Source organism: Staphylococcus durrellii, assembly GCF_015594545.1.
In the GTDB taxonomy this organism is placed as follows: domain Bacteria; phylum Bacillota; class Bacilli; order Staphylococcales; family Staphylococcaceae; genus Staphylococcus; species Staphylococcus durrellii.
In genome coordinates this window covers 230,686-346,028 of the sequence record NZ_JADIIO010000001.1, presented here as the reverse complement: position 1 = coordinate 346,028, position 115,343 = coordinate 230,686, and the positions used below count along the sequence as shown (strand labels likewise).

Here is a 115,343-nt window from a genome sequence, read left to right as displayed (position 1 = left end):
AGCAATGATATTACCTCTGTCATTAACTGCTAATGACTTGATTGAGCTCGTCCCAACATCAATGCCTAATACTAATTTTTCCACATTAATTTTTCCTTTCCCAACTCAACACCTTAAATCAATTAATACATCATTGGCTTACTTTTGGCAAGTCCCTTTCTTTTACTAAATAAATACATTGTTTTACCACTTTCTATCGTATGAATATTAGCCACTGGCTAAGACTACTGGATGTCTAAAAAGTTGATTTAATAAACTTTTTAGCAGCTATCTTCACTCATCACATGCAACCTCTCCGTATTTGAAAAAAGGCAATTTCACCTAATAAAGTTAACTAATAATATTAAAAATGAAAACAAATTTAATTCATTATCAAAACGCTTTGCTTATCAAATTAATTTGAGAGGTGTATACTTTATATAGTTTGTCAAAGGAGTGGTATAACATGAGTACATTTTCTAACGAAGAAAAAGTACAGATTTTATCAGATATTGTGGAAATTAACACAGTTAATGATAATGAACTTGAGGTTTGTAAATATCTACAAAACCTTTTCCAAAAACATGGCATTGAATCTACAATCGATCAAGTAGATGAACGTCGTGCAAATTTAATCGCTGAAATTGGTGACCAAGGGCCAGTAATTGGTATTTCAGGTCACATGGATGTTGTATCTGAAGGCGACCGTTCTCAATGGTCATATGAACCATTTAAATTAACTGAAGATAATGGTTTTTTATATGGTAGAGGCGCCGCGGATATGAAATCTGGCTTAGCTGCGCTAGCAATTTCACTTATCGATATCCAAAATAGTAATGCATTAACTAATGGTAAAATTAGATTTTTAGCCACTACCGGTGAAGAAATGGAACAATTAGGTTCTCAAAGCCTATACGAAAAAGGTTATATGGACGACGTTGAAGCACTTGTTATTGCTGAACCTTGTCAAGATATGCTCGTATATGCACATAAAGGTTCAATGGACTATCGTATTAAATCTAATGGCGTATCAGCGCATAGTTCTATGCCAATCATAGGTAAAAATGCAATCACACCATTACTTAAATTTATTCAAGATATTGATGATGCGGCACAACAAATTTCTAGAGACGTTAAAGGCGAAGCATTTGATTTCTCTAACTTAATTTCAAACTTTAATAAAACATTACCAAATAATGTTACTAAAGATGATGTTGAAGATGTTTTAAGTGGTTTAGTAATAAGTAATACGTTAATTAATGGTGGCGTTCAAGTCAATTCAGTACCTGAATCAGCTACTGCCGACTTTAACATTCGTACTATACCTGAATATGATAACAATCAAGTTAAATCATTATTCAATGAAACTTTATCTAAACACAATGAAAATGGTGGTTCTTTAGAAAGCGATCTTTATTTAGACTTAGACCCTGTATTAACCACAGGTAAAAACTCATTAATCGATACTGCTAAATCAATTGGCGATCGTTTATTCAATAGAGATTTCATAGCATCACCTACAGTTGCTGTAACGGACGCATCTAATTTACTAAAAAGTAAAGACGAATCTTTCCCACTATTAGTATTTGGTCCTGGTGAAAACCCTCACCAATTAGACGAATGTGTAAGCAAAGAGAAATATTTACAATTTATCGATTTCTATAAAGAACTTTTAACAACTTATACAAAATAAATCTATAGTATAAAAAGAGGTTAAGTACCGACGCGTTTACGTCGCTACTTAGCCTCTTTTTTTAATGAATGGTGGTTCCTACAGATTTGCCTTCATGCACTTTCTGGACAATATGTTGCTCTGAACCTGCAGCAATAATGACCTTTTCACACCCGTTATTAATAGCCAGTACAGCATCTTGCACTTTGGGAATCATACCGCCATATATATGCTTTTGTTGAATATAACGTTTTATATCAGTAGCACTAAGAGAATGTTGTACTTCATCTTCGATTAAGACCCCTGGAATATCGCTTAATATATATAACGGAGCAGCTAAGGCTTCTGCTATTTTATAAGCTAACGTATCCGCATTAATATTATATTGTTGTGTCGTTCCTTGTTTTAAACCAATAGAAGCAATGACTGGAATATAATGAGTAGTTAAACGGTTCAACACTTCTGTATTAATAAATGTAGGTGTGCCTACGTAACCATACTTTTTATCAAGTGGTTCAATATCGAAAAATTGTGCATCCATGCCATTCAAGCCTATTGCACTTTGTCCTATTTTGTTTAACTTGGTCACAATTTGCGGATTAACTTTTCCAATTAACGTCTGACAAGTAACATCAAGCACTTTCTCTGAAGTCACCCTCAAACCATCTTTAAATTCCGGTTCCACATTATAATGACTCAGTGCTTCATTAATAAAAGGACCCCCACCATGAACGATGATAGGCTTATAACCCTGTCCTTTCAATTTATATATATCGTCTATAATCGAGTCATCTAAATTTGTTAAAGTACTGCCGCCAATTTTAATTACTATATAACTCATAAAGATTCTCCTTTACGTTCTGTAAGAAGCGTTAATGCTTACATAATCATAAGTTAAATCACAACCGTATGCTACAGCTTGGCCATCGCCATTACCTACTTGTGCGCTAATAACGATATTATCTTCCTTCAAACGCTTTTTCATTTCTTCTTCATCAAATGATAAAAATACACCCTTATCAACGACAGGAAGTCCACATAAGGTTACAAATGTATTCTTTGGATCTACCTTTTCAGATGCATAACCAATGGCAGCTACAATACGCCCAAAATTCGCATCCTCACCGTGAATAGCTGTTTTAACTAAATTAGACGATACGATGCTTTTGGCAATTTTACGTGCTTCATCGATACTTGTTGCCCCTAATACTTTTGAAGTGACTAACTTTGTTGCACCTTCACCATCTTTAGCTATAGCTTTGGCTAAAGTACTGCAAACATACTTCACCGCAGCTACAAATGCTTGCCAATTTGGATGCTTTTCATCTAAATCACTGTGATTAACTTGACCATTCGCCATAAATAACACCATGTCATTTGTACTACAATCTCCATCTACAGTAATCATATTAAAAGAAGAATCAATAGCGGATTTTAATACTTGTTGTAGCTTCGAAGCAGCTATATTCGCATCAGTAGTAATAAAACCTAGCATCGTAGCCATATTTGGATGAATCATTCCAGAACCTTTTGCCGTTCCACCTATAGTAACCTTTTGCCCATCAATTTCAACTTCAACGGCAACATGCTTTGGACATAAATCCGTAGTTAAAATTGCTTTATTAAAGTTTTCACTATAATTGTATTGCTCTTCAAGTACATGTTCCGTACCGTATTGAATTTTATCCATTGGCAAGAAATCGCCTATAACGCCTGTAGAAGCAACGCCAACGTTATTATTTGTTATGTTCAATTTATCTGCGACCCAATTTTGCATATCTTGTGCATCTTTAATACCCTGTTCTCCAGTACAGGCATTTGCATATGCAGAATTAACAACGATTGCTTGTAATGTATTATTAACGGCGATACTATCTTGAGTTAATTGTAACGGAGCAGCTTTAAATCGATTCAACGTATAAACTCCAGCTGCTTGTGCTTCTGTCGTCGAATATATCCATCCAAAATCATGTTTGCTTTTTCTTAAGCCTGTATGTAAACCACCAGAAATAAAACCAAGTGGTGAGCTTACATCTCCAGATTGATCTATTTTAAACTTACTTTCTTCGTCTACTTTTTGTATATCTTGCATCCCATCTCTCCAATCATTAAGGATAAACTGGTAATTGATTTAATCCAGTCATCTGTTCTAAGTTAAATATCTTGTTTAAATTTTGAATCGCTTGACCACTAGCGCCTTTGACTAAATTATCAATAACTGACACGATTATGGCTTGATTATTCGTTTCATCTACATACACGCCAATGTCACAATAATTACTCCCATAAACTTCTTTAGTTTTTGGAAACTCTCCAATATCTCTAATTCTGACAAAATTATCGTCACTATATTTATCTTGATATAAGTTATATAGTTCTTCGACTGACATATCTTTATTTAAATTCACATAAATAGTAGCTAAAATACCCCTTGTCATAGGTATTAAATGTGGTGTAAATGTCACACCGACATGTTGTCCTGCAATTTTAGATAAATATTGTTCAATTTCAGGCTTATGCTTATGCTTACCAATCGCATAGGCGCTTAAGTTTTCATTCATTTCGGCATAATGAACATGTTGTGCTAACGATCTTCCTGCACCTGAAACGCCAGTTTTGGCATCAACAATAATAGATTTTAAGTCGATTAATTGTTCTTCGACTAAAGGATGTAAACCTAATAACGTTGCAGTTGGAAAACAACCAGGATTCGCAATAAGATTAGCTCCTTTTACCGAAGACCACTCTGCGATACTATAATTCGCTTCATCTAATAATGCTTGAGGGGCCGCTTCTTCACCATAAAATTGTTGGTATAAATCACGATCTCTTAGTCTGAAATCACCAGATAAATCGATAACTTTAATACCTTGGTCTAAAAAGCGAGGGGCAAGATGTTTACTTACGTTAGATGGTGTAGCGAAAAATACAACATCACAGTTAATAACTGTTTCCTCTATATCTTCAAAACGATAATCTAAATGATTTAGATGAGGAAATGTATGACTTAATGGTTCATCAGCTTTTGAATGTGAGAAGATGTATTTAATTGTCACTTCAGGGTGATGTTGTAATAAACGAATTAATTCTACTGCGCCATATCCGCTACCACCTACTATGCCTACTTGAATCATTCCATTCATCCTTTCAGAATATTCGGTCTTTTTAAATTATTTTTTTAGTACATTTGTTATTACTTCAACTACTTTACTGATTTCTTCTTCACTAATAACTAATGGTGGTGCTACTCTAATAATATTACCTTGCGTTTCCTTACATAACACACCTTGATTAATCATTTCTAAACAATATGATTGAGCATTTTCATTAAGTTCAATACCGATAAACAATCCCCTACCTCTAACATCTGTAATTAAATCACTATCGATGAGTTGTAATTGATTAAGTAATTTTTGCCCTAAGTCAGCCGAGCGATTAATTAAATCTTCATCAACGAGTACATCAAGTGCTGCCATTGATACTGCACATGCTAATGGATTACCGCCAAATGTTGAACCATGTGTGCCTGGTGTTAATACTTCCATAATCTCTTTATTAGCTAACACTGCTGAGATAGGATAAAGTCCGCCACCTAAAGATTTACCAAGTAAATATATATCAGCTTCTACACCTTCCCATTCCGTTGCTAGCATTTTACCAGTACGACCTAAACCAACTTGAATTTCATCGGCGATAAACAAGATATTATGTTCATCACATAATGCTCTAACTGTTTCAATAAAGTAATCTGGTGGTATATTAACGCCACCCTCACCTTGAATTGGTTCTAATATAATAGCAGTCGTTTTGTCGTTAATTAATGATTTTAAATGTTCAATATCACCAAAATCGATATAATTTATATTATCTAGCAAAGGTCCAAAACCTTGTTTATAGCTATCTTGCGAAGACAATGATAAAGCGCCTAATGTACGGCCATGAAAATTACCATTCATAGCGATAATTTCTGTTTCATTTTCAGGAATTTCTTTAACGTCAGTACCCCATTTACGTGCAATTTTAATAGCCGTTTCGATAGCTTCTGTACCAGTATTCATCGGCAGCACTTTGTCTTTATTAGTTAATTTACAAATTTTTTCTTCCCATTGCCCTAAATTTTCACTATATAATGCTCTAGAAATCATTGTTATTTTTTGACTTTGTTGTTGAAAGGCTTCAATAATTTTGGGATGACAATGTCCATGATTTACTACTGAAAATCCAGAAATGCAATCAATGTACTCATTACCATCGATATCCCAAACTTTAGACCCTTTACCTTCACTTAATACTAGTTTTGTCGGACTATAGTTGATTGAACTATATAAATCTGTATGTGCGATTAAGTCGTTCATTATAACCCTCTTCCTATTAATTATTTATTCTGAAATTTGAATTAATATTCGTTATCATACACCTCATTTTTTAATAAGTCAAACATGATTTCGATATTTTCTCTCTTTTTCAAAAATTCTAAAATACCTAGAAGACAACATTTTTATCTTACATTTTATAATTAGAAATAAAGTTGAGCCATTCATTTTTTCTATACTATTATGCAAAAATTATGCACATGCACATAACTATTTATAACGTTTCTATGATACTTCTTCGTTTACTTCAAAATATAAAAAAGTACCAGCAGAACAATATTGCTTGCTGGTATTTTTCACATGATTTAATTACTCTTAAACGTTTGCTTAATTTTTATTTTCTGCTGCGTGCTGTTTATCTAAATCTTCTTGCATCTCTTTATTAATTCTCTTAGCACGTTTAAAGTAAATACTTTCAAAATGACTGATTGTACCTAATTTATAGAAAATAAGTGCAACGATAGCCACAACTAAGAAATCATATGGATAGTGGATTAAATTAATACCATTAAACTCTTTACTTCCAATAAATGATAATAATGAAAGCGCAATTAAATAAATTATAATCCATAAACTACCATTAACTTGTTTCTTAGTATTTTTCCAATTCATTTTATATTCATAGAAGAAATAAACTGGTAAACCTAAAATAATGATAAATATAACTTCAGCAGTCGTTGGCCACTTCGCCCAATAAATAGTTAGTGAAGCTAGCACGAATGAAAATGGTGCCATAAACTTCAATAGATTAGCACGGAATGGTCTATGCATTTTTGGTCCCATCTTACGCAAGGCAATTACTGTTGTTGGACCTGTTAAATAAGCAACTAATGTCGATGTTGAAATAACACTAGCTAAGACTGCCCAATCACGGAAAATAGCAACCATTATCATACTTGTGATTGCATTAAAGATAATAGCAATACGTGGAATTTGATACTTTTTATTAATTTTCCCTAAAAATTTAGGAATGTGACCATTTTGTTCCATAGCTTGTAATACGCGTCCTGTGACGGCAACAAACGATACACCTGTACCAAAAGGTGATACAAATGCTTCGATGTATAACAAGATTGCTAGCCAGTTTAAACTTAATAAAATAGCCATGTCGGCAAATGGTGAGTTAAAGTTAATACCTGCCCAGCCATGGTTATGAATCATTGATGATGGCATAGCCGTAATAAATGTACTTTGTAAAATAATGTACAATACAGCACTTAAAGTTAATGAAATTGCGATACCACGTGCTATATTTTTATCAGGTTTTGTGATTTCTGAACCCATATTAATGATTGTTTGGAATGCATTAAATGAGAAAATTATACCTGAAGCTGTTGTCGCTGCAAAGATAGGTGCAGAACCATATGGCATAAACGTACTTGCTGTATGGCCATAATTACCCGTATCAAAACTAGAAATCATTAACATGATAATAGTCAAACACGGTACACCTAGTTTGAAGATTGATATTAAGCTTGTAAATGAAGTTAATAATTTAACTGACCAATAGTTTAATAAAGAAAAGATAATAATAATTACAAATGTTGCAAGTAAACCGATATTACTAATCGATCCACCTGCCATTAGATGATGCATTGGTTTCGCCCAATCCCAAGGCCATGAACTCATGTATTGAACTGCAGAAACAGCCTCAATAGGGATAATTGTTACAAGTGAAACCCAATTCGCCCAAGCGGCAATAAATCCTAATAAAGAGCCATGGGTATATTGTGCATAGTTACTCATACCACCAGATTGAGGGAACATTGTTCCTATTTCAATGTAGTTATAAGCTATTGTTCCAATTACAATAAAACCAATAACCCATGAAATAATTGCGGCTGGTCCAGCTAGTGAGGAAGCTTCCCATGCCCCAAAAAGCCAACCTGAACCTATTAGTGAACCCAAACCTAATAGCACAAGTTGTGGCAGATTAATCTTACTATTCGTTTCTTTTTTATCCATAAAAACCCCTACTCTTTTTCGTCTTTAAAAGTTAAAATTTATGTTGTGTAACAACAATATTCAATTTATTGTATAGTCTGTTATTATACGCATATTTACAAATCAGTCAAACTAGAAAAAGATATAACATTTTTTGCATTTTAATACACTATATGGATGAAAATTGCATATTCAATAATATGAACTAAATGAACTTTAAACCTTTTGTTTTGTGGTGGTGTGGCCGTTTGATATGCTAATTATTTATTCATTTAACGGATATATTTACTATGAGCCATATCAAATAAAATATCATTCTAAATAGCTCTACAACAGTTTGCAAATCTAATTTAAGCATTCTAAAAAATTATTATTGCAATTTTACATCTTTACTTATGTTTTCTTTAATATAGTGTAATTTTTCTTTTATATTTAGCTTAAAACCTTAAATTTGCTTGTTTGTCATGTAACACAAATAGCAATCACTTATGGTAACATTTAATCTTGATTTTTTATACTACGAGCCCTTAATAACCATATTAAAAACCTATATTTACGCAGTATTTTTTTGCGTGAATATAGGTTTTTAATATATAAATATTTTATTCTTTATCCCACCAAAGTGCATCCTTTGGATTTTTTATGACTTCCTCGTAATCAGATTTATTTTCAACATTAGGATATGCGCCACGCAATGATTTGTTTGACGTAGATTTAAACATAAACCCGAAGATAATTAGCCCTACTACGTTAATAAACATTAAATAATATGAAGGCGCAATCTTTTGTCCAGTAGTACTAACTAATGTAGATAAAATAAATGGCGTTAAACCACCAAACACTGCTGCACCAATATTATATACTAATGATAATGTTCTTAACCTTACTTTAGTATGGAACATACTCGGTAAGACTGAAGGCATGACACCCTCAAATGTTGCCATGAAGAGCGCTATAATAAATAACCCCACAATAACTAAAGGTATAGAAGGTATGCTCATCAAGTAGAAAGCTAAAATAGAAAATAGACTGAAACCTACTAAACCAAACATTGTTGCTTGTTTATTTCCGACTTTGTCGCTATACCAGCCGAAGAAAAAGACAGCTGGAATCATGATAGCCATCGTAATAGTACTTAATATAGAACTAACTGTTCCGCCAAGGCTAAGCGTACTATTTAAGAATGAAGGCATAAATGATAACACCATATAATTAGCTACGTTTAAAAAGGCTACACCTGTAAAACATACTAGAACATCTTTCCAATAATATTTAAAAATATCTAAATAAGAATATTCTAGTTCTTCTTTTTCTTCTAATGTCGATTCGTAAGCCGGACTTTCATCTAATGTAGTACGAAGGAATAGTCCGATAATGCCCAATGGTGCAGCAATAATGAACGGAATTCTCCAACCCCAATCTTGCATTTGTTGATCACTTAAAAGTGAATACATTATACCAGCTAAAATAGCCGCCATTATGCTACCACTAAGTGTACCTATCTCCAAACCACTACCTAATTTCCCACGTGTTTTATCTGGAGAAGTTTCGGCTATATATGTCATTGCACCAGCGTATTCACCGCCTGTTGAGAATGATTGAATCATTCTAACTACGAGTAGTAATATTGGTGCCCAAATACCAATTTGTTGTTGTGTTGGTAATAAACCCAAAACTAATGTGGATACAGCCATTAATATAATCGTTGTCGCTAATACAAGCTTTCTACCATGCTTATCCCCAAGATGACTGAAAAAGATACCGCCCACAGGTCTGACAATAAAAGCAAAGGCAAAGACCGCAAAAGTAGATGCCATTTGTATTTCCTGTGGCATATTTCCAAAGAAATTATGACTTAAAATAACTGCTAATTGTGCATATAACCCAAAATCAAACCACTCAATCGCGTTACCTATTCCCGTCGCAACGACACTTTTAGTAGTCTTACTTGAGTCCACATAATTAACATGTTCTTTTTTGAATTTCACATTAAAACACCCCTTATTTATATCTATTTAAACAAATATCCTATTAAATTGTTAATAAACACATTATTACAAAAAGTGATAGTTTAATTTTACAGTTGTTTCATTATATTACTTTTTTATTTTCACTATGAATTAATTATTTTATATCTCGATTTTATAATTTATCTACTTATTATAAATGTATTAATTAACACTTTATATATTGATTAATTTTATTTCGATTACTTTTTAATATTGCATAAAATGTAGTATAATTCGTTTGAGGTTATATTAAATGAACTACGATTATTTATGAACTGAAATTAACTCAAATGAATTAAAGACAAGGATGTATGTAGGTGCCTATTCAAAACAATTTAAAAAAAGTAAAAAACATCTTGAAACTGCCCGTGGCGTATTATTCATATAAAACGGCTAATGAGAATACAGATGATGCAATTAAATATGATAGTTTAAAAAATTTATACCCCTTGTTAAAAAAGCAAGCTGGTTATTATGCGGAACTTTCAAATTTGGCATTTAATCAACACAAATGGAATGACGCATTACATTATATTAATAAAGCTATAGACCACGTAACTAGAGAGCAACGCTATTTGTTCTACAAACAAAAGGCTTTAATTTTAGAACAACAAAATAAGCCACAACAATATATAGACTTTTTAGCTGATTATTTAAAATACTATCATCAAGACAGTCAAGCTTTATTAAAAATGGTACGAACACAATTAAAACTTCATAATACTAAAACAGCTGTAAGTTATTTAGCTCAATATTTAAAGCAACACCCTAATGACTATGAATATCATTTAGAAATAGCTCAATATTACTTAAAACTAAAAGAATATAACCACACAATTGAACACGCGAACTATTATTTATCTCGTTATACAGCTAATGCCAAAGCTTTATTATTAATTATCGACGCTTATAAAAAGCACAAGCAATATAACAAAGCTGTACCTTATATTAAAAAATATTTAGCATCACATCCCACAGACGTTGCAAAATCTTATCAATTAGCTAGATATTACGACAAACAGGGAAAACATCAAGAAGCTGTAGACTATTATAAACACACAATCAATAATTCTGTGGATCAATATTCTGCTAGAGAACTTTCAAACTTAAATTATGAGCTTGGATTAATCCAACTTAAATTAAAAGATAATGTTTCAGCTGATAATAGTTTTAATGAAGCAGTGTATTTAAGTGGTGACAACAAAGCACATACTTGGGGAATTGGCGTAATTCATGAAAAAAATGAGCATTGGCAATTAGCGGTTGATGCATTTATAAAACAATTGGATTATTTACCTGATGATGCGTCCCTAATTTACAAAATTGGGACTCTTTATAGAAAGTTAAAGCAACCTCACAATGCAATTCATTACTTTGAACAAGCATTACAAAGAGATAAGGTGTTATCTCCATGGCATTATAATTTAGCTGTTAGTTATGAAGATATCGGTGATTTTAAAAATGCCGAGAAATGGTTCGAAAGTGCAATTCAGCGTCAACAGACTCATAGACCAGGTAACTACCGTAAACTTGCCCGAATCTATAATAAATTAGGTAAATTTGAACAAGCATTAGATGCTTATAATGAAGCTGAACTATTTAGTATGCCAAGTAATATGGGTAAAGCAACTTACGAAAAAAATATTAAAAAATTATCTATTCGTTATGGTATTAGTTACGAGCATTACAACATAGATGACAAAATGGTATTTTACGAAAGTTTAAGTGGCGCGCGTGTTATGTGTAACCCAGCTGGCGTGTTTGATTATGTGCTAGATCACAAAGACTTTGAAGATTTTACTCATGTATGGGTTGTAAATAATTTCGATAATATTCCTAAATTACTAAGACAGAGAGATAATATTATCTTTGTAAAACGTAATTCAGATGCTTATTTCAAATATATTTCTATCGCTAAATATTTGATTTGTAATTCAACGTTTAGTGACTTTATTACACGTAAACCTGACCAAAAATATTTACAAACGACTCATGGGGTATTTTATAAAACTGTAGGTCGTGACAGTGCAGGTACGCAACTGGGGGTAGCTGGCAGCACACGAAACCTTTTACAAGCGACACATATTTTGTCGCCGAATGATTTTATGGTAGGCAAACAAAAATCTGCTTACTCAATCGAAGGTATCTATTCTGGGCAAATGGCGAAAGCAGGTTACCCTCGTATAGACGTAACTTTAAATGCTAGTGAAGAACTACAAGAATACATGAAGAACCATATTAACAATCTAGATAAAACTAAAAAAATTGTGTTATATGCGCCGACATGGCGTGGCGAAAATAAAAAAGGAAATAGTTTCGACACTGAAAAACTAGTGAATGATTTATCACAATTAGCTAAATTAGATGCCAACATATTATTCCGTGGCCATACTATAACTCAAGGACTTTTAAAGAATGTGAAACTACCTGAAAATATAATATTGCCGCCTAATGATATTGCAACAAATGAATTATTAAACATTACTGATGTGATTATTTCAGACTACTCAAGTGTATTTTTTGATTTTATACCGACTGAACGCCCAATAGTCCATTATATTTATGATATAGATGAGTACGTAGCAAATAGAGGATTAAATTTGTCTACTGATGAGTTACCTGGTTTTATCGCTAAATCTACAGAAGAACTGGTAAATGCTGTTCAAAAAGGTTTAACAGATCCTACACCTTCACCACAGTATTTAACAGCTAAAGATAAATTCTGCCCATTAGACAAAGGTCATTCAGGTGAAGCCGTGGCAAAATGGTTCTTTTATGGTGACACAAGCCAAGTTGAGATTATAAAAGAGAACAACTATAAACAACGCGATTTATATTTAGGTGGCAACTTCTCCGACACGGACGTGCTACCAACATTTGTAAAAGATGTGAATAATCGGATTGCTGACGGTCATAGTGTTTCTATTATGTTAAAAAAACAAATCAGTGAAGACGCTGAAAAATTCAACTATATGAATCAATTAGATGATTCAACCAATTTTCTTGCTCATGCTGGCCCTATGCCGATGACTTTAAAAGAAATGATAGCAATTGCTGACCTAAAAAAAGAAAATGTATATCATGATGTCACAATGAAACAGGCACGTAAGGCTGCTTACGAAAGAGAAACGCGCCGTTTATTTGGAGATAGTACATTTGAATACGTAGAAAATTTAGAACAAACGTCTCCATATTGGCAAGGCATATACGAAATGCTATCTGATAAAAATTAATAATTTAAAAGAGTCTGAGACAAGTATGATGTCTCAGACTCTTTTTTTGTCACCGATTATCAAAACACACCATGCTATAATAAAATTAGTATAAAAGTAAAGGGAGGATCGAAATATGAAACATATTTATTTTAATCATGATGGTGGCGTAGATGACTTAATCTCATTATTTTTACTATTACAAATGGACGATATTAATCTTATCGGTGTAAGTGCTATTGGTGCAGATAGCTATGTAGAACCTGCTACTAGTGCTTCTCAAAAAATCATCACCCGTTTTGGTCAAACTAAACTAGATGTGGCTGCATCTACTGAAAGAGGAAAAAACCCCCTCCCAAAAGAATGGCGTATGCATGCATTTTTCATAGATTCCTTGCCTATTCTCAATGAAGCGATAAATGATTTGTCATATCAAACGACCCATACAGCCGCCGAAGATATTGTCCAAAAATTAAAACAATCTTCAAGCAAGGTTACACTATTATTTACAGGTCCACTTACTGATTTAGCAAAAGCTTTATCATTGGAACCTTCCATCGAAAATCAAATCGAGCGATTGGTTTGGATGGGCGGCACATTTTTAGATAAAGGTAATGTTGAAGAACCTGAACATGATGGCACAGCCGAGTGGAATGCCTTCTGGGATCCAGAAGCTGTTGCTGCAGTTTTCAAAACTTCTATACCTATAGAGATGATAGCGTTAGAAAGTACGAACCAAGTGCCTTTAACATGGAAAGTAAGAAAAATGTGGGCACAAGAACGTCATCATACCGGTGTAGATTTTTTAGGCGTTTGTTATGCCGCCGTGCCACCACTCACACATTTCCAAACTAATTCAACTTATTTCTTATGGGATGTATTAACTACTGCTTATATAGGCAAACCCGAACTTGTAAAAAAACAAAAAGTTAAAGCTTCTGTTATTACTAACGGTCCTAGTCAAGGCAAAACCTATATAGACGAAGTACATGGTCGAGAAATAAATCTAGTAAATCACGTTGAACATGATGCTTTTTTTAATTATATCACTTCACTAGCTAAAAAAGTTATCCATTAAAACATTAAAAGAGACCTTAAACATTATGTTTAGGTCTCTTATTGATATATTATAAGACTGTTTCATTTTCACGCTCATGTATCATTTGAGTAATCGTATTTTGTTCATCCATAACTGCTACTTTAGGTGCATGATTAATTAACTCTTCTTCGTTCAATTGAACATAAGTCATAATGATAACAACATCATCTACTTCGACTAATCTTGAAGCAGCACCATTCAAACAAATCTTCCCACTACCTCTTTCGCCTTCAATAACATACGTTTCAAAACGTGCACCATTATTATTATTAACAATTGCTACTTTTTCATTAGGTGAAATATCTACCGCTTCAAGTATATCTTTATCAATAGTAATACTACCTACATAATTTAAATTGGATTCTGTTACTCTAGCTCTATGAATCTTTGCATTCATCATTGTTCTAATCATCTTAGTTATCTCCTATTATAACGTTATCGATTAATCTAGCTTGTGAAAACTTTACTGCCAACGATATAAATATTTTACCTGAAATGTGCTGTTGTTCGATTAATTCAGGATAACTATATACCGCAACTTCTTCGATATGACCGCTTGTATTTTGTGTTAAATAATGATTAATTTCAGCTATAATTGTATCACTATTACGCTCACCATTTTGATATAAACGTTCGGCTAGTTTCAAACTTTGATACAAATGAGGCGCCTCTTTACGTTCTTTATCAGTCAAATATACATTACGTGAGCTTTTAGCAAGACCATCCGCTTCTCTAACTATATCCACTCCACGAATTGTAATATTGTGATTGAAATCTATGACCATTTTTTCGACAATCGCCAATTGTTGTGCATCTTTTTTGCCAAAATACGCGACATCCGGCTGCACTATGTTAAACAATTTATTGACGACTGTAACTACTCCGTCAAAATGCCCTGGTCTTTTTTCACCTTCTAATACTGTTGCCAATCTACCAACCGTAACATTAACGTCTATAGCTCCTGGATACATCTCTTCTGTAGCTGGATAAAATACATAATCGACGCCTATATTCTTAACCATTGCCACGTCTTGTTCGATTTGGCGAGGATAAGCATCAAAGTCTTCATTTGGACCAAATTGCAGGGGATTAACAAATACACTAATAATTGTAATATCTTGTTCTTTTAAAGATTGTTTCATCATAGTTAAATGACCATCATGCAATGCGCCCATAGTAGGTACAAAGCCTATCGTCTTGTCTTGCCGTTTAAACTCTGACATTAAAGTTTGCATCTTTATGATATCAGTAATTACTTCTGTCAATCTGGTGTCACCTCATCCCAAATCTTTTTCTTGTATGTGTGTTCAGCTGAAGGGAATGTGCCTTCCCTAACCTCTTGATGATATTGAGAAAGTCCGTCTATACCAATGCTAAAGTCACCAAATTGTTTAACAAATTTGGCTGATCGTTCAACTCCATAATTTAGTACATCATGATAAACTAACACTTGTCCATCCGTACCATTACCGGCGCCTATACCTATAACAGGAATCGTTAATGTTTCACTAATCTTGTGAGCAAGGTCACTTGGCACAGCTTCTAATACAACCATGACTGCTCCGGCTTGTTCCATTTCTTTGCAATCTTGTATTAACTTTTCAGCTGCTTCTAAAGTAGAGGCTTGCATTTTATATCCCATAATTCCAACACTTTGAGGTGTTAAACCCAAATGTGCCACGACAGGAACACCTATATTACTACAACGTGTGATAAAGGGCGCAATGTGTGTCCCTTCAACTTTAATAGCATTAGCATTACTTTGTTGGTATAACTGTTTCGCTAATAATAAATCTTGTTCTTCACTAACACCAACCGTACCAAACGGCATATCTACTACTACAAAAGTATTTGGTGCACCTCGTCTTACAGCCTTACTATGATGAATCATATCTTCGAGCGTTACTTCTACTGTACTGTCATAGCCTAATACGGTCATCCCTAAAGAATCACCTACTAAAATTGTATCTATACTTGCTGCTTCGGCTTGTTTTGCACTTGGGTAGTCATAAGCAGTAATCATTGAAATTTTCTCTTTTTGTTCTTTCATTGATAATAATTGATTTAAAGTTTTCAATATTATTCTCCTTATTTGTTATAATATTAGCAATAGTATATAGAATTCATACAAAAAAAGGAAGTACTAAACATGACAAAATTCGCCGTTATTGGTCCCGGTGCAGTAGGATCAACTATTGCCTTTGAGTTACAACAACACTTTAGCGATACGTTACTCTTAGGTAGAGAGAACGCAACACTATCATATTACCCGGGAAATCACATGCCTATGCACCAATTACAAGTGCAATCTTCAGCAGCAACGACAACTAAAGTTGATGTCTTGTTTGTGGCAGTAAAAACATATCAACTAGATACGATAATAGAAGATATTAAACGTATTACACACCAAGATAGCATTATAATGTTAGCGCAAAACGGGCGTACAAATTTAGAAACATTAGCATTGCCGAACGTCTATCAAGCTGTCGTTTATATTAGTGGTCAGAAAGAGCAAAATACCGTGACCCATTTTAGAGATGAGCGTTTACACGTTCAAGATAGCCCAGAGACACGTGATCTAGCCCAACTATTAGCTCCGACAAACTTAGACTTAAAACTAGAGCAACACATAGAAGACACGATTTGGTATAAATTACTCGTTAACTTAGGCATTAATACTGTCACTGCATTAACACGATCGACAGCAAAAGTACTTAAAAATAATAAAGTAAATCATTTATGTCGCCAATTAATCGACGAAGGTGCTCAAATTGCATTAACAGAAGGCGTGAACTTGCCGGAAGACATTGTGACGCAAATCATGACTATTTACGAAGGATATCCAGACGAAATGGGTACTAGTATGTATTATGACATAAGTGCTGGGAGACCAATAGAAGTAGAAGCGATTCAAGGGTATATATACCGTACAGGTCAAAAACATAATTTAGCTATACCAACTATTACAACAACTTATACTTTACTCCATGGTTATTTGCACAATTAGTAATCCGCAAAAAGAAGCTGAGACATTAATCAAGTCTCAGCTTCTGTTATCTTTATTAATTTGTTTGTATCTTAATTTTTTTCAATCCTGGTTTAACGAAGCTCATTGCTACTATACCAATGACAGCTGCAACAACTGCTGATACGAACATAGAACCATAACCATAGGCAGATACTAAAATGCCTGTTAATGTTGGTGCAATAATTGTCGCAGAATTTACGAAGAAGTGCATAATACCACCAAATGTGCCTGAATTTTTTGGAGCCGTATCGATAACAACTGCCCAATATACCGCATTTGGTAAAAACACACATGCATTACCTAACATCATTAATATTAAAATCAAGGCAATATTGTCGGTAGTTGGAATGATAAGGAAACAAATCGCCGCTAACGTCATTCCAAAAATAGCTAAACCAGATCTTGCGATACGTAAACTGCCTGTTTTCTGACGTAACCAGTCAGATAATCTGCCACCAAAGTAAGCTGTAAATACTGCCCCTATCCACGGAATCATACCTAAATACCATAACGCTTGAATCTCAAAATGATATTCATCTTGTAAATATTTAGGCGTCCAAGTTAATATTAAAAAGTTTATGTATTGGAAACCAAAGTAACCTATCGTGTTGAAAATGAGTGTCGGACTTTTAAAGAAGTGATACCATTTTTCGTGAGCATTTTGTTCTGTTTCTACAGTTTTCTCACCTTTAATCGTATCTTCAGTTGAACGAATTTCTTCAACTTCTCTAGCCGATACTTTTTTATTGTCTTCTGGATAGTCTGTAAAGACTTTAGCCCAAATAACAACCCAAATTAATCCTAGAACACCCATTAATATAAATAATACACGCCAGTTTGTAATAGTTAATAATCCTGAAACGATTGGAGCAGTAATTAATGCACCAAGTGGTACCCCTATTAAGCCTAAAGCTGAAAGTAAACCACGCTCTTTAGGTGCTGCCCAGTTGGCGTTTGTTTTACTAATTGTAGAAAAGATCGGACCTTCTGCAAAACCAAATATAATTCTTAACATACCGAATCCTGCTAATGCTGAACCACCAAAAATAGCCATACCTAATTCGCCTGCGAAAGCCATCGCTATTTCGAATAGTGACCATAATGTTCCAGCAACAATCCATACGAACTTCGGCCCCTTTTTATCAGATAGTACACCACCAAATAGTGAACCTAACATATACCCGTAACCAAAGTAGCCTAAGATAGCTCCCCAAGCAACATTATCAAATCCAAATTCTTTAATAATATCTTCTTGCGCGTAGGAGATACCTCCACGGTCAATGTAATTTATCATAGTCATAACAATAATCATAACGATGATAAAATAACGATAATTCTTCATCTTATATTCCCCACCCTTTGAACATATACTTGAATCATTAAATATTAAAACTTTAACGCTATTTGAAAGCGTTGTCAATTTGATTTTTACCCTAAATCAATAATATCGAACTCAAACTGTTGTTACACCAACAATGAGCCGGTTACCAATTACACAATTTTCTGATAATTTAATTTACTCTTTATCCCGTTTAAATTCATTATTTAATTATAATTTCAATTGCATTGTTATGTTACGTTCTTCAAAACCACAACTTTTATAGAGTTGTTGCGCATCATTGCCAACATATACATTTAAACGAAGTTTATCATAACCTAACTGTTTAAAATGTTGTTTGGTGAAAGTTATCAATTGTTTACCATAACCTCGTTTTCTAAATTTAGGCATAACATACAATTCATAAATAAAACCATATTTGTCACCTGTTAAATTATCTTCTTTCACAGCTAGCATGGTATATCCTACAAGTTGATCGTCTTCCTTCAAAGCGTAATAATGGCCCCCGTCTTCTAGTGCCATTTGAGATAAATTTTGAATCTCTTCTTCTGTTAAACGATGAGTTACAAGAACAGACTCTTCAAAGGCCTTTGTTTGTACTTTATATATTTCATTCAAATCACTTTTGGTTGCTAGACTTACTTCCATAATAATAATCCTCCTTATAATTAACGGTGACATAGGTCACAAGTTCAATCATTTGTCTTTCTCAATTTATTAGTCTAACATATTATAGTTGTTGAGACTTCGAGTAGATAAGGAGATGTTAAAAATGGGTGATTCATCAAATGCGCTCACATTTAACAAAAAATTATACCCACCAATGATACTCGGCTCCATATTGAATCCAATCAATTCTTCTATGTTAGCCATTGCTATGATTCCTATAGCACATGCTTTTAACATTCCTTTTTATCAGACGGCTTGGCTTGTGACCTCATTGTATTTGGCTACGAGTATTGGTCAACCCATTATTGGTAAATTAATAGACGTCTTTGGTCCTAAAGGGTTATTTCTATTCGCAACCAGTTTAGTTGGTTTAGCAAGCATACTTGCCATCGCCACCCCCTCATTTTACGGACTAGTACTTGCGCGCTTCTTAATTGGTATTGGTACATGTGCTGGTTATCCTTCAGCAATGTATCTCATTAAATATGAAGGCGAACGTACTGGTAAAGATAGTCCTAGTGGTATACTGACAATTTTGGCAATTTCCAACCAAACTGTATCTGTGATAGGCCCTACTTTAGGTGGTTTATTAATTAATTTCGGTGGTTGGGAAGCAATATTCTTCGTTAATATACCATTATCAATATTATGTATTATTTTTGGCGTCCTTTATTTCCCTAAAGTCAATCAATCTTTAGGCAAAATCGCCGCACTTAGAACTTATATTGATTTTATTGGTATGGCTCTTTTCGCAATCACTCTAGTATCATGGATATTATATTTTACTGAACCATCAATTAAAAACTTGTATTTATTAATCATTGGAATTATTACCTTTATAATATTTATTTTTGTTGAGTTAAAATCTAAAAAATCATTTATCGATGTACGATTATTGGCTCATAATGCCGCATTAAACAATACGTATATACGTTCAACCTTAACTCAAACTATTTCTTACAGCGTATTATATGGTTATACACAATGGTTAGAAGAAGGCAGGGGCTTGTCTCCTACTCATGCTGGATTGTTAATGTTACCAATGTTTGTTATCGCAATTATTGCATCAAAATATACTGGTAGCAGTTTATCTTCTAAAAACAAACTTTATATCGGTACTCTAGCCGGTATTATTACAATGATAAGTTTTACGATGATTAATCCTGAAACTTCAATAATTATACTTGTTTTATTAGCAGCATTATTCGGTATTCCACAAGGTTTAATGAATTTAGCTAACCAAAACGCTCTTTATAATCAAGCACCTAAAGAAAGTATCGGTATGTCTGCTGGATTATTAAGAACATTTATGTATATTGGTGCAATCGTTTCTTCTACTGCGAATGGAATCTTTTTTAAAGGCGGAGACATCACTGCCGGCATTCATTATGACGGTATATTCTGCGCTTCGCTTGGAGTTATTATTTTAATTATGACTTTTGCAAATAGACGTTCATTGGCTAAAGCATAAATATAAATTTCTCTTTCTATTGAATAAGAAATAACCAAACGGGTATACAATTATAGTGATTTTTAATCACATATTTGAGGAGGAATTTATAGTAATGAATTATTTTGTCGCACAATTCGGTGCTGAAGAAACGAAACTCGTTATTATCGATAAACACAAGAAAGTCATCGACAGTAGTACAGCAGCGCTCGATAATAATAATTATGTAAAAAAGCTTGCCGATAGCCTAATAGAACTTGCGCACAAAAACGACTTATATCATGATGACTTAAATGGTATTGGCCTAATTATTAATGATATTAAACAAATCAATTACTTTGATAACCAAACTTTAATTAATGATTTAGAATCTACTTTTAATTTCAAGGCTATTCTTGAAGATAACTACGATGCCTTGATAGATAACATTGTTAAATAATTATAATACAAAGCTCCAATCAACATGTTCATGGTTAATGCATGTTGATTGGCTTTTTTAATAACAAAATAAGCCTTGTTTATTGAAGAATGGTAAAATCGTATTTCCCATTTATTATTTTAAGATACATATTTTGAGCTGCGCTTTCCTACAGAATAGTCTTGAGCCTATAGTCTCGAGTTTCTTTATTTCCGTCAGGCGTAGTACTCAAAATCTATTATGGCGTTTTGTTGAGTCTCAACTTTAAAATATAAAATTCATATTATTGTATTTATTTTATGATGTTTCTATCACTTTAATGTAAAAAAGGCAATTTCTATTTTTGAAATAGAAATTGCCTTTTTATGTTAGTCAGAAATTAATTGTACTGATAAATATTTATTTTATTGTTCCAGCGTCTTTATCGTGTACGCCGTGACGGTAATAATCGATATATTCAGGGTCTAATGGTTTTTTACCACGAATAATGTCTGCTGCTTTTTCAGCCATCATTAATACTGGTGAATGAATGTTACCATTTGTAGTACGTGGCATCGCTGAAGCATCTACGACACGTAAATTTTCCATACCATGCACTTTCATTGTTTCTGGATCAACTACGGCCATTGGATCTGAAGCTGGTCCCATTTTAGCACTACAAGACGGGTGTAACGCTGTTTCGCCATCTTTAGCAACCCAGTTTAAGATATCCTCATCCGATTGTACTTCTGGTCCTGGTGAAATTTCTCCACCATTATATGGATCTAATGCTTTTTGAGATAAGATATTACGAGCTACTTTAATTGCTTCTACCCATTCGCGCTTGTCTTCTTCAGTTGATAAATAGTTGAAGACAAAGTTAGGTTTCTCGAATGGATCTTTTGATTTAATCTTCAAGCTACCACGAGAGTTAGAATACATCGGTCCTACATGTACTTGGTAACCATGTGCTGCAGGTGCTTTTTGTCCATCGTATCTTACAGCTATTGGTAAGAAATGGAACATTAAGTTTGGATAATCAACTTCTTCGTTGGAACGAACAAAGCCGCCTCCTTCAAAGTGATTAGATGCTGCTGCACCTTTACGCGCGAATATCCATTGTAAACCGATGAATGGCATTTTGAATTTATTTAAACTTGGTTGTAATGAAACTGGTTGCTTACATTTATGTTGCACATATACTTCTAAATGGTCTTCGAAGTTTTCACCAACACCTGGCAAATGAATACGTGGTTCAATATCTAATGATTTTAAGAATTCAGAATCACCGATACCTGATAATTGTAATAATTGTGGTGTGTTAAATGCCCCACCTGATAAGATAACCTCTTTCGCATTAATTGTATGTTCTTTACCATTTTTCTTGAAAGTCACACCAGTTACTTTGTTATTACCTTCAAAATTAATTTTAGTAACAAATGCACGTGTTTGAACGTCTAAGTTTTTACGTCTCATTGCTGGGTGTAAATAAGCTCTTGAGGCTGATACACGTCTACCATTGTGTACTTGACTATCAAATGGGCCAAAGCCTTCTTGACGAAAACCATTTACGTCAGGTGTTTTGTTGTAACCTGCTTCCACACCCGCATCGAAAAATGCTTGGAATAATGGATTTGTAGCTGGTCCACGTTTTAATTTAATTGGGCCATGATGACCACGGAATTCATCGTCTTTAGTTGCACCAAATGTTTTCTCCAAACGTTTAAAGTATGGCAGACAATGTGCATAGTCCCATCCATCCATGCCTTCTGGTTGCGCCCATTTTTCGTAGTCCATTGGATTACCACGTTGATAAATCATACCGTTGATAGAACTAGAACCACCTAGTACTTTACCACGTGCGTGTCCAACTTTACGGCCTTTCATAAATGGTTCTTCATTTGTTTCATAAATCCAGTCATATAATTTGTTACCTGCTGGATACATTAACGCTGCTGGCATTTGAATTAATAAATCCCAGAAATAGTCGCTACGTCCTGCTTCTAGTACAAGAACGTTTTTTGATTGGTCTTCACTTAAACGACTTCCTAAAACTGATCCGGCACTACCGCCACCAATTATAATATAATCATATGCTTCTCTCATTTATATATGTCCTCCCGTATTATAATCAAAGTTTGCTATTTTTCTTTACTGTTTACCAAACCAATTTACAGGTTCAGGTTGTGTATTTCTTAAGATATGTTTTTCAATTTGATATTCAGCTAAACCTGTTTTACCAAGCTCTCTACCAATACCTGATTGTTTGTAACCGCCCCAGGGTGCTTGAGCAAAGTAAGGATGGAAATCATTAATCCATACAGTACCCATTTTCAATTTGTTTGCGACACGTTCAGCTTTACCAACATCTGTAGTAAAGACGCCTCCAGCAAGTCCATAAATTGAATCATTGGCTAATTCAATCGCTTCTTCTTCAGTAGAGATCCCTTCAATTGTAACTACTGGACCAAATACTTCTTCTTGAACGATACGCATTGAAGTATCGCAGTCTGTAATTACAGTTGGTTCAAAGAAGAAACCATCTTGTAAGTCTTCTCTATCTGGACGTTTACCACCGATAGCGATTGTTGCATTTTCTTCTTTGGCAACTTCCATATATTTTTCGATTTTGTCACGGTGTTCTTGTGAAATGACTGGACCCATTTCAGTATCTTCGTCAAAACCGTTACCTAATTTAATATTTTTGATACGTTCGATTAACGCTTGCTCGAATTTTTCTTTGATGTCGTTATGCACAATGATTCTTGAACCAGCAGAACATACTTGTCCAGCATGGAAGAATCCGCCGTTTAGCGCTTGATCTACAGCTAAGTCAAAATCTGCATCAGCAAAAATTACGTTAGGATTTTTACCGCCTAATTCTAATGCGATATTCGTAACATGATCTGCCGCTTGTTTCATAATATGCTTACCAGTTTTAATACCACCCGTAAACGATACTAAGTCCACTTCTTCATGAGCTGATAATGGTTCGCCAACTTCTGAACCTTTACCTAGAACTAAGTTAATAACTCCTTTAGGAAAACCAATTTCTTCCATTAATTCGAATACGCGTATTGTCGTTAATGGCGTAATTTCACTCGGCTTCATTACTAATGAACAACCAGATGCTAATGCTGGCGCAATTTTCCATGAAGCTTGTAATAAAGGATAATTCCAAGGTGTAATTTGAGTAACGACACCGACTGGCTCTTTAACAATTTTACTGTCAGTATTTGGAATTGGAGAATCAATAATTTCTCCGCCATCTTTATCGGCTAACCCTGCATAATACATAAATACGTTATGGATATCATCCATATCCGCGTATGATTCTTCTAGTGTTTTTCCTGTATCTAAAGTTTCAAGTTTTGCCAATTCTTCTTTATTATTTTTAATGGCATCAGCGATTTCTCTAACTTTTTGTCCTCTTTGTTCACTTGTTGTCGCTAGTGAATAGTCTCCATCTTCAAATGATCTTCTTGCAGCTAAGATAGCGCGTTCTGCATCTTCCATTGTACCTTCTGCTACTTCTAAAATTGTTTCTTGATTATATGGATTAATAATAGTACGTGTTGCATTATTAGAGCTGTCTACCCACTCACCATCAATGTATTGACGACGAGATAAATTGTTTACAAGTTGCATCAAATTACCTCCGTTAAGTTTGTTAAATTTTTATTTAACGAATTTTACAGAATTATGTTAGCATAGTATTTAAAGCTATGTCAAATCTCTCATAGAACGTTATAGATGACTGATATAGGTTTGTGCTATAGTATGTTAATATTGAGAAAAATATTACATATTAAAAAATTAAGTTTAATAATCCAGATTTGGAGGTGCATCACATGTCAAATAAAGACCAACCAGAAGTTTTAGTCGAACAAGCTAAAGATATAGTTATCAATGCTATTGGTGCGACTATGGATTTATATGGCATAAATCGTAGCGTTGGCAACTTATATGGCACAATGTTATTTGAAGATAGCATGACATTAGACGAAATGCGTCAACAACTTCAAATGAGCAAACCAAGTATGAGCGCTGGTGTCAAAAGGTTACAAGAGTTCCACATTGTCAAACAGCAATTTACTCGAGGAAGTAGAAAGCAACATTTTGTTGCTGAAAAAGACTTCTTTAACTTCTTTAATAATTTCTTCACTCAAAAATGGAGCCGTGAAATTGAAATTAATAGAGAAGGTGTCTATAAAGCGATATCTTTATTAGATAAAATTTTAGACGATAGCCAAGCAAATGAAGCCGAAAAAGAACAAGCAACAAAAATTAAACACCAATTAATAGACACATTGCCATACTATGAATGGTTGGAAAATCTTAGTGACGCAATCGATTCGGGTGAAATATTTAAATATTTTCCAATACCTGAAGCTCGCAAACCTGAGTAACATAAAAATGATTAAGCCTTATGGATTTTGTCGAATCTATAAGGCTATTTTAGTGTCTAAAATTACCGCCTAATTAAAAAACAGCGAAGAATTCTAGTTGACTTGAATACTTCGCTGTTTTTTATTGTTATAAATTATCGTCTTGATGACGTTCTCTTACTTGAGTAATACGTAACGATCTTCTTTCAACCTCTTTATAACGGTCGGCACGGCGTTGTAGCTTTAGTCTGTCGTTTGATAATGTCTTTAAAAACGCGACCATCATGACTACAAATATGACGAGCAGTGGCACACTTGAAACAACAGTAGCCGTTTTAAGTACTTCCATTGAACGTTGACCGCCTACGAGCATTAATGAAAATGGTAATAAACATAACGCAAATGCCCAAAATAGACGGTTTGGCTTTAATGGTTCACCTACAACTTTTTTCTGAGAAGCTGCAGCTAATATATATGAACCAGAATCAAATGTAGTTGCTAAGAATAAAAATGCCGAAATTAAAAATAGTGCAATGACTACTTTTGAAAATGGTAAATGGCTTAATATTCTCATGAGTGTTGGTTCAGTACCGATAGTATTAATTGAATGTACTACGTCAAATTGTCCTGATAATTGTAAAAACAATGCATAGTTACCAAATATACCGAAGAACAACATACAACCAAATGTACCGTAGATTAAAGTACCTAGAACTAGTTCTTTCAATGTTCTACCTTTAGAAATACGGGCTATAAATAAACCGATAAATGGTGCGTAAACTAACCACCAAGCCCAATAGAATACTGTCCATTGTTCAGGGAACTTATTATCGGCATGACCTTTAATTTGACCTAAAGGTTGTAAATACGTTGCCATTTGGAAGAAATTCTTAAATAAGTTACCAATGCTCGTTACTGACATTTCTAAAATAAACATAGTAGGTCCTGCTATAAGCACGAATGCTAGCAATACAAAGGCTAATATAACGTTCCAATCACTTAATACTTTAATACCCTTTTTTAGTCCAGAGTAAGAACTATAGGCGAAAATTACGGTAATCGTAAAGAGTACAATAGCTTTAGTAATAATACTATCACCGTTAATACCAAATAAAGTCTCTAAACCAGATGAAATCATAGGTACACCTAATGCAAGTGAAGTTGCAGCCCCACCTACTAGACCAAAGATGAATAATACATCGATAAGTTTACCTAGAAACCCATCAGTTTGACCTTTAAGTACAGGTCTTAAAGTCTGACTTATTTTATAAACTGGTTTTTTCTTTACAAAGATTTGATATCCAATTGCCAATGCTGGTAAGACGAAAGTCGCCCACGCGATTGGCCCCCAGTGAAACATACCGTACATAGATGCATATTGTAATGCTTCATTACTAAAAGGTTTTGCATCATGAGGTGGAGATTGATAATAAAAAGCCCATTCTACTAATCCCCAATATAGAATATCAGATGCTATCCCTGCACAGAAAAGCATAGCAGCCCAACTAAAAGTGTTGAATTCTGGTTTGTCAGTTGCTTTTCCTAAAGTTACATTGCCATATTTACCAAATGCTATGTATAACACGAATCCCAATACGGCTAAACCCAAAGCTAAATAAGCTACACCTAATGAACTCGTCACAACTTCGTTCATTTGCGTAATTATTTCTTGGCTGGCTTTTGGAAAGGCCATCATAGGTATAACTGCAATAAGTAAAATTGCAAAGGCACCTATAAATGTAGGCCAATCCATAAGCGTTCCTTTTCTTTTATTCAAAATCGAGCACTCCCCATTATAGAATTATTATGTATTGTGCATTACTTACTAAATTCAGCAACATATGCAATTGATTTAATTCATAATGAAGAGGTTAACGAACTTTATATAATAATGCAAATTCCATACAATTTTATTCCTAGTTTTTCATGAATAAATATATAAAATGCTTATTTTTATAAGTCATAAAAATTGCTAAAATAACAGTGTTAAGTTTGAATTTAACGAAATGAACAAACCTTACAATTTATGATTTATGTATTTTTATTCATAATTATATAATAAATATTCATTTCGAAAAATTCTATTTTTTATCAAAATCCGTTATTTTTTTACACATATTTTCACTTAATTTCAATTGTTTATGACGCTTATTTTTGTGGGTTTTTGTACCAACATTTTAAAAATTCTAGTAATACATCACTAAAATTTTCTAATTCACTTATCGCTATTTTCTCATCGACACTATGCGCTTCTTCTAAATTACCAGGACCATATAAAATTGTCGGAATACCAAAATAAGCTGTCCATCCGCCATCTGTTACAGTAGTGCTTAGACCTGATTCTAATGCAGACCCATGAATTTTTTCATGAACATGACTTAACAATTTGAAACCTTGATGGTCTGTAGGTACTACGAAACTCGGAAAAATTTCGCCACGATCTTCAATCATTGATGTTCCTCCCCATTCATAAGTAAGAGGATGATGTGCAAGCCATAAGTCAGCTTGCGCCACTTTATTTAAATGGTCCTCGATTTCGTGCACGACGGTTTCATAACTTTCATTTGGTAAATAATGAACAGTAATCCATAGTCGACATTCGTCGGCTATAAACGCGGGATGTCTCCCACCTTCTATGACAGCTGGATTTATTGTGTTAGCTCCAGGAGTCATCCCTTCATATGATTTCATTACTGCCCAATGCCTTTCTAAGTCATTTAATGCATGGATTATTGTCGTCATCTTTTCAATTGCATTCGCACCAAATTTACCTCCGCCCGCATGAATCATACTGTATCTAGCACTATCATGCACAGTTTCTTTGCTTTTAATAGTAATCCAACCCGTTATGACGCCACCTTGTCCTAATGCCTTTTGTTCACTCGTATCTAGTATTAATGCTAAGTCAGCTTTTGGACTATGTTCACAAGCTAATTTCGTTCCAGCTTCTCCAACCTCTTCGCCAACTACAGATTGTACAATAATGTCACCTTTAGGATGCACTTGTTGATGATGTAGTTGTTCTAGTACATAAAACAGCGTTGCCATCCCCCCTTTCATATCACTTACGCCTCTCCCGTAGAGCCACTCATCTACTTGTGTCAGTTCAAAAGGTGGGTAATGCCAATCATTTTTATCATCAACAGCAGCAACATCCATATGCCCATTTAAAATCAATTTAGGCGCGCTCGGGTCTTCCCCTTTTAAAGTTGCAATAATCACGCTATCGTTATCATATAATGGCTTACGTTTAATGTTAAAACCGATGTCTTTTAATAAAGATTCCACCTCGTCTTGTAATGGGCCTGTATTTCTCCCCGGAGGACTTGGTGTTTGATGTGCTACAAGTTGTGCTAATAAATCTAAATGTCGTTGTTCCATCTATTTTTTCACCCTTTATCATATATTTATCAATAATGTTAACATAACAAATACAATAGTTAACAAAACTGTACTTTTAGTTATTTTCAGACATTACAAAGTAAAATTTCATATAACTTTATAATCAATAGTCACTAAATTGAGGATTTTATATCATCTTTTTTAAATAAGTTACTAAGTGTGTAAAGATATTTTCATTTTACTAGTATAATGATTGCGTTATTACTCATTTTTCATCATACTAGAGGTGAATCTAGTAAAAGGAGTGGAAGTAATGAATAAAGAACAACTTGAAAAAATCAAAACTGGCAAAGGATTTATAGCAGCGCTAGACCAAAGTGGTGGAAGTACCCCTAAAGCACTTAAAGATTATGGCGTAGCTGAAGATCAATATAATAGTGAAGATGAAATGTTCAAATTAGTTCATGACATGCGTACTCGTATTGTTTCTTCACCCGCATTTACATCAGATAAAGTTATTGGTGCAATTTTATTCGAACAAACAATGGATCGTGAAGTTGAAGGTAAACACACTGGTGATTATCTAGCAGATAAAGGTGTCGTTCCTTTCTTAAAAGTAGATAAAGGCCTAGACGAACAAAAAGATGGTGTTCAATTAATGAAACCTATGCCTGACTTAGACGAATTGTTACAACGTGCTAATGACCATAAAATATTTGGAACTAAAATGCGTTCTAACATTTTAGAATTAAATAAAGATGGTATTGATTTAGTCGTTAAACAACAATTTGACATTGGTAAACAAATTATTTCAGCTGGATTAGTTCCGATTATCGAGCCTGAAGTTAACATTAACGCTGAGAACAAAGACCAAATTGAAGCTTATTTAGCAGATTCAATTTTAACTGAATTAAATAAATTAAATGATGATCAACTTGTGATGCTAAAATTAACAATCCCTACAAATGCTAATCAATATAAATCATTAATCGAGCACCCAAATGTAGTACGTGTCGTTGCATTATCAGGAGGATACAGCAGAGAAGATGCTAACACACTATTAAAAGAAAATGACAATTTAATCGCAAGCTTCTCACGTGCTTTAATTAACGACTTAAATGTTAATCAATCAGAGGCTGACTTCGATAAAATCTTAGGAGACACTATTGATTCTATCTATGACGCTTCAGTAAATAAAAACGCGTAAGCAATAGGCTTAACTAAAAGAAGCACCGGAAAACTTTGTTTTAATCAAAGTTCCGGTGCTTTTTTGTGCTATATTACTTTTTTATAGATAAATATTTAGTTTCTAAATATGGTTCAATACCTTCAGTACCACCTTCACGGCCATAACCACTTTCTTTCAAGCCACCAAATGGTGCGTGCGCAGCTGATGGACCACCGTCATTCCAACCGATGACACCATATTCTAGTTCATTATATAGTTTAAGTCCCGTGCGATAATCGTTCGTATAGAAATATGCGGCAAGTCCGAATGGCGTATCGTTAGCAATTCTAATCGCTTCATCAAGGTCGCTATAAGCCATTACAGGCGCGATAGGTCCAAATGTTTCTTCGTTCATCACTTTCATATCTTGGTTGGCATTAGAAATAACAACTGGCTTTAAGAAGTTGCCACCTAAATCAGTTACTTCATCTATTGAGCGCGAAACATGTCCACCTTTGCCCATTGCATCAGTAATTTGATCTAAAACTTTATCTACGGCATCTTGATTAATAAGTGGACCTACTTCAACACCCTCATCCATACCATTACCTACTTTTAAGCCATGAACTTTAGCCATTAATTTTTCAGTGTATTGATCAACGATGTCTTCATGTACATAAATACGGTTAGCGCAAATACAAGTTTGGCCCGCATTTCTGAATTTAGATGCCATCGTTGCTTCTACAGCTGCTTCTATATCGGCATCTTTATGAATAATAAATGGCGCTAAGCCACCCAGTTCCATTGTTGCGTTTTTAACTGAGTCCGCAGCCTCTTTAATCAATGTTTTACCCACTGGTGTAGAACCTGTAAAGGTAATTTTACGAATTGCTTCGTGAGTAGTAAATGCTTCACCAGCATCTCTACCAGATGCAACAATGAAAGAAATAGCATCTTTAGGCAAGCCAGCTTCATGTGCTAATTCGACAAGTCTAACCGTCGTTAATGGCGTTTGAACGGCAGGCTTACATACAACTGTGCAGCCTGCTGCTATAGCTGGTGCAATTTTTCTAGTAATCATTGCAGCTGGGAAATTCCATGGCGTAATAGCTCCAACGACACCAATTGGAAATTTATCGACTAAGATTTTTTTATCTGGTGTATTGGCAGGAATTGTACGACCATAAATACGTTTTGCTTCTTCTGCGTACCATTTCACGTAAGAATTAGCATATGCTACTTCACCTTTTGCTTCAGCTAACGGTTTTCCACCTTCTAACGTTATAAGTTCCGCTATTTCATCTATATGTTCATCAATTAATTCTGCCCATTTAAATAACTTAGCCGAACGCTCATGCGCATCTACATATCGCCATTCCTGAAACGCTTCATGTGCACGATCAATTTGAGCAGTAATTTCTTCATCGCTCGTATATTCAAGTTCTTTGATAACGGCATTCGTTGCTGGATTTAATACTGATAATTTTGACATCTAAAAATCCCCCTTGATTTAAGGTCTTCTTCTGCAAGTTACATTATATAAAAGTTACAACAACGCGTTGTAATAAAGGTTACCCGAAAATATGAATTAATTTTTCAAAGTGACCTTACATATACTATACCCACTGTTAAGCGTTTATTTCAGTAAATGCTTTATTTAATATTGAAAATCCTTTTTCTAACTCTTCATCAGTGATAACTAATGGCGTTAAGAATCTGATAACATTACCTTTGATACCCGCAGACAATAATAACAAGCCATTGTCATTAGCTGCTTTTACAAGTTCGCCAGTTAATGCTTTATTATGTGTGCCCGTTTTCTCGTCGACTAATTCAAAAGCTACCATCGCGCCAAGTCTACGTATTTTGCTAATATTACTATATGATTTGCTTAAAGTATTTAATTGTTCTTCAATTTTTTGACCAATTATTTCAGACCGTTTGTTTAATTGTTCTTTTTCAATGATTTCTATAACTTTTAAAGCTGCCTCACAAGCTAGAGGATTACCTGCATAAGTACCTCCAATTTCACCAGGATTAGCACTATCCAATATTTCTTTCTTGCCAACAACACCACTTAATGGAAAACCAGCAGCAAGCGATTTTGAAACAGTCATTAAATCAGGCTCGACGTCGAAATGTTCAATAGCAAACATCTTACCTGTGCGAGCAAAACCAGTTTGAATTTCGTCAGCTACAAAAACAATACCCTTCTCTTCACAAATTGCTTTGACTTCTTGTACGAATGCTTTCGGAGGAATAATAAATCCACCTTCACCTTGCACTGGTTCCATAACGATACAAGCAACTTCTTCTGGGTCTATCGTTTCAATAAAGAAATCTTTTAATCGCGCAATGCTTTGAGCAACAAAATCTTCTTCAGTAGTAGTATCTGGCTTTTCAGATAAATTTGGATATGGCGCTTGATATACTTCTGATGCAAACGGGCCAAAGCCAAATTTATATGGTCTTACTTTACTCGTCATAGACATCGTTAAATTTGTTCTGCCATGAAAACCTCTTACAAATGATACAACTGCTTGTCTGCCAGTATGCTTACGTGCTAACTTAACAGCATTTTCAACCGCTTCAGCACCAGAATTAAGTAATACCGCTTTTTTATCGAAGTTACCAGGCGTTATTTGAGTTAATTTTTCAGCAAGATTTAAATAACTTTCATACATAATAACGTTAAAACCCGGATGTATAAATTTATCTAATTGCGTTTTTAAATGCGCAGTAATTTCTGGATGCGAATGGCCTACATTCAACGTACCAATTGCGCCTGCGAAATCTATAAATTCATTGCCGTCTACGTCAGTAATTGTTGCACCTTGTGCTTTGTCGGCGACGTGTAAATTACCATTCCCTACTCCTCTAGCTACGAATTGTTCTCTTTGTTCTTTAAATTTTGTGAATTTATTAGACATACCAAAAACCTCCATCCTTTACATACTTATTGTGTATCAATCTATAGTTGCTACTTAAATACACTTTAATGAAAAGCCCTTTGTTTTATTTTTACAAGTAGCTCTAACATTTATTAAAAATTTATCTAATTATTGGTATTGTGTAAAGGACCAGATACACCATTTGCAGGGTACCAATTTAATCTATCAATACTTTCCTCAAAATATTGACAGCTTCTGGTATAACTTCGATTTTTAGCTGAGAAAATCCGATTATTAAAGTTTTAAAAGCTGATTGATCGTGCACTGGTTCTACTGTAAATCGATTGATCGTATATAATTCGATCTCATGACTTACTGCTCGTGCTTCAATATCGTCATAACTATAATCTGTTTTCACTTCAACAATAAAGTGTAATCCTGCGTTTGTATCATGAATTTTAATGAGGTGCTGAAATGTTTCTTTCAATTGTTCAATTAACTTCGCTCTTTTAGCTGCATAAAAGTGAGACATTTTTTTAATATAACGTTCATAATGTCCATCTTTAATCATTAAATATAAAGTTAAAGCATTAATCATCGAAAAATCTGGTATCACATTATTGTTAATATGTTCGAATTCAGTGACCAAAGAAGTAGGCAATACCATATAACTCAATCTTAACCCTGGCATCAACGTTTTTGAAAATGTTCCTAAATAGATGACACGGTCACTTTTGTCGAAACTATACAAAGATGGAATGTTGTCCGTATTATATTTAAACTCACTATCGTAATCATCTTCAATCACGTAACCATTCGTTTTAGTGAGCCAATTTAATAAATCAATACGTCTAGACACCGGCATAATTGTCCCCATAGGAAATTGATGTGACGGTGTTACGATAACCAAATCAGGCTTGCCAGACTTAATGGCCGACATAGAAATCCCTTTGTCATCTAAATTAATAGGTAAGGTAGTTCTTTTAGTTTTTTGTAAAATATCTCTAAAACGAAAATAGCCAGGATTTTCTACTGCTATTTTGCTATCATCGTCCATTACATCCATTATTTGCTTAAGCAAGACATTCGTACCTGAAGCTATGACGATTTGTTGCGCATTACATTGAATACCACGTTTATAAGACACTAATTTGGCGATGGCTTGTCTCAATTCAATCGGACCTTTTAAATCAGGAATCGCTGATAAACGATGACTATAATGCTTAAAGACTTGTTTCATTAACTTTGTCCATGTATCAACTGGAAATTGCGTAATATCCGTACTCATATGTGAAAATGAATAACGATATTGCTGTTCTTGCTGATGAGTTGATGTCGTAACTGTATTCGTAACCTGTGGTTCGACGATTAATTTTTCGAGTGGTTCTATAAAATAACCTTTACGCTCTTGGGTGTAAATGTATCCTTCTTCCAGTAGTTGTTCATATGCAGTTTTTACGCTATTAACACTCACATTAAGGTTTTGAGCCATTTCTCTTTTAGACGGCAGTTTTTCATTACTGTCATATTTGAAAGATAAAATATCTTCTTTTAGATTGTTATATAACTCTCGATAGATAAAAGTATCATTGCTATGTTTCATAAGTCATCCCCCTTGTTGCATCCCTATATGTCCCCATCTTAACGTCTGTACTAAATCGAATTTATCTTATCATTAGTTGCTATTAAATGTATACGTTTCACATAGAAAAAACCAGAAGAGAAACTCTTCTGGTTAAAATCGTCTTATAAGATTGGTGAAGCAAGTTTAGCGATTGACTGTTTGAATTTAACCCAACCAGAACGTTCATCATAACGTTTTTTAGTTAATTCTTTAGATACTTTCAAATCTTCTTTAAATGCTTCAGTTAATTTAGTTGCAATACCTTCATTATAAATAAAGGCATTTACTTCAAAGTTTAATTCGAAACTACGTATATCCATATTTGCAGAACCAATGCTGGATACTTCTCCGTCTATAACCATCATCTTAGAATGAATAAACCCATTCTCATACGTATAAACTTTTACGCCATCTTGAATCAGTTCTGCCACACTAGATAATGTAGCCCAATGGACTAAAGGTTGGTCTGGTTTATTAGGAATAATCATTTGAACGTCGACGCCCGATTTAGCGGCTATACGTAATGCATTGATATAGCCTTTATCAGGTACGAAGTATGGTGTATGAATGTAAATAGACTCTTTTGCACTCATAATCATTCTTAAATAACCAAATTCAATTTGATGCCATGTATCACTTGGACCACTGAGGCCTAATTGTAGCATTACATTGCCACCAGGATAAGCATTGTCCGGGAAATATTTATCCACAAAGCCAAGCTGTTCATTGCTCGTTTGAGAATTCCAATCCTGGATAAAGCTTAGTTGTAAGGCGTCGACACCATCACCTTGAATTCTAAGATGTGAGTCTCTCCAGTAACCAATTTTCTCATCTAAACCTAAGTATTCGTCGCCAATGTTAAAGCCACCTACATAACCTTTTTTGCCGTCTATAATTAAAATTTTACGGTGATTGCGGTTATTCACTCTAAAATTCAAGAAAGGAATAAATCTCGCTTTAAAGAATGCTTCAACTTGCCCTCCGTTTTCTTGGAATTCTTTAAATTTATATTTACGTAACTTTTTTGATCCAACGGCATCATATAATAACTTAACTTCTAAGCCTTCTTTGGCTTTTTGTTCCAGGATTTCAACTATTTCATTTCCTATACCATCCAATTCTAAAATATAATATTCCATATGAATATAAGTTTGTGCATTGCGTAAATCTTCTTTCATTTGGTTAAACAAGTCATGACCGTCTGTATATACATCGACGTGATTATTATTGCTTAAAAACGATTGATCTTTTACGAGCAATGAATAGACTATATCAGAATGTTTCTTAGTAATTGGGTCATCGTCAGACAAAACGTGCTCTGTCGACGATTTAATTTGATTTTTAGCACGTTGCTTACTATCTTCAACATTGTCGCCTTTACTTGAATAATAAGAACTTTTTAGCTTTACTGTACGTCCTAAGAAAATATACAAAATAAAACCAAAGATAGGCATTACGAATAATAGCAACAACCAAGCCCATGTGGACGTTGCATCTCTTCTATCTCTATCTAAGAAGATAATGATAAAAGCTAAAATAATATTTATTCCGAAGAAGAAAAGTAATATCCCTTTATAAATAGGACTTACACTTGCATCTAACAGTATTTGCAAAAAGAACACCTCGTTTTGTTCAACTAAAATCTATTTATTGTCACATGTATTACTATTTAAACATATTTCAAAAAATAATGATATTCATATAATATAGCTTGGATTTAATAATCATAAAATTAAATCACCCATTACATGTATGTGTATCTACACATTGTTCCTTATCATAAATTTCAGTTAGCATGCGCAAAAAAGTGCTATCGCAAATTTCTTAAATTGCAATAGCACTTTTTTGATTATACAGATTCGTCAATTAAAAATTTCTCTATATAGAAAGCAGATTCTTCTATAGATTTGTATTCCGTATTAATTACGTTAGCGTTTAATTTATGAAACACCTCTTCTGCGTGAGCCAATTCTTCTTTAATACGTTCCATACTGTTATAATTTGTAGGTCCACTTAAACCTAAAACTTTTACACGTTCACTACGAATATTCATTATATAGTTGGGACTGGCAGTTAAACCAAAGACTTTCATTTTTTTATTTTTATAGACTTCATCTGGTATGTCTACTTCAGGCACAAGTGGAATATTAGCAATCTTATACCCTTTGTTAGCTAAATACATACTCAAAGGCGTTTTTGAAGTTCTAGAAACACCGATAATTAAGGCATCCGCTTCGCCTATATCAGTAAAATGCTTACCATCATCATACTTCACCGAATATTCAATCGCTTCAATACGTTTAAAATATTGTTCATCTAACTTCCGTAAAGCACCACTTTCCAAAATTGGTTCACTATGCGTTCGATTTTGGATAAATTCAATTAATCCTGACATATAATCTATATATGCTATATTTTTTTCTTTCGCATAACTCGATCCCACTCTATTAAAATCAGGATTTACTAGAGTCGTCACTACAATTGCAGATTTAGCGACGGCACGATCTAGTATACCTACTAATTCTTCCTCACTTTTAATGAATGCAAATTTTTCTATAGCAATGTGATTTAAATCTGGAAATTGTGACAAAGTAGCGTGTATCATACGCTGTGCTGTCTCTCCGATAGAGTCAGAAATGACGAATATCGTTAATTTGTCGTTATTCTTAGTGTTGAACACTTAATCGCCCACTTTCTACTGCACTTTGAGCCGTTGCTAAGATAGCACCTGGTACTCTGAATGGTGAACAAGACACATAATCAATTGGTAAGGTATTGAAGTATACGATAGATTTCATATCTCCTCCCAACTCGCCACAGACACCTATTTTAATATTAGGATTTGCTGCTTTAGCCCGTTCAGAAGCTAATTTAATTAATTGACCCATCCCATCGACATCAAGTGTTTGGAAAGGATCAATTTCCATTATGCCTTGTTCTGAATATGCATTGATGAACTTACCTGCATCATCACGTGAGAAACCATAAGTCAATTGTGTTAAATCATTAGTACCAAAGCTAAAGAAATCTGCTTCTTTAGCTATCTCACCGGCAATTAAACAAGCTCTTGGCGTTTCAATCATTGTTCCAATAGCATAATTTAATTGCTGACCGCTTTCTCGTGTCATTCTTTCAATCTTATCTACAATCATTACTTTTAACGTTTTAAACTCTTCCACTGTTGATACTAGAGGAATCATTATTTCTGGATTCGTTTCTATACCTTGTGCTTTCAAACGAATCATACTATTTATAATCGCCTCTACTTGCATTTCATACAATTCAGGATAAGTAATGGCTAAACGACAGCCACGATGACCTAACATAGGGTTTACTTCATGTAATTGTTCAATATATTTATTTAATTCATTTGTCGGCACATTTAGTTGCTGTGCTACGCTCTCTCTTTCTTCTTCAGAGCGAGGTAAAAATTCATGTAACGGAGGATCTAATAAACGAATGATTGTTGGTCTATCTTCAGATTGCTTTAAAATCTTTTCAAAATCATTGGTTTGATATGTGCTAATTTTATTTAATGCTGCAATACGTTGTTCTTGATTATGCGCTAAAATAAAGCGACGCATCTCAACTAGACGTTCAGGTGCAAAGAACATATGCTCAGTTCTTACAAGTCCAATGCCAGTAGCATCAAATTGGTACCCTGCTTCGATATCTTGAGCTGTTTCAGCATTCATACGTACGCTTAATTGAGCAATATCTTTTGACCATTGCATGAATTGACTAAACGCTGCGCTTCGCTGTGCGTTAATAGTATCAATTTCTCCAACATAAATATCACCATTGGCTCCATCTACTGATACAATATCACCTTCTTGTAAGACACCTTGTGGGAATGTGACCGTACGTTCTTGAGTATTAATTTCTAAATCAGCACAACCTGTCACACAACATTTGCCCATACCACGAGCGACTACAGCAGCATGCGATGTCATACCTCCATGCGTTGTGACTATCGCTTCACTCGCTACCATACCTTCGATATCTTCTGGAGATGTTTCTGGACGCATTAAAATAACTTTATGCCCCTGTTCCGCTTGAAGTTTTGCATCTTCTGCTGAGAATACAATTTTGCCAGTTGCTGCACCTGGGCTTGCCGGCAAACCAGCCTTAGAAATGACGGTCGCATTTGCTAAAGCTTGTTTATCAAAATTAGGATGTAATAATTGTTCTATTGATTTAACTTCTACTTGGTTAATAGCATCCGCTTTACTAATAACACCTTCTTCTACTAAATCGACCGCGATGTTAATCGCTGCATTCGCCGTACGTTTACCATTTCTCGTTTGTAAAATATAAAGTTGCTCATTTTCAATCGTAAACTCAATATCCTGCATGTCTTTGTAATGCTGTTCTAAACTTTGCGACACTTCTACAAATTGTTGGTGTACTTGTGGCATTTGCTCATGCAATGTAGTTATATCTTTTGGCGTACGAATACCAGCAACAACATCCTCACCTTGTGCATTCAACAAATATTCTCCAAATAACTTAGCTTCACCCGTACCAGGATTACGTGTAAAGGCTACTCCTGTACCACTACGCTCACCGCTATTACCGAAGACCATTTCTTGCACGTTTACTGCAGTCCCTATGTTATAAGGTATGTCATTTAACTGCCTATATACGCGAGCGCGGTCGTTATCCCAAGATTTGAAGACCGCTTCAATCGCTTCTGTTAATTGAACAATTGGTTCTTGTGGGAATGGCTTATTCACTTTTTCTTTATAGATAGCTTTATAACGTTCACATATTTCTTGTAATCCTTCTGCCGGTATATCGGCATCAATTTCATAACCGTGTTGCTTTTTAAAATCATTAAAATATGTATCAAACGCTGTCATAGGTACAGCATAGACAACCTCTCCAAACATTTGCAATAAACGACGGTAACAGTCATATGCAAAACGTTCGTCATTTGTTTTTTGTGCTAACTTTTCTACATTTGCATCATTTAATCCTAAATTTAAGATTGTATCCATCATTCCCGGCATTGAAATTTTAGCACCACTACGCACTGATACTAACAATAAGTTATCTTTAGATGAGAATGCTTTATTCGTACGTGCCGAGAAGTCCGTTAATTGTTCATGAAGTTCTGATAATAGAGTTTCTGACAACTGACCCCCTTGTTCAAGATAATTAATACAGGCCGCTGTCGTAATCGTGAACCCATCCGGTACGGGCAGGCCGAGACGTTTCATTTCGGCTAAATTTGCACCTTTACCTCCTAATAAGTCTTTCATGCCTTTTTTACCTTCATCAAATGCGTATATTAATTTCGTCATAATGAACACCTCTTCAAATTTAATATGTTATACTAATTTTAATGAGTATGTCATATTAAAGGTTAAATAACAACTAAAATGTTTAAATTTTTCTAAAAAAATTAATGATTTATACAACTACTTCGGTCTTCATTAATTTATGATATCCTATTAAGTATCTGACTTAGAACTAATATAACGGTTTTTTAATTCATCTTTTCTTTTAATTAGACAACGTTATAGCTTTTATAATTTTTCGGCTAATTTTTAAAAATACACTTTCTATACATAATTTAATATTAAAATACGGCTGAGTTTTTACTAATATGTCATACTATTTTACGATTTCATGATTTTTATTAGATTAAAAAAACCATTACTATCCTGAATAGATAGTAATGGTTTTTTTATGCTTCACTTTCAACAAAATTAAAGAACTCTCCCATTTGTTGTGCACCATCAGGTGCAAACATTAATTCTAAATTGTCTTGTGATTCTTGTGCTCTGTCTTGTGCGTAACTTATTATTTGTTGTTCGTATTGGCGTATTGCCTCATCAAAATCATCATTCGCTTTTAATGCTTCTACAAAAATATACGCATCATATAATGCAGTATTTACACCTTCGCCAGCAAAAGGACTCATTAAGTGTGCCGCATCACCTAACATTGTCACTTGAGCATCATGATTCCAATTGAATCCGATAGGCAATTTATATATTCTTCTAAATAAAACATCATCACTCATAGCGTGAATATACGCTTTTAAATCTTCATGCCAGTCATCAAAATCACTTAGTAACTGAGCTTTTAATTCACTCATTGATAACTGTTTGTAAGTGTCTAATTGTTCCTTAGGCGCTCTATATGACACATACACTTTTATGCGTCCATCCCCATTTAATTGAGCTAATAATGCTTGGTTACCACCCAGTGCCATTGCCTTCCCATTTTTGTTATAAGTCGCTAACTCTGGGTAATTATTTTTAACATCATCAATATTTATTTCAACCATTGAAATACCTGTATAGTCAGCATCTACCGTCGACAAGTATGGTCTTACTTTAGAGAATGCTCCGTCTGCACCTACTACTAAATCAAATTGTTCAACTTCACCATTTGTAAACGATACGGCTACTTTATTATTAGATAAACGTTCTAGTGATTCAAATATATAGCCATATTTAATATTATTGTTATCGATTTGTTCGAGTATAATATCACACAGTTCGCCACGGTCAATTTCTGGTCTGCCACCTTCACCTTCGGCATCTTCTTCAAATATAATTGTGCCATCTTTAGCAATAACTTTAGTGTCCTCGCCATCATATCTTACTAATGATTTGAAACGATTATAAATGCCAGCTTCGATGATTGGCAATTGTCCACTATCATCGTGTATGTCCAATGACCTACCGCGTTCACTATTAATAGATGGGTGCGCTTTTTCAAAAACAGTATATTCATAACCTTGTTGTTGTAATAATAATCCAAGCATTAAGCCACCAGGGCCACCGCCTATAATTGCGATACTTTTATTAGCCTTGTTACTAGTCATTTCATATTCCTTCTTTATTTATATAAATTATCTAAATCTGCTGTTGTTTGTTCAACAAACTTTTTAAATTGTTGTTTCTTTTCATCATCATTCATCGCTTCTTTGCCAGCTAACATAAATTTTTTGAATAATTCTTGTAGCTCGCCACGCATTGCTTTCATTGCTTCAAAGTCCATATTTTTAAATTGTTCCATGCGTTGTAACATATCATCATTTTTCATATTATCTGCTAAAAATTGTTCGCCTTCTTCTGTTATTGTATATACTTTCTTCTTACCATCTCGTGAAGTTGATACAAATTCTCTGTCTTCTAACATTTGTAAAATGGGATATACAGAGCCCGGGCTTGGAGAATAAAATCCTTTAAAACGTTCTTCTAAGTCTTTAATAATTTGATAACCATGTTTTGATTCATCTTGTAACATTTTTAAAATCACAAACTGTAAATTACCTTTCTTAAAGAAACGATCCTTTCCACGTGCTCTAAATGCGCGTTCCATATCTTCAGGGCCATGTCCTCCAAATCCAAATCCATCTTTGTTCATCATTCTTCTTCTCATATGTTGTGCTTTTTCTTCAAATTGTCTTCTAAACATATTAATCACCTTTCTTAATTTCGATATATCGAAATTATAAACGATATATCGAAATACGTCAACGATATATCGTTATTTTTTTATTGCTTTATAGATAAATGGCGCTATATCAACATTTAACGCAAAAAACCTAACAGAAAGTTAATTCTGTTAGGCTACTGGAAATTATTGTATTTTTATTTTTTATTAAAATTGATTAAATATTAAATTATCAATCGTATGATTTTCAGCCTTATGTAATATTAAATCCGCTCTACTTTTAGTCGGATAAATATTATTTATAACATTAGGCTCATTAATATCATTCCATAGTTGCGTCGCCAATTTAACCGCTTCATGTTGAGTTAAGTTTTTATATTGATAAAAATGAGATTCTGGCTTTTGGAATGCACTTTGTTGTAATTTCAAAAATCTTTGAATATACCATGATTTCATTAAATCTAAAGAAACGTCTAAGAAAATTTTATAATCAATATAATCACTTACTAATTGCTCTGCGTGTCCATGTACTTGGAATATATTTACGCCTTCAATAATTAATATATCCGGCTGGTCTACATAGTGATAATCATCTTTTAAACGGTCATATGTTAAATGTGAATACGTATAAGTTGGTACGTTTTCGCCATCTTTTATACTTTTTAAATGTTGTATCAACGTGTTTGATTCGTAGCTTTCAGGAAATCCCTTTTTCGACATAATACCTTGTGCCAATAGCTCTTTTTTCGGCAAAATATAACCATCTGTCGTAATTAAATCAACGTTCCAATCAGGATTATGTTTACTTAACAATTCGGCTAACAAACGCGCAACTGTACTCTTACCGGCAGCAACGCCACCAGAAACCCCTATCACAAAAGGTATCGTACGTTTACGATCTACAATTTTCTGTTGAATATATGTAATATAATCTTTATGTCTTCTCGTTTTTTCACTCAATAACTCAATTAATGGAAAGTATAAGGCTTTAATCTCTTGTTTTGTAGCATAGTCATTTAAACTTAATAAACTTTCAAAATCGATATCTTCTAAATTTATATCTACTGAGCTTTCTATATTTCCCCATTGCTTCTTTGAAAATTCCACATTAATATCTCCTTTTAAACAACACGTTACTATGTATATTTAGCGCTGAAGTTTTGAACGCATTCATTCAATAATCTCACCTAGTATAATTCAAGATTTATTGTGATTCAATAAAATGTTCCAAAAAATTGAACACAATTACTTTCATAAACTTAAATTCAAGTAATTATTTTAGTCGTAATGCTAGCAAATGCTTACTATATTTTTAAATTCGCGTTTTTCGTATTATAATGAAAGTGCTTACAAATAAAATAAATATATGCTTTTCAATTGTAATTGGAGTGATTATTTTGAAAACAGTACTTTTATACGGAGAATCAAATATTGAAGTTGAAGTACCTGATAATAGTACATTGATCGAACCCCAAGACATAACACCGTTAGATGATGATGTAACTGCAATAAAATCCGTTTTAGCAGACCCTATCGGCACACCACCATTAAAAGAAATGGTTAAGTCTGATGACACGGTGTCTATCGTTATTAGTGACATTACACGCCCTACACCAAACCATATATTAGTACCATGTATTTTAGAGGCGTTATCTCACGTACCTCGTGAAAACTTTGTCATTATTAATGGTACAGGAACACATCGAGATCAAACACGTGAAGAACTTATTCAAATGTTAGGGAAAGATATCGTAGATAACATAAAAATTGTGCATAATCACTGTCACGATAAAGATTCATTAGTAAAAGTCGGTCACAGTGAATATGGTTGCGATGTCTATTTGAATAAAGACTATGTTGACTCAGATTTCAAAATTGTTACTGGCTTTATAGAACCTCATTTTTTCGCAGGTTTCTCCGGTGGACCTAAAGGAATTATGCCTGGCATTGCCGGTATTGAAACGATAATGACGTTTCATAATGCGCGCATGATTGGTGATATACGTTCGACATGGGGCAACATGGAAGATAATCCATTGCAAAATATGACGCGTGAAATCAACGCCATGTGTAAACCAGACTTTATGCTCAACGTAGCATTAAATAAAAATAAATTAATTACACAAGTCTTTGCAGGTGAATTATACGAGGCGCATGATGTGGGCTGTGCATATGTAAAAGAGCATGCCATGTTTCGTTGTGAAGACCGCTTCGACGTCGTTATAGCTTCTAATTCAGGATATCCTCTAGACCAAAATTTATACCAAACGGTTAAAGGGATGAGTGCTGCACATAAAATTGTTAAAGAAGGTGGCACCATAATTATGGTATCCGAATGTGCTGATGGATTACCTGATCATGGTAAATTCGCCGAAATATTTAAACGTGCCGAATCACCACAAGCCCTATTAGATATGATTCATGACCCTGATTTTGCAGAAATGGATCAATGGCAAGTACAAAAACAGGCAAGCATCCAAGTATTTGCAAATGTTTATGTATATTCCAAACTAACTGATCAACAATTAGAAGAAGCTATGTTAAACCCCACATCAAATATAGAAGAAACACTCAAATCATTAGAAAAATCACATGGTAGACCTTTAACTATAGGCGTTATGCCACAAGGCCCATTAACAATACCTTACGTTGAATCTTAAAAGGAGAATGATTAATTATGTTGACATTAAAAGAAAAAGAACAGCAACTCGAAAAAACTTTAAAAGAAATGAAGAAAGTAGTTGTAGCCTTTTCGGGAGGTGTAGATAGTACGCTTGTATTGAAGAAAGCACTAGATGTACTTGGCGAAAATAACGTCATCGGTGTAGTAGTAGAATCTGAACTATTTAGAAGCGAAGAATTTGATGAAGCTATCAACTTAGGTCATCAATTAGGTGCGCATATTCTCAAAACAAAAATTTCAGAACTTGAAGATCGCCATATCGTTAAAAATACTCCTAAAAGTTGGTATTACAGTAAACTACTACTATATAAAAAGGTAGAAAGCATTAAAGAGGCTTATCATTTTAGCTATGTATTAGACGGCATGATAATGGATGATAACGATGACTTCCGTCCAGGTCTACAAGCACGTGACGAGCTAGGTATTAGAAGTATTTTACAAGAAGTAGGTCTATATAAAGAAGATATACGTCACTTAAGTAAGCAGTTAGACTTACCAGTATGGAACAAACCTGCCCTATGTAGTTTGGCTTCTCGTGTGCCTTATGGCGAAACTTTGGACGAGACGAAAATTAACAAAATTAACGAAGCTGAAAAATTTATTTTAAGTTTAAATATTAATAATGTTCGCGTACGTTACCATAACAATATTGCTCGAATTGAAGTCCCTGAAGATGATATTTCACAATTGATTCAACATCGCAGACTTATTATCGATTATTTAAAATCACTTGATTTTGACTATGTCACACTTGACCTTGAAGGCTATCGCACAGGTAGTATGAATGAAGTACTCACAACAGAAACAACAAATTAAATAGTGAAGGACAGTGTTTAGAATGTCAGACAGTAATAACGATATTGAAGAAATATTAACAAAGGTACAACAAAATGAACTATCTATCGCAGCTGCTCAGGCTAAACTAAAACATTATGATGACTTGGGTTTTGCTAAAATCGATTTACACCGCCCCCAAAGACAAGGCTTCCCAGAAGTTATTTTTGGTGAAGGCAAGAATCCCGAACAAATCGCTTCAATTATTAATAGTTTAAATCATAATAACCAAACAATATTAGTGACTCGTATTGACGATGATAAAGCCAATCACATACTGTCTATATATCCTGATTTAGAACATCACCCTATCGCCCAAATCGTTTGTACGCCTGTCGCTAATATTAATAAATCTAACTATGTTGCTTCCATTATTAGTGCTGGCACTTCAGACATTCATATTGCAGAAGAAGCAGCAATAACAGCTGAAGTTATGGGGGTTACCGTCAAGCGTTTTTACGATGTTGGCGTCTCAGGTATCCATCGTCTGTTCGAAAATATAGATGATATTAGAGAAAGTAAAGTTTCAGTAGTCGTTGCTGGCATGGAAGGAGCATTATGTAGTGTCATTTCAGGATTAGTAAATCATCCTGTATATGCTATTCCAACGAGCATTGGCTATGGTGCAAATTTAGCAGGTGTCAGCACCCTGTTATCAATGATTAATTCGTGTGCTCCCGGAACAAGTGTATTAAATATTGATAATGGCTTCGGCGGTGGTTATAATGCTGCTCAGGTCATCAACATGCTCGAAACAAACTAGAATGGAGAGATTGAAATGTCACAGGCCATTTATTTAGATTGCCACGCCGGCATAGCTGGCGACATGATTTTAGCAGGATTAATCGACTTAGGTGCAAACCCTAAATACATTAAACAAGAATTATCTAAATTACCCTTAGATACTTTCGATTTGTCATTTAATCATGTAAATAAACAAGGTATCAATGCACAGCATTTAACAATAAATATAGAAGAAAGTCATCACCATCGTACTGCGCAACACATTTTTAGCATGATTAAAAATAGTACATTATCACAACGTGTTAAATCCCGAAGTACTGCTATTTTTAATGTCATTGCCGAAGCTGAGGCTAAAATACATGGTATGACCGTTGCTGACGTTCACTTTCATGAAGTAGGAGCAATGGATTCAATTATAGATATTATCGGTAGTTGTTTAGCTCTTGAAGATTTAAATATTGATAATATTTATTGTTCGGCCATTCCAACTGGACACGGCAAAGTTAATATTGCACATGGACTTTATCCCGTCCCAGCTCCTGCAACCGCTGAAATCTTAAAAGGCATACCGCTCGCTTCGTTGGACGTCGCTAGTGAAATAACCACGCCGACAGGAGCAGGCTTTGCCAAAAGTTTAGCCACTCAATTCGGCCCACTACCAGCATGCACGATGAACGAAATTGGTTATGGGGCTGGCACAAAAGACTTTGATTTCCCAAATGTATTACGCATTATTCAGTTTGAAGAAAATGAAAATACACAAGATTACGTGCAAGTGTTAGAAGCTCAAATAGATGATATGACGCCGGAAGTGCTTGGACATTTTATTGAAGACGCACTTTCTCAAGGTGCCCTAGACGTTTACTACACACCGATTACGATGAAAAAAAGCAGACCTGCAATACAACTATCTGTAATTTGTCCACTATCAAAAGCAAGCTTCTTCGAAAATTATATACTACGCCATACAAGTTCTTTAGGCGTGAGAAGCTATAGCGTACGCAGAACGATTTTAGACCGTGATTTTACAACACTTGATACAGATTATGGTAAAGTAACGATTAAATTAGGTATATTAGCTGGCGAAGTTATAAAAGCCAAACCTGAATTTAGTGATCTACAAGCTATTGCAGATCATACACAATTACCATTACAACAAATCTACCATCATGTAATGAGCCAAATAGAAAATTTAAAATAATACTTAATTTCGTTATAACAAACTTCCCCTTTAATAATAATTCAACTATGTTACACTGATCAACAATTACAAGAATCACATCAAAGGGCGTATAGTTATGAGCGCGTTAGTTCTGATTATCGTCGGACTATTATTAGGTATTTATTTTTACCGTAGAAAAGCACCAATGACTATCAAAGATTGGTTTTTAGGTCTACTTATTATATTAGTGTGTATGCTTATTGTAGATGGCTTGTTGCATCTAGACGCTATTATGGAAGGCGGAAAAGAAGGTATGCATGCAGGTTCTAAAACATAATATGGTTTTCAATTATTAAAGAGCCTGAGACATAACGTTGTCTTCAGGCTCTATTTTTATATGGGCAGTAGATGACTGATTTGAAAATGCGCTTGTATCAAGCTTCTTTCAACTCTAGTCATCCTTGCCGGGGCGGGACTACAAAATATTCTTATAAAAATAAGATTTTTGTCCCGCTCCCTACGATTTTGTCGTGCATGCTTGCCTGGGGTATGGTTCGATCCTGTAGTCTCTCACTCATACGCTTCCCCTAGGCGTCAGCACGATACAAAATCGTTACAAAGCTAATTTTATTTTATTTTCTTTAAAACGAAAGAACTTAATGCACTTATCACGGTGAGTGCACATAAAATGCTAAGTAGTATGAACTGATTTCCAACAATATTTATACCAAATTCAGAACTGCCATTGGCACTAAAACTTGCATATGCGTTGAAAACAAGGACGATTAATACACCAATACTAGCTAATACGCCTATACAATCAAAAATAAATTTAGTATTAGAAAATTTAATACCTTTTGTTATCATATGCTCACCTTCTTTAATCAAATTATAACAAATATCGTCTTTAATTAAAGATGACCTGGAAAAGACATAAGATGATATACCTATAAAATATTCTCCTAACTAAAAAAACTATGAAAATCAGTAAATAATATTCGTATGCTTATTTAATAATACTTATATTCGCTTCTATTTAATACGATTCACACTTTAAAATGCAAAAGTTTTATTTTACTATATTTTACTATTTAATTTGAATTGTATATTTAATTAATCTAAAATTCTTTAAAAGAGATTAATTTTATAATATGAATAAAGTATTCATCTATATTAGAGGACTTCTATTAAATTTAAGAAAGAAGTGTATGTTTATGAATTTAAAAGAGCAATTATTTCAAATCTTAGAAACTAAAGAACAAGAGATGATCGACCATCGTCGTCATTTACACCGTCACCCAGAATTATCATTTCAAGAAGAAAATACCGCTAAGTATATAAAATCTTTTTATGATGGAAAAGATGTAAAGGTAACGCAACCCGTACAAGATGCTCACGCAATAATAGTAGAAATCGACAGTGGGAAGCCTGGTAAGACAATTGGTTTACGTGCTGACTTTGATGCTTTACCTATCAATGAAGAAACGGATGTACCATTCAAATCAGAAAATGAAGGTGTTATGCATGCATGTGGTCATGATGCACACACAGCATATTTACTAGGAGTAGCAGATGCATTAATCGAAGTTAAGGGGCAACTAACTGGTAAAATTAAAATTATTCACCAACATGCCGAAGAACAACCACCTGGTGGCGCACAACAAATCATAAATTCAGGTGCCTTAAATGATTTAGATGAAGTATATGGTATTCATATCGTCCCTGCCGTAACCCCTGATACGATTCTTTATAATAAAAACAATGCTTTTTCTGGCAGTTCAACGTTCACGCTTAAAATTAATGGTCTAGGTGGACATGCGGCAAGTCCTCATAAAACACACGATGCTATCGTTGCCGGTACAAATTTCGTCAATGCTATACAAACTATAGTTTCTCGTAGAATTGATCCACTTCAAACGGGCGTCGTTACAATTGGTGCATTTGAAGCTCCAGGCGCAAGTAATGTTATACAAGATTCTGTTACGATTAAAGGTACAGCACGTTATTTGGATGCAGATTTAGAGCAATTTATGTATCAAGAAATTGATAAAATAGCTCAAAGTGTAGCGCTTGGTTTCGATGTCACATATGATTTAGACTATACATTTGGTTATCCTGTGTTATACAATCATCCAACTGAGACCGACAATGTAGCACGTGTCTTATCTGAAAGCCAAGGAGACTACTTCCAACACCTTATGGAAATGCCGCCGGCTACTGGTTCCGAAGATTTCGCTTATTATCTTCAACAAATACCTGGTACGTTTTATATTGTCGGCAGCAAACCGTATGATGTAGACGAACCTTATATGAACCATCACCCTAAATTTGATGTAAATGAAGATTGCTTACTAGTAGCTGCTAAATCTATTACAGATGTTTTACTAGACAGATTATAAAAATAAAAGAAAGGCTATAACCCTTTTTATGAGGATTATAGCCTTCTTTTTATATTATACATATTGCATAACTTTATCTACAGGCATTCTATAAGAACCACGTGCCTCTCTTGCTGCCTTACCAATAGCAATGATAACTACTGGCACATAACGATCAGGGTCTAAATCTAATACTTCAGCGATTTGATCCTCTTCAAAACCACCAATCGGGTTAGTATCATAACCATGTTCTTTCGCTACTAACATAAATTGCATAGCTGCTAAACTACTATCAATTTTAACAACGTCATTCATTTTTTCATTTGTATAAGTATTATATATTTCATTAATTTTAGTTAACACTTGTTCTTTAACATCTGCAGGCATTAAATTATTTTCTACCGCTTGTGAATAAATAAATTCCCCGTTTTCATGACTTTTCATATCTCCAAAAATGACTACCATTGCTGAAGAAGTATCATTTTGGTTTGTATTGAATTGCACTAATGGACGTAATTTTTCTTTTCCTTCGTCACTTTCAACTACCGCAAATCTCCAAGGTTGTAAGTTAACTGATGAAGGTGCCATTGTAGCTTTACGAATCATTTCTTCCATTTCTTCATGAGGGATTTTATAATTTTCATCAAACAATTTTATTGATTTTCTACCAGTTAATATTTCACTGAAACTATTATTTACTGTCACTTTACTTCCTTCTTTCTAATAATAAATTACACTTAATTTAATTCCATATAGAGTATAATAATTATATCTATGGAATATTGCAATGATTTAAGCTCACTTTTAAAATTTTTCTTCTAATTATGTATACTTTTCTCTTATTAGAGTCCAGTGATACCTTTATAAATTAAATAAATACTAATTATAATTAACACGATTTTAAGTAAGTTGGACAGTTTTGCAGAATCAATACTGCGATTTATTTTAACACCAATTTTAGTCCCTATATAGCTCGCAATAATAAGTACAAGGCCATAATGCCAAATAACATGTCCTTGTACGACGTGGCCTAAAGTGCTTGCTAGACTTGAAGTGAAGATAATAATCATACTCGTCGCAACTGCTACGTGAGGAGAAAAATTAAATGCAATAATCATTAGTGGAGTCATTAAGACGCCTCCTCCAATACCGAAGAGACCAGCACTAATACCCACAAAGAACGAGAAGATTATCGCTATAGGCGTATTGACCTTTTTTTCTGCGTCTGAAGATTTTTTAGCAGCTAAGTAGTCCTTAATCATTAAGACGATTGATATTAAAAATAAAAAAATTCCAAAAATAATATTAAAATAAACGTCATTTAAAAAACGACTTAAATATGCGCCCACTAAAGATCCAGGAATTATTCCTATCGAAAAAAGGATACCGTTTTTAAAATCAATCGTATTTTTCCCTTTCTTACGATAGCCTATCATCGAAAAAAGCCCAGTAAAGACTAATGTCAATGAGGAAATACCGACAGCCGTTTGTGTTGTTATGCCTGTAAGTAAATCCGTTTTAGAACCCAAATAAACTAATGTAGGTACGATGATTATACCGCCACCGACTCCGATTAATGAACCGATAATAGCTGAAATCATTCCGATAATGATTAACACTACAATTGTCATAGTTACACACCTTTCATAAACTTGAACATATATTACATATAATTATTCTAACACTTATAGTAACTATGTTATTTATTAATTTTAAATAAATTGATACACAAAAAGGGAGCGCGACTAAAACCAAAATGATTTTGTAGACTCGCCCCCTGCGACAAAGATGACCAAAGTTCAAACAGTTTGCTATAAACGCATCTTCAATTTAGTCAATATTATTCAATTTATTTAGGACTAAAAACTCGCTTGTCTTAACCTTACTTCGCACCATTAAAAAATTCCAAAAAGTTTATCATTCATTATAAGTGTTGGGTTCAGATGCTTGCTTTTTATTATGTGATATTGCATTTAAATGTTGATGGTTTAACGTTAACAACATAATGCTAATTACAATTAAACTACCAATGGTGTCTGAGAAATAATGAGCATGTACAAATATTCTTGAAACAATGATACCAGCAACTAGTAATACACCAATTACTTTAGCCCATTTACTACGCGTTACTAAAATTACTAAACTGACAACTAAACAAACACTCAACACATGCATACTTGGAAAACTATAGCCATCGAAATGAGTTGATGGTCTAGGTCTCTCAATAGCATATTTCATTATTGTACCGATTAAAAATACACAAAAACTCCAAAAACCTAATAACCAAAATTTAGCTCTATTAACAAAGAATAGTATTGCTAAAATAATTAGTACCATAATCAAACAATTAAATGGTTCGAAAATAGTCGATAACATACTTAATATAAGGTTTAAAAAGTCACTATCTAAATATTTATGTAGCCCTTGATATACGTTTTGATCTATTCTACTAATGTTGCCAGTTATAATCGAGATTAATAATGCAATTAGCAACACATAGAGGATAACCATCCCAAAAATCTTTTTCATTATGTAGTGCTCCTTTATTTCTAATTAAATTGTAGTAAACTCTTCTGAAAATTTGTATTACCCTTCAAATATACTGTAAAACATGTTTTGAAGTTATTTTCCTGTAACATTATAAGTAAAACAAATTTACTACTTTTTAACAATCATACTTTGGTTCCAGATAATCAGTCGATAGGGTGAATCTGTGAAAAATTATATAGCTTTCGATATTATTGTATAATAATCTTTATTAATCTAAGTTATTCGTTAATATAAAAAAATGCATAATGCGTTTTCAAATTTGTCAAATTATTTTGAACCTTTTGTGACATAAAGCATATATTATTGTTTATTACTTAATTTAGGCTGATAATGAAGTTGTAATCAATGAGGAGGTATTCAAATGTTAACAGAAAATGAAATACAAACTATTAGAGATACGGTGCCATTATTGAAAGAACACGGTCAAACAATCACCTCTAAATTCTATGATAGATTGTTTATTGAACATCCTGAGTTAAAAAATGTATTTAACCAAACAAATCAAAAGAAAGGTTTACAATCATCAGCTTTGGCTATGGCTGTACTAGCTGCTGCAGAACACATTGATGATTTATCTCCAATCGTACCTGTAATTATGCCAGTAGTTTACAAACACTGTGCTTTACAAGTACTTCCAGAACACTATCCTATCGTTGGTGAAAATTTATTATGGGCTATTAAAGAAGTTACTGGTTTAACTGATGACAGTGAAGTTATCCAAACTTGGGGAAAAGCCTATCAAGAGATAGCTGATGCATTCATAGGATTAGAAAAACAAGTATATGAACAAATGGCCTGGTCAGGATTCAAACCATTTAAAGTCACTAATATTAGCCAAGAAACTAGTAACATTAAATCATTTACGGTACAATCTGATGACATTGACTTAAGCCAATTCACACCAGGTCAATATATCACCGTGGACATCGATAGTCCGAAATTGCCTTATAAAGCTAAAAGACACTATTCAATCGTCGATGGTGGTAAAGATTATTTAACATTTGGTGTGCGTAGAGACGTTACCGAAGACCATGAAGGCGAAGTATCAACAATTCTTCACGACGACATCGAAATAGGAGACACTATTTCGCTTTCAGCACCCGTTGGTGGCTTCGGCATAGTGAATAGCGAAAACAAGCAATTATTCTTAGGCTCTGGGGTAGGTGTAACGCCATTAGTATCTATGTTTAGACAAGCAGTTTCTGAGCATACACGTTCAACTTTCGTTCAAGTAACTTCTGATAGTGACAACGTAGCATTTGAAGAAATGTTAAAAACAATTGAACAACAAGATGATAACAGCAACTTAGAATTACACTATCGCGACACAGATGGTTATTTAACATCAGAAAATTTACAACAACTTATTGATAATGATACAGAAATTTATGTTTGTGGCGGTCAATCATTTATTAATTCTATGATAGTGAACTTAAAAACGCTAAACGTTGCCGAAAGTAAAGTTCACTTTGAAACATTCGTACCAAGATTAAGTTTTACAGTATAATTTAGCAAACTAATCTTTATAAAAACTCATGACAACACATAAAGGACAATGATTCACTTATCAAATAATTTAATTGTTCCTAGTAATTTAAAAGCCAAATAAACGTTAAATACCATTAACCACTATTTTAAAATAAACAAGGCTAAGCTATCGATTGATAGCTTAGCCTTGTTTTTGTGTTTAGTTCATTTTATAAATATTGATGTTCTTTTAAATACTTGATGATTTCTTGTACTGCTTCTTCAACTGACAATTGCTCTGTATCAATAGTAATTTCTGGATTAGAAGGTTCTTCATATGGAGCATTAATACCAGTAAAACCTTGAATTTCACCTGCTCTTGCTTTTTGATATAATCCTTTAGGATCACGTGATTCACAAGCTTCTAAACTACATTTCGTATAAACCTCAATGAATTCACCTTCATCTAATGTCTGACGCACTAATTCTCTATCTTCTTCATAGGGCGAAATAAAGGCAGTCATTGTTAACAATCCTGCATCTACCATTAACTTACCGACTTCTCCGATACGTCTAATATTTTCTTTACGATCTTCGGGGCTAAAGCCTAGATTATTATTTAATCCGTGACGAATATTGTCGCCATCTAAGCGATAGGTATGAATTTGATGCTCAAATAACGCTTTTTCTAACGCTACTGAAACAGTTGATTTACCTGATCCAGATAGACCAGTAAACCACACTACCGCACTCTTATGGTTATTACGTTTTTGTCTTTGTTGCTTTGACACTTCTGAATCGTGCCAAGTAATATTTGTCGCTTCACTCATTGTTTCACTCCTAAATTATACCTTAGTCTCTTGTAACCCTTTAATTAACACGTCTGCAACTTCTGGTCTTGAAAATTCTTTCGGTAATTGTTCACCATTACGTAATTTTTCACGAACTTTTGTGCCACTTAAATGCACATGATATGACTTATCGTGTGGACATGTTTTAGCAGTAGCCATGTTGTCACATTTGGTGCAATAAAAGGCGTGTTCAAATTTAAAGATTTGAATACCTAGTTCTTCTTCATATTGTGAAATAAGCTCTTGAGCATCATATGTACCATAGTAATCGCCAACACCTGCATGGTCTCTTCCGACAATAAAGTGTGTACAGCCATAATTTTTACGCACTGTCGCGTGTAAAATAGCTTCCCTTGGACCTGCATAACGCATCGCAGCTGGATAGATAACTAATCTATTGCGCTCTGCAGGGTAGTAATGTTTCAAAATAACTTGATAGCTTTCCATACGTACTTCGGCAGGGATGTCATCCGATTTGGTCTCTCCGACTAACGGATTTAACAATAATCCATCTACAGATTCTAATGCTGCTTTTTGAATATATTCATGTGCACGATGTACAGGATTTCTCGTTTGAAAACCTACGACAGTTTTCCATCCTAAATCTGCAAATAACTGTCTTGTTTCAGAAGGATCTAAATGAAAATCGACAAACTCATCATGCTTTGGACGATCAACAAGTTCGATTGGGCCAGCTAAGTAAACATTGCCTTTTTCAAATACTTTTTGTACCCCTGGATGTTCAACTTCAGTAGTGCCATATACTTTTTGTGCTTCGTTTGTTTTATCATATGTGTATTTTTCATCAAGAGTTAATACACCATATAAATGATTATCTTCACCGTATAGAGCGATTTGTTGTCCAATTTCGAAAGAGTCGGCTTGGTCTTCTGTTACTGGTAATGTAATTGGAATACTCCAAACTAAACCATTAGCAAGATGTAAATTTTCGACAACATTAGTATAGTCATCTTCTCCCATAAATCCAGTTAGCGGGCTGAAACCACCAATAGCAATTAACTCTAAATCAGATAAACTCCATGGATTTAAAGTTAAGGATGGAAGCGATTGTGCATCTGCAATAAGTTGTTCTTTGCGAGCTCCTTCAGCTTGTCTATTCACAAGCTCACCACCATGTGGCTTGATTGTATTTTCAAGTAATTCTTTAGATAATGTCATTTTGTCTACTCCTTTTTCATTAATTCGCTTGGTCGATTTTGTTAGATTGCTTTTTTTGGCATAAGAAAGGTAGTTGCTTATTTTGATATAAAGTGAAAATTGCTAACATAAACCATAATACGATTACTACGCCCTTAACTATATTACCAACTACTGGGTCACCCACTAAGGTACTTAACAACGTATTAATATTGGTGAAAATGATTATGCCACCAACACAAACAGCTAATAAATATACAGGTAATACTTTCACAACCCATGCTGCGAATGGCGCCGCGATTGCCCCACCTATTGCTAGTGCAATGACTAAACCAATATTAATAAGATGCCAACCTAAGAAAATGATAAATCCTATTGACGCTGATAACGTAATAAAAAATTCACTGGCTGACACTGTACCAATCACATAACGTGGTTCAATTTTATGACGTGCTAAAAATAATGGTGTGTTGACTGGTCCCCAACCTCCACCACCTATAGTGTCTAGAAATCCTGCAATAATGCCTTGAGGTATAATTTGCCATTTTGTAAATGTGCCCCCTTTTAGTTTTCTTTCATGTTGTTTTCTAAATACAAATTGGTAAATAATAAATAACCCCATAGTTAATAGAAATATAGAAATAAAAGGTTTAATTAGACCGCTTTCTATATTACTTAATACTGCTGCACCAATAAAAGCTGCTATTGAGCCTGGAAGTGCTAACTTCACAACCATTTTTTTATCTACATTTTTAAATTTATAATGCGAGACGCCTGATGCTGCTGTTGTAGCAATTTCAGAAAAATGGATTGTCGCAGATACGATTGCTGGCGTAATACCTGCCGTTAACAATATAGAAGATGATGTTGCACCGAATCCCATGCCCAATGATCCATCAATCATTTGTGCAAAAAATCCAGCGAGTGCAAATATTAATAATTTTTTCATTTAGCACTGTCTTCCTTTCGTCTGTCATATTTGTGATTTAATCCAACTCAATGCTTTTTGTTGATGCGCTGTATTTTTGTATTCGTCTGCTAATACTTCAGCTAGCAATTGGTTCTTTTTTTGTTCGTTAACATTTAGTTGTTTTACTGCTTGTCGATAATCATACAAAAAATCTACGTAAGCACTATAATCTTCTGTGTATTGCTCTTTTAGTTGTCGAACTATGTCAGTGGTAAGTTTTGGACTGGCACCTCCGGTAGAAACACCTATAACCAATTTCCCTCGTTGAATAATGGCAGGGAACATCGTATCACCTGAAGTAGCTTCTCCTGACATATTTAGTAGTGCATGGACTGGGGCTTCTTCTTTGATTTGGTTATTCACCGTTACGTTATTCGTCGCTACAACAATCAAATCCGCATCATTTATATCGGCAAACTCATATTTTTTTGCATGCCAAGTTATGAAACCTTGCTTATTATAATGCAATAACGTTTCTGTTAAATGAGGACTGACAATGTCGATATGTGATGAATATTGCAATAACGTCTTAACACGTCGTTGCGCAATTTTACCGCCACCGATGACTACGATATGTTTATCTGATAAATCTAATAATAACGGCATAAATGACATCATCAATTTCCCCTTTCTCTATTGTTGAGGTGCTGCTACTAATGTTTCATTAACTCTATCTTTTAACGCTTCTTTCATAGCTTCATGGTTCCCAAGATGGTCACATAAAATAATATCTCCATGCACCTTCGAATCATCAACCGTTTTCCTGATATGTTTCTCTAATACACCAGTAAACCATATATAAGGCACGATAAAAATTTGCGAATATTCTGAATCTAAAGCGGATGTTAATGCATCTTCAAATGAAGGCTTACAAGCCGCAAGATAACATACATCTATATCTTTAAATCCAGTTATGTCTCCTAAATCACTAGCGATTGCTTCGATATCAATTTTAGTTTGTGGATTATAACTGCCTCGGCCAACGACCAAAATTTTAGCATCATCATTAGGAATAACATTCGTTTCTTCGATACGTTCTTTCAAAATATTGGTAAGTTGTGATTGGACGCCTAATGGTTGTCCATAAGTGAATGTAACTTCTGGTAAAGTTGTTTTTACTTTTTCAAGCTCTGCTGGAATATCTTTAAAGTAATGACCCGCGCTAAGTAATAACACAGGTATTACCGAAATTTCGGTAGCACCTTTTTTCACTAAAGTTTCAATACCTTGTGCTACAGTTGGTTCGGCCAATTCTAAAAAACAAATCTCTTGTAGTGGTACATTTACTCTGCGTTTTACATCTTCTATAAATTGAATTGCTTCAGCAGTTGCTTCAGCAATTCGACTTCCATGACTGACATATAATATTCCACGCATAATGTTACCTCCAATAATTAATAGCTTATCGCTTCTAACAAATTATCTTGAAGTTGTGTAGATTCAAACCAACTAATTTTATCTCTTAATTTAACAACCTCTCCAACGATAATCATTGCTGGATTTTTAACGCCCTCTGCACGTTCTACTATATCTGTTAATGTGCCAGTTACTGTTTGTTGGTTTTCTGTAGTGCCATAATGTACAAGCGCTACAGGTGTACTTTCATTTTTGCCATGCTTTAATAACAAGCGACAAATATCTGGTAATTTTTTAACACCCATATAAATACATAACGTATCAGGTCCGTGCACTAAACTTTTCCAATAGTCATCAGCATCTATATCATCTTTTATAACACCTGTTACAAATGCTACCGATGAGCTATAGTCGCGATGTGTTACTGGGATACCAGCATAAGCTGGAGCAGCAACGCCTGACGTAATGCCAGGAACAATTTCGAATTGTATGTGCGCTGCCGCTAGTTGTTCAGCTTCTTCCCCACCTCTTCCAAAAATAAATGGGTCTCCGCCTTTAAGTCGTGTCACAGTGTTACCGCTTTGAGCTAAATCAACAAGCAAATCATTTATTTCTTCTTGTGGCAATGAATGATGGTTTGGATGTTTTCCGCAATACACTAATTTAGCCTCAGATGATGCATAATCTAATAGTGTTTGATTAACGAGACGATCATATAAAATTACATCTGCTTGTTCTATTGCTTTTACACCTTTGACCGTTATTAAATCAGGGTCTCCAGGCCCAGCTCCAACTAAAAATACTTTTCCCATTATGCCACCTCATTTTTGAAATATATTAGCTATGAAATTTTTGTCCATCAGTAACTTCTTCAACGATGCCTGCACGAATTACGAAATCACCAAAGTGTTCGCCTTCTTCTCTCTCTTTTGCATATTGAAGGAATAGTGGACCTAAAGTGTCTAAAATTTCTTCTTCGCCAATATTTTCTTTATATAATTTATTTAATCTATCTCCAATAAAGCCCCCACCAAGATATAAATTATATTTACCTGGCGCCTTACCGATAAATGCAATTTCAGCTAACGCTGGTCTCGCACAACCGTTAGGACAACCAGTCATACGAATTGTAATTTCTTCTTCTTGTAAACCTGCTTCGTCTAATAATCCTTCGATTTTATTTAGTAATGAAGGTAAATAACGTTCTGATTCTGCCATAGCAAGCCCACATGTAGGAAATGCAACACATGCCATTGAATTACGACGTAAACCAGAGTAGTTTTCACCATCTGTGATGCCATATTCATCAATAATTTTTTGAATAACAGGTTTTTGTTCTTCCGAAACGTTCGCTATAACTAAATTTTGGTTAGGAGAAAGTCTAAAATCGCCAGTGTGTATTTCAGCGATTTTTCTAAGTGCAGTTTTTAACTTATAATCTTTTGTATCTTTGACACGACCATTTTGAATAAATAATGTGAAGTGCCATTTGCCGCTTCCTTCTGTCCAACCATAACGGTCTCCGTTATGGTCAAAATGAAAGTCACGTATGGTTTCAACTTCATAACCTAAACGTCTATGAAGTTCTTCTCTTACCCAGTCTAAACCTAATCTATCTACTGTATATTTAAAGCGCGCGTTTGTACGTACTTTACGGTTACCATAATCACGTTGAATCGTTAATATTTTTTCACAGACATCAATAATTTTATCTTTTGATACATAACCTAGTAATTTACCGACTTGTGGGTATGTTTCTGGCATACCATGTTTCATGCCCATACCTCCACCAACAGAGATATTGAAACCAATTAATTTTTCATCTTCATCTGTTATGGCGATTAAACCAATATCTTGTGAGTAAACATCCACATCATTAGATGGTGGTACTGAAATGCCGATTTTGAATTTACGTGGCAAGTATGTACGACCATACATTGGTTCTACTTCTTCACTAGTGCTTAATACTTTTTCTCCGTCTAACCAAATTTCATGATAAGCACCTGTTTGTGGTGATAAATGATTACTAATTTGTGTTGCATATTCATTTACTTCATCATGTACTCCTGATTGATAAGGATTTGGATTACACATTACATTACGATTTACGTCACCACAGGCTGCCAGTGAGTCCATAAGTGCGTTATTAATATTTTGCATGGATGATTTAAGATTACGTTTTAATATGCCGTGGAATTGGAACGCTTGTCTTGTTGTTAATTTAATTGTGTGGTTAGCATAAGTGTCTGAGATGTCATCCATTGCAATCCATTGTTCAGGCGTTGCCGTCCCACCTGGTACACGGACTCTAATCATGAAACTATATGCCGGTTCTAATTTTTGTTTACGTCTTTCATCACGTATGTCTCTATCATCTTGCATATAACTACCGTGGAATTTTAGTAATTTAGTATCGTCTTCTGCAATTGAACCCGTAATAGGATCTTCTAAACCTTCGACGATTGTTCCTCTAAGGTAATTACTTTCTGCTTTAATTCGTTCCATTTCATCGAGTTTTTCTAATAACTCTGAATTAAAATCAGCCATGCTTTCATCCCTTTCTAATATTAATAAATATCTCGTTGATATCGTTTTTCTGTCTTCATTTGATTCAAGTATGCTTCTGCATCTGCTTCGCTCATGTTACCTTCTTTTGCGATGACACGAAGAATGGCCTCATTAACATCTTTTGCCATATACTTTTCGTCACCACACACGTAAATTGCAGCGCCTTCTTCTAACCACTGGAAGAATAATTCACTGTTTTCTTCGATACGATGCTGAACATATACTTTCTCATCAGTATCACGAGAGAAAGCAACGTCTAATTTGCTTAATATGCCATCTTCTAACCAAGTTTGCCAATCTGTTTGATATAAGAAATCGGTCGTAAAGTGTTGTTCACCGAAGAATAACCATGTATTACCTTTTAAGTCTAATTCTTCACGTTCTTCAAGATAGCTTCTAAATGGTGCTACACCAGTTCCTGGACCAATCATGATAACTTTTTTGTCTTCCTCAAATGGGAACTTAAAGTTTGGATTTTTCTTCAAATACATTTTAACAGTATCACCAGGTTGCACGCGTTCTGCTAATTGAATTGAACAAACACCTTCTCTATCTCTATCGTGGGCATTGTATCTTACTGCTCCCACTGTAATATGCACTTCATCTGGATTAGCTCTATAACTACTTGCAATTGAATATTCTCTTGCAGGTAATTTTCTTAATGCTTCTAATAGATCATTCGGTTGAATGTTTGACGCGTTGTAAGCTTTAAAGAAGTCTATTAAATCGCGCCCTTCAACGTACGCTTGAACCCAACCATCTTCTGCTAATTTTTCGTTCAGTGATTCATCGTTAACTAATTCAGCTAATTTTTTCACTAAAGGAATCGTTAATTTCGTTATTTCAAAATGTAAAGTAAACGCATCTGTTAATGAGGCAGTGTTACCTTTATTATCGATTTCAACAGTAAGTTCAGGATCCCACCCAAGTAAGCTGATTAATTGTGTTACTATGACCGGATCATTTTCTGGAATAATCGCTAGACAATCCCCAGGTTCAAAACCTTCCCCGTAATTGTCTAATAATAATTCAACGTGTCTTACTTCTTTATTAGAACCACGTCCCGTTAAATTGATATTTTCTAACACTTCTGCTTCATATGGATTTGATTTAGAATATTTTTTCTCTTTTGCAGATTGTACTGTTTCCGTAGTTTCTGCTACAGCAGCACGATTATCATTCGGACCGCTTAAAGCTTCTAAAACATTTTGCATCCAGTTTTCTGCTGGCTCATCAAAATCTAAATCACAATCAACTCTATCTGTTAAACGTTCACCGCCTAATTCGGCTAATCTTGCATCGAAATCTTTACCTGTTTGACAGAAGAATTCGTACGATTCATCGCCTAGCGCTAAAACTGAATAACGTAAGCCTTCTAATTTTGGCGCTTTTCTACCATGTAAAAATTCATGGAATGTAATAGCGTTATCTGGTGGATCTCCTTCACCATGCGTCGCCGAAACGATGAATAAGTCTTCAACTTTCTTTAGTTCTTTAGTTTTAAAGGCGTCCATAGAAGATAATGTTACTGTATAACCATTTTCTGTTAGCCTTTCATCTAGTAATTCAGCAATACTTTGTGCGTTGCCTGTTTCTGAACCATAAAGTACAGTAATGTCTCTAGGTTTTACGTCTTCTACACTTTGTGTTGCCTCAGGTGCTTGTTGAATCTGTTGTATATCTTCACTTGTCGTAGTTGCTTGTTGGTTTGCAGCTAAATATCCACTCAACCAAAGACGTTGTTCTGGTGTCATTGATTGAACTAGTTGATTTAATTGTGCTGCTTGTTCTTCATTAAATGGACTGTTCGTTACGCTAAATTGCAAGGGAATTTCACCTCATATATTAATATTTGACTAGTATTTAACTGGAATAGTGTGTGAAACTTCCGAACACTAAGTCATTTCACTTTATAAATCTACTATATAACATCTTTTATAAAATCGCTTAATAAATAAGTGTTACAGTTTAAAAAATTCATAAACGTATAATTCCAATTAGAATACTAGGTTTTGTGTTTTAAAAAATAAGCTATCTAACAATAGCATTATATATTACTTAGAATTATTATCTACCGTGTGCAAACCACACTCTGTTTTTCCAAAACCAGACCATCTTCCCTCGCGAGAATCTCCTGAGGCTGAAACAGCTGATGTACAAGGTATACATCCAATACTTGGATAGTTAAAATCATGTAATTCGTTATAAGTTAAATCATGTCGTTCAATGTATTGCCATACATCATCCCATGTCCAATGAATTAACGGACAAACTTTGACTGATTTAAAACGTTCATCTTTATTTAAGAAATTTGTATTTTGCCGACTTGGTGATTGTTCACGTCTTAATCCTGAAACCCATGCTGTCGCACCAGATAATACCTCTTCTAATGGTTTAATTTTACGTATATAGCAACATTGATTAGGCTCTTTTTTCCATAGTGCTGGTCCATATTGTTCTGATTGCTCATCTAAAGTTAAATCCGGTTTCTTAAGTTGTATATTTAACTCTGGATATCTTTCTTTCACTCTATCAATCAGATCATATGTTTCTTGAAAATGTAAATCTGTGTCTAAAAAAACTATCTTAGCGTCAGGTCTTACTTGAGATATTAAATCAATTAATATCATACCTTCAGCTCCAAAGCTACAAGAATAAATAATGTTATCTCCGTAACTATCGTACGCCCATTTTAACACCTCATAAGCACCTTTTGTTTCGTTATTTATATCGATATTTTGAAACACATCGGAAGTAAAATTATTATAGGTTACCTTTGTTTCTGTCATAAATTATAGGCCCCCTCGCATTATTTAGTTGCTCACATTATTGACTTAATTATAAAAACTCTAATTTAGAATTTTTAGAAAATAATAATTATGCTAACTACCATACCCGATGTACATATACATGTCAATACTCATTTACATGTTCAAACGCTTATACAATCGCTTAAAGAAGCTATAAAAACGATGTGCAAGCCTCTATTTCAACATACAAATAAGCACTTTCAAATTTTAAAATTAGCATGATTTAATTACATTCATTTTAATCTAGCCAATTTTTTAATTTTGAACGCGCTCATCGTAAATTCATATCTTCGAATATTTGTAGTATTCCTTCAGGCTTACTTACCTCTAAAATCACATATTTTGAGCAAACGTCACGATAATATTTTTATAATTTTCTATAGAATCAACTTCTACGTACTCTCCATCGCCATGCCAATGATTACCTGATGGGCCAAATTCTACTGCAGGAACATTAAATCGAGAGAAATAACGCGTATCTGCAAAACCATGTTGGCCAAACAATTTCACTTCATCCTTATTTGTATGTTGTTTAATCTCACCTACCAGCTGTTTAATGTACGGTTGATTTTTATCATTCATAACAGGAGGACCCTCAAGATTGATATGTATTTTGCCATCAGTAATGCCTTCTATTTCTTTTAATATTTGAGATTGGTTTTGAGTCGGTAGATAGCGTATATCAAAAGATAAAGTACATGCATCTGGCACCTTGTTATAAACTTCACCACCATGAATTTTAGCTAAATTAATAGATGGGCCATCGTAGAACTCTGTGCTTTCACTTGCAAATGGTAAATGAAGCAACTGGTCATAAACTTCAAATGCTTTGTCAATAGCATTTACCCCTTCCCAAGGACGACTGCCATGTGCCGACGCACCAGATAATTCAATATCAATTTGCAATATCCCCTTTGCCTGAAATCCGATATCAATCTGAGTAGGTTCTGGACAGATAACGAAATCACCTAAATAACCTTCATTCGTTAAATAATTAGCACAGTTTTTACCGCCTATTTCTTCATCTGTTACTAATTGTAATTGTACTTTTGTTTGTGTCAGCTCCAATTTATTTAATTCAGCTACAGCAACCATAATTGCTGCTACACCTGCCTTCATGTCAGCACTGCCGCGACCATAGAGCTTGCCTTCTTTAATAATTGGATCAAATTGTGTTTCTTTACCACTAACTACATCCACATGTCCGTTTAACACTAATGTTTTATCTCCTTGTCCAACTTCGCATATCAACATGTCAAAACCATTATTAGAAATAATTTCAGCAGTTACCCCTTCACTTTCCAACCAGCGTTTACAGAAGGCTATCGTTTCATTGGCGACGCTTTTATCAGAACTATCGTATTTAATTAGTTGTTGTAACAACTCTACAGCTTTACTCATTTCCTACCCCTCCGTCTATTAATTTGAAAAAAGTATAAGTCATTTTCTGAATATTGACAAGGTTTAGATAATTTAATACAATTAAATTATCTTGGAGTGTAACTCCAATATCTTTTAACAATCAATATTAAGTGAATATACTAAGCAATGGCGCTTATGTAACTTATAACTTTAAGTCTAAGTTAGTTACGTAAGCGTCTTTTTGTACGTAAAGGGGGCACTTTTATGAGTAAAGAACTAAATCATAACTGGATTAATGGTAAACAACTACAAACGGCTAACACGTTAGAAGTTGTAAACCCTGCTAATGGTGATGTCGTCGGTCAAGTACCTAAAGTTGCTGAAGCAGATGTTCAGCAAAGTATAGAAGCTGCACATGGTGCATTTCAACAATGGTCTAAATACACTGCCGATTATCGTGGCGAAATTTTAGAACAATGGGCTGACAACTTGTTAGCAAAGCAAAACGAACTAGCCTTAATTATGTGTGAAGAACAAGGCAAACCATACGCGGAAGCATTCGGCGAAATTGGCGTTTGTGCCAAATTCATTCGATGGTATGCCGCTGAAGGCAAACGTATTTATGGTGAAATCATCCCTCCATCATCTCCGCAACAGCGTATCTCTGTGTTAAAACAGCCTGTCGGAGTTTGTGGGTTAATCACTCCTTGGAATTTCCCTGGAGCAATGATTGCGAGAAAAGTAGCACCTGCCTTAGCAGCAGGATGTACAGTAATCGTTAAACCTTCTAGCGAAACGCCTAGAATTGCGATCGCAATCTTCGATGAACTAATGGCAACAGATATTGATGATGGCGTAGCCAATATTTTAACTGGTAGCGCATCATTAATTTCAGATACTTTATTTAATGATCATCGTGTTAGAAAAATGTCGTTCACTGGATCTACTAACATCGGTAAATCATTGATGCAAAAAGCAGCTAATCATATTACACGCATATCTCTAGAATTAGGTGGTAATGCACCTGCAATCGTCTTACCTGATGCAGATTTAGAGGCTGCAGCTAATGCTATTGTCGACAACAAATTCGAAAATACAGGCCAAATGTGTAATGGTATTAATACCATTTTAGTACACAAAGACGTAAAAGATGTATTCACAGAAAAAGTCATTAACAGCGTTAAACAACTTACGGTCGGACCAGCAAGTGATGATAATGCTCAAGTTGGCCCACTCATCAATGCAGACGCTATTAACAAAGTAGAACAGTTAGTCAACGAAGCTAAAAGTAATGGGGCAACTATTGCCACAGGAGGTAAGAAATTACCAATTTCTGACTTCGGCTTATTTTATGAGCCAACCGTTATAACTAACGTTAAGCCTGACATGTCTATCGCTCAAGAAGAAATTTTCGGTCCAGTTGCTCCTATTATCGAATTTGCAGATGAACAAGAAGCGATTGATATCGCCAATGCTTCACCATATGGGTTAGCTGCTTACTTCTTCTCTAATAATGTGAATACAATTCATAAAGTTAGCGAACAACTAGAATTCGGCATGATTGGTGTAAACGGCACACAACTTAGCGTGCCTCAAGCACCATTTGGAGGTATTAAAGAAAGTGGTATGGGTCGAGAAGGTGGACATCATGGGTTGGATGGCTTCTTAGAATTGAAATATATTTCATTAACATTAAATGAATAAATAAATTAAGGGGTTGGAAGTTATGTTTAAAGAAATTAATCCTAACACTAAATCTGGTAATATCAGTAAAAGTGAATTACTTCAACTTGTAGAGGAAGATAAAATTAACACTGTAGTGCTAGGCTTTTGTGATATGCAAGGTCGTTTGATGGGTAAGCGTATTACCGGCGATTTTATTTTAGAAAATGATATTTCTGAAGGCACACATTTTTGTAACTATTTATTAGGTACGAACTTTGAAATGGATACAAACGAGGGCTTTGAATATATGAACTGGAATAAAGGCTACGGTGATTACTTGGCAAAACCAGATTGGGACACACTAAAAGTTGTGCCATGGTTGGATAAAACAGCGATGGTCTTCTGTGACGTATATACAGAGGACGGTAGTGAAAAAATATGTATCGCTCCAAGATCTATCCTACAACGTCAAATCAAAAAAGCTGAAGAACACGGCTTATCACCTCACCTAGCTAGTGAATTAGAATTTTATCTATTCAATGATTCATTCGAAAATATTGATAAAAAAGGATATGCCAATTTAGAAGCAGCAGGACACCTTAACGAAGATTATAACTTGCTACAAGGAACAAAAAACGAACCTATTTATCAAGAAATCAGAGATCAAATGCACCGCATGGGTATCGTTATTGAATCTTCAAAAGGTGAAGCATACAAAGGACAACACGAAATCAACTTAAAATATGATCATGCTTTAAAAGCAGCGGATCAACATATTATGTTTAAACACGGTATGAAAGAAATTTGTATTCAGAACGATAAGGCAGTAACGTTTATGGCTAAACCTTATGCTGAATGGACAGGTTCAAGTGGTCACATTCATCTTAGTATGATGGAAAAAGGTACATCTAACAATGCCTTTTACGCTGGTGACGATGCTGAAAATCCAATGTCTGAAACAATGCAACATTTCTTAGCAGGCGTTATTAAGTACACTAAAGATTTTGCTTTAATGTATGCACCTTATGTCAATTCTTACAAACGTTTCGCACCAAACTCTTGGGCGCCAGTTAGTATTGCATGGAGTCGCGATAACCGTTCTGCTGGTTATAGAACAGTTGGACATGGTAATGCATTACGTTTCGAGTCTCGTATTTCAGGTGCAGATATGAACCCGTACCTCGCTTATTCTGCATTAATTGGTGCAGGGTTGTATGGTATCGAACATAAAATCCCACTCGAAGATGAATTAAAAGGTAATGCTTATGAACAAGACAGCATCGACCGTATCCCTTCTTCTTTACATGAAGCTATTTATCACTGGAAAAATAGTGACGTAGTAAAAGAAGTGCTAGGCGAAGATGTAGCAAAACACTATCTCCACGCAGCACATTCTGAACAAAATGACTTTGATTCCTATGTAACTACTTGGGAACGTTCACGCTATTTCGAACAAAGCTAATTCATTGATATTTAGGAGGTAAGATTTATGAGATTAAAAGACAAAGTATGCATCATCACAGGAGCTGGCGGAGGCATGGGTCTCGTTGCAGCACAAAAATTTGCAGCTGAGGGCGCTAAAGTAGCTATCTTCGAAAGAGACGAGTTAGCTGGCCAAACAGCAACTAATGATATTGTTCACAACGGAGGAGAAGCTAAGTTTTTCCAAGTCGATATTTCAGATGAACAACAAGTGAAAAAAGCTGTCGAAGAAACTGTAGCATCTTTTGGTAGAATCGACGTATTATATAACAACGCTGGCGTTATGCCTTCAGCCGATAATTCTGTCGTGAATACCTCTGAAGAAGTTTGGGACTTAGTCATGAACATTAACGTTAAAGGAATATTCTTTATGACTAAATATGTTATTCCTGAAATGGAAAAAAATGAATCTGGTTCAATAATTAATATTGCCTCTTTCGTAGCGGAAATGGGTTGTTCGGTGCCGCAAGACGCTTATACCGCTTCAAAAGGTGCTGTCGTTTCATTAACAAAATCTTTAGCAATTCAATTCAGACCTAAAGGCATTCGCACAAATGCGATTAGTCCCGGACCAATTGAAACACCGTTATTAATGGAATGGCTCGTATCTGATGAAGCTGCCAAGAAAGAACGTTTAGACAGACAGCCGACAGGTAGATTTGGTAAACCTGAAGATATCGTTAACTGTGCGCTATACTTAGCATCTGACGAATCAGATTGGACTAATGGTGCTAACATTAATGTTGATGGTGGTATCACAGCAAATTACTTCTAATCAGTTCATAACTTAATCACTTATAAAGATGAGTCAGACGTCTAATAACGTCTGACTTATTTATTTTTCTCTGCTTGTTAATTTTGAACTATCTATTGTCACTAAAAAATCGACAAAGCCTTATCATCTCTGTCGATTTTATATGTTATTAATTATTAGATTGCTCAGGATGACGACTAGCTAGTCGCTCTTTTTCTAAGTATTCATCTTCTCCGATGATACCCGCTCTTCTATCGATATCTTCTAGCTTTCTAGCTTTCGGTATACATAAAATGTAAGCAAAGATGACTGCTAGTATTCCTGCACTAAACTTACCAATCATAACTGCAGGTATCAGTGTAGGCTGGAAGTTAGCTGTATATGACAAGTGGTCTCCTAGGAGAAATGCCGAACACACACCAAAAGCAATATTGATCACCTTATCTTTGGGTGGCATATCTTTAACTAATTTAAACATAGCTAAAATATTTGCGACAGTTGCTATTATACCTGCACTCCCTACTTCGCTTAACCCAATTTTACTACCAATCTTCGTCAAACCATTAGAGAAGTATTTACGAATTAAATAAACCATCGGAAATGCGCCAGATAACATAATAGCAATGTTACCAGCATTTTCTAGTGCCCTAAAGTTATCTTTTTTATCTGCCATAATAGGATCAAAGCCCCAAACACCAAAGACATTAGTGAAGAATCCTGTAAAGATTTGTACTACTGAAAAAACAAATACAAGTTTGATGCAAACATCTAAAACCTTTCCAAAAATTATAAATATTTTAATCATAATGTCTGAGAAGAAATATAAACCAATGGCAGTAATTACTACAAAAATAATTAAAGGTAATAAATTTACAAATACTGTAGAAAGACTAATGGAGAACACGTGTGTAGCAGCACCAGTTGTTTCTACGACAGTACGCACTTTCATATGACTCATCAATATAATAAAAGTTGAAATAAACACACCAAACGGTATAGCTAATAGCCCTGATAGGATACCTAAAGCCATGTATTTATGGTCTCGTTTATCTAACATCGGTAAACCTAAAGGTATAGAAAAGACAATCGTTGCCCCAGCCATAAAACCAACAATCATCGCCATAATCCAACCTTCATAACTATGTTTTAAAACATCCGCTAATTGATAACCACCCATGTCAGTTGCCAATATCGAAGTAGCTGCTATAGCTGGGTCAGCGCCAATCTTGTTGAATAGTGGTCCAAAGACATTTTCTATAAATTTTGAGATAAATGGAATAGAGGCCATAATGCCAGCAGAGTTTGCAAAAATTGGTCCAATGGTGAAAATACCTTCCATAAATTCTTTTCCGACCCCTATTTCAGGATTACGTATGGCACCAAACGCTCCAATCACTGCACAAATCATAATGATATATATAATTACCGTACCTATATGTTCCATGATAATTTCCCCCTTTTATTGACCTCATAGAAAGCAAAAAGATGCCTATTTGATTTACAAATAAGCACCTTTGCTCGTTACTATACACTTGTTTAGTAATTAAAACTATGAACCTAATTGTTCAATCACCTTTATGGCAATTTGTTCGATATTCGTATGATAATTCATACTAAGTTTCCTCAGTTTCTTATATGCAGCTTCTTCACTCATGTTTTGCCTATGCATCAACAAGCCCTTCGCTTTTTCTATTTGTTTGCGTTGTTCGATTGCTTCATAGGATTTAGTGACTTGTTGCTTTAAATTGCGCATTTGTTGAGATTGCGCCATTGCAATCTCAACAGCTGGCAATAATTGCGATTCTGAAATGGGTTTAATAATATAGCCAACAATATTAGACTGTTTAGCCTCTTGAATAAATTCAGCTTGACTGTATGCTGTTAGTATTAAAATAGGAGTATCGAATCTTTTACTAATAATTTTACTTGCTTTCAAACCATCTAATTTAGGCATTTTAATATCCATAATAATCAAATCTGGCTGTTTCTTTTCCGTATATTCAATTGCCTTTTCCCCATTACCCACGGCTGCAACAACATCGTATTTTGCCTCTTTCAGTGTCTCGACAATATCTAGCCTTACAATGGATTCGTCCTCAACGACCATAATTTTGTTCATATTCAATTACTCCCCTTTATATTGAAATACGAGTTGTGCAAGTGTGCCTATATCATTTTGTATAATGTTAAAATAACCGTCTAAGTCATTTTCGGCAATTGTATTTACAATATTTAAACCAAATGAACTTGGATAATGATTATCCCCAATACCATTATCTTGAACCTTTAACCTATATGTTGTTTGTACTTGATCATAAGATAGAGAGACAAATATGCTGCCCTTTGAAGACTGCTTGAATGCATGTTGTAAACTATTAGTAATCAATTCATTCGCAATTAAAGCTACAGATATTGCTAAGTGTGAAGGTATATATAATTGCTTATCAATGTCATAACTAATATCGACTACTTGTTCTGCAGTTTCGCTATATACGAGTGCATTACCAATCTTTTCGATTAAAGTAGCAATATTAACCTGATCAGAATGTGATTCACTCAAAATAACTTCGTATACTGAGGCAATACATAAGATACGATTCAAGCTTTCTTGAAAATAATGTTTACTTTCATCCGGTATACCCATCCTCATTTGTAACCTTAGTAAACTTGCAACGGTTTGTAAGTTGTTTTTGACACGATGATGCACTTCTCGTATTGCGACCGTTTTAGATATTAAAGCTTTTTCTTTTTCTTTGGTATCAGATATATCTTTTAACATCATCAAGTATCCCGTCAATTGTTGGTCAGTAAACAACTTAACGCACTTGATTTGAAAGTATTTATTTTGTATCGCTCTATTTTCAATTACTATAACTCTGTCATCGTTCAATATGTAATCGAAGTCTGGAAAAATATTTAAAATCGATATATTTAAATCACACTGCTTATCGGTCAAATCTTGAACTATTTTTTCACCTTTTAAATTATAATATTGAACAATAAATGAAGTGTCTAGATAAAACAACGCTTCTTCAATCATGTCTGGGACAAATATTTGTTCGCTGCTCGGATATTTAAATAATTCACTTATCGTTTCAGTTGCTCTCGAGAAAACATGTAATTTCTCTTCATTTTCAATTTGTCTCGTTATATCTTTCTCCATAATTAATGCGCCTATAACAGTATCATTCACTTTAATTGGCGTCACGTTTTGTTCAACTACTTGTCCTTCTTGCGTTACCGCTTTATGATGATGAACATCTTTTTCGATTTTTAAAGAACGAAATACGGCTGGTTCAAACTTTTCATACACATTTTGTGTTAGTACTGAATTTTGATATAAGTTTGCTTCATTCGATGGAACAGCCTCAGCTACGACGACTAGATGATTTGCTTCTTTTGAAAAGCAATCAATAAATACATATGACCTATTTAAATCTGCAATGCGTTGTAGTTGAGCCGCTAATTGTGCAATATTTTCTATTTCTTCACTTGATAAAGTCGTGTAGTTCTTACAAATGGTTGTAACATTTTCAATGATCTATCATCCCCATCATGATGTGCGAATATTTTGATAATTATATTTTATATGTAACAATTATCTATTTTTGTCTTACTCATGTCAATTATAAATAAAAGATTACATTTGACTTAAAAATTTATATTTTATATTAATTATTATTATAATCTTCGCCCTCATTGTAATTGTTAAAATAGTTAATTAAGCTTTCTTTAGTAACTTTAACAATCGGCAGCAAGTCGGTTTGAGTTAAATAACATAAACCTATCTTACGTTGCGCATTGTATTTATTTATAGGTATTTGAGTAAGGTTCGGTAACTGTATATTTTTTAATTTTGGTAAAATAGAAATACCCAAACCGGCACTAACAAAGCTCGCAATCGTTAATGTTTCATCACTTTCGAAGTTAATTTCTACATTGATACCATGATCACTAAAAATTCGATCGACTTGTTCACGCAAAACAAAGTTTTCTTTTAATAAAATAAATCGCTCATCCACTAAATCGGCAACATTTAAACTTTGTGCCTGAGCTAAATTATGGTTGCTATTGAGTGTGATAAACAATTGTTCCTGTAATAATGGAATAAAGCAAACACTTTTACTAGCAGGAGTAACCATTGTAATTGCTATATCAATGTCTCCATTTTCTAATTTAGAAATTAGCCCCTTAGCATCGTCTTGTAAAAGTTTCACCCTGATATTAGGATAGTCCGCATTAAATGTTTTTAGGAAGTCTGATAAATATGTTGGTCCTACAGAATGTAAAAAACCTAACGTTATGTCTCCATTCAACATATCGATAGATTGAGTCACTTTACTTTTAAACATTTCCATTTCTTGAGTAATAGTATTAACCGTTACTAAAAATTCCTTTCCATGTTTATTTAATTTTAATGATCTCCCCACCCTATTAAATAACGGACTACCTACTTCTTCCTCTAAATGCTTAATCGCACGACTAAGCGCGGACTGACTGACATTTAATTGTTTGGCTGATAATGATACATTTTGTAACTTCGCTAACAATTTAAAATATTCTAAATGGTGCCATTCCACATTCAAGCCCTCCTTATGCGTTTAACGCATTAATGATATGAAAATTATGCATTTCATTTATTAGTATTTACATGCTAACATAAAATCATTAATTAAAAGAGAGGTATTTCACCAATGCAAAATATTTCAAACAGTTTTGTAGAAAAAGGGACACCCGCGTATTTAAAAGTAAACGTTGCTTTATTTATTGCTGGTTTTACCATCTTTTCGATTTTATATAGTGTTCAACCATTGATACCTCACTTTACAAAAACTTTCCATGTAGATAAGACTACTGCTAGCTTGCCCCTATCTACTACGACATTAACATTAGCTTTTGCTATGTTATTTTTTGGTGCTATTTCTGAAGTTGTAGGACGTAAACCTGTCATGATTTTTTCAGTTATATCTGTATCATTATTAGCCATTGTCCAGCCCTTCATTACTGACTTCAATGCATTTCTTGCTATTAGATTACTACAAGGGGTTTGTTTGGCTGGTCTACCATCAATAGCAATGGCTTATATTGGAGAGGAAATATCACCTCATAATTTGCCAGAAGCTATGGGCATTTATATTGGTGGTAATGCATTTGGCGGTGCGTTTGGTCGTATATTCACAGGATATATTTCTAGTGTCTTTGATTATCAAACTGGTTTATTATCAATAGCTGTTCTCAGCGTTATAGCAGCACTCTTATTTACGATGCTATTGCCTAAATCACAACATTTCGAACGTCAAAAATTTTCATTTAGAGAACTCATTATGAGTTACTGGAGTCATTTACGAAATATTAGACTACTGAAACCGTTTATGCTTGGCTTTTTATTTTTAGGAAGTAATATAGCGGCATTTAATTATATTTCTTTTGAATTAAAATCTGCTCCATATCATTTACACCCGAGCATTATTAGTTTCGTTTATCTATTATTTTTAATAGGTATGCTTTCTTCTATGTTAAACGCAAAGTTACGTGAAAAACTAGGCTCGATTAATGCCTTGAAGTTTAGTATTTTAATGTTAACAATTGGTATATGTGTGACGTTGTTGCCGTTTTTAACATTTAAAATTATTGGTTTAGCTATTAGTATTTATGCCTTTTTTAGTGGACATGCTATCGCTAGCGCGGTAGTAGCAAGACGCTCTGAACACCACAACGCACAAGCTTCCAGTCTTTATTTATTATTCTATTACATGGGTTCTTCTGTCGGAGGTACATTGGCTGGTTATTTTTATAGCTTAATTTATTGGCCAGGTGTCGTATTAATGATTGTAATGTTTATGGTTATCGCATTTATTATTTCGTTAACGATTAGGGCAAGATGATAGGATATATTTTAAAAAAAAGTCAATCAATGCGTAAGAAATATAAACGTGTTGATTGGCTTCTTTTTATTCTAATACTATCCAGCAATATTTTTAGTCTGAATAATTTATTATCATACAAAAAGCCACTTTCATTTCTCTATTAATAGACAAATAAAAATGGCTTATGTTTATTATTACTACGTGAATTAATAGCACTTAGCATATAGATAGTCGCTAATTATTCTTTGTTAAATTGTTGTGCTAAATCATTATTTAATTTAAAAACAATGATACGTTCACCTGTACGCGCACTTAAGTCTGTATGTACGCTTTTGACTGTTTCGCCAGTTAGTTGCAAAATGATATCTTTTAAATCCTCTGCACCCGATTCGACTAATTTAGAACGTGTTCTTTTAATGGATAGTAAACCTTCCTGCGTTTCACATACATTATATTCTGCTGGTGTTAGTACACCTTGCAAATCGACGATAATCATATCTCTTACGATATCTGTTTTTACTGACAATGAGCCTCTACCTAGATATTCTTTTTCCCATTGCGTAATTGCTTTACTAATGTCAGATTCGCAAGCACCCTTTGTTAATGGCATTTAGCAACAACTCCTATAACTATAAAAACTTATGATATTATATGTAACTTTATTATACATGTTCAATCATGAAATGTATAAACAATGCATCAAGTAATCTGTTGTTACCAATGTTTCCATATGCCATCATTACCTATACTTGCTAATTGCAGCCAACCATTTGTAACTTTTTGTTTAAAGTCACTGTTGCTTGATAATAATTGTTCAATATACGAATCAGGTGCTTGAACGACAATTAATAATCTTAATGGTGCGTGGTATGCTTCGAAGTCCGATTTCATAACAGATTGCCAAGGCAAGCCTGTTAATAAATCACTGGCGTTTCCTTGCATGACACCAATACCACCAGTAATAGTTTGAGTCGTTTTACTCCCACTACCATAGTAATGTGGTGCTACAGTCGAAGCATAATATTGTAAGTTAATCCACTGTGCTACCGTAGCAGGCCCTGCAATAATATTACCTAAAATCGATCCGTCGCTATCTTGTCGCCAATCATAATTGTGCAAGAAGGCTCTGCCCTCTAAATCTTTATTTTGTGTCAGTTTACGTGGCGCGATAATAAATGACGCATTACGTGCTAGCCCCCATTCAGGGCGCACTTCACTCCAATCGTTTGCTAACCGATATGCCTCTTCTTCAGGATTACTGATATTATTTTTTAACGTCGGCAAAGTTAACATGCGTTGTGTATTAGCTTGTTTACTTACCTTTGGCATAACCTGTTCAATATGCTCGTATGCAGCTTTTGCTTCGCGTGATAACGTTGGTAAATATATCCACGCCAAATTGTCTACAGAAGTATTGTGTTCGGCAGCTGTAAATACCGTTTCTACGGGTATATTAACGCCTAAATTTTGGAGACCTGTTCTTACATCTGGCAAATTACATAACATCGCTAGCACTTTGGCGTTAAACCCACTAGCTGCACCACCACAAGCACCACAATCTAAAGATGAAGCATAAGGATTATTTGCACTCTGACTACCGTGACCACAAAAAACGACTAATGGTGCAAAATACTCTGTTAAGCCCATCAGTTTTAATGCTTGATGTGCATAGTCAATTTGTTCTTGTGTTGAAAATCCTACTGGCAAACCTTCTTCAACACCAAACTTATCATTAGAAAGTGTTAAAGATGTTTTCGGTTTTTGTAAACAACGAGAATAAAATTTATGAATACATCGTCCAATAGGTCGTGGTAAAAATGTGCGTGATAACATTTGTACACTTAACCAAGAACCTGTTAATTCAGGTAATAACAAGCTAGGCAATACATTTTGTTTCATCTTCTTAAATGTATATATTAACGCGCTAATTGAATTTTTCCGTTCATGATATGTTTTCATTTCATGAGGACGTGCATATTCTTTAATTTTATGTTGCGGTGTATTCATAACTGGTAATGAAGCGTGACTATGATCACTGCCTAACTTAGCACTAGCGATCGGCAGTCCATAAAAACCAGCAATTCCAATTGTTTCGAACGGTCCTGCATTTTCCAATTGACTACGAAATTGCTCAGAACGAACATCGATACAAAAAGCCAATTGCGCCTCAGTTTTAGCGCCGCTTTCATCTTGGTCACTCGTTAATAGTTGCTCTTTTAAGCGGGCTTCATAAGTTTCTTCCCATGCTTCTAACCAAATGTGTCGTTGTGTTTTGCTATCAAATTCTAAAGCAAATTTTAAATATTCTTGTTGTTGCTCTAACGTCAATTGTTGCCAGCCAACAATTGTTAGCTCACCCCAGTGACACCATTCACCTACTAATGTTTCCAATGAACGTTGTGGTATGGGCCGTGTTGTTTCCACTGGCAAATAAGGTTTAATAAATGACCATTCTAGTGCTAATCGAATCGCTAAATATTCTGTAATTAAGTACGACTTTTTATGAGTTTGCTCCATTCGCCATAACAACATACCTGCCCATCCAGGTAAAGCTAACAAATGACTTTCTAGATAGCCTTGTCTTGATGTTTCAGGAATATCTAATAATGTTAGCGTTTCAGCAATCATTTCATGTGGCTCGTTAGGTAATGAAGCTAAGGTTTGACGCTCGGCTTTAGATAATGCAGGGTCATGGATGACTAATTTTTTCCAGGCATAAAAGAATCCTTGTTCTCGATTTGGTAACGTCCAACTAGACTGGTTATCATCGAGATATAATTTGCACCATTTTATGACATGGTAATCAAGCAATTGTAAATAAGTATGTGGGTTTTTATATTTGATATGTTTACTTCTAGGCGGCATGGAGCGCACTATTTGTGCTTCGTCCATTAAATTATCTAATGCCACATCTTCAATTTGGCTATGCTGGATTTTTTTAATGATATTTTTCGGTAATGGGTCAAACTTCATTACATTTGTGCAATAACGATACGCTTCTTCTAAAGGTAACGTACGATTATTGTCATCTAACCACTGCTTTAATTTTTGTTCTAAAATAGTATCACTTATTTCTCCATCGCGATAAGCTTGCATTATTGTTTTAGTACCAGGGTAAATATCGACATCTCTCGTATTATCTAACCATCTAGCAACCTGTTTAAAGTCCTTATCTTCTAATTTTACCCATGGATGACGGGCAGCAAAAATAGAAATCGGAGACAATGGTACTATGACATTACTAGCACTATCTATTAACTGAGCAATGTCAGTTTCATTTAGAAATGTTTGAGTTGTTTGAGTTTGAGTTTTCGTTGAAACCATATTGTTGTCTCCTTTACGATAAGAATTTTTTCAAATAATTCGGATGTCGTTCAATAGCTTGAGTCTTAGCGTCACCAATATGAACTAGCCATAAATATATTTTGACAAATGTTTTAGATGATCGATGACGCGCCACCCATGTACTTGCGATACTACCAAGCATTAAAATAATTACAACTGCGATAAAGACGAAGATGGAAGGCTGATTTTGATGAATAGTTATGCCTTCTAACCAACTATAGAAATAATGATGTACACCTAAATAAACGATACCGATAATAACTAGCGCACTTAACCCAATCAAACGACCGACAACACCTTCACCAAAAGCGACAAGTTGTGTCCACGATACCGATAATGACCATGCTAATATGAGTGCACTTACAATACCATATCCTTGTTCATGTGTAGTGAACCAAAAAGCCACAGCTAATGCACAAGCAAGTAGCCTTCCTAAAACTATCCAAACATAAGATAAACGTTCTCGAGCTCTCGCTGGTACATCAAAATGTTGTACTGCTGAACCTGATCTTAAAAACAAAGTGGCTTTAAATAAGCCATGCAATATTAAATGTATAATTGCTGCTATATAAGCCCCTAAAGCACATTGAATTAACATAAAGCCCATTTGTCCCATCGTTGAACCTACGAGCTGGCGTTTATAGTCTACGTGTACCAAGCTAATGCCTGAGCCAATTAATACCGAAATGCATGCAATAATGATTAAAATAATTGCAGCAATATCACTTGTAAATAATGGAGAAAAGCGCGTAAGCATAACACCACCGGCATTAACGATACCCGCATGCATAATTGCTGAGACTGGTGTTGGAGCAGCTACAGATTCGATAAGCCATCGTTGAAATGGCCATTGAGCCGCTGGAACAATAACTGCTAAAATAATTAAAATAGATAAAGCAAAATACTCCCAACCTGTGATTAATGCCAAATTAGACTCCGTTAACACGGTTGAAAATTTCCATTCGCCTGTGATGAAATAGCACCACAATACAACTATACCTAATGCTAGCCACCCTAAAAAGAAATAGCGCGCTGTTACTTTAGCAGCTGTTTTTGTTACTTTCCATCGTCCGTTTAAACGCATTAATAACGTTAAACACACTAAAGTTAGTCCCCAAAATAAAGTCATTAGACGTAAATCATCACTTAACCAAGCGATAGAGGCAAAACTGCTTACACCTTGAAACAGAACAAAGTACTTTCTATAGTTAAAATCACCTTTTAAATATTGCATAGAAAATCTTTGAATAATCAAACCAATAACTAGTACAAAAAATGCCATCAACCATGCCAATATATCAAAGTGAAATGGCCCCATTAATATACTTTGCCGCGTTTGTATAAGTGCTACAAAAGATACAATAATCGGTAATGCACCTATTATTAAATGAAAATGTATGTATGATAATGGCACGCGCGTATTAATAAATAAAAGCCCACTAACGCTTGCTATGATAAGCGTAATGATAAATATTAGCATGAGCGTAGACAACGCAGTAGATGTGAACATAAGCTTGTCTCCTTTAATAGTAAATTCGTCATTGTTGGTTTCTTTTCTCTCATAATAAAAATAAAAAGAAGCCGACAATTAGCAATAAATGGGAATCATCTATTACAATTGTCGGCTTCATTACAACTTGAGTATGAAAAAGTGGAACTAGCCTTTATTAGCTTATCGACATACAATACCAATTTATTTATATAAATCAGTTATATAGTGTGTTCGATTTCTATGTGACTACTGTTCATTAGTATTTCTTAACTCATTTTGTGTTGCTGCCTTATGTAATTAAACTTAAATGTATTATAATAAGTAAATTGAACATATGATTTTGACGACTTCTTCATTCAATCAATAAAGTTTATTAATTGTCTGCTAAAGCTTCACTCTCACTATCCAATTGTTAATGTCATATTTAATCAGAATAACAATAATTTATAATTTATTAAGTAAAAAGTCAAGTTTAGCTCTTTTGATAGTTCACTTATGATCATAAAAAAAGCAACGCCACAGATTAAAGAACAGCTGTAGCGTCACTTTCTTGCTTAACTTTGTATATATAGAACTTAGAATAATCCTGTAGGATTTTCATCATAGCTAACAAGTAAGTTTTTAGTTTGTTGATAGTGTTCTAACATCATAAGATGATTTTCACGACCAATACCGCTCATTTTATAACCACCGAACGCAGCGTGTGCAGGATATGTGTGATAGTTATTCACCCATACACGACCAGCTTGAATACCTCTGCCGATACGATATGCAGTGTTTTGACTTCTAGTCCAAATACCAGCGCCTAAGCCATACATTGTGTCGTTAGCCATTTCTAATGCTTCATCGTTATCTTTAAATGTTGCTACTGATAGTACTGGCCCAAAAATTTCTTCTTGGAAAATACGCATATTTTGAGTACCTTTAAAAATTGTTGGTTCAATATAAAAGCCATTACCTAATTCATCATCTTCTTCTCTAATGCCACCACCAACTAATACTTCTGCACCTTCTTCTTTACCAATATTTAAATATTTTTTAATTTTTTCTTGCTGTTCATTAGAAGTTTGAGCACCAACCATTGTACTGTCATCTAGTGGATTACCAAATTTAATTTTATTCACTTTATCAATACATAATTTAATAAAATCTTCGTAAATATCTTCATGAATTAATGCACGTGAAGGACAAGTACATACTTCACCTTGGTTTAATGCGAACATGACTAAACCTTCAACAGCTTTCTCTAGGTACGCATCATCTTCATCCATTATATCTTTGAAGAAAACATTTGGTGATTTACCACCTAGTTCTAGCGTAACAGGAATAATATTGTCACTAGCATTTTTCATAATTGTTTTACCAGTTGTTGTTTCACCAGTAAATGCAACTTTGTTAATATCTTTATGTGTTGCTAATGCTTCACCTGTTTCGGCACCAAAACCATTAACAACATTCAATAAGCCTTCTGGTAATATATCAGCGATAAGTTCAACCAAGTGTAAAACTGAAACCGGAGTTTGCTCTGCTGGTTTTAACACGACGGCATTACCAGTTACTAATGCAGGTGCAATTTTCCAAGTTGCCATTAGTAATGGGAAGTTCCATGGAATAATTTGACCAACTACTCCTAAAGGTTCTTTATAGTGATAAGCTACAGTATCATTATCAATTTGTGAAATGCCACCTTCTTCAGCACGAATTACACCTGCGAAATATCTGAAATGATCCACGACTAAAGGTAAGTCAGCCGCTAAACATTCTCTAATAGGTTTACCATTATCAAAAGTTTCAACAACAGCTAAGTATTCTAAATTTTCTTCAACGCGGTCCGCAATATCTAATAGTAACTGTGAACGTTCAGCTAATGATTTTTTGCCCCATTCAGCTTGTGCTTTATGCGCCGCCTCAACAGCCTTATCAACATCCGCTTTAGTAGAGCGTGGTACTTCTGAATACTTTTCACCAGTAATCGGTGAAATATTATCGAAGTAATTCCCTTCTTTAGGTGCTACCCATTGGCCACCTATAAAGTTCTCATACTTTGATTTTACTTTGTATTGTGCATTTTGTTCTGTTGGATTTTGAAAGATCATTAACATTACCTCCTTTTTTTGAATTTTACCCTTTTTCAAAAAATGTAAGCGCTTTTAAAACATCTTAATATAATTTTTTTATTTATATTTTACCTGATCAACTGATGTTAATGCGCTTTAAATTAATAAATATGCCAATATCGATACACAAACCGATACACATATCATTATTAATAATGGTTTAAATGCTTTATCTTTTACGTCTTGTAAATTAACGTTTAAACCTAACCCTACCATAGCAGCAGTTAACAGCCATGTTGTAACTTGAGAAATGCTAGACATTACGCCATGTGGTAATGTAATAACCTTACCAAGTACATATGTTGCTATAACACTCATTAATATAAAGCCAATTAGAAACCATGGAAACTGAATACGCGTATTTTCATCTTTATTATTTCTTTGATTTTTCTTCTTCATATATACCAGAAATATAAATGCTAAAGGCACAAGTAAAAATACACGTCCCAATTTTGCCAACATGGCTATTGCTATCGTGTGATCTCCTAATGGTCCTGCCGCAATTGCAACATGCGCAATCTCATGCAAACTACTACCAGACCATATACCATATTGCTGATTACTTATTGGTAGTAAAGGTTGTAATAACGTATAACCAATTCCAAAAATAGTACCTACTAATGCGACTAATCCTACACTAATCGCAGTATCTTCATCTTTAGATTTAACGATTGGAGCTATTGCTGCTATTGCTGCCGCTCCACATACGCCAGTACCTATCCCAAGTAATAATGTAATCATTTTATCTGTTTTAAAAATGTTCGATAATATAATCATTGCTAAAATGGCAAATGCAATAATAACAGCATCTTTAACGATTAACATTAATCCATGGTGCAGTATCGCATCGACGTTTAATTTTAAGCCATACAAAATTATCGCTAAACGTAATAATTTTTGTTGCGTAAAAACAATTCCTTGTTTGAGCTGATTAGGGTAACCAAATATTTGTCGATAAATTACCGCCAATAAAATAGCGCATGCCAATTGTCCGATATGATCTAGCCCAGGGATTAACGACAATAAAAATCCTAGTCCCGCAATGATAAAAGTAAATATGACTCCTAACATAAAATTCTTAGTTAAGTTTTGTCCATCTCGTTTAGTGTCTGTCATAATAATGCCTCCCGTCATCCACAAGCATATGATGACACTATACATAAGTAAAATTATTTATTATAATACCTATAATAAGTAAATACTTATAGAAGAAAGTAGGCGTTTAAAATAGATCAATATTTAACTGTTTTTATCACTGTAGCTGAAAAACAAAGTTTCTCCCGTGCTGCCGAGGTCCATCTTATGACTCAGCCAGCCGTATCTCAATACATACGCACGCTAGAAGAACGCATGGGGATTAAGTTATTAGAGCGTAGTAATAAATATGTCTATTTAAGTAAAGCTGGCGAGATTGTGTATTCATACGCTAAAGAAATCATGGCACTTTATGACAATATGCGCGATCAAGTTAATGATTTAAGCCAATCGCCTAGTGGAGAATTAAAGATTGGTGCAAGTTATACGTTTGGAGAATATGTGTTGCCACATGTCATTTCACAAACGCTTCATTATTATCCTGATATTAAACCAAATGTAACGATTGATAATACAGAAGAAATCATGCATTTAGTAGAAACCCGACAATTAGACATAGGTATTATTGAAGGTAAGGTCAGTCATAAATCTATTAAGAAAACCATTTTCGCAGAAGATTCTATGGTTATTGTCGCTAGCCCTAGCCACCCATTAGCTCAATTATCTTATGTAACGACAGAACAATTAGCATTACAAAACTGGATAGTACGTGAACACGGTTCTGGTACTCGTGAAGCTATGGACAAAGTATTCAAGTTATTAGCTATCGAACCACATAAATTATTGCACTATAGCAGTACGCAGCCAATAAAAACATCAGTAGAATCTGGAATAGGCTTAAGCGTTTTATCTACTTGGGCCATAAAAAAAGAATTAGCGCGTAACGAGCTAATAATTATTAATACCGAGAAGTTACCGCTCCAACGTTCATTCGCTTATTTAGAACACTCATCTTTGAGAACAAAGGCATTACAAGCATTCATCGATATTATGCAACAACACGTCGATCAACTGTAATGGCTATTACTATATATAGTTATTACTTGATATGAATGTCGTATTGGTTTAACGAATCAACAAAACAATTAATGCAATGAACCAAATGTATTTAATAATACGACGCCCAAAATGATAAGAAAAATTGAAATAACACTTATTAAATTAATTTGTTCTCTAAAAACAATGACTGATATTATTGTTGTCAAAACAAGTCCTAAACCTGCCCATGTTGCATAAGTAATATTTAAAGGCAAATTTTGTAAAGTTTTACTTAAGAAAAAGAAACATAATACAAATGATATTAAAGTTGCTATAGTTGGAACTAATTTACTAAAACCCTCTGAAGATTTAAGAAATGCACTACCAACCACTTCTAAAACTATCGCTAAAATTAAAAATAAATAAGACATGAATATTCTCCTTGTGTAAAAAGTGTGATACTGAATAGTTTACGCGACTTTTAAACAATAAACAGACTTGAAATTTTATCATAATTTGCGAGGTGTTGATTTTAGCGGTTCGAAAATTTTCAAATGAACTACGTATTACATCGGTATAAACAAAGACGGCATACATCGACTGACATTATAAAACCCCTTCACTATTTTCATAGTGAGGGGGTTATCTAAATTGAGACATATATTGATGCGCTGTAACGCCGTAACGATATTTAAAACATTTGTTTAAGTGTGTTAAATCTACGAAACCGCATTCTGTGATAGCCCAATAGACATCTTTATACGTTTCTATAATGCGCTTTGCCATTTCAACTTTATAATTAATATAGTATTGATATGGTGTAATACCACATTGACGTTTAAAGAAACGAATGAATTGATATTTAGACATTTCGAGATGATGTGCAATATCATCAATATTAAGCTTATCGGTTAATTGTTTTTTTATTATTTCTTGAGCTAACGTTAATTTATTATTGTCATTTTGTGTAAACAGATGTGTATTATCAACTTGTAAACTATCGACCAATGTTATAAATAAGCTATTACAAATATCATCCGTTTCACCATTAAAGATTGCAGCAGTAAGTCGTAAAATATTATGTTTAATTGTTTCGTCATAAATAGTAGGTTTTGCAAATTGATAGAGATGTTTTAAATTCGTAGCTTCTAGTAATTGTTCAGGTTTAATGTACAACATGACGTATTCCAGAATTTGATTATTATATGCCCTACCATCATGATTTTCTTCAGGATTAAAAAACATAACACCGTTACTGTGATTCAATATAAAATCATTTTTTAAGTTATAGGCTTGAATACCATGTAAAGTGACGCCGATAGCATATTCTTGGTGGTCGTGTGTTTTGTACATAAAGTCATCTAATTTTGCATGCAGTGCAGTAATATTAATCGCATTTTTAAATGTAAATTCATTCATAGCTACACATCCTTAGTACATAATTAGATCCAAACCATAATTGCCGCATAAAATAAAAATAAGGCCATCACTATATTCATGCCTAATTCGTGACGTCTGAGAAAATTTTGTAATAATGATCCAAAAATAAGCCACAAACTAAAAGCAAACATTGCGATAATCGAAGTTACGAATATGTATATAGTAATCATCGTAACTGATTTATAATATACAAGCACAAATGTTGGTATTACAGTCATTGTAAAAGTTATTACTTTAGGGTTTAAAAATTGTAACTTAAACCCTGATTTAAAAGTGCCGATATTAGCGTCACCTTTTGCGTTATGGTGTTTCTTAAATAACATGTAAATCAAGTATAACATGTATATACTGCCAATCACTTTCATAATAATTAGTAGATTAGGCATTATGGACACTAAAAAAGTATTTAAAATTGCCGAGAAAATTAATAGTGTAAAAAAGCCTGCCGATGCACCATAAGTGTATCTTAACCCTGCCTTAGTCCCTTTATTTTTTATAGCATTTAAAATATCAATATTCGTAGGACCAGGCGTTGCAGTAATGACTATAGTATATAAAAAGTAAGATAAAACATTCATCTTTTTCACTACCTAACTCATTATTTTTATATCGTTATTTCAGTTTATATAAACCTTTTAACTTCTGATAGTACAAAATTGCAGACATTAAAAAATATTTTAAATTAGCATGTGCAAAAGATAGTTGCATTATGTAACTTACCTTATATTTACCATATTAATAGAAAACGACAATTTCTATTGAATTGAAATAGAAATTGTCAATTATACGCTACATCATTTTATTTAAAAACAGAAAATCGTCTGAACATAATTACTGTTATACCAACAGCCATCAATACGCCAATAAAGAAGTAATCACGCATAGCATCCATCATACCTGTTTTAGGTAATTGTTTTGCTGATTTTGCATCTTTAGCATTTTTATTTGCTTTGTCTTTTGAAGTTGTTTGTTTTTGTTTGTCAGTCACAACTCTTTTATTCTTGTCAGTAGCTGTTGCCTTATCTTTAGATTGCGTAGCTACTGCTTTATTGTTTGCTGCATGTTGCGTTTTGATACTTTTAGCATTGTCTGCAACTTTTGTTGTCGTTTGTTTAGGCGTTTCAGCTTGCATTTTATTATTTGGCTGTTGTTTCGTAGTTGATTGAGTCTTCGCATTACCTTGAGTTACTTTGTTTTGCATTTGTGATTTAGCTATTGCTTGTTTAGGCATTTCAGCTTGCATTTTATTATTTGGCTGCTGTTTCGTAGTTGATTGAGTCTTCGCATTACCTTGAGTTGCTTTGTCTTGCATTTGTGATTTAGCTGTTGCTTGTTTAGGCATTTCAGCTTGCATTTTGTTATTTGGCTGTTGTTTCGTAGTTGATTGAGCCTTCGCATTACCTTGAGTTGCTTTGTTTTGCATTTGTGATTTAGCTGTTACTTGTTGATGCTTGTTATCTTTACTTTGTGATTGCATCGGTTGTTCTTTTTGTTCTTGTGTTTTTACTTCAGCATTTGTTCCTTTTTGAACGTTATCTACATTACTTTGTTTATCCACTTTTGGCTCGGATGATTTAGTATCTGCTAATTTTTTGTCAGTTGTTTGTGATTTATTATTAACATCTTTAGCTGTACTATTTGAGGCATTTTTATCTTGTGGCATTGCTTGTACATTGTTGTCTTTTGAAGTATCACCTTTAATTTGCGGTTGGGACTTATCCATTGCTTTTTTAGTTGATGTTACGTCGTTAGGTTGTGCTGTGCTTTTTTGTTGTGATGGTGGTGCATCCACAGGTTCAACTTTGCTATCTGTAATTGGCGTATGTGCTTTAGGTGCCTCGTTTTGTGGTGCTACTTTACTATCATTGCTCTTACTTTGTTCAGGTGCTTCTGATGATTTTGGTTCAGTTGTGTTGTCAGCAGCTTTATCCTTCATCGTTGCTTGGCTATTATTTTCTACATTAGTATTTACAACATCTTTGTTTTGCGTAGATTTACCACTATCTTGTGGTTCATTTTCATTTGATTTATTAGCGTTGTTATCCCTCGGTTGTTCTTGCATTGTCACATTATTATCTTTTTTATCTATATCATCAGACTTTTTAGAATCAGTAGTATTTTTATTAATATTGTCAGTATCTTTATTTTGGTCGTTAGCTTGTGGTTTCATTGGAGCTACAGTTGCTTTATCATTACCAGACTTAGCAACGTTAAATTTTACGTTATGGAATTTTGTCTCAAGATCCGGCACGTCAATTAAACCAAACGCGTTTCCAAATTCGTCCGTCGCACTAATATGTGAAAACTTATAACTACCGTCTTCTAAATCATTCGGTACAGGAATGTCTACATTAACTACCCATTGTCCTTCACTATTACGTTGTACATTACTTAAATCTGCAACTTTACTTAATCCAATTAAACCTTTATCGGGATAATTTTCAAAACCGACTGATACTTCTTTTAATGTACTTTTATCAGAAATTTTTAATTGCGCTTTTATCACGTCGCCCGGTGCATATGTTTGTTTATCTACTGTCACACTATCAAATTGAGGTAACTCCGTATCAATGTTTGATGTACTTTTATTAACTACTTTAAATGATAAATCTTTAGTATTGAGTGACGTAGGTGCAAGTTCCGGTGCTATCGTTGTTCCATTTTGTGCTTCATCATCTACTATAGCTGCCGAAAAATTGTATAATGTAGTCCCTATTTTGTCAGGAATATGAATTTGAATAGTTACTTTCCATAAACCATCGCCAATCTTTTCGATGTTTTCTTTATCAGCTACACCACTTAAAGCTGGTGCACCTACTTGTGTTGTATTTGAAAAACCGATTGAAGCATCAGCTAGATTGCTTGCATCTTTCACGATTAATGTTGCAATCGCAATTTCTCCAGGTGCATACTCACGTTTATCCATTTTGATACTTTGAATTTCTGGATTTGTCGTATCTTTCTTCTGCTCAGCCTTAACGGACGTATGAGTTGCGCCTTGATTATTTACTCGCTGATTGTCCTGATTATTTTCCGCAGCGAAAGCGCTATTTTGCATGCTACACAGTAAAACGCTACTGATAAGTAATACACCTGCTCCTTTTGCTAACTTTCTTATACTATACTTAAATATTTCTTGATGTGGTTTCATAGTTGTCCTCCAGTCTTGTATTGAAAGGTATCTCTATTTAACTTGATAATATACAAAATTTTATTTTTAGTCAAATTGATAATTTTTTTATCTTAATTTTTAATTATTGTTAGTGTGCTAGTTATACTATGTATATTCCTATACTTATAATAATTTCAAAATTAATTGTCTTAATATATCAAAAGCTGGTTCTATATCCTCCTTATTTATATATGAATAAGAAAACCTTATATATTGATGTGCCTGCCTATCGTATATTTCGCCTGGGTGAATAATAAGTCCCGCTTCACTAGCCATATTAAATAATTGCTTCATATCTATAGATAGTTTTAGTTTAAACCACACATAAAATGAACCTTGAGGTTTTTCCCATTCTCCCAAATCAGCTAAATATTTATCCATGGCTGTTAATAATAAATTGCGTTTTTCTAATAATATGGTCTTTAATTGTTCGACATGTTGTTCATGAAATTGTGAATGTGACAACCATTGTTGTGCAATATATTGTGATATAGAACTTGCGCCATAATCGCTTTGCATTTTCAAATCTGCTAAATGCTTAATAATATGTTTATTAGCGATAACCCATCCAATGCGTAGACCCGGACTGACTGTTTTCGAAAGACTACCTAAATAAATAACGTTTTCACTATTTGGTAATGACTTCATCGGTTGTGGACGTGTGTCACCAAACCATAAGTCTCCATATATATCGTCTTCAACAATGGGAATACCATTTTGTTGGCATTGATTAATGATTTTCTGTTTTTCTTGCTCGCTATAACTATGTTGTGTCGGGTTATGCAATGTAGGTATACAGTAGAAGATACTATTATAATAATTACGATTCGCTTTAAAAATATTATTAATGTGTCGTTTAATATAATCGATGTGAAGTGGTTTAATACTAGCGGTTATGTTGTTCCACGTACGTACTGAATGTATATACGAAGGTGTCTCGATGATGATATTAGATTGTGGTACTAACAAGCCTTCCGCTATCAATTTTAATCCTTGCAAAGCACCTGATGTAATACATACTTCATCTACAGTACATACGACACCTTTGTACTTCATATAGTGTACAATCGCTTGTCGTAACTCTAATTTCCCTTTTGCTTCTTCATAATTCGTAGTCAGTTGTAGATTGCCCTCTGACAGTATTTGTTTAAATGCGTGATTGGGTATTAAATCTGGGGCTAATTCTCCTGTTCCCATACGAATCATATTGTCGACAAATTCTAATTCATTAATTTTTTGCACATAATACAAATTATTTTTAGAGGCGTTATTACCTATAAAGTCTTGCCATTTCATATTATTAGAAATGAATGAATTCCAACTTTGATTGGATATGTAGACTCCCTTTTTCTCTGATGTCGCAATAATGCCATAACTTTTCAATATATCTAATGCTTGTACTACAGTAGATCTGTTTACATCATATTTATGTGCCAACGATCTTTGTGAAGGTAATTTGTCATTAGGCGCTAACGTTCCTTCTTGTATATCATTTACGATATCGTCGATTATTATTTTATATTTTGGTTTTGCCATAGTATCAACTCTCATCTGGTTGGTTTTTTATTTTTTAACTGGATGGTTACGTAAAGTAAAAATTATTATAGCATAGGTACAAACATTAACGTCAGTTTGACTTTTATCTATTGTAAAAGTTGCGCTTTGTTGCACTGAAGTGGTTGGTTTAATGAAGAAATTAAATTATAGGAGCGATTGATTTATGCTACAACCTATTATTCACGGAATTTTATTATCGTTAGGTTTGATATTACCTTTGGGTGCCCAAAATGTATTTGTATTTAACCAAGGAGCTAATCATAAAAGTTTAATAAAAGCTGCCCCCGTTATTATTACTGCTAGTTTGTCCGATACTTTACTCATTAGTCTAGCTGTCCTTGGCGTCTCAGTAGTTCTAGTATCATTTCCAATTTTACAATTGATTGTCTATATCGTGGGCTTAATATTTTTACTTTATATGGCATGGTCTTTATTGCACGAAGTCCCCGCTAATTTAGAACATTTCGATCCATTAAGTAGTAAAAAACAAATTGGTTTCGCCTTATCTGTATCGTTGCTAAATCCACATGCCATCATGGATACAATAGGTGTTATTGGTACGAACGCTGCGCTCTATTCACATGGTGACAAAGTATTATTTAGTTTGGCAACGATTGCTGTTTCTTGGCTTTGGTTTATATTTTTAGCAGTAGCAGGTAAAATGCTAGGTTCCATAGATAAGACAGGAAAATATATCATTATCGTTAATAAACTTTCCAGCTGCATTATAATAATTATTGCCATTCTTATCCTTAAAAATATAATAAAAATAATTGTTCATTAAGCGCATAACTAAGGGAGTTAATACACGTGTGTCATGGATTAACTCCCTTTTTAATATTAAGTGTTTTTGTTGCAAACTATCACTTAAGCATTTAATTTTGAATTTCTAATTGAAAAACTAAAGTAAATTATAAATCCTAATATTAACCAAACCACAAATCTAATCCAAGTAGTGATATCTAAATTCAAAATTAGAAATGCACAGAAGAAAATGGATAGAATCGGTACTATTGGTACTAATGGGCATTTAAATTTCCTTTCTATATTAGGTGATGTCTTACGTAAAATCAAAATAGATACAGATACTAATATGAATGCTGATAACGTACCTATACTTACCATCTCTGACAATGTTTCTATAGAAAAAAGAGCGCCTAATAAACCAGCTGATATACCAAATATCCATGTGGCAATAAATGGTGTATTTGTTTTATTATTAATAGTTGAAAAAACTTTAGGTATTAGTCCGTCTCTAGACATTGCGTACGCAACTCTCGTTTGACCATATAACATTACTAACATAACTGTAGTCATACCAAGAATAGCACCTACATCAATGACGCCAGATATCCAATTTTGATTCGTGTATTTTAACACTGCCGAAATAGGATGGGCTTCATAATTAGCAAACATTTTAAACGGTACAACACCAGTCATTATTAATGAAACACAAACATATAAAATTGTACAAATAACTAAAGAAATTATTATCCCCTTAGGCATAGTCTTAGCAGGGTTGATCGTTTCTTCTGCGCTAGATGAAACAGCATCAAAACCTATAAATGCAAAAAATACTGTTGCTGCTGCAGCAAAGACACCTGAAAAACCATAAGGTAAAAATGGAGTTAAATTATTTGGTTTAACATAAAATATTGCAACAACAATAAACAATAATATTACAGCAACTTTTATTAAAACCATTATATTATTTACTTTTTTCGTCTCTCTAATACCTATAGAAATAAGTGTTGTAACTAACATGACAATAATAAAAGCAGGTAAATTGAATATCCCTTTCTCATTATTAGCTGTGTTGACTCCGAGAGGCGCAGTTAGTTGTTCAGGAATATGTATACCTAAACCTACCAATAGCGAATTGAAGTACCCGGACCAGCCAACTGAAACAGTACTAACACCTAACATATATTCTAGAGCCAAATCCCAACCAATGATAAAAGCGAAAATCTCTCCTAATGTTGTATAGGTATACGTATACGCTGAACCAGAAATTGGCACCATTGAAGCGAACTCTGCATAACATAAAGCAGTAAATAAACATGCTAAAGCTGCAATTATAAATGACAACATCAGACCCGGACCGGCTTTTAAAGCACCTGTCCCAGTTAAAACAAAGATCCCTGTCCCAATAATAGCTCCTATACCTAAGAAAACTAAATCAAATGTATTCATACTCTTTCTTAATTTGGAGTGTTTTTGAGAAATTACTGCAGTGATATCCTTTTTTCTTAATATATTCATAGTTGTTGTTCCTTTCTTGCTGTGAAATTAATCTATGTATGTGAATAAATATCTCAACATAATAAGCGGAATATTCCGAAAATTATAAATGTATTGAATCTATGATTTACTGCAAACTGCTTAATTTATTTTAAAATAACAAGCGTAGCAAATACTTTCTACTTATTATTAATTTCATTACGCAAATACTAAAACATCGCGCAAATACTAAAACATCGCGCAAATACTAAAACATCGCGCAAATACTAAAACATCGCGCAAATACTAAAACATCGAGATATCTAAATCATATTATTCAATTATATAGTTATTAAGAAACATTATTTTTACTAAATCAGAATAAATATTTACTTTTTTCATAAATTCATATTAAAACTAAGGACTTTATTTTATTGCTATAAATCTAGTTTGAAAAACTTGGTACAAGCTCAGTTTCTATTCAGTCATCTACTGTCAACATAAAAAGAGCCTGGAGATAATATGATATCCCAGACTTATTTTGAGAATCGGTATTTATGTCCCATCCTCTGCAAACTTAGATTAGCTATACTAATTTTATTCTTGGACCATCACTAAGTAAAATGCTTAGTTCAACGACAAATGATCACGAAACGTTGTAGTCATATAGTCGTGACGATATAGGTTACGTTTTTGCAGCTCAGGTACAATATATTCTACGAAATCTTCTAAGCTTCCTGGTAACGTAGGTGGCATTAAATTAAAGCCATCGGCTACACCATCATTAAACCAATGTTCCATCTCATCCACGATTTGTTCAGGCGTGCCTATTAATGTTAAATGACCGCCACCGGCACTAATATATCCTAATAATTCACGTACAGTCGGTTGCTTTTCTTCAATAATAGTTAAAATCGTTTCATAACGCCCTATCGGTCCTTCGAATTCATGTACAGAAGGTAACGATGGAACAGGTTCATCTAAAGGCCACGCCGAGCAATCTTGTTGGACGAAAAAGCTTAATTGTTTCAATGCTTTTTCTATTGGCATCTGTTTATCTAAATTGGCTTTTTTGGCTAATGCTTCTTCATAAGTACGTCCTACATAAGTAACCAAACCAGGAAACACCTTTATATAATCACGTCTATGAATCTTCTCTAATTGAGCATTTAACTTTTGTCGATAATTACGCGCTTGCTCTAAATTCCAAGATACTGAATAAACAGCATCGGCAAAATTAGCAGCTAATGCTATTCCTTGATTCGATGCACCTGCTTGCATCGCCACTGGTTTACCTTGTGGACTTTTAGGTGTGGTTAATGGTCCCTGTACTTGAAAATGCCTTCCTGAATAGTTAATGGGTTTAACCTGTTGCGCATCTATAAGCTCACCGGTAGCACGATTATACGTTAAAGCTTTATCATCCCATGATGTTAATAATTTATTCATAACTTGTGCAAATTCATCTGCTTTGCTGTATCGCTCTGAATGCTTTGGTAGTTTCTCCATACTATGATTCATTGCTTCTAAATCAGTCATAGAAGTCACTAAATTCCAACCAACACGGCCATTTGAAATATGGTCTAAGCTTAACAACTGCCTTGCTGCCGTATATGGATTAGCAAAACTACTCGAAATGGTTGCAACTAAACCTACATGCTTAGTTACTTGAGATATGGCAGTTAAATTTATTAGTGGATCATACCAAAATGATGGCATATCACTATTGTCCGTTACTTGTAGGGCTTGATTATCAGCAAAGAATACCGCATCAAAGTAACCTCGTTCTGCAAGTTGTGCTAATGATTGATAATAAGTAATATCACCAATACGCTCGGCTGAAGAATCTTCCGTCAACCATGCTCCCGAATGATGTCCACAGCCAATTAATAACACCCCAATATGAAGTTGACGTTTATCCATAAAATATACTCCTTTACTTCACTATTTTTAATTCATTGTTAACCCGCCATCGACAGTGTAATTTTGTCCGGTGATACCGCGTGCATTTTCCGAAGCTAAAAAGGCAACCATATTCGCAACATCTTGTGGTGTTGTCACCTGGCGTAACGGTGTCGTTTGAGCAATAATGTCGAATACTTCAGTAGTTGTAACGGCACTTGCGTCGGTTGTTTTTAATAATCCACCTGAAACTACATTGGCTGTAATACCGTATTGACCTAATTCAGCTGCAATATTACGTGTAAAACCAATCAATCCTGCTTTAGCAGTTGTATATTGGTGATAAGGAACAACAGGATTTTGATATAAATTTGTACCAATACTAATAATGCTGCCTTGCTTACGTTCTTTGAATTGTGGCACGACACTTTGAACTACATTAAAAGCAGCTTTTAACGTCCCATCTATTTGTTGTTGATAATCTTCCCATGATAATTCTGTAAAAGGTCGTTGTGCAGTTGGATCGAATTTAAAATCAACTAAAGCATTATTTACGACTACATCGATTTGTCCAAAGCGTTTATTTCCTTCTGCTATCAGCTTATCTACCGCTTCACGCTCAGTTACATCGCCTTGAATGGCAATCGCGTTATCATGACCCAACTCGTTGACTAACTGTTGAGCCACTTGTTTACTTTGGTAATAATTAATGATTACTTTATTACCTTGGTTTACTAAAGTTTTACTAATTGTTGCCCCTAAACCTCTACTACTTCCCGTAACCAAAATAACTTTCGACATAATATTTCACTCCTATAGTTAGATTTATAATTAAAAATTGCCACGTTAACGTGTCTATGTAGTGTCAAAACAATAAAAAACGCGACCTCCAATTATGGAAGCCGCGTCAAAAATACATCTTTATATATAATAAAGCATCAGTGCTTAAATTACAGTTTGACGAACACACTTCCCTACGCTAGTTCCAACTAGATCAGGTTCAAAGGGTTTGAGGAAGACCTCATCTCAGTGCAAAATGACACCCCTAGTGGTTATTTAATTATTACTTTAAATGTATGTCCTTCAGTAGTTTATGTCAAGTTAGCTAAATATACTACTATTCAAAAAATATAAAATTACAACTTACTTAGTTATTTATAATAATAAGAAAAGTAATCCCTTTATATTATAAGTTTTTATAATTATGAACTATTAAAACTTTTACATCAATTTTACACTATGGTATATTTTATGTAAGGGCTTACATATTCGAAAGGAGGCAGTCTTCCTATGAGAACTTGTGATGTTATGCAATGAAAATTATTACAGCTAAAGAATTAAAAAATTTAGTAAAAGCTCATGATACCATCGCCCTTTCAGCATTGTCAGTAAGTAATTTACCTGTAGAAATTTTAAAACATCTTATTGACTATCATGATGAAACACAACAACTAGACAATTTAACAATGATGGTTGCTAATGATATTAGTGACTACGCTGAAGAGGGTGTCGATTTAGACGCATTTATTAAACGACATATGGTAAAACGTTTAATATTAAGCATTATTGTAGCTTCACCCACAACAGTATCGGCAATACAAAACAACGAGGTGGAAGCATACTTTTTACCTCAAGGCGTTATGACTACAAATTATCGTAATCAAACGTTTGCAAGTCCTGGAACAATCACGACAATTGGTTTACATACAACCGTTGATCCAAGATATACGGGCGGCAAAGCAAATGAGCGAACGAGTGAGGACTTAGTACAATTAACGGAAGTAAATGGCAAGGAATACTTGCTTTACCAGCTCCCTGAAGTTGATGTAGCCCTGTTACGAGGAACTTACGCAGATCGTCAAGGTAATATTTATATGGATCACGAAGCACATCTTAGTGAAGCATATAGCGTTGCTGCCGCAGCACATAGAAATAACGGTAAAGTAATCGTCCAAGTTAAAGCCGTCGTTGAAGATGATAGTTTCAAACCGAACGACGTATTTATCCCTGGTGAATTTGTTGACTACGTTATGGTTAATGATAATCCCCATTACCATAAACAAGTCGTGCAAACTTACTATGATCCTGCACTATCTGGACACTATAAAGTACCAAATATGCCTGGACCATACATTAAAATGAGCACACGCAAAATTATCTTAAGGAGGTCATCACAATTTTTAACGCGAGGTGACGTCGTAAGCATCGGATTTGGTATAAATAACGAATTATCTAACTTGTTAGTCGAAGAAGGTGTACGAGATTTAGTTCATCTAAATATCGATACAGGCATCTTTGATGGTTATATCGGTAGCAATGACTATTTGGGCATGCATTATAATTTAAGCGCTCGAATGCGTCACGAAATGACATGGGACTTTATTTACAATGGTGGCCTAGACATTGCCTATTTAAGCTTTGCTGAAATTGACCAATACGGCAATGTAAACGTCTCTTCATATGGTGATAAATTAAATGGCTGCGGTGGCTTTATAGACATTAGCCAAACCGTCGATACCATTGTTTTTTCTGGCTCTTTAGTTGTCGGGGGTCAACTAGATTATGCACATAATCAATTAGTTATTAATGCAGACGGCAAACCTACCAAATTTGTAGATGAAGTACGCAATATGGATTTCAATGCCCAATATGCACTTTCTAAAGGGCAAACCGTATATTATGTGACTGAACGCGCAGTATTCCAACTTACAAATTCAGGTTTAAAATTAATCGAAAGAGCACCAGGGGTAGACATAGAGCGAGATATATTAGCTAATATGTCATTCAAACCAATTATTCCTAACGACATTGGTTTAATGGACGCTAGTATGTTTCAAGAACATTGGGGTAATTTACACAAATCGTTAGGGAGAAATAGTTAACCAATATAAGGGGGTATAAACTATGAATTACGATTGGATTAAGACGAGAGCTAATTTTGAAGAAGAGAAACCTGCAATTATCGATCCAGCTAAAGGTACCGAGTGGACATATCAACAATTAAATATTCGCGCAGAAAATTTAGCATCTTATTTGGGTGAGCAAGGAATTAAACGTGGGGATATTTTAGGTATATTTGCTCCAAATGACGTTGCAATTTTAGATATATTATTCGCATCTATAAAATTAGGTGCTGTATTTTTACCTATTAATTGGCGTTTAAACCCAGAAGAAATTTCTACCGTTGTGGATGATTCAGGCGTTAAAAAGATATTTTACGAAACAAAACATCTATCATCACTAACTAAAGTAGATGAATCTTTATTATATATGGATATAAACTCATCTGAATATAACAGTATTGTTGATCCTTCACATCACAATATATTCGAAAGTGTAGAATTACAAGGTGACGATTTAGCATCTTTATTATATACCAGTGGTACTACGGGCGTACCTAAAGGCGTAATGTTTTCACACGATTCATTTGTTAGTAACGGTATTATCTTAAATCATACACACCCTACTTATCCTACAGATTTGACAATCGTAGCTTTACCGCTGTTTCACGTGTTTGGTTTTAACGATTTAACGATACCAGCATTATTTAATGGCGGCACTTTAGTTTTACAACGTTATTTTAACGCTGAAGAACTTAATAATCTCATGATGGAATATAAACCCGACTATATGTTACTTATTCCAACAATGTTATACGCAATGCTCGTGGCTGATAATTTCAATCCAGCAGCTTATCAAAGTACACGTTATTTAATTCAGGGCGGATCACCTCCGCTACCAGCAGTACAGGCCAAACTTCTTGATATGAACATTGACCTTATTAACGGCTATGGCTTAACTGAAGCTCCTATCGTTTCTGTAAATACTGTTAACAACTCAAAAATTAAACCTAAGTCGATTGGACATCCTGTTATTTTTTCAGATATACGCATTTTTGATGATGATTTTAATGAAGTTGGACCAGGGGAAATTGGTGAGCTTGGTGTAAGAGGTAACAACGTTACGCCAGGATATTGGAACAAGCCTGAAATCACTACTAAAAGTTTCCATGATGACTTCTTTCTAACTGGAGACCTCGCTAAGATCGACGAAGATGGTGATATTTACATCGTTGACCGTAAAAAAGAAATGATTATTACAGGTGGAGAAAACGTACTGCCTTCTGAAGTTGAAGCTGTGCTATCAGAACATCCATTAGTTGCACAATGTGTTGTTATAGGCTTCACAAGTCCTAAATACGGTGAATCCGTATCGGCTGCAGTCGTCTTAACAGAAGATGACGCTGATTTCGAAGCAAAATTAGACAGCTATGCACGTGAAAAACTAGGTAGCTATAAAATACCTAGAATGTATTTAAACATTAACCATATGCCGTTGAACTCAACATCTAAGCCAGATAAACTCGCATTACAAGAACGTATGAATGAAAAGGCTAAAAAATTGCATCAAGAGGATGAATTAGCATAGCACATAAGTCGCTGTACGTAGCAAGCAAATTTTTTTACCAACTTTTGTAAGCGCTATCACATATAATTATTGGAGGTTTTACTATGTCTACAAAAAGTGAATTATTAAAAGAGTTATACCCAGAAGATACGTTAAATATATCTAAAGAATTAACTGAAGGTGAAGTTAAGTTTTTAAAACAGTTAAATGACATGTTAGAAAATAATTATCGCGATTCAATCAATGATCATTGGGCTAATGCTACTATTCCTGAAGGATTCTTCGAAGAATTAGGGAAACTAGATTACTTTAATAATCCCCTACTGTTCGAAGGCCGTGGCGATGCAAAAACGACAAGCCAAATGTTCCAATTTTTTCTATCTTATACTGTAGCGAGATTTGACGTTTCACTCGTGACCTTGTTAGGTGTACACCAAGGTTTAGGGCATAACACTTTCTTATTCGGTGGCAGCAAAGAGCAAGTTGCCTATTATGTCCCAAAATTACAATCACATGAATTACGTACTTGCTTTGCTTTAACTGAACCTAATCACGGTTCTGACGTTGCCGGCGGATTAGAAACAACAGCACAAAAAGACGGCGATAAATGGGTCTTAAATGGCGAAAAGAAATGGATTGGTGGCGCACACTTGTCAGACGTTATTCCAGTGTTTGCCGTCGATACCGAAACTAAAAAACCAAAATGTTTTATCATTCGTCCAGAACAAGCAGGCGTAGATATTGATATTATCCAAAATAAAATCGCGCTTAAGATTGTTCCTAACGCTCATATCAAACTTACAAACGTCGTCGTTGAAGAACAAGAACGTTTACAAAATATTAACGGGTTCAAAGATGTAGCAAAAATACTTTACTCAACACGTGCTGGTGTAGCTTATATGTCTACTGGCGCTATCGCCGGTGCATTACGTGCCACACTAAAATATGTTAAAGAACGTAAACAATTCGGTAAAGAAATCAGTAAATTCCAATTAATCCAAGAAAAATTAGCCATGATGCAAGGCAACCTTTCACATGCTATGTCTATTTCAGCACAACTTGCACGCATGCAAGCTAATGGAGAATATGATGAAGTAGCAACTTCCACTGCTAAGATGATGAATTCATTACGTTTCAGAGAATCCGCTGCTATGGGACGTGGCATTACAGGTGGTAATGGGATTTTAGCCGAATACGACATCGCACGATTTTTCTCAGACGCAGAAGCAATTTACACATATGAGGGTACACATGAAGTAAATGCTTTAGTTATCGGTAGAGCACTTACTGGAGACTCTGCATTTATCTAATAATATGACCGATTATTAATTACTTGGAGGTATTTATATGACTATACGCAAAGCTACTGTATTAGGTGCTGGCACAATGGGGAGTCAAATCGCTGCCCTATTCGTAAATGCTGGTTTGAAAGTAAAATTGTTAGATATCGTAATTGATGAGAACGATCCTAACAAAATTTCAAAAAAAGCATACGACACTATTACTAACAAAAAAAGACCCATGTTATTTGATTTAGATTACGCTTCTAATTTGACTTATGGCAATTTTCAAGACGATTTAGCTAATGATGATGCTGACATTTATATCGAAGCCGTAAAAGAAGATTTAGAGGTAAAACATCAAATATGGAAACAAGTTCAGCAAAATGCGAAAGAAGGAGCCATTTTCGCAACGAATACTTCTGGTATCCCTATCGAATCGATTGCACAAGCATTCAGTGACGATGCTAGACAGAGATTTTTAGGATTACATTTCTTTAATCCGCCACGCATTATGAAATTAGCGGAAATTATTCCTAATGAACATACTGCAAACTCTATTATTGAGAATGTTAAATCCTTTGCGGAAGAAATACTCGGTAAAGGTACTGTCGTAGCAAACGATGTGGCAGGCTTCGTAGCAAATAGAGTTGGCACACATTCTATGAACGATGTTATGTACAGAGCAGAACAGCAAGGCTTCTCTATAACTGAAATCGACGCTCTGACTGGTCGCGTTATCGGTAGACCTAACACAGGTACTTACGGGCTAACAGACCTAGTTGGACTTGATATCGCCCAAACCGTTGCGGAAGGTATGCGCCAAGTACCTGAAGAACAGCCTTACTTTAAAGAAGTACAATTAAGTAAAAAACTATTCGAAGCGGGTGCATTAGGCCGTAAAACAAATCAAGGCTTCTATAAAAAAGTTAACAAACAACGTCTTGTTTTAGATCCTGAACAAAACGAATATGTAGAACCACAGCAGCCTACATTCGATATATTAGGCCAATTCAGTAAAGATTTAGCTCATAACTTAGACGTTATTTTTAACGCAACTGACGATGCCGGTAAATTTTTATGGGAAACATTAAGAAATAATTTCTATTATGCGGCAATTAACGTTCCAAAGGCTGCCGCCGATTTTAAAGATATAGACCGCGCTATCGTTTGGGGCTTCAATTGGAAAAAAGGGCCCTTCCAACTATGGGATTTAATGGGATTCGATCGAGTTAAAGAATGTATCAAACAAGAAATTGGTGACTTACCAGAATGGGTCGAATCTCAACAAGGTTCATTCTATGCTGAAAATGAATCTATAGAACGCGTAACTGATGTTTCTAACTTTATCGATAGTGAAGTATGGAATAAACAAGATTCAAATTTGTCAGTAGCTAATAAAGACCAATTATTATTAAAACTACAAAGTAAAAATAACGTCATAACAAATGAATTTGTTGAAGAGTTAAATGATGCTATTGATACTTTAGAAAATGGCGATTATACAAGCATGGTTATTTATGCTGATGGTAATAACTTTAGTGTCGGTGCTAACTTGTTTATGATGAAAAAAGCACATGAAGACGGTGCCGTAGAGTCTCAAGTTAAACCTGCAGTAGAAAGACTACATTACGTATTTAGTCGCTTAAAATACGCACTTAAACCTATCGTCACTGCGACACAAGGTAAAACTTTAGGTGGCGGTTGCGAACTCGTAATGCATTCCCCTTTCGTCGTAGCTTACAGCGAAACTTATATCGGTTTAGTTGAAACGGGTGTAGGTTTATTACCAAGTGGTGGCGGACTTGCAGAGTTAGCTACAAGAGTATTGAGCAGTTCACATCAAAATGACGACAAACAAGCTACAATGAGTAAAATATTAATGAACATTGGCTTGGCTAAAGTCGCAACGAATGCTCATGAAGCAGTAAGATATGGCTATTTAAAAGAAACTGACACAATCATTATGAATAAAGAAAAACGTATCGAAATCGCTCTAAAAAGAGCACGTTATGAATCTGAAACGAACTATATGCCTGCACCTAAAGAAAACTTTATCGCCCTAGGTAAAGACTTTAAAGCATTGGCACAAGGTCAACTAGATGCACAACGATTAGGTCATTTTATTAGTGATTATGATTATGAAATCACGCTTAAAATCGCAGACATCTTAGCTGGTGGAGATTTACCACGAAATACCTATGTGAATCAACGCTACTTACAAAATTTAGAAAGAGCTGGATTTGTTGAACTACTGCAAAATAGTAAAACGTATGACAGAATTTCTCATATGTTAAAAAATGGCAAACCATTACGCAACTAATTATAAGTAAGAGAAGAGAGGATGAAGTGAAATGCGAGACGCATATATCGTAGCTTATGGTCGTTCGGCAGCAAGTAAGGCTAAGGGAGGTGCCATGTTCCATGACAGACCTGATGACGTAGCAGCACAAGTGTTAAAAGGAGTGCTTGATCGTGTAGATGGTCAATTCGATCCAAGCATGGTTGAAGATGTTATCGTCGGTAATGCCTTCCCTGAAGGTTTACAAGGCCAAAATGTTGCACGCACAATCGCTCTACTAGCAGGTATGCCAGATAGTGTACCTGGTCAAACGGTAAATCGTTACTGCTCTTCAGGATTACAAACGATCGCAACTGCGGCGAATCAAATTAAAGCAGGTCAAGGCGACATATTAGTTGCCGGTGGCGTTGAATTAATGAGCGCAGTGCCTATGGGCGGCAATGAACCAACGAACAACCCAACTTTACAAGATGAAGACCGAGGTGTTTCTTACCCTATGGGCTTCACAGCAGAAATGGTTGCAGAAACATATAAAGTTTCACGCGAAGATCAAGATGCATATGCCGTACAAAGCCATCAACGCGCAAAAGTCGCACAAGATGCCAATAAATTTGATGATGAAATTATACCTATCGAAGTTAATGATGTGAGTTATGACAGTAATGGACCCGTAGTAACTAAAGCCCAATTCAAGACAGATGAAATGATACGTCCCGACACTAATATCGATGACTTAGCACAATTACGTACAATATTTAAGGCTGACGGCACGGTAACTGCAGGAACTTCGGCACCATTAACGGATGGTAGCGGTTTTGTGGTACTCATGTCTGGAGAAAAGGTTAAAGAATTAGGCGTGACTCCAATTGCCCGTTTTGTTGGTTTTAAAGCAGTCGGGGTCGATCCTAAACTTATGGGCATTGGTCCTGCTTACGCTATTCCAGAAGTTCTAAAAGAAAGTGGCTTATCTATTGAAGATATTGATTTAACAGAGTTAAATGAAGCTTTTGCTTCTCAAACACTTGCTTCAATTAGAGAAACTGGATTAGATACAGAAAAAACAAATGTTAACGGTGGTGCTATCGCATTAGGACATCCATTAGGTGCTACAGGAGCAATGTTAACAGGTCGCCTATTATCCGAAATGAAAAAGCGTCCCGACTCAAAGTATGGCATGGTAACGATGTGTATCGGTGTCGGCATGGGCGCTGCTGGTATATTTGAATATGTACGCTAAGATATAATTTATTAACATGCTACATTGTCAAAACTAACAATAAGCCTAGCAGATATACTTTTATCTGTTAGGCTATTTTTATTGTATAACAAAGCAAAACTATTAAACCTCTCTATTAAAATAAAAAAGAGAACTGAAAAATTCAGTCCTCCTTCAATTGCTATTAACTTTTACTTATCTATCCCAATATCTTGCACGGTCAAATGCTTTAACGATTGTTTCTGGATCATCTGAAATAAACACGCCAGGTGCATCTAGGTTTAATTTAGCTTCTTTTAATTGTGCTGCTGCTTGTTCATTAATTACTACTGGCTTGTTGTGTTTATACGATAATTCAGCAAACTCTTCGGCAGCTGGGTTTAGGTCAGAACCATCTGAAATCACAATTAAGCTATCAAACAATGTTGGATGTGCAGTTGCATAAGTTTCGGTAACACCGAAGTCTTCGTCGATATCTTTAGGATGTTTGCCTACAAATGCATAGTTTAAGCCTTGTTGTGTAAACGTTTTGGCGTATGATTTCAATGTATCCTCTGAAATGCTACCATTTAATAATACAGCTACAGAATGTCCAGGTAACGGAATATCAAATTTTTCCATAGTTAGTTTGCTATCTGATGCATTTGATTGTATCTCTTCATTCTGTTCAGGTACTTTAACGCCGACATTTTCTGCTACAGTTTCTGCAAGCTTTCTATCAACTTTGTTTAATTGGCTAACAGCATTCTCTTTAACCATAATAGAATCACACATACCTATTTCAAAGGAGAAACCGTCAGCCATATGTTGATATTCAGCTTCAGTTAAACTATTTAAATATAATTTTGGTTGCGTGTAATAGTCTTTGAAGCTTTCACTGCGTTTTCTAATTTTTCTACCTTCTACTTTTTCTTGATAATGTTCATATCCTCCCTCTTCTTTGGATGTTGTATGAGGTTCATTATCGTTTAAAGCATTATTATGGTATGAAGTTTGTCCTTTGTGTACATTTTGTTGATGCATTGCATCACGTTGATTGTTATGAACTTCATTGACTGGTCTATTGATTGGAATTTGGTTAAAGTTTGGTCCGCCAAGTCTTGAAATTTGAGTATCTGTATATGAGAATAAACGGCCTTGCAATAATGGGTCGTTAGAGAAATCAATACCAGGAACGATATGACCCGGATGGAAGGCAGCTTGCTCAGTTTCATCGAAAACATTACTTACATTTTGATTTAACGTCATTTTACCAACACGTTGTACCGGCACTTGATCTTCAGGCCAAATCTTAGTTGGGTCTAAAATATCAAAGTCAAAATCAAATTCTTGTTCTGGCGTAATAATTTGTAAACCTAGCTCCCATTCAGGATAGTCGCCTTTTTCAATAGATTCATATAAATCTTTACGATGAAAATCAACATCTTTACCATGTAAGATTTGAGCCTCGTCCCATACAAATGATTCTAAACCTTGCAATGGTTTCCAGTGGAATTTAACGAAGTAAGATTGCCCTTCACTATTTACTAAACGGAATGTGTGCACACCAAAACCTTCAATTTGTCTAAAGTTTTTAGGTATACCTCTGTCACTCATTGCCCACATAGTTGTATGTGTGGATTCAGGATTTTGTGCAAAGAAATCCCAAAACGTATCGTGCGCAGAGCCACCTTGAGGCATTTCATTATGTGGTTCTGGTTTAACCGCGTGTATTAAGTCCGGGAATTTAATTGCATCTTGAATAAAGAATACTGGGATATCATTACCAACAAGGTCAAAGATACCTTCATCGGTATAAAATTTTGTTGCAAATCCACGCACATCTCTTACTGTATCAGGAGACCCTTTTGAGCCTTGAACAGTAGAGAATCTTACAAATACCGGCGTCGTTTTATCAGGATTTGTTAAAAAGTCTGCATACGTATATTTAGATAAATCTTCATATACTTGGAATTCACCATGAGCACCAAATCCTCGAGCATGTACTATACGCTCAGGAATCCGTTCATGGTCAAAATGCATTATTTTTTCTCTGAAATGAAAGTCTTCTAGTAAACTTGGTCCGCGTTCTCCTACTGTTAAAGTATTTTCGTCTTCGCTAACTTTAACCCCGTTGTTCGTAGTCATCGCTTTGCCGTCATTATTTTTTTCATCTTTCTTTAATTGATCGAGTTTTTTATTTGTCATAATTAACCCTCCTTTTAATAATTGTAATACCCTGTAAGTACATGAAAAAACTGAAAATTGTAGCACATAATTGTGAATTTAATATATTGCAGCAATTATATTTCATAAAAAATTAAATTTAAAATAATGCAAAATAAAAAATAGCTTTAAATTTATTTAATAAGTTATGTGCTATAATAACAGTATTTAAAAGCCTGTTTATCCTTTTTCCACAGTAACTTATCAAAAGATATTTGAATTCTTAAAAAATTAATGGCATTATATGAAAGGTAAAGCGATATGAAAGCGCATACATTTTAAACTTAAGGGGTACGGATATGGAAGATAAACTACAAAGAGCACTCAGTAATAGACATATTCAACTTATTGCGATTGGAGGCGCAATTGGAACAGGATTGTTTTTAGGTGCAGGTGAATCGATTCATCTCACTGGTTCTTCAATATTATTCACGTATATGATTGTTGGCTTGGCCTTATTCTTATTTATGCGTGCAATGGGAGAAATGTTATTATCTAATACAAATTTCAATTCATTTGCGGACATTACCAACGAATTTGTCGGACCGTTGGCCGGGTTTATCACTGGATGGTCTTATTGGTTAACATGGATTGTGTCGGGCATGGCAGAAGTTACAGCCGTCGCTAAATATGTATCGTTTTGGTTTCCAGAAATTCCAAACTGGCTAACTGCGTTGGCATGTGTAATGTTGCTTATGTCATTCAATTTAACAAGTGCTAGATTATTTGGTGAATTAGAGTTTTGGTTTTCAATTATAAAAGTATTTACAATTATTGCCCTAATCATTATTGGTATAGTTCTTATTATCATGGCCTATAAAACACCATATGGAACATCAAGCTTCTCAAATATTTACAGTCATGGTGGCATGTTCCCACATGGAATATCAGGTTTCTTAATGTCATTCCAAATGGCTATTTTCTCCTTCTTAGGTATTGAAATGATTGGTATCACTGCAGCCGAAACGAAGAATCCACATAAAACGATTCCACAAGCAATTAATAATGTTCCTATTAGAATATTATTATTTTATGTTGGGGCTATTGCCGTAATTATTTCAGTTATTCCTTGGAACCATTTAAGTCCTGATGACAGCCCATTCGTTAAAGTATTTGGTTTAGCTAGCATTCCTTTTGCGGCTGGAATTATTAATTTCGTAGTATTAACCGCAGCAGCATCGGCTTGTAATAGCGGTATCTTTGCTAACAGCCGTACATTATTTGGTTTAGCTGACAGAAAACAAGCACCACCGAAATTCCAATCAACTAATCGTAAAGGAATTCCATTTATCGCCATCTTTATTACATGTGGCATGATATCTATTTCGGTAGTTCTAAATTATTTCATTCCTAATGCGACAACAGTGTTTGTTTATATTTCTACTGTATCTACAGTATTAAATATATTTATTTGGACGCTTATTATGTTTGCTTACTATAAATATACTAAAAAACGCCCAGAGGAACATAAAAACAGCAAGTTTAAATTACCTGGTGGTCGCGTCACTTCTATCATCATTATCATATTCTTTATATTTATATTTGGCGTATTATTAGTTAATCCTGATACACGTACAGCTGTTTATTTCACACCCGTTTGGTTAATTATTATGTCTCTTATGTATCTTAAATATTCTAGAGAAAAAGCTAAAGAATATCATCAGAATAATAAATATTAAATAAATTAACGGCCATATTTATAATCATAATGTGGCTGTTTTATTTATATTATCACTACTATAATACGTTAACTAATTTTCATTATTTATTTTCGATCATTTTGCTATTACTTATAAGTTTATAACATACAGGAGAGGATATACTTAACTTATTAACAATTTATATATAAATCGTCTATTAACTTAATTAACTTTTGTATGTTATCATGGCGCCATATTGTATAAATTTAATCACCTCAGATATGCAAAAGCAGCTAATTTTACTAGGAGGTAATATTATGAGTTGGGAGAAAGATGACACTAATGAAGGGCAAGATTTACGCATTAAGAGTAAAGTAATAAGTGAAGGTGTTAATCGCACACCGAACCGTTCTTACTTACGTTCTCTTGGATTTGAAGATGAAGATTTTGAAAAACCAATGATAGGTGTTGCAAGTACTTGGAGTGAGGTTACACCATGTAACGTACATATTGATGGTTTAGCTCGTGCCACAAAACGTGGTATTAGTGAAACCGGCGCAAATCCTTTGATTTTTAATACGATAACGGTTTCTGATGGTATTTCAATGGGTACAGATGGCATGCGTTTCTCTTTGCCAAGTCGTGAACTTATTGCTGACTCTATCGAATCAGTTGTAAGCGCCGAAAATCTCGATGGCGTTGTGGCGATTGGTGGCTGTGACAAAAACATGCCAGGTTGCATGATTGGTATAGCGCGCCTCAACTTACCGGCAGTTTTTGTTTATGGTGGTACTGTATTACCTGGGAAATTAGATGGCAAAGATTTGGACGCCGTTTCCGCATTTGAAGGCGTTGGTCAATACAATAACGGTGAAATTGACGATGAACAATTGCATAAAGTGGAATGTAATGCATGTCCCGGCGCTGGTTCATGTGGTGGAATGTTTACAGCCAATACAATGTCTTCTGCAATCGAAGCAATGGGTATGAGTCTTCCAGGTAGTGCGTCACATCCCGCTGTATCAGCCGACAAGGCAAAAGACAGTCGCGCCGCGGGTAAAGCGGTATATAATCTACTTGAAAAAGGAATCTACCCCAAAGATATCATGACTAAAGAAGCTTTTGAGAATGCTATTACTGTGGCTATGGCGCTAGGTGGTTCAACGAATGCGATTTTACATCTATTAGCTATCGCGCACACAATTGAAGTAGACTTAACTTTAGATGACTTCGAAAAAATCCGTCAACGCGTACCACATATCGCCGACTTACGCCCAAGCGGTAAATACGTTATGTCTCATTTAAATGATGTTGGTGGCGTACCGGGCGTAATGAAACTATTACTTGAAAATGACCTAATCCATGGTGATTGTCTGACAGTTACTGGTAAGACTGTTGCAGAAAATTTAGCCGAAGAAGAGGAACTTTCAGATAATAAAGAAATAATTAACTTTGAAGAACCTAAACATCCTACTGGTCCACTCGTTATTTTAAAAGGAAACTTAGCCCCAGAAGGTGCTGTTGCTAAAATCTCAGGACTCAGTGAAACATATATTAAAGGTCCAGCGAAAGTATTCGATACAGAAGATGCTGCAACTAAAGCTATTTTAAATAATAAGATTGTCCCTGGAGATATCGTTGTTATCAGATATGCTGGTCCTAAAGGCGGTCCAGGTATGCCTGAAATGTTGTCCGCCTCATCAATCCTAGTAGGTAAAGGATTAGGCGAAACAGTTGGACTATTAACAGATGGACGCTTCTCTGGTGGTTCGCATGGTTTAGTTATAGGACATGCAGCTCCAGAAGCACAAGTTGGTGGTCCAATGGCATTATTAGAAGAAAATGACACAATCACTATAGATGCCGAAAATCGTGAGATTACTTTCGATGTTTCCGACGAAGAACTTGCGCGTCGTAAAGCAAACTGGACGGCACCAAAATTAAAAGTATCTCGTGGTACATTGTACAAATATGCACAACTTGTTTCTTCCGCATCTAAAGGTGCTATCACAGATTAATCCTTTTCATAGACGTCACAGTCTTGTTACAAACGTTACTATCAAAAATTCACTTTTGGTAGTAGCGTTTTTTATAACTTACGAACTTAAAAAGTTTAAAGATTTATGTTAACAACAAGAAATTTAGTGATATGTATAAAAATATAAAGTTATATTCAAATATTGTTTTGGAGGTTTTAGTTATGAAGAAAATAATTGGGGTCGTACTTGGCTTATTACTGTGTTGTACAGTCTTTACGACTGGCATATATGCAACACAAAAGAAACAATCAAATCAGGACAAAAAGTCGACCAAAAAACATACTCTCTTACATACCAATGATATACATGGAAGAATGGTCGAAGAAAAAGGTTCTGTCATTGGCATGGCCAAACTTAAAACATTAAAAGACCAAAAACGTCCGGACCTCATGTTAGATGCTGGTGATGCTTTTCAAGGTTTACCCGTCTCCAATAATTCTAAAGGAGAGGAAATGGCAAAAGCTATGAATAGTGTAGGATATGATGCTATGACTTTAGGTAATCATGAATTTGATTTTGGTTTTAAACAATTATTACATTTGAAGAAGCAATTAAACTTCCCTATCATTTCTTCAAACGTATATAAAAATGGCAAACATCCTTTTAAACCTTCTACTGTTATTAAAAGAAATGGTATTCGTTATGGTATCGTTGCAGTTACTACTCCCGAAACAAAGGTCAAAACGAGACCTGATAGCATTAAAGGTCTAAAATTTGCCGACCCAGTTAACAGTGCTGAAAAAGAAGCTAAAAAGCTACATAATAAAGCCGATGTTATTGTTGTACTATCTCATTTAGGCGTAGATCCAGTTACTAAAAAATCATGGCGTGGTGATAATTTAACACAAGAATTAACTTCTAAAAAATCAATCAAACAACCTGTTATTGTCATAGACGGTCACTCTCATACTGAATTAGATAAAGGAGAACAATTTGGCAATGGTATCGTTGCACAAACCGGTACAGCATTAGCAAATGTTGGTGATATAACATTCGATTATTCACATGACAAAGTGAGTCACTTGGCAGCTACACTTATTAATGTTAAAGACGTAAGTCATCTTAAAGGCAATAAACAAATAGCACAACAAGTTAATGGCGCCAATAAAAAGTTCTTAAAAGAAACTTCTAAAGTTGTGCGTGAACACAACAACGTTAAATTCGAAGGGGATAAAAATATCGCTCGAACAACAGAAACTAACTTAGGTAATTTAATTACGGATGCAATGGAAAGTTATGGTAATAAAGAATTTAAACATAAACCAGACTTTGCTGTAACAAATGGTGGCGGTATAAGAGCATCAATTGATAAGGGCAAAGTAACACAAAATAATATCATTACCGTCTTACCTTTTGGCAATACTATTACACAAATAAGCGTTAAAGGTAGCGACGTTAAGAAAGCATTTGAACATAGTTTAAGCTCCCCTACTAAAACTGAAAACCATAAAAAAGTATTAACACCTAATGGTGGGTTCTTGCAAGGTTCCAAATCTATACGTGTTACTTATAATTTAAATAAAGCCAAACAGCATCGTGTAACTTCAATTAAAGTATTAGATAAGAAATCAGGACATTTTAAAAAATTAGATCCTGACAAAAAATATCACGTTGCAACTAATGATTTCACTGCTAATAAAGGCGATGGTTACAAAATGTTTGGTGGTAAAAAAGAAGAAGGCATTTCTCTAGATGAAGTTGTGGCTAAATACTTCAAAAAAGCTAACTTAAAAAAATACAACACAAACCAACCACAACGCATTAAAGAACATAAAACAGATAAAGAAAAATCAAAGTCTAAAGATAAGGCTGCATAACATAATTCAAATCATGACAACCCTATTGTTTTTTAACTATAGGGTTGTTTTTTCGCTTATTAAAATAATACGTCGTTTGAAGCTTATTTAACTCATTCCACGAAATATAAAACATCATTTGGTAGATAGTTAAGTTCATTGAGTAAAATATTAAACACTAGGCACTTACTATTATTTCAACCATTTAAAAGCATTGTTAATCAAACTTTTTACCATTAGCATTTTACTAAAAATTGCTTTATACTCGCCTTGAATGCACAATATCAAAGTACATAAATATTTATTTAACAAACTTTTAAGGGAGATGGATACAATGCCAGAACAAAATTTACCTGCGCTAACTTATACAGGTGCTTCTAAATCTGCTGTACCAATTATTAATGAAAGTGAATTACAAACCATTACTGCTAAACCGTGGGTTAAAATTTCAGATGAAGGCTTACAATTAGAAGGATTGTGCTTTGATAGAGCACATAATTTATTTTTATGTGAAGTCTTTGGTGGGAAGGTTTTTCGCGTAAACTTACCAGAAAAACAAGTTTCTACAGTTTTTCAATCCACAAAAACAAATCCTGCCGCAGTTAAAATTCATAAAAATGGCAAACTCTTTGTCTGTTATTTAGGTGATTTTGAAAGTAGCGGTGGCATTTATTCAGTTGATGATACTGGCAAAAACTTTGAAGATATTATCGATGATATTACAACAGAATATTGTGTTGATGACCTTGTATTTGATAGTAAAGGCGGCTTTTATTTTACAGACTTTAGAGGCTACTCTACTAATCCACAAGGTGGCGTATATTATGTCTCACCAGACTACCAAACCGTTACACCAGTCATACAGAACTTATCTGTAGCAAATGGCGTTGCATTAAGCACAGACGAATCAGTGCTATGGGTAACCGAAACAAACGCCAATCGTTTACATCGCATTGAATTGTTAGATGATGGCGTGTCTATTGCACCATTTGGCGCGTCTATACCTTATTATTTCACTGGACACGAAGGACCAGACTCTTGCTGCATCGATAGCGACGATAACCTTTATGTCGCAATGTACGGGCAAGGCAGAGTCTTAGTATTTAATAAACGTGGTTATCCTATTGGTCAAATACAAATGCCGAACAGAGACGAAGGTCATATGCTTAGATCTACGCATCCAGCATTTATTCCTGGTACAGACCAGCTTATTATTTGTGCCAACGACATTGAAGCTGGTGGCGATTCTTGGTTATTCACTGCTCGTGGCTTTGCCAAAGGACATAACAGTTACCAATTCCATTAATAAAATAGGCTGTGACAATATATTGTCACAGCCTATTATTTTATTTGTCCCTCAAAAATTGTCTTCTTGCCATCTATTTTAAATATCATCCCTATTTACACTATGGTAAGGAACAAACTTAATTTTTATTTCTTGAGGAATATTCCAATATTGCTTAAATAACTTTTCATATTTTTTATTATTTGGCGTCGCTTGGAGTAAGAATTGTTCAAACGGTAACCTTTCAACTTTATAAGAAGTTGCTAAAGGGTTGCGATGATAATCAAATTTTAGTTGCCCTATGCGTGCGTCATTCTTGTAATCAATATAAAACATGATACTTACAAAAGCACAACATAATGAAATAACGACACTGTTTATCGCTATTTTAAACCATCCTCTCTCTATTTCTAATTGTGACAATAATATCAGCAAGATAATCACCCATATCACATATGTAATATAAAAATATCCTTGTTCAATTTTATTGTAAAAGCTAAATGAGGCCATTAGAAATATTAAGGAGCCATCTAAAATATATAACGTTAGTTTGGTACTTTTTGCAATTTCTAGATAATTGATTGCCACTATGGCAGTTATTAAAAATATAAGAATAATAGTGAAATTGAGGATATTTAAAATAATAAAATGTTCATATACTCTAAAGTTAAAGCTTTGATAGATTATAAGGCTATAACATGGAAAAACAACGAGTCCGCCATAAATAATAATTTTTTCCCACAGACCAGAATTTTGAAATGTAGCACTTTGAGCTAATAAAATAATTATCACAATAGCAATAAGCGTTAAAATAATAATATTATTAAAAAAAACACCCTTACTAATCGTTATAGTCAAATTTTGATAACTTCGCAAAGCCAGTGCAGCAAAATCATTGCTACTTTGAAGTATTTTAAATGCATTAGTTAATCTATCATATGAAGTATTTACGTACATAATAAACATTCCTATAAGCGTTAATATACAGCCCAAAGTTAGTTTAGGACTTAAGTATTTAAACTTAATACCATACGTAATTAAAGCGCAAAGAATAGACAATACATTAAAAAAAGTAACTTGTTCTAAGAATAATTGACCACTCAAACTCACACTATAAAAAATAATGTGATGTTTTTTTGTTAATGTAGAAAAATTGCTGAAAATTGTGATGACGTACCATAAACTATATATCATACATGCCGTAGCAGGCACATAATTATAAAACCCTTCGAACCAACCATAAGTATATTTGAAGAGCGAGGACGGTATAATGAGCATCAAACCAAACGCTAACATAAAATAAAGCCCTTTATGCCTAACTTTTACAAATCCCACTATAGTAGTCACTAAAAACACACTAATTGAACTATAAGTAAACCAACGTATTGGTTCATATTTTACAGCATAAAATTCCAATAAATTACTTAAATAGCGACCATTCACATCTACAAAATTATTATGAAATGCCTTAACGCCATATGCACTATGCCATTGCCAATCACTATAAACAAGTGGTATCCACATCACAAAAACAAAATAAAAAAAGAAACAAAAACTATAATATTTTATCATTTCTGCTTTCATCGGCATCATATTAGTGTACCTCTATTGTTACGATATTTTTTTCTATATTCAGCACTTTATTCATTGTAATGTCTCTCCCATATATAACTTCTATCAAAGCATTATTATAACCATTACTTAGCAAAAAGTGGCCGTGTATAATAATGACCTAAAAAATAAGCACAATTAAGTAAAAAATATTAAAATATAAAAAATAAAAAGCTAACAGTATAACTGCTAGCTATAGTCTATTATATATTTGATTTTCTACTTCTGAATAAACGTGTTGATATTAATGTTAATCCTGCTATAAATAGTGAAGCTACACTAACCAATACCCCTGATTGTTCACTACCTGTTTTAGGTAATTGTTTTGCTTTCTTTTGAGTTGCTTTAACTTTTTGATCTGCTTTGTTGGCTTTGTCAGTTTTAACTGTAGCCGCTTTACTTGCTGCAGCTACTTTCGTATTTGCAGGTTTAACAGCAACTTTTGCGTCATCCTTTTTAGCATTGGTTTTCACAGTCTTAACGTCTTTTTTAGCACTAGTAGTACTTGTGGCTTTGGACGTTTCTTTTGTTTTTGTTGCAGTTGATTTAGGTTTAACATTTTTTGGCGCAGATGATTTTGATGTAGCTGTCTTAGGTGCGTCTACTTTTACCTTTATTGTTGGTTGTGCCGCTTTATCATTAGTATTAGCAGGTTTTTGAGTAGTCACATTAGAACCTTTTGCTTTAGTATTATCAGTTCCTTTTACTACAGACTTGTCTTCATTATCAGTTGGTTTTGTCGATGCTACAGATGGGCTTTTCGTATCAACGCTAGCTTTTTTTTCATCTGCTTTGTTACTAGCACTTTTTTGGACTGGAGATACAGCATCTCCGGACACTTTATCAGAACTAGCTTTTGTCTTATCTCCATTTAAACTATGGTTATTGTCTGCTAATACATTAGTTGGCGCTTTTGAATCTTCACTTTGCTTGTTTTCTTCTGCATTTGCATGAGCATCAGTTAATAATAAAGCTGAAACACTTAATGAAGTAACTAAAGATTTTTTTAACATAATTTTTCCTCCTGTTGTTAGGTCACATCGATGTCTTTATGTCAGTCAAATTATTTATCAAGTTGTTACCTAGTAATTAGAATTTATATAGCTATACACTTATTATTATAGTTATTTATTATCGCTATTTTTTACTTATTTTGTTTCATTTTATACTTTGTTCTTTTCTATCTAGACATAATTCAGCTACAACTTAAAATACAACAAAAAACCCGTAAATCCACTTGTGAATTTACGGGAAACGAATTGTTACTTATTTAATGTAGTTGTATGAACCTGCTTCGCTTGCTGAAATAGTACGTGAAGTTACTACACCAGGCCCTTGACCATAGTTCATTTCAGATACTTTAACTGAACCGTCACTGTTTACATTATCAACGTATGCAACGTGTCCATAAGCACCTTGTGAAGTTTGTAAGATTGAACCTGACTTAGGTGAGTTATCTACACTGTAACCAGATTGAGCTGCTTTGTTAGCCCAGTTGCTAGCGTTACCCCAATCAGAACCGATTTTTCCGCCTACTTTATCGTAAACGTAATAAGTACATTGTCCTGAATCATAGCTATTAC

At 34.4% G+C, this 115,343-nt stretch carries 90 protein-coding genes and 1 riboswitch (2 of these 91 only partly in view); of the genes, 30 read left to right on the top strand and 60 right to left on the bottom strand.

The window, feature by feature from the left end; all coding sequences use genetic code 11:
- Positions 1–84: the beginning of a xylulokinase gene (gene xylB / locus ISP02_RS01445; RefSeq protein WP_195719895.1), read on the bottom strand. Its footprint begins 1,425 nt before the window's first position; only the first 84 of its 1,509 coding nucleotides appear in the window; its start codon is at positions 82–84; the stop codon falls past the left edge of the window.
- Positions 85–445: 361 nt separating this feature from the next.
- Here xylB and ISP02_RS01440 point away from each other — a divergent pair, with 361 nt between their 5' ends.
- Entirely contained in the window at positions 446–1,672 is a 1,227-nt protein-coding gene (locus ISP02_RS01440) for an ArgE/DapE family deacylase (protein WP_195719894.1), read from the top strand.
- Positions 1,673–1,733: 61 nt separating this feature from the next.
- Here ISP02_RS01440 and argB read toward each other — a convergent pair whose 3' ends face one another.
- The 6 genes from argB to ISP02_RS01410 form a co-directional block, all read right to left on the bottom strand.
- The gene (gene argB, locus ISP02_RS01435) at positions 1,734–2,492 is read right to left on the bottom strand and encodes an acetylglutamate kinase (protein ID WP_195719893.1); all 759 of its coding nucleotides are present in this window, start codon (positions 2,490–2,492) and stop codon (positions 1,734–1,736) included.
- A 12-nt stretch (positions 2,493–2,504) separates the two neighbouring features.
- The gene (argJ, locus tag ISP02_RS01430; RefSeq protein WP_195719892.1) at positions 2,505–3,743 is read right to left on the bottom strand and encodes a bifunctional ornithine acetyltransferase/N-acetylglutamate synthase; all 1,239 of its coding nucleotides are present in this window, start codon (positions 3,741–3,743) and stop codon (positions 2,505–2,507) included.
- A gap of 16 nt (positions 3,744–3,759) precedes the next feature.
- Complete coding sequence (gene argC / locus ISP02_RS01425; RefSeq protein WP_195719891.1) at positions 3,760–4,785, bottom strand: N-acetyl-gamma-glutamyl-phosphate reductase; 1,026 nt, start codon at positions 4,783–4,785, stop codon at positions 3,760–3,762.
- Positions 4,786–4,821: 36 nt separating this feature from the next.
- Positions 4,822–6,006 (bottom strand): ornithine--oxo-acid transaminase, encoded by a 1,185-nt coding sequence (gene rocD / locus ISP02_RS01420; protein ID WP_195719890.1) that lies wholly within the window; start codon positions 6,004–6,006, stop codon positions 4,822–4,824.
- A 345-nt stretch (positions 6,007–6,351) separates the two neighbouring features.
- The gene (locus tag ISP02_RS01415; RefSeq protein WP_195719889.1) at positions 6,352–7,989 is read right to left on the bottom strand and encodes an APC family permease; all 1,638 of its coding nucleotides are present in this window, start codon (positions 7,987–7,989) and stop codon (positions 6,352–6,354) included.
- A gap of 581 nt (positions 7,990–8,570) precedes the next feature.
- Positions 8,571–9,956 (bottom strand): MFS transporter, encoded by a 1,386-nt coding sequence (locus tag ISP02_RS01410; protein ID WP_195719888.1) that lies wholly within the window; start codon positions 9,954–9,956, stop codon positions 8,571–8,573.
- Between the two features lie 338 nt (positions 9,957–10,294).
- On the opposite strand from ISP02_RS01410, the gene ISP02_RS01405 reads away from it, so the two are divergent.
- Both ISP02_RS01405 and ISP02_RS01400 read left to right on the top strand, forming a co-directional pair.
- The gene (locus tag ISP02_RS01405) at positions 10,295–13,210 is read left to right on the top strand and encodes a CDP-glycerol glycerophosphotransferase family protein (protein WP_195719887.1); all 2,916 of its coding nucleotides are present in this window, start codon (positions 10,295–10,297) and stop codon (positions 13,208–13,210) included.
- A 115-nt stretch (positions 13,211–13,325) separates the two neighbouring features.
- A complete protein-coding gene (locus ISP02_RS01400) occupies positions 13,326–14,267 on the top strand; it encodes a nucleoside hydrolase (RefSeq protein WP_195719886.1) in 942 nt (313 codons plus the stop codon).
- A 49-nt stretch (positions 14,268–14,316) separates the two neighbouring features.
- Here ISP02_RS01400 and panD read toward each other — a convergent pair whose 3' ends face one another.
- Genes panD through panB form a run of 3 tightly spaced genes read right to left on the bottom strand, consistent with a single transcriptional unit; the run spans position 14,317 to position 16,365 of the window.
- Entirely contained in the window at positions 14,317–14,700 is a 384-nt protein-coding gene (panD, locus tag ISP02_RS01395) for an aspartate 1-decarboxylase (protein ID WP_195719885.1), read from the bottom strand.
- A gap of 1 nt (position 14,701) precedes the next feature.
- Positions 14,702–15,553, bottom strand: a complete 852-nt coding sequence (gene panC, locus ISP02_RS01390; protein ID WP_195719884.1) for a pantoate--beta-alanine ligase — start codon at positions 15,551–15,553, stop codon at positions 14,702–14,704.
- Entirely contained in the window at positions 15,550–16,365 is an 816-nt protein-coding gene (panB, locus tag ISP02_RS01385; RefSeq protein WP_195719883.1) for a 3-methyl-2-oxobutanoate hydroxymethyltransferase, read from the bottom strand. The genes panC and panB overlap by 4 nt, the downstream gene beginning before the upstream one ends.
- Positions 16,366–16,437: 72 nt before the next feature.
- Between panB and ISP02_RS01380 the strand changes: the two genes are divergently transcribed.
- Positions 16,438–17,295, top strand: coding sequence for an oxidoreductase (locus ISP02_RS01380; RefSeq protein WP_195719882.1), 858 nt, complete (start codon positions 16,438–16,440; stop codon positions 17,293–17,295).
- A 55-nt stretch (positions 17,296–17,350) separates the two neighbouring features.
- Here the strand turns inward: ISP02_RS01380 and ISP02_RS01375 are convergent, their stop codons facing one another.
- Entirely contained in the window at positions 17,351–18,658 is a 1,308-nt protein-coding gene (locus tag ISP02_RS01375) for an MFS transporter (RefSeq protein ID WP_195719881.1), read from the bottom strand.
- 207 nt (positions 18,659–18,865) lie between these two features.
- Entirely contained in the window at positions 18,866–19,303 is a 438-nt protein-coding gene (locus ISP02_RS01370; RefSeq protein ID WP_195719880.1) for a GNAT family N-acetyltransferase, read from the bottom strand.
- A gap of 124 nt (positions 19,304–19,427) precedes the next feature.
- Here ISP02_RS01370 and ISP02_RS01365 point away from each other — a divergent pair, with 124 nt between their 5' ends.
- Positions 19,428–20,795, top strand: coding sequence for an MFS transporter (locus ISP02_RS01365; protein ID WP_195719879.1), 1,368 nt, complete (start codon positions 19,428–19,430; stop codon positions 20,793–20,795).
- A gap of 94 nt (positions 20,796–20,889) precedes the next feature.
- Entirely contained in the window at positions 20,890–21,213 is a 324-nt protein-coding gene (locus tag ISP02_RS01360; RefSeq protein ID WP_195719878.1) for a hypothetical protein, read from the top strand.
- 378 nt (positions 21,214–21,591) lie between these two features.
- Here ISP02_RS01360 and betA read toward each other — a convergent pair whose 3' ends face one another.
- Positions 21,592–23,277, bottom strand: a complete 1,686-nt coding sequence (gene betA / locus ISP02_RS01355) for a choline dehydrogenase (protein ID WP_195719877.1) — start codon at positions 23,275–23,277, stop codon at positions 21,592–21,594.
- A 45-nt stretch (positions 23,278–23,322) separates the two neighbouring features.
- Positions 23,323–24,819: a betaine-aldehyde dehydrogenase gene (gene betB, locus ISP02_RS01350; protein ID WP_195719876.1), complete on the bottom strand. Its 1,497-nt coding sequence runs from the start codon at positions 24,817–24,819 to the stop codon at positions 23,323–23,325.
- 203 nt (positions 24,820–25,022) lie between these two features.
- On the opposite strand from betB, the gene cudC reads away from it, so the two are divergent.
- Positions 25,023–25,580, top strand: coding sequence for a choline uptake/conversion transcriptional regulator CudC (gene cudC / locus ISP02_RS01345; protein ID WP_195719875.1), 558 nt, complete (start codon positions 25,023–25,025; stop codon positions 25,578–25,580).
- A 127-nt stretch (positions 25,581–25,707) separates the two neighbouring features.
- Here cudC and ISP02_RS01340 read toward each other — a convergent pair whose 3' ends face one another.
- Positions 25,708–27,312, bottom strand: coding sequence for a BCCT family transporter (locus ISP02_RS01340; RefSeq protein WP_195721804.1), 1,605 nt, complete (start codon positions 27,310–27,312; stop codon positions 25,708–25,710).
- Between the two features lie 395 nt (positions 27,313–27,707).
- On the bottom strand, positions 27,708–28,940 hold the full coding sequence (locus ISP02_RS01335) for an acetylornithine deacetylase (protein WP_195719874.1): 1,233 nt from the start codon (positions 28,938–28,940) through the stop codon (positions 27,708–27,710).
- Between the two features lie 274 nt (positions 28,941–29,214).
- On the opposite strand from ISP02_RS01335, the gene ISP02_RS01330 reads away from it, so the two are divergent.
- Entirely contained in the window at positions 29,215–30,108 is an 894-nt protein-coding gene (locus tag ISP02_RS01330) for a fructose bisphosphate aldolase (protein WP_195719873.1), read from the top strand.
- A gap of 73 nt (positions 30,109–30,181) precedes the next feature.
- Here ISP02_RS01330 and ISP02_RS01325 read toward each other — a convergent pair whose 3' ends face one another.
- The 9 genes from ISP02_RS01325 to coaA form a co-directional block, all read right to left on the bottom strand.
- Positions 30,182–31,561 carry an NAD-dependent succinate-semialdehyde dehydrogenase gene (locus tag ISP02_RS01325; RefSeq protein ID WP_195719872.1) on the bottom strand — a complete coding sequence of 460 codons (1,380 nt, stop codon included), beginning with the start codon at positions 31,559–31,561 and terminating at the stop codon, positions 30,182–30,184.
- A gap of 136 nt (positions 31,562–31,697) precedes the next feature.
- A complete protein-coding gene (gabT, locus tag ISP02_RS01320) occupies positions 31,698–32,999 on the bottom strand; it encodes a 4-aminobutyrate--2-oxoglutarate transaminase (protein ID WP_195719871.1) in 1,302 nt (433 codons plus the stop codon).
- A 178-nt stretch (positions 33,000–33,177) separates the two neighbouring features.
- On the bottom strand, positions 33,178–34,563 hold the full coding sequence (gene gabR, locus ISP02_RS01315) for a MocR-like transcriptional regulator GabR (RefSeq protein ID WP_195719870.1): 1,386 nt from the start codon (positions 34,561–34,563) through the stop codon (positions 33,178–33,180).
- 143 nt (positions 34,564–34,706) lie between these two features.
- Positions 34,707–36,197 (bottom strand): cardiolipin synthase, encoded by a 1,491-nt coding sequence (gene cls / locus ISP02_RS01310; protein ID WP_195719869.1) that lies wholly within the window; start codon positions 36,195–36,197, stop codon positions 34,707–34,709.
- 236 nt (positions 36,198–36,433) lie between these two features.
- Positions 36,434–37,264, bottom strand: coding sequence for a pyruvate, water dikinase regulatory protein (locus tag ISP02_RS01305; RefSeq protein WP_195719868.1), 831 nt, complete (start codon positions 37,262–37,264; stop codon positions 36,434–36,436).
- Complete coding sequence (gene ppdK, locus ISP02_RS01300) at positions 37,251–39,890, bottom strand: pyruvate, phosphate dikinase (RefSeq protein WP_195719867.1); 2,640 nt, start codon at positions 39,888–39,890, stop codon at positions 37,251–37,253. Before ppdK ends, ISP02_RS01305 begins: the two co-directional genes overlap by 14 nt.
- A gap of 386 nt (positions 39,891–40,276) precedes the next feature.
- Positions 40,277–41,425, bottom strand: coding sequence for an FAD-dependent oxidoreductase (locus ISP02_RS01295; protein WP_195719866.1), 1,149 nt, complete (start codon positions 41,423–41,425; stop codon positions 40,277–40,279).
- A 14-nt stretch (positions 41,426–41,439) separates the two neighbouring features.
- Positions 41,440–42,021: a PadR family transcriptional regulator gene (locus ISP02_RS01290; RefSeq protein WP_195719865.1), complete on the bottom strand. Its 582-nt coding sequence runs from the start codon at positions 42,019–42,021 to the stop codon at positions 41,440–41,442.
- A gap of 186 nt (positions 42,022–42,207) precedes the next feature.
- Complete coding sequence (gene coaA / locus ISP02_RS01285; protein WP_195719864.1) at positions 42,208–43,107, bottom strand: type I pantothenate kinase; 900 nt, start codon at positions 43,105–43,107, stop codon at positions 42,208–42,210.
- A 290-nt stretch (positions 43,108–43,397) separates the two neighbouring features.
- Between coaA and larA the strand changes: the two genes are divergently transcribed.
- The 5 genes from larA (at position 43,398) to ISP02_RS01260 (ending at position 47,760) form a co-directional block, all read left to right on the top strand.
- Positions 43,398–44,660, top strand: a complete 1,263-nt coding sequence (gene larA, locus ISP02_RS01280) for a nickel-dependent lactate racemase (protein ID WP_195719863.1) — start codon at positions 43,398–43,400, stop codon at positions 44,658–44,660.
- A gap of 17 nt (positions 44,661–44,677) precedes the next feature.
- Entirely contained in the window at positions 44,678–45,499 is an 822-nt protein-coding gene (gene larE, locus ISP02_RS01275) for an ATP-dependent sacrificial sulfur transferase LarE (RefSeq protein WP_195719862.1), read from the top strand.
- Positions 45,500–45,521: 22 nt separating this feature from the next.
- Positions 45,522–46,280: a nickel pincer cofactor biosynthesis protein LarB gene (gene larB, locus ISP02_RS01270; RefSeq protein ID WP_195719861.1), complete on the top strand. Its 759-nt coding sequence runs from the start codon at positions 45,522–45,524 to the stop codon at positions 46,278–46,280.
- 15 nt (positions 46,281–46,295) lie between these two features.
- Positions 46,296–47,462 carry a nickel pincer cofactor biosynthesis protein LarC gene (gene larC, locus ISP02_RS01265; RefSeq protein ID WP_195719860.1) on the top strand — a complete coding sequence of 389 codons (1,167 nt, stop codon included), beginning with the start codon at positions 46,296–46,298 and terminating at the stop codon, positions 47,460–47,462.
- Between the two features lie 97 nt (positions 47,463–47,559).
- Complete coding sequence (locus tag ISP02_RS01260; RefSeq protein ID WP_195719859.1) at positions 47,560–47,760, top strand: hypothetical protein; 201 nt, start codon at positions 47,560–47,562, stop codon at positions 47,758–47,760.
- 290 nt (positions 47,761–48,050) lie between these two features.
- On the opposite strand, the gene ISP02_RS01255 is transcribed toward ISP02_RS01260, so the two are convergent.
- Positions 48,051–48,290: a hypothetical protein gene (locus tag ISP02_RS01255; RefSeq protein ID WP_195719858.1), complete on the bottom strand. Its 240-nt coding sequence runs from the start codon at positions 48,288–48,290 to the stop codon at positions 48,051–48,053.
- 347 nt (positions 48,291–48,637) lie between these two features.
- Between ISP02_RS01255 and ISP02_RS01250 the strand changes: the two genes are divergently transcribed.
- Complete coding sequence (locus ISP02_RS01250; protein WP_195719857.1) at positions 48,638–49,822, top strand: amidohydrolase; 1,185 nt, start codon at positions 48,638–48,640, stop codon at positions 49,820–49,822.
- Positions 49,823–49,876: 54 nt separating this feature from the next.
- Here the strand turns inward: ISP02_RS01250 and ISP02_RS01245 are convergent, their stop codons facing one another.
- The 3 genes from ISP02_RS01245 to ISP02_RS01235 all read right to left on the bottom strand — a co-directional run bounded on the left by ISP02_RS01245 (position 49,877) and on the right by ISP02_RS01235 (position 52,330).
- On the bottom strand, positions 49,877–50,506 hold the full coding sequence (locus ISP02_RS01245) for a nitroreductase family protein (RefSeq protein WP_195719856.1): 630 nt from the start codon (positions 50,504–50,506) through the stop codon (positions 49,877–49,879).
- A gap of 137 nt (positions 50,507–50,643) precedes the next feature.
- Positions 50,644–51,432 carry a sulfite exporter TauE/SafE family protein gene (locus ISP02_RS01240; protein ID WP_195719855.1) on the bottom strand — a complete coding sequence of 263 codons (789 nt, stop codon included), beginning with the start codon at positions 51,430–51,432 and terminating at the stop codon, positions 50,644–50,646.
- A gap of 286 nt (positions 51,433–51,718) precedes the next feature.
- Positions 51,719–52,330, bottom strand: a complete 612-nt coding sequence (locus tag ISP02_RS01235) for a phosphatase PAP2 family protein (RefSeq protein ID WP_195719854.1) — start codon at positions 52,328–52,330, stop codon at positions 51,719–51,721.
- A 382-nt stretch (positions 52,331–52,712) separates the two neighbouring features.
- Here ISP02_RS01235 and ISP02_RS01230 point away from each other — a divergent pair, with 382 nt between their 5' ends.
- A complete protein-coding gene (locus tag ISP02_RS01230) occupies positions 52,713–53,858 on the top strand; it encodes a globin domain-containing protein (RefSeq protein ID WP_195719853.1) in 1,146 nt (381 codons plus the stop codon).
- A gap of 190 nt (positions 53,859–54,048) precedes the next feature.
- Here ISP02_RS01230 and cysC read toward each other — a convergent pair whose 3' ends face one another.
- The 10 genes from cysC to ISP02_RS01180 form a co-directional block, all read right to left on the bottom strand.
- Positions 54,049–54,648, bottom strand: coding sequence for an adenylyl-sulfate kinase (cysC, locus tag ISP02_RS01225; RefSeq protein WP_195719852.1), 600 nt, complete (start codon positions 54,646–54,648; stop codon positions 54,049–54,051).
- Between the two features lie 15 nt (positions 54,649–54,663).
- Entirely contained in the window at positions 54,664–55,848 is a 1,185-nt protein-coding gene (gene sat / locus ISP02_RS01220) for a sulfate adenylyltransferase (protein ID WP_195719851.1), read from the bottom strand.
- Positions 55,849–55,867: 19 nt separating this feature from the next.
- A complete protein-coding gene (locus ISP02_RS01215; RefSeq protein WP_195719850.1) occupies positions 55,868–56,776 on the bottom strand; it encodes a sulfite exporter TauE/SafE family protein in 909 nt (302 codons plus the stop codon).
- A 24-nt stretch (positions 56,777–56,800) separates the two neighbouring features.
- On the bottom strand, positions 56,801–57,415 hold the full coding sequence (locus ISP02_RS01210; RefSeq protein ID WP_195719849.1) for an NAD(P)-binding protein: 615 nt from the start codon (positions 57,413–57,415) through the stop codon (positions 56,801–56,803).
- 15 nt (positions 57,416–57,430) lie between these two features.
- Positions 57,431–58,174 (bottom strand): sirohydrochlorin chelatase, encoded by a 744-nt coding sequence (locus ISP02_RS01205; RefSeq protein ID WP_195719848.1) that lies wholly within the window; start codon positions 58,172–58,174, stop codon positions 57,431–57,433.
- Between the two features lie 17 nt (positions 58,175–58,191).
- Positions 58,192–58,965: a uroporphyrinogen-III C-methyltransferase gene (gene cobA / locus ISP02_RS01200; protein ID WP_195719847.1), complete on the bottom strand. Its 774-nt coding sequence runs from the start codon at positions 58,963–58,965 to the stop codon at positions 58,192–58,194.
- Positions 58,966–58,990: 25 nt separating this feature from the next.
- Positions 58,991–60,700, bottom strand: coding sequence for an NADPH-dependent assimilatory sulfite reductase hemoprotein subunit (locus ISP02_RS01195; RefSeq protein ID WP_195719846.1), 1,710 nt, complete (start codon positions 60,698–60,700; stop codon positions 58,991–58,993).
- Positions 60,701–60,720: 20 nt separating this feature from the next.
- Positions 60,721–62,547 (bottom strand): assimilatory sulfite reductase (NADPH) flavoprotein subunit, encoded by a 1,827-nt coding sequence (locus ISP02_RS01190; RefSeq protein WP_195719845.1) that lies wholly within the window; start codon positions 62,545–62,547, stop codon positions 60,721–60,723.
- A gap of 228 nt (positions 62,548–62,775) precedes the next feature.
- Positions 62,776–63,510, bottom strand: coding sequence for a phosphoadenylyl-sulfate reductase (locus ISP02_RS01185; protein WP_195719844.1), 735 nt, complete (start codon positions 63,508–63,510; stop codon positions 62,776–62,778).
- Between the two features lie 354 nt (positions 63,511–63,864).
- Positions 63,865–64,932, bottom strand: coding sequence for a M20 family metallopeptidase (locus tag ISP02_RS01180; RefSeq protein ID WP_195719843.1), 1,068 nt, complete (start codon positions 64,930–64,932; stop codon positions 63,865–63,867).
- Between the two features lie 225 nt (positions 64,933–65,157).
- On the opposite strand from ISP02_RS01180, the gene ISP02_RS01175 reads away from it, so the two are divergent.
- From ISP02_RS01175 to ISP02_RS01165, 3 genes are read left to right on the top strand one after another with little or no spacing between them, the layout of a single operon-like run.
- Positions 65,158–66,597: an NAD-dependent succinate-semialdehyde dehydrogenase gene (locus tag ISP02_RS01175; RefSeq protein ID WP_195719842.1), complete on the top strand. Its 1,440-nt coding sequence runs from the start codon at positions 65,158–65,160 to the stop codon at positions 66,595–66,597.
- Between the two features lie 22 nt (positions 66,598–66,619).
- Positions 66,620–68,020: a glutamine synthetase family protein gene (locus ISP02_RS01170; RefSeq protein WP_195719841.1), complete on the top strand. Its 1,401-nt coding sequence runs from the start codon at positions 66,620–66,622 to the stop codon at positions 68,018–68,020.
- 27 nt (positions 68,021–68,047) lie between these two features.
- Complete coding sequence (locus tag ISP02_RS01165) at positions 68,048–68,815, top strand: SDR family NAD(P)-dependent oxidoreductase (RefSeq protein ID WP_195719840.1); 768 nt, start codon at positions 68,048–68,050, stop codon at positions 68,813–68,815.
- A gap of 148 nt (positions 68,816–68,963) precedes the next feature.
- On the opposite strand, the gene eutH is transcribed toward ISP02_RS01165, so the two are convergent.
- From eutH to ISP02_RS01145, 4 genes are all read right to left on the bottom strand, one after another.
- Positions 68,964–70,238, bottom strand: coding sequence for an ethanolamine utilization protein EutH (eutH, locus tag ISP02_RS01160; RefSeq protein WP_195719839.1), 1,275 nt, complete (start codon positions 70,236–70,238; stop codon positions 68,964–68,966).
- Between the two features lie 105 nt (positions 70,239–70,343).
- Positions 70,344–70,913 (bottom strand): ANTAR domain-containing response regulator, encoded by a 570-nt coding sequence (locus tag ISP02_RS01155; protein ID WP_195719838.1) that lies wholly within the window; start codon positions 70,911–70,913, stop codon positions 70,344–70,346.
- A 6-nt stretch (positions 70,914–70,919) separates the two neighbouring features.
- Positions 70,920–72,314 (bottom strand): histidine kinase N-terminal domain-containing protein, encoded by a 1,395-nt coding sequence (locus ISP02_RS13170; protein ID WP_195721803.1) that lies wholly within the window; start codon positions 72,312–72,314, stop codon positions 70,920–70,922.
- Positions 72,315–72,465: 151 nt separating this feature from the next.
- Positions 72,466–73,374, bottom strand: coding sequence for a LysR family transcriptional regulator (locus tag ISP02_RS01145; RefSeq protein WP_195719837.1), 909 nt, complete (start codon positions 73,372–73,374; stop codon positions 72,466–72,468).
- A gap of 114 nt (positions 73,375–73,488) precedes the next feature.
- On the opposite strand from ISP02_RS01145, the gene ISP02_RS01140 reads away from it, so the two are divergent.
- Complete coding sequence (locus ISP02_RS01140) at positions 73,489–74,679, top strand: MFS transporter (protein ID WP_195719836.1); 1,191 nt, start codon at positions 73,489–73,491, stop codon at positions 74,677–74,679.
- A gap of 220 nt (positions 74,680–74,899) precedes the next feature.
- Here ISP02_RS01140 and ISP02_RS01135 read toward each other — a convergent pair whose 3' ends face one another.
- The 5 genes from ISP02_RS01135 to ISP02_RS01115 form a co-directional block, all read right to left on the bottom strand.
- Entirely contained in the window at positions 74,900–75,271 is a 372-nt protein-coding gene (locus ISP02_RS01135) for a DUF2294 domain-containing protein (RefSeq protein WP_195719835.1), read from the bottom strand.
- A gap of 104 nt (positions 75,272–75,375) precedes the next feature.
- Entirely contained in the window at positions 75,376–77,985 is a 2,610-nt protein-coding gene (locus tag ISP02_RS01130; RefSeq protein ID WP_195719834.1) for a DUF2309 domain-containing protein, read from the bottom strand.
- Positions 77,986–77,998: 13 nt separating this feature from the next.
- Entirely contained in the window at positions 77,999–79,516 is a 1,518-nt protein-coding gene (locus tag ISP02_RS01125; protein WP_195719833.1) for an NADH dehydrogenase subunit 5, read from the bottom strand.
- A gap of 557 nt (positions 79,517–80,073) precedes the next feature.
- Positions 80,074–81,594, bottom strand: a complete 1,521-nt coding sequence (gene exaC, locus ISP02_RS01120) for an acetaldehyde dehydrogenase ExaC (RefSeq protein WP_195719832.1) — start codon at positions 81,592–81,594, stop codon at positions 80,074–80,076.
- Positions 81,595–81,711: 117 nt separating this feature from the next.
- Positions 81,712–82,731, bottom strand: coding sequence for a YeiH family protein (locus tag ISP02_RS01115; RefSeq protein ID WP_195719831.1), 1,020 nt, complete (start codon positions 82,729–82,731; stop codon positions 81,712–81,714).
- A gap of 111 nt (positions 82,732–82,842) precedes the next feature.
- On the opposite strand from ISP02_RS01115, the gene ISP02_RS01110 reads away from it, so the two are divergent.
- On the top strand, positions 82,843–83,727 hold the full coding sequence (locus ISP02_RS01110; RefSeq protein WP_195721802.1) for a LysR family transcriptional regulator: 885 nt from the start codon (positions 82,843–82,845) through the stop codon (positions 83,725–83,727).
- Positions 83,728–83,795: 68 nt separating this feature from the next.
- On the opposite strand, the gene qac is transcribed toward ISP02_RS01110, so the two are convergent.
- From qac to ISP02_RS01085, 5 genes are all read right to left on the bottom strand, one after another.
- The gene (gene qac / locus ISP02_RS01105) at positions 83,796–84,119 is read right to left on the bottom strand and encodes a QacCGHJ group quaternary ammonium compound efflux SMR transporter (RefSeq protein WP_195719830.1); all 324 of its coding nucleotides are present in this window, start codon (positions 84,117–84,119) and stop codon (positions 83,796–83,798) included.
- A gap of 211 nt (positions 84,120–84,330) precedes the next feature.
- Positions 84,331–85,107, bottom strand: a complete 777-nt coding sequence (locus ISP02_RS01100) for an AraC family transcriptional regulator (protein WP_195719829.1) — start codon at positions 85,105–85,107, stop codon at positions 84,331–84,333.
- A 23-nt stretch (positions 85,108–85,130) separates the two neighbouring features.
- On the bottom strand, positions 85,131–85,706 hold the full coding sequence (locus ISP02_RS01095; protein ID WP_195721801.1) for a LysE family translocator: 576 nt from the start codon (positions 85,704–85,706) through the stop codon (positions 85,131–85,133).
- Between the two features lie 221 nt (positions 85,707–85,927).
- The gene (locus tag ISP02_RS01090; protein WP_195719828.1) at positions 85,928–88,279 is read right to left on the bottom strand and encodes a hypothetical protein; all 2,352 of its coding nucleotides are present in this window, start codon (positions 88,277–88,279) and stop codon (positions 85,928–85,930) included.
- A gap of 144 nt (positions 88,280–88,423) precedes the next feature.
- Entirely contained in the window at positions 88,424–89,836 is a 1,413-nt protein-coding gene (locus tag ISP02_RS01085) for an aminotransferase-like domain-containing protein (protein WP_195719827.1), read from the bottom strand.
- A gap of 184 nt (positions 89,837–90,020) precedes the next feature.
- Here ISP02_RS01085 and ISP02_RS01080 point away from each other — a divergent pair, with 184 nt between their 5' ends.
- Entirely contained in the window at positions 90,021–90,641 is a 621-nt protein-coding gene (locus tag ISP02_RS01080; protein WP_195719826.1) for a LysE/ArgO family amino acid transporter, read from the top strand.
- 83 nt (positions 90,642–90,724) lie between these two features.
- Here the strand turns inward: ISP02_RS01080 and ISP02_RS01075 are convergent, their stop codons facing one another.
- The 3 genes from ISP02_RS01075 to ISP02_RS01065 all read right to left on the bottom strand — a co-directional run bounded on the left by ISP02_RS01075 (position 90,725) and on the right by ISP02_RS01065 (position 94,780).
- Complete coding sequence (locus ISP02_RS01075) at positions 90,725–92,119, bottom strand: amino acid permease (RefSeq protein WP_195719825.1); 1,395 nt, start codon at positions 92,117–92,119, stop codon at positions 90,725–90,727.
- A 585-nt stretch (positions 92,120–92,704) separates the two neighbouring features.
- Complete coding sequence (locus ISP02_RS01070) at positions 92,705–94,000, bottom strand: LLM class flavin-dependent oxidoreductase (protein ID WP_195719824.1); 1,296 nt, start codon at positions 93,998–94,000, stop codon at positions 92,705–92,707.
- Positions 94,001–94,027: 27 nt separating this feature from the next.
- Entirely contained in the window at positions 94,028–94,780 is a 753-nt protein-coding gene (locus ISP02_RS01065; protein ID WP_195719823.1) for a 3-oxoacyl-ACP reductase, read from the bottom strand.
- Positions 94,781–94,933: 153 nt separating this feature from the next.
- A riboswitch (TPP riboswitch) is annotated at positions 94,934–95,036 on the bottom strand.
- A 256-nt stretch (positions 95,037–95,292) separates the two neighbouring features.
- Here ISP02_RS01065 and fadX point away from each other — a divergent pair.
- The 5 genes from fadX to ISP02_RS01040 all read left to right on the top strand — a co-directional run bounded on the left by fadX (position 95,293) and on the right by ISP02_RS01040 (position 103,205).
- Positions 95,293–96,861: a fatty acid degradation protein FadX gene (gene fadX / locus ISP02_RS01060; protein ID WP_195719822.1), complete on the top strand. Its 1,569-nt coding sequence runs from the start codon at positions 95,293–95,295 to the stop codon at positions 96,859–96,861.
- A 22-nt stretch (positions 96,862–96,883) separates the two neighbouring features.
- Positions 96,884–98,407 carry a long-chain-fatty-acid--CoA ligase FadD gene (gene fadD, locus ISP02_RS01055; RefSeq protein ID WP_195719821.1) on the top strand — a complete coding sequence of 508 codons (1,524 nt, stop codon included), beginning with the start codon at positions 96,884–96,886 and terminating at the stop codon, positions 98,405–98,407.
- Positions 98,408–98,490: 83 nt separating this feature from the next.
- Positions 98,491–99,696, top strand: coding sequence for an acyl-CoA dehydrogenase FadE (fadE, locus tag ISP02_RS01050; RefSeq protein ID WP_195719820.1), 1,206 nt, complete (start codon positions 98,491–98,493; stop codon positions 99,694–99,696).
- 37 nt (positions 99,697–99,733) lie between these two features.
- Positions 99,734–101,989: a 3-hydroxyacyl-CoA dehydrogenase/crotonase FadB gene (gene fadB / locus ISP02_RS01045; protein ID WP_195719819.1), complete on the top strand. Its 2,256-nt coding sequence runs from the start codon at positions 99,734–99,736 to the stop codon at positions 101,987–101,989.
- 31 nt (positions 101,990–102,020) lie between these two features.
- A complete protein-coding gene (locus ISP02_RS01040; protein ID WP_195719818.1) occupies positions 102,021–103,205 on the top strand; it encodes a thiolase family protein in 1,185 nt (394 codons plus the stop codon).
- Between the two features lie 174 nt (positions 103,206–103,379).
- Here ISP02_RS01040 and ISP02_RS01035 read toward each other — a convergent pair whose 3' ends face one another.
- Positions 103,380–105,371: a catalase gene (locus ISP02_RS01035; RefSeq protein WP_195719817.1), complete on the bottom strand. Its 1,992-nt coding sequence runs from the start codon at positions 105,369–105,371 to the stop codon at positions 103,380–103,382.
- Between the two features lie 317 nt (positions 105,372–105,688).
- Here ISP02_RS01035 and ISP02_RS01030 point away from each other — a divergent pair, with 317 nt between their 5' ends.
- From ISP02_RS01030 to ISP02_RS01015, 4 genes are all read left to right on the top strand, one after another.
- Entirely contained in the window at positions 105,689–107,068 is a 1,380-nt protein-coding gene (locus ISP02_RS01030) for an amino acid permease (RefSeq protein ID WP_195719816.1), read from the top strand.
- Positions 107,069–107,346: 278 nt separating this feature from the next.
- Complete coding sequence (gene ilvD / locus ISP02_RS01025) at positions 107,347–109,047, top strand: dihydroxy-acid dehydratase (RefSeq protein ID WP_195719815.1); 1,701 nt, start codon at positions 107,347–107,349, stop codon at positions 109,045–109,047.
- A 182-nt stretch (positions 109,048–109,229) separates the two neighbouring features.
- Complete coding sequence (locus ISP02_RS01020; protein WP_195719814.1) at positions 109,230–110,885, top strand: 5'-nucleotidase C-terminal domain-containing protein; 1,656 nt, start codon at positions 109,230–109,232, stop codon at positions 110,883–110,885.
- Between the two features lie 313 nt (positions 110,886–111,198).
- The gene (locus tag ISP02_RS01015; protein ID WP_195719813.1) at positions 111,199–112,170 is read left to right on the top strand and encodes an SMP-30/gluconolactonase/LRE family protein; all 972 of its coding nucleotides are present in this window, start codon (positions 111,199–111,201) and stop codon (positions 112,168–112,170) included.
- 78 nt (positions 112,171–112,248) lie between these two features.
- On the opposite strand, the gene ISP02_RS01010 is transcribed toward ISP02_RS01015, so the two are convergent.
- The 3 genes from ISP02_RS01010 to ISP02_RS01000 all read right to left on the bottom strand — a co-directional run.
- Positions 112,249–113,742, bottom strand: a complete 1,494-nt coding sequence (locus ISP02_RS01010; protein ID WP_195719812.1) for a hypothetical protein — start codon at positions 113,740–113,742, stop codon at positions 112,249–112,251.
- Between the two features lie 221 nt (positions 113,743–113,963).
- The gene (locus tag ISP02_RS01005; protein ID WP_195719811.1) at positions 113,964–114,773 is read right to left on the bottom strand and encodes an LPXTG cell wall anchor domain-containing protein; all 810 of its coding nucleotides are present in this window, start codon (positions 114,771–114,773) and stop codon (positions 113,964–113,966) included.
- A 253-nt stretch (positions 114,774–115,026) separates the two neighbouring features.
- Positions 115,027–115,343: the 3' portion of a CHAP domain-containing protein gene (locus ISP02_RS01000; protein ID WP_408020140.1), read on the bottom strand. Its footprint extends 307 nt past the window's final position; only the last 317 of its 624 coding nucleotides appear in the window; its start codon lies off the right edge, out of view; it ends in the stop codon at positions 115,027–115,029.

Bases quoted from the DNA above. Each gene is read 5' to 3' on its own strand.
- rocD (WP_195719890.1), bottom strand. From the start codon at position 6,006: ATGAACGACTTAATCGCACATACAGATTTATATAGTTCAATCAACTAT.
- ISP02_RS01100 (WP_195719829.1), bottom strand. From the start codon at position 85,107: ATGAATGAATTTACATTTAAAAATGCGATTAATATTACTGCACTGCAT.
- larE (WP_195719862.1), top strand. From the start codon at position 44,678: ATGTTGACATTAAAAGAAAAAGAACAGCAACTCGAAAAAACTTTAAAA.
- ISP02_RS01365 (WP_195719879.1), top strand. From the start codon at position 19,428: ATGGGTGATTCATCAAATGCGCTCACATTTAACAAAAAATTATACCCA.
- larC (WP_195719860.1), top strand. From the start codon at position 46,296: ATGTCACAGGCCATTTATTTAGATTGCCACGCCGGCATAGCTGGCGAC.
- ISP02_RS01330 (WP_195719873.1), top strand. From the start codon at position 29,215: ATGAATAAAGAACAACTTGAAAAAATCAAAACTGGCAAAGGATTTATA.
- fadB (WP_195719819.1), top strand. From the start codon at position 99,734: ATGACTATACGCAAAGCTACTGTATTAGGTGCTGGCACAATGGGGAGT.
- ISP02_RS01065 (WP_195719823.1), bottom strand. From the start codon at position 94,780: ATGTCGAAAGTTATTTTGGTTACGGGAAGTAGTAGAGGTTTAGGGGCA.
- ISP02_RS01210 (WP_195719849.1), bottom strand. From the start codon at position 57,415: ATGATGTCATTTATGCCGTTATTATTAGATTTATCAGATAAACATATC.
- ISP02_RS01250 (WP_195719857.1), top strand. From the start codon at position 48,638: ATGAATTTAAAAGAGCAATTATTTCAAATCTTAGAAACTAAAGAACAA.
- fadX (WP_195719822.1), top strand. From the start codon at position 95,293: ATGAAAATTATTACAGCTAAAGAATTAAAAAATTTAGTAAAAGCTCAT.
- ISP02_RS01440 (WP_195719894.1), top strand. From the start codon at position 446: ATGAGTACATTTTCTAACGAAGAAAAAGTACAGATTTTATCAGATATT.
- sat (WP_195719851.1), bottom strand. From the start codon at position 55,848: ATGACATTATCTAAAGAATTACTTGAAAATACAATCAAGCCACATGGT.
- ISP02_RS01235 (WP_195719854.1), bottom strand. From the start codon at position 52,330: ATGAAAAAGATTTTTGGGATGGTTATCCTCTATGTGTTGCTAATTGCA.
- argC (WP_195719891.1), bottom strand. From the start codon at position 4,785: ATGATTCAAGTAGGCATAGTAGGTGGTAGCGGATATGGCGCAGTAGAA.
- ISP02_RS01070 (WP_195719824.1), bottom strand. From the start codon at position 94,000: ATGGATAAACGTCAACTTCATATTGGGGTGTTATTAATTGGCTGTGGA.
- ISP02_RS01360 (WP_195719878.1), top strand. From the start codon at position 20,890: ATGAATTATTTTGTCGCACAATTCGGTGCTGAAGAAACGAAACTCGTT.
- ISP02_RS01180 (WP_195719843.1), bottom strand. From the start codon at position 64,932: ATGAGTAAAGCTGTAGAGTTGTTACAACAACTAATTAAATACGATAGT.
- betA (WP_195719877.1), bottom strand. From the start codon at position 23,277: ATGAGAGAAGCATATGATTATATTATAATTGGTGGCGGTAGTGCCGGA.
- ISP02_RS01140 (WP_195719836.1), top strand. From the start codon at position 73,489: ATGCAAAATATTTCAAACAGTTTTGTAGAAAAAGGGACACCCGCGTAT.
- ISP02_RS01115 (WP_195719831.1), bottom strand. From the start codon at position 82,731: ATGACAGACACTAAACGAGATGGACAAAACTTAACTAAGAATTTTATG.
- gabT (WP_195719871.1), bottom strand. From the start codon at position 32,999: ATGTCTAATAAATTCACAAAATTTAAAGAACAAAGAGAACAATTCGTA.
- ISP02_RS01005 (WP_195719811.1), bottom strand. From the start codon at position 114,773: ATGTTAAAAAAATCTTTAGTTACTTCATTAAGTGTTTCAGCTTTATTA.
- ISP02_RS01095 (WP_195721801.1), bottom strand. From the start codon at position 85,706: ATGAATGTTTTATCTTACTTTTTATATACTATAGTCATTACTGCAACG.
- ISP02_RS01125 (WP_195719833.1), bottom strand. From the start codon at position 79,516: ATGTTCACATCTACTGCGTTGTCTACGCTCATGCTAATATTTATCATT.
- cudC (WP_195719875.1), top strand. From the start codon at position 25,023: ATGTCAAATAAAGACCAACCAGAAGTTTTAGTCGAACAAGCTAAAGAT.
- ISP02_RS01205 (WP_195719848.1), bottom strand. From the start codon at position 58,174: ATGCGTGGAATATTATATGTCAGTCATGGAAGTCGAATTGCTGAAGCA.
- gabR (WP_195719870.1), bottom strand. From the start codon at position 34,563: ATGAAACATAGCAATGATACTTTTATCTATCGAGAGTTATATAACAAT.
- ISP02_RS01415 (WP_195719889.1), bottom strand. From the start codon at position 7,989: ATGGATAAAAAAGAAACGAATAGTAAGATTAATCTGCCACAACTTGTG.
- ISP02_RS01170 (WP_195719841.1), top strand. From the start codon at position 66,620: ATGTTTAAAGAAATTAATCCTAACACTAAATCTGGTAATATCAGTAAA.
- ISP02_RS01130 (WP_195719834.1), bottom strand. From the start codon at position 77,985: ATGGTTTCAACGAAAACTCAAACTCAAACAACTCAAACATTTCTAAAT.
- ISP02_RS01260 (WP_195719859.1), top strand. From the start codon at position 47,560: ATGAGCGCGTTAGTTCTGATTATCGTCGGACTATTATTAGGTATTTAT.
- ISP02_RS01175 (WP_195719842.1), top strand. From the start codon at position 65,158: ATGAGTAAAGAACTAAATCATAACTGGATTAATGGTAAACAACTACAA.
- ISP02_RS01010 (WP_195719812.1), bottom strand. From the start codon at position 113,742: ATGATGCCGATGAAAGCAGAAATGATAAAATATTATAGTTTTTGTTTC.
- ISP02_RS01155 (WP_195719838.1), bottom strand. From the start codon at position 70,913: ATGAACAAAATTATGGTCGTTGAGGACGAATCCATTGTAAGGCTAGAT.
- ISP02_RS01295 (WP_195719866.1), bottom strand. From the start codon at position 41,425: ATGACTAGTAACAAGGCTAATAAAAGTATCGCAATTATAGGCGGTGGC.
- ISP02_RS01135 (WP_195719835.1), bottom strand. From the start codon at position 75,271: ATGCCATTAACAAAGGGTGCTTGCGAATCTGACATTAGTAAAGCAATT.
- ISP02_RS01400 (WP_195719886.1), top strand. From the start codon at position 13,326: ATGAAACATATTTATTTTAATCATGATGGTGGCGTAGATGACTTAATC.
- ISP02_RS01035 (WP_195719817.1), bottom strand. From the start codon at position 105,371: ATGACAAATAAAAAACTCGATCAATTAAAGAAAGATGAAAAAAATAAT.
- ISP02_RS01195 (WP_195719846.1), bottom strand. From the start codon at position 60,700: ATGGCTGATTTTAATTCAGAGTTATTAGAAAAACTCGATGAAATGGAA.
- ilvD (WP_195719815.1), top strand. From the start codon at position 107,347: ATGAGTTGGGAGAAAGATGACACTAATGAAGGGCAAGATTTACGCATT.
- ISP02_RS01040 (WP_195719818.1), top strand. From the start codon at position 102,021: ATGCGAGACGCATATATCGTAGCTTATGGTCGTTCGGCAGCAAGTAAG.
- ISP02_RS01185 (WP_195719844.1), bottom strand. From the start codon at position 63,510: ATGACAGAAACAAAGGTAACCTATAATAATTTTACTTCCGATGTGTTT.
- argJ (WP_195719892.1), bottom strand. From the start codon at position 3,743: ATGCAAGATATACAAAAAGTAGACGAAGAAAGTAAGTTTAAAATAGAT.
- panD (WP_195719885.1), bottom strand. From the start codon at position 14,700: ATGATTAGAACAATGATGAATGCAAAGATTCATAGAGCTAGAGTAACA.
- ISP02_RS01075 (WP_195719825.1), bottom strand. From the start codon at position 92,119: ATGAATATATTAAGAAAAAAGGATATCACTGCAGTAATTTCTCAAAAA.
- ISP02_RS01255 (WP_195719858.1), bottom strand. From the start codon at position 48,290: ATGATAACAAAAGGTATTAAATTTTCTAATACTAAATTTATTTTTGAT.
- fadD (WP_195719821.1), top strand. From the start codon at position 96,884: ATGAATTACGATTGGATTAAGACGAGAGCTAATTTTGAAGAAGAGAAA.
- larB (WP_195719861.1), top strand. From the start codon at position 45,522: ATGTCAGACAGTAATAACGATATTGAAGAAATATTAACAAAGGTACAA.
- ISP02_RS01090 (WP_195719828.1), bottom strand. From the start codon at position 88,279: ATGAAACCACATCAAGAAATATTTAAGTATAGTATAAGAAAGTTAGCA.
- ISP02_RS01240 (WP_195719855.1), bottom strand. From the start codon at position 51,432: ATGACAATTGTAGTGTTAATCATTATCGGAATGATTTCAGCTATTATC.
- ISP02_RS01085 (WP_195719827.1), bottom strand. From the start codon at position 89,836: ATGGCAAAACCAAAATATAAAATAATAATCGACGATATCGTAAATGAT.
- betB (WP_195719876.1), bottom strand. From the start codon at position 24,819: ATGCAACTTGTAAACAATTTATCTCGTCGTCAATACATTGATGGTGAG.
- ISP02_RS01380 (WP_195719882.1), top strand. From the start codon at position 16,438: ATGACAAAATTCGCCGTTATTGGTCCCGGTGCAGTAGGATCAACTATT.
- ISP02_RS01325 (WP_195719872.1), bottom strand. From the start codon at position 31,561: ATGTCAAAATTATCAGTATTAAATCCAGCAACGAATGCCGTTATCAAA.
- fadE (WP_195719820.1), top strand. From the start codon at position 98,491: ATGTCTACAAAAAGTGAATTATTAAAAGAGTTATACCCAGAAGATACG.
- ISP02_RS01230 (WP_195719853.1), top strand. From the start codon at position 52,713: ATGTTAACAGAAAATGAAATACAAACTATTAGAGATACGGTGCCATTA.
- ISP02_RS01080 (WP_195719826.1), top strand. From the start codon at position 90,021: ATGCTACAACCTATTATTCACGGAATTTTATTATCGTTAGGTTTGATA.
- ISP02_RS01020 (WP_195719814.1), top strand. From the start codon at position 109,230: ATGAAGAAAATAATTGGGGTCGTACTTGGCTTATTACTGTGTTGTACA.
- ISP02_RS01335 (WP_195719874.1), bottom strand. From the start codon at position 28,940: ATGGAACAACGACATTTAGATTTATTAGCACAACTTGTAGCACATCAA.
- cysC (WP_195719852.1), bottom strand. From the start codon at position 54,648: ATGAGTGAAGCGACAAATATTACTTGGCACGATTCAGAAGTGTCAAAG.
- ISP02_RS01340 (WP_195721804.1), bottom strand. From the start codon at position 27,312: ATGGATTGGCCTACATTTATAGGTGCCTTTGCAATTTTACTTATTGCA.
- ISP02_RS01030 (WP_195719816.1), top strand. From the start codon at position 105,689: ATGGAAGATAAACTACAAAGAGCACTCAGTAATAGACATATTCAACTT.
- ISP02_RS01290 (WP_195719865.1), bottom strand. From the start codon at position 42,021: ATGTTTAGAAGACAATTTGAAGAAAAAGCACAACATATGAGAAGAAGA.
- qac (WP_195719830.1), bottom strand. From the start codon at position 84,119: ATGTCTTATTTATTTTTAATTTTAGCGATAGTTTTAGAAGTGGTTGGT.
- ISP02_RS01370 (WP_195719880.1), bottom strand. From the start codon at position 19,303: ATGGAAGTAAGTCTAGCAACCAAAAGTGATTTGAATGAAATATATAAA.
- eutH (WP_195719839.1), bottom strand. From the start codon at position 70,238: ATGGAACATATAGGTACGGTAATTATATATATCATTATGATTTGTGCA.
- argB (WP_195719893.1), bottom strand. From the start codon at position 2,492: ATGAGTTATATAGTAATTAAAATTGGCGGCAGTACTTTAACAAATTTA.
- ISP02_RS01015 (WP_195719813.1), top strand. From the start codon at position 111,199: ATGCCAGAACAAAATTTACCTGCGCTAACTTATACAGGTGCTTCTAAA.
- ppdK (WP_195719867.1), bottom strand. From the start codon at position 39,890: ATGACGAAATTAATATACGCATTTGATGAAGGTAAAAAAGGCATGAAA.
- ISP02_RS01375 (WP_195719881.1), bottom strand. From the start codon at position 18,658: ATGAAGAATTATCGTTATTTTATCATCGTTATGATTATTGTTATGACT.
- cobA (WP_195719847.1), bottom strand. From the start codon at position 58,965: ATGGGAAAAGTATTTTTAGTTGGAGCTGGGCCTGGAGACCCTGATTTA.
- ISP02_RS01165 (WP_195719840.1), top strand. From the start codon at position 68,048: ATGAGATTAAAAGACAAAGTATGCATCATCACAGGAGCTGGCGGAGGC.
- ISP02_RS01215 (WP_195719850.1), bottom strand. From the start codon at position 56,776: ATGAAAAAATTATTAATATTTGCACTCGCTGGATTTTTTGCACAAATG.
- exaC (WP_195719832.1), bottom strand. From the start codon at position 81,594: ATGATCTTTCAAAATCCAACAGAACAAAATGCACAATACAAAGTAAAA.